111 protein-coding genes, 1 tRNA gene and 2 pseudogenes (2 of these 114 only partly in view) are annotated in these 115,343 nt (G+C 33.8%); 74 read left to right on the top strand and 40 right to left on the bottom strand.

Features of this window, described 5'->3' with window-relative positions; genetic code table 11:
- The 3 genes from M666_RS14850 to M666_RS14840 all read right to left on the bottom strand — a co-directional run.
- Positions 1-2,305 carry the 5' portion of a TonB-dependent receptor gene (locus M666_RS14850; protein ID WP_029446495.1) on the bottom strand. 449 nt of this gene lie to the left of the window's left edge, so only the first 2,305 of its 2,754 coding nucleotides appear in the window; its start codon is at positions 2,303-2,305; its stop codon lies off the left edge, out of view.
- Between the two features lie 7 nt (positions 2,306-2,312).
- On the bottom strand, positions 2,313-3,050 hold the full coding sequence (locus M666_RS14845) for a hypothetical protein (protein ID WP_029446494.1): 738 nt from the start codon (positions 3,048-3,050) through the stop codon (positions 2,313-2,315).
- Positions 3,051-3,186: 136 nt separating this feature from the next.
- A complete protein-coding gene (locus M666_RS14840) occupies positions 3,187-5,580 on the bottom strand; it encodes a penicillin acylase family protein (RefSeq protein WP_029446493.1) in 2,394 nt (797 codons plus the stop codon).
- A 322-nt stretch (positions 5,581-5,902) separates the two neighbouring features.
- On the opposite strand from M666_RS14840, the gene M666_RS14835 reads away from it, so the two are divergent.
- Positions 5,903-7,060, top strand: a complete 1,158-nt coding sequence (locus M666_RS14835) for a neutral zinc metallopeptidase (RefSeq protein ID WP_029446492.1) — start codon at positions 5,903-5,905, stop codon at positions 7,058-7,060.
- Positions 7,061-7,129: 69 nt separating this feature from the next.
- Here M666_RS14835 and M666_RS14830 read toward each other — a convergent pair whose 3' ends face one another.
- Genes M666_RS14830 through M666_RS14810 form a run of 5 tightly spaced genes read right to left on the bottom strand, consistent with a single transcriptional unit; the run spans position 7,130 to position 12,740 of the window.
- Positions 7,130-7,558 (bottom strand): DUF1801 domain-containing protein, encoded by a 429-nt coding sequence (locus M666_RS14830; protein ID WP_025615145.1) that lies wholly within the window; start codon positions 7,556-7,558, stop codon positions 7,130-7,132.
- 21 nt (positions 7,559-7,579) lie between these two features.
- Positions 7,580-9,544 (bottom strand): protein-disulfide reductase DsbD family protein, encoded by a 1,965-nt coding sequence (locus tag M666_RS14825; protein WP_039325869.1) that lies wholly within the window; start codon positions 9,542-9,544, stop codon positions 7,580-7,582.
- On the bottom strand, positions 9,544-10,848 hold the full coding sequence (gene tilS / locus M666_RS14820) for a tRNA lysidine(34) synthetase TilS (RefSeq protein ID WP_029446490.1): 1,305 nt from the start codon (positions 10,846-10,848) through the stop codon (positions 9,544-9,546). The genes M666_RS14825 and tilS overlap by 1 nt, the downstream gene beginning before the upstream one ends.
- Before the next feature lie 47 nt (positions 10,849-10,895).
- Entirely contained in the window at positions 10,896-12,200 is a 1,305-nt protein-coding gene (locus M666_RS14815) for an anthranilate synthase component I family protein (RefSeq protein ID WP_029446489.1), read from the bottom strand.
- Between the two features lie 3 nt (positions 12,201-12,203).
- Positions 12,204-12,740 carry an NADPH-dependent FMN reductase gene (locus M666_RS14810; protein WP_029446488.1) on the bottom strand — a complete coding sequence of 179 codons (537 nt, stop codon included), beginning with the start codon at positions 12,738-12,740 and terminating at the stop codon, positions 12,204-12,206.
- Positions 12,741-12,872: 132 nt separating this feature from the next.
- Here M666_RS14810 and M666_RS14805 point away from each other — a divergent pair, with 132 nt between their 5' ends.
- Together M666_RS14805 and M666_RS14800 are read left to right on the top strand one after the other, a co-directional pair.
- Positions 12,873-14,066, top strand: coding sequence for a heparan-alpha-glucosaminide N-acetyltransferase domain-containing protein (locus tag M666_RS14805; RefSeq protein WP_029446487.1), 1,194 nt, complete (start codon positions 12,873-12,875; stop codon positions 14,064-14,066).
- Between the two features lie 59 nt (positions 14,067-14,125).
- A complete protein-coding gene (locus tag M666_RS14800) occupies positions 14,126-14,359 on the top strand; it encodes a CDGSH iron-sulfur domain-containing protein (RefSeq protein WP_024480787.1) in 234 nt (77 codons plus the stop codon).
- 64 nt (positions 14,360-14,423) lie between these two features.
- Here the strand turns inward: M666_RS14800 and mgrA are convergent, their stop codons facing one another.
- The 3 genes from mgrA to M666_RS14785 all read right to left on the bottom strand — a co-directional run bounded on the left by mgrA (position 14,424) and on the right by M666_RS14785 (position 17,559).
- Entirely contained in the window at positions 14,424-15,434 is a 1,011-nt protein-coding gene (mgrA, locus tag M666_RS14795) for an L-glyceraldehyde 3-phosphate reductase (protein ID WP_029446486.1), read from the bottom strand.
- A 166-nt stretch (positions 15,435-15,600) separates the two neighbouring features.
- Complete coding sequence (gene lpdA / locus M666_RS14790; protein ID WP_029446485.1) at positions 15,601-17,007, bottom strand: dihydrolipoyl dehydrogenase; 1,407 nt, start codon at positions 17,005-17,007, stop codon at positions 15,601-15,603.
- A gap of 93 nt (positions 17,008-17,100) precedes the next feature.
- The gene (locus tag M666_RS14785; RefSeq protein ID WP_025615137.1) at positions 17,101-17,559 is read right to left on the bottom strand and encodes an Lrp/AsnC family transcriptional regulator; all 459 of its coding nucleotides are present in this window, start codon (positions 17,557-17,559) and stop codon (positions 17,101-17,103) included.
- A 240-nt stretch (positions 17,560-17,799) separates the two neighbouring features.
- Here M666_RS14785 and M666_RS14780 point away from each other — a divergent pair, with 240 nt between their 5' ends.
- From M666_RS14780 to ribB (M666_RS14730), 11 genes are all read left to right on the top strand, one after another.
- Complete coding sequence (locus M666_RS14780; RefSeq protein ID WP_029446484.1) at positions 17,800-19,020, top strand: aminotransferase class I/II-fold pyridoxal phosphate-dependent enzyme; 1,221 nt, start codon at positions 17,800-17,802, stop codon at positions 19,018-19,020.
- 71 nt (positions 19,021-19,091) lie between these two features.
- Entirely contained in the window at positions 19,092-20,597 is a 1,506-nt protein-coding gene (nhaC, locus tag M666_RS14775; protein ID WP_025615135.1) for a Na+/H+ antiporter NhaC, read from the top strand.
- Positions 20,598-20,837: 240 nt separating this feature from the next.
- Complete coding sequence (locus M666_RS14770; RefSeq protein WP_029446483.1) at positions 20,838-21,482, top strand: peroxiredoxin; 645 nt, start codon at positions 20,838-20,840, stop codon at positions 21,480-21,482.
- A 54-nt stretch (positions 21,483-21,536) separates the two neighbouring features.
- Positions 21,537-21,851 carry a thioredoxin family protein gene (locus tag M666_RS14765; protein WP_025615133.1) on the top strand — a complete coding sequence of 105 codons (315 nt, stop codon included), beginning with the start codon at positions 21,537-21,539 and terminating at the stop codon, positions 21,849-21,851.
- On the top strand, positions 21,832-22,089 hold the full coding sequence (locus tag M666_RS14760; RefSeq protein WP_029446482.1) for a DUF6952 family protein: 258 nt from the start codon (positions 21,832-21,834) through the stop codon (positions 22,087-22,089). Before M666_RS14765 ends, M666_RS14760 begins: the two co-directional genes overlap by 20 nt.
- A gap of 133 nt (positions 22,090-22,222) precedes the next feature.
- Positions 22,223-22,729 carry a thiol peroxidase gene (gene tpx, locus M666_RS14755; RefSeq protein WP_024480778.1) on the top strand — a complete coding sequence of 169 codons (507 nt, stop codon included), beginning with the start codon at positions 22,223-22,225 and terminating at the stop codon, positions 22,727-22,729.
- Positions 22,722-23,090 (top strand): diacylglycerol kinase, encoded by a 369-nt coding sequence (locus tag M666_RS14750; protein ID WP_024480777.1) that lies wholly within the window; start codon positions 22,722-22,724, stop codon positions 23,088-23,090. Before tpx ends, M666_RS14750 begins: the two co-directional genes overlap by 8 nt.
- A 63-nt stretch (positions 23,091-23,153) precedes the next feature.
- Complete coding sequence (locus M666_RS14745) at positions 23,154-25,550, top strand: FtsK/SpoIIIE family DNA translocase (RefSeq protein ID WP_029446481.1); 2,397 nt, start codon at positions 23,154-23,156, stop codon at positions 25,548-25,550.
- Positions 25,551-25,559: 9 nt separating this feature from the next.
- A complete protein-coding gene (locus M666_RS14740) occupies positions 25,560-26,201 on the top strand; it encodes an outer membrane lipoprotein periplasmic chaperone LolA1 (protein ID WP_029446480.1) in 642 nt (213 codons plus the stop codon).
- Positions 26,202-26,273: 72 nt separating this feature from the next.
- Positions 26,274-27,686, top strand: a complete 1,413-nt coding sequence (locus M666_RS14735) for an LptF/LptG family permease (RefSeq protein WP_029446479.1) — start codon at positions 26,274-26,276, stop codon at positions 27,684-27,686.
- A 14-nt stretch (positions 27,687-27,700) separates the two neighbouring features.
- Positions 27,701-28,822, top strand: a complete 1,122-nt coding sequence (gene ribB / locus M666_RS14730) for a 3,4-dihydroxy-2-butanone-4-phosphate synthase (protein ID WP_369798363.1) — start codon at positions 27,701-27,703, stop codon at positions 28,820-28,822.
- On the opposite strand, the gene M666_RS14725 is transcribed toward ribB (M666_RS14730), so the two are convergent.
- Complete coding sequence (locus M666_RS14725) at positions 28,819-30,012, bottom strand: DegT/DnrJ/EryC1/StrS family aminotransferase (RefSeq protein WP_029446478.1); 1,194 nt, start codon at positions 30,010-30,012, stop codon at positions 28,819-28,821. The genes ribB (M666_RS14730) and M666_RS14725 overlap by 4 nt on opposite strands.
- A gap of 84 nt (positions 30,013-30,096) precedes the next feature.
- Positions 30,097-30,729 carry an NAD(P)H-dependent oxidoreductase gene (locus M666_RS14720; RefSeq protein WP_029446477.1) on the bottom strand — a complete coding sequence of 211 codons (633 nt, stop codon included), beginning with the start codon at positions 30,727-30,729 and terminating at the stop codon, positions 30,097-30,099.
- A gap of 223 nt (positions 30,730-30,952) precedes the next feature.
- Between M666_RS14720 and M666_RS14715 the strand changes: the two genes are divergently transcribed.
- A tRNA-Ser gene (locus M666_RS14715) sits at positions 30,953-31,037 on the top strand.
- Positions 31,038-31,511: 474 nt separating this feature from the next.
- Here the strand turns inward: M666_RS14715 and M666_RS14710 are convergent.
- From M666_RS14710 to M666_RS14660, 12 genes and pseudogenes are all read right to left on the bottom strand, one after another.
- Positions 31,512-34,571 (bottom strand): type I restriction endonuclease subunit R, encoded by a 3,060-nt coding sequence (locus M666_RS14710; RefSeq protein WP_029446476.1) that lies wholly within the window; start codon positions 34,569-34,571, stop codon positions 31,512-31,514.
- Between the two features lie 11 nt (positions 34,572-34,582).
- The gene (locus M666_RS14705; RefSeq protein ID WP_029446475.1) at positions 34,583-39,025 is read right to left on the bottom strand and encodes a protein NO VEIN domain-containing protein; all 4,443 of its coding nucleotides are present in this window, start codon (positions 39,023-39,025) and stop codon (positions 34,583-34,585) included.
- Between the two features lie 6 nt (positions 39,026-39,031).
- Complete coding sequence (locus M666_RS14700) at positions 39,032-39,838, bottom strand: DUF4917 family protein (protein WP_394331746.1); 807 nt, start codon at positions 39,836-39,838, stop codon at positions 39,032-39,034.
- A complete protein-coding gene (locus M666_RS20910; protein WP_394331745.1) occupies positions 39,839-40,108 on the bottom strand; it encodes a hypothetical protein in 270 nt (89 codons plus the stop codon).
- Positions 40,109-40,120: 12 nt separating this feature from the next.
- Positions 40,121-41,437 carry a restriction endonuclease subunit S gene (locus tag M666_RS14695; RefSeq protein ID WP_029446474.1) on the bottom strand — a complete coding sequence of 439 codons (1,317 nt, stop codon included), beginning with the start codon at positions 41,435-41,437 and terminating at the stop codon, positions 40,121-40,123.
- Positions 41,437-43,785, bottom strand: a pseudogene (locus M666_RS14690) (type I restriction-modification system subunit M). Before M666_RS14690 ends, M666_RS14695 begins: the two are co-directional and overlap by 1 nt.
- Positions 43,786-43,865: 80 nt before the next feature.
- Positions 43,866-44,147: a RhuM family protein gene (gene rhuM, locus M666_RS20905; RefSeq protein ID WP_226989971.1), complete on the bottom strand. Its 282-nt coding sequence runs from the start codon at positions 44,145-44,147 to the stop codon at positions 43,866-43,868.
- A 140-nt stretch (positions 44,148-44,287) separates the two neighbouring features.
- Positions 44,288-44,530, bottom strand: a complete 243-nt coding sequence (locus M666_RS14680; protein ID WP_029446473.1) for a hypothetical protein — start codon at positions 44,528-44,530, stop codon at positions 44,288-44,290.
- A 76-nt stretch (positions 44,531-44,606) separates the two neighbouring features.
- Positions 44,607-44,831: a virulence RhuM family protein gene (locus M666_RS14675; RefSeq protein ID WP_029446472.1), complete on the bottom strand. Its 225-nt coding sequence runs from the start codon at positions 44,829-44,831 to the stop codon at positions 44,607-44,609.
- Positions 44,828-45,112, bottom strand: coding sequence for a RhuM family protein (rhuM, locus tag M666_RS20025; protein ID WP_052206659.1), 285 nt, complete (start codon positions 45,110-45,112; stop codon positions 44,828-44,830). Before rhuM (M666_RS20025) ends, M666_RS14675 begins: the two co-directional genes overlap by 4 nt.
- Before the next feature lie 317 nt (positions 45,113-45,429).
- Positions 45,430-45,714 (bottom strand): hypothetical protein, encoded by a 285-nt coding sequence (locus tag M666_RS14665; RefSeq protein WP_029446471.1) that lies wholly within the window; start codon positions 45,712-45,714, stop codon positions 45,430-45,432.
- Positions 45,715-45,841: 127 nt separating this feature from the next.
- Entirely contained in the window at positions 45,842-46,039 is a 198-nt protein-coding gene (locus tag M666_RS14660; RefSeq protein WP_025615118.1) for a hypothetical protein, read from the bottom strand.
- A gap of 365 nt (positions 46,040-46,404) precedes the next feature.
- On the opposite strand from M666_RS14660, the gene M666_RS14655 reads away from it, so the two are divergent.
- The 3 genes from M666_RS14655 to M666_RS14645 are packed head-to-tail and all read left to right on the top strand — an operon-like array spanning position 46,405 to position 47,861.
- Positions 46,405-46,914 (top strand): GFO_1088 family ECF-type sigma factor, encoded by a 510-nt coding sequence (locus M666_RS14655; protein WP_029446470.1) that lies wholly within the window; start codon positions 46,405-46,407, stop codon positions 46,912-46,914.
- Positions 46,901-47,332, top strand: coding sequence for a hypothetical protein (locus tag M666_RS14650; RefSeq protein ID WP_029446469.1), 432 nt, complete (start codon positions 46,901-46,903; stop codon positions 47,330-47,332). The genes M666_RS14655 and M666_RS14650 overlap by 14 nt, the downstream gene beginning before the upstream one ends.
- Before the next feature lie 28 nt (positions 47,333-47,360).
- A complete protein-coding gene (locus M666_RS14645) occupies positions 47,361-47,861 on the top strand; it encodes a hypothetical protein (RefSeq protein WP_029446468.1) in 501 nt (166 codons plus the stop codon).
- A 304-nt stretch (positions 47,862-48,165) separates the two neighbouring features.
- Here the strand turns inward: M666_RS14645 and M666_RS14640 are convergent, their stop codons facing one another.
- Positions 48,166-48,522 carry a DUF4143 domain-containing protein gene (locus tag M666_RS14640; protein WP_029446467.1) on the bottom strand — a complete coding sequence of 119 codons (357 nt, stop codon included), beginning with the start codon at positions 48,520-48,522 and terminating at the stop codon, positions 48,166-48,168.
- Between the two features lie 436 nt (positions 48,523-48,958).
- Here M666_RS14640 and M666_RS14635 point away from each other — a divergent pair, with 436 nt between their 5' ends.
- A complete protein-coding gene (locus tag M666_RS14635) occupies positions 48,959-49,744 on the top strand; it encodes a hypothetical protein (protein ID WP_029446466.1) in 786 nt (261 codons plus the stop codon).
- 506 nt (positions 49,745-50,250) lie between these two features.
- Here M666_RS14635 and M666_RS14630 read toward each other — a convergent pair.
- Positions 50,251-50,982, bottom strand: coding sequence for a hypothetical protein (locus tag M666_RS14630; RefSeq protein WP_029446465.1), 732 nt, complete (start codon positions 50,980-50,982; stop codon positions 50,251-50,253).
- A gap of 124 nt (positions 50,983-51,106) precedes the next feature.
- Entirely contained in the window at positions 51,107-51,436 is a 330-nt protein-coding gene (locus tag M666_RS14625) for an InlB B-repeat-containing protein (RefSeq protein ID WP_029446464.1), read from the bottom strand.
- A gap of 471 nt (positions 51,437-51,907) precedes the next feature.
- Between M666_RS14625 and M666_RS14620 the strand changes: the two genes are divergently transcribed.
- From M666_RS14620 to M666_RS14610, 3 genes are all read left to right on the top strand, one after another.
- A complete protein-coding gene (locus M666_RS14620) occupies positions 51,908-53,968 on the top strand; it encodes an ATP-dependent helicase (protein ID WP_029446463.1) in 2,061 nt (686 codons plus the stop codon).
- Between the two features lie 11 nt (positions 53,969-53,979).
- A complete protein-coding gene (locus M666_RS14615) occupies positions 53,980-55,383 on the top strand; it encodes an exonuclease domain-containing protein (RefSeq protein ID WP_029446462.1) in 1,404 nt (467 codons plus the stop codon).
- 116 nt (positions 55,384-55,499) lie between these two features.
- Positions 55,500-56,237: a DUF3891 family protein gene (locus tag M666_RS14610; protein ID WP_029446461.1), complete on the top strand. Its 738-nt coding sequence runs from the start codon at positions 55,500-55,502 to the stop codon at positions 56,235-56,237.
- Positions 56,238-56,345: 108 nt separating this feature from the next.
- Here M666_RS14610 and M666_RS14605 read toward each other — a convergent pair whose 3' ends face one another.
- The 3 genes from M666_RS14605 to dinB form a co-directional block, all read right to left on the bottom strand.
- Positions 56,346-56,795, bottom strand: a complete 450-nt coding sequence (locus tag M666_RS14605) for a ferritin-like domain-containing protein (protein WP_029446460.1) — start codon at positions 56,793-56,795, stop codon at positions 56,346-56,348.
- Positions 56,796-56,960: 165 nt separating this feature from the next.
- Complete coding sequence (locus M666_RS14600; RefSeq protein ID WP_029446459.1) at positions 56,961-59,948, bottom strand: DNA polymerase III subunit alpha; 2,988 nt, start codon at positions 59,946-59,948, stop codon at positions 56,961-56,963.
- Between the two features lies 1 nt (position 59,949).
- A complete protein-coding gene (gene dinB / locus M666_RS14595) occupies positions 59,950-61,167 on the bottom strand; it encodes a DNA polymerase IV (RefSeq protein WP_029446458.1) in 1,218 nt (405 codons plus the stop codon).
- A 727-nt stretch (positions 61,168-61,894) separates the two neighbouring features.
- Between dinB and M666_RS20555 the strand changes: the two genes are divergently transcribed.
- The 25 genes and pseudogenes from M666_RS20555 to M666_RS14465 all read left to right on the top strand — a co-directional run bounded on the left by M666_RS20555 (position 61,895) and on the right by M666_RS14465 (position 81,528).
- Positions 61,895-62,038, top strand: coding sequence for a hypothetical protein (locus tag M666_RS20555; protein ID WP_193353725.1), 144 nt, complete (start codon positions 61,895-61,897; stop codon positions 62,036-62,038).
- A 261-nt stretch (positions 62,039-62,299) separates the two neighbouring features.
- On the top strand, positions 62,300-62,527 hold the full coding sequence (locus tag M666_RS14590; protein WP_029446457.1) for a hypothetical protein: 228 nt from the start codon (positions 62,300-62,302) through the stop codon (positions 62,525-62,527).
- Positions 62,514-62,894, top strand: a complete 381-nt coding sequence (locus M666_RS14585; RefSeq protein WP_029446456.1) for a hypothetical protein — start codon at positions 62,514-62,516, stop codon at positions 62,892-62,894. The genes M666_RS14590 and M666_RS14585 overlap by 14 nt, the downstream gene beginning before the upstream one ends.
- Before the next feature lie 240 nt (positions 62,895-63,134).
- Positions 63,135-63,656: a hypothetical protein gene (locus M666_RS14580; RefSeq protein WP_029446455.1), complete on the top strand. Its 522-nt coding sequence runs from the start codon at positions 63,135-63,137 to the stop codon at positions 63,654-63,656.
- Between the two features lie 432 nt (positions 63,657-64,088).
- The gene (locus M666_RS14575; RefSeq protein WP_029446454.1) at positions 64,089-64,622 is read left to right on the top strand and encodes a YcxB family protein; all 534 of its coding nucleotides are present in this window, start codon (positions 64,089-64,091) and stop codon (positions 64,620-64,622) included.
- A 333-nt stretch (positions 64,623-64,955) separates the two neighbouring features.
- The gene (locus tag M666_RS14570) at positions 64,956-65,633 is read left to right on the top strand and encodes a hypothetical protein (RefSeq protein ID WP_029446453.1); all 678 of its coding nucleotides are present in this window, start codon (positions 64,956-64,958) and stop codon (positions 65,631-65,633) included.
- Positions 65,634-65,899: 266 nt separating this feature from the next.
- On the top strand, positions 65,900-66,139 hold the full coding sequence (locus tag M666_RS14565) for a ribbon-helix-helix domain-containing protein (protein ID WP_029446452.1): 240 nt from the start codon (positions 65,900-65,902) through the stop codon (positions 66,137-66,139).
- Entirely contained in the window at positions 66,132-66,419 is a 288-nt protein-coding gene (locus M666_RS14560) for a type II toxin-antitoxin system RelE/ParE family toxin (RefSeq protein WP_029446451.1), read from the top strand. The genes M666_RS14565 and M666_RS14560 overlap by 8 nt, the downstream gene beginning before the upstream one ends.
- Positions 66,420-66,666: 247 nt before the next feature.
- Complete coding sequence (locus tag M666_RS14550; protein ID WP_029446449.1) at positions 66,667-67,533, top strand: hypothetical protein; 867 nt, start codon at positions 66,667-66,669, stop codon at positions 67,531-67,533.
- Positions 67,534-67,986: 453 nt separating this feature from the next.
- Positions 67,987-68,121: pseudogene (locus M666_RS20900) on the top strand (DUF6984 family protein); the annotation flags it as partial.
- Positions 68,108-68,827, top strand: a complete 720-nt coding sequence (locus M666_RS14540; RefSeq protein WP_029446447.1) for a DUF2071 domain-containing protein — start codon at positions 68,108-68,110, stop codon at positions 68,825-68,827. The pseudogene M666_RS20900 and the gene M666_RS14540, both read left to right, overlap by 14 nt.
- A 415-nt stretch (positions 68,828-69,242) precedes the next feature.
- Entirely contained in the window at positions 69,243-69,779 is a 537-nt protein-coding gene (locus tag M666_RS14535) for a GNAT family N-acetyltransferase (RefSeq protein WP_029446446.1), read from the top strand.
- 802 nt (positions 69,780-70,581) lie between these two features.
- Positions 70,582-70,851 carry a COG3650 family protein gene (locus M666_RS20395; RefSeq protein WP_151198068.1) on the top strand — a complete coding sequence of 90 codons (270 nt, stop codon included), beginning with the start codon at positions 70,582-70,584 and terminating at the stop codon, positions 70,849-70,851.
- A 191-nt stretch (positions 70,852-71,042) separates the two neighbouring features.
- Positions 71,043-71,645, top strand: a complete 603-nt coding sequence (locus tag M666_RS14520) for an RDD family protein (protein ID WP_029446443.1) — start codon at positions 71,043-71,045, stop codon at positions 71,643-71,645.
- A gap of 370 nt (positions 71,646-72,015) precedes the next feature.
- Positions 72,016-72,678: a 3,4-dihydroxy-2-butanone-4-phosphate synthase gene (gene ribB, locus M666_RS14515; protein WP_029446442.1), complete on the top strand. Its 663-nt coding sequence runs from the start codon at positions 72,016-72,018 to the stop codon at positions 72,676-72,678.
- Entirely contained in the window at positions 72,679-73,254 is a 576-nt protein-coding gene (locus M666_RS14510; RefSeq protein ID WP_029446441.1) for a Crp/Fnr family transcriptional regulator, read from the top strand.
- Between the two features lie 555 nt (positions 73,255-73,809).
- Positions 73,810-74,991 carry a hypothetical protein gene (locus tag M666_RS14505; RefSeq protein WP_029446440.1) on the top strand — a complete coding sequence of 394 codons (1,182 nt, stop codon included), beginning with the start codon at positions 73,810-73,812 and terminating at the stop codon, positions 74,989-74,991.
- A gap of 161 nt (positions 74,992-75,152) precedes the next feature.
- A complete protein-coding gene (locus tag M666_RS14500) occupies positions 75,153-75,551 on the top strand; it encodes a VOC family protein (protein WP_029446439.1) in 399 nt (132 codons plus the stop codon).
- 42 nt (positions 75,552-75,593) lie between these two features.
- Positions 75,594-76,241, top strand: a complete 648-nt coding sequence (locus tag M666_RS14495; RefSeq protein ID WP_029446438.1) for an alpha/beta hydrolase — start codon at positions 75,594-75,596, stop codon at positions 76,239-76,241.
- Positions 76,242-76,418: 177 nt separating this feature from the next.
- A complete protein-coding gene (locus M666_RS14490; RefSeq protein ID WP_029446437.1) occupies positions 76,419-77,579 on the top strand; it encodes a YHYH protein in 1,161 nt (386 codons plus the stop codon).
- 70 nt (positions 77,580-77,649) lie between these two features.
- Complete coding sequence (locus tag M666_RS14485; RefSeq protein ID WP_029446436.1) at positions 77,650-78,309, top strand: hypothetical protein; 660 nt, start codon at positions 77,650-77,652, stop codon at positions 78,307-78,309.
- Between the two features lie 10 nt (positions 78,310-78,319).
- Positions 78,320-79,120, top strand: a complete 801-nt coding sequence (locus M666_RS14480; protein ID WP_029446435.1) for a hypothetical protein — start codon at positions 78,320-78,322, stop codon at positions 79,118-79,120.
- 388 nt (positions 79,121-79,508) lie between these two features.
- Positions 79,509-79,883 carry a hypothetical protein gene (locus M666_RS14475; RefSeq protein ID WP_151198067.1) on the top strand — a complete coding sequence of 125 codons (375 nt, stop codon included), beginning with the start codon at positions 79,509-79,511 and terminating at the stop codon, positions 79,881-79,883.
- A 328-nt stretch (positions 79,884-80,211) separates the two neighbouring features.
- Entirely contained in the window at positions 80,212-80,982 is a 771-nt protein-coding gene (locus M666_RS14470; RefSeq protein ID WP_029446433.1) for an SDR family NAD(P)-dependent oxidoreductase, read from the top strand.
- A 111-nt stretch (positions 80,983-81,093) separates the two neighbouring features.
- Positions 81,094-81,528 (top strand): RbsD/FucU domain-containing protein, encoded by a 435-nt coding sequence (locus tag M666_RS14465; protein ID WP_029446432.1) that lies wholly within the window; start codon positions 81,094-81,096, stop codon positions 81,526-81,528.
- Positions 81,529-81,582: 54 nt separating this feature from the next.
- Here the strand turns inward: M666_RS14465 and M666_RS14460 are convergent, their stop codons facing one another.
- A complete protein-coding gene (locus tag M666_RS14460) occupies positions 81,583-83,712 on the bottom strand; it encodes a catalase (protein WP_029446431.1) in 2,130 nt (709 codons plus the stop codon).
- A gap of 183 nt (positions 83,713-83,895) precedes the next feature.
- Positions 83,896-84,048, bottom strand: coding sequence for a YqaE/Pmp3 family membrane protein (locus M666_RS14455; protein WP_029446430.1), 153 nt, complete (start codon positions 84,046-84,048; stop codon positions 83,896-83,898).
- A 264-nt stretch (positions 84,049-84,312) separates the two neighbouring features.
- Here M666_RS14455 and M666_RS14450 point away from each other — a divergent pair, with 264 nt between their 5' ends.
- Positions 84,313-84,759: a response regulator gene (locus M666_RS14450; protein WP_029446429.1), complete on the top strand. Its 447-nt coding sequence runs from the start codon at positions 84,313-84,315 to the stop codon at positions 84,757-84,759.
- Between the two features lie 183 nt (positions 84,760-84,942).
- A complete protein-coding gene (locus M666_RS14445; RefSeq protein ID WP_029446428.1) occupies positions 84,943-85,794 on the top strand; it encodes an SDR family oxidoreductase in 852 nt (283 codons plus the stop codon).
- Between the two features lie 71 nt (positions 85,795-85,865).
- Here the strand turns inward: M666_RS14445 and M666_RS14440 are convergent, their stop codons facing one another.
- A complete protein-coding gene (locus M666_RS14440; protein ID WP_029446427.1) occupies positions 85,866-86,411 on the bottom strand; it encodes a hypothetical protein in 546 nt (181 codons plus the stop codon).
- Positions 86,412-86,630: 219 nt separating this feature from the next.
- On the opposite strand from M666_RS14440, the gene M666_RS14435 reads away from it, so the two are divergent.
- Positions 86,631-88,445, top strand: coding sequence for an alpha-amylase family glycosyl hydrolase (locus M666_RS14435; RefSeq protein WP_029446426.1), 1,815 nt, complete (start codon positions 86,631-86,633; stop codon positions 88,443-88,445).
- Positions 88,446-88,586: 141 nt separating this feature from the next.
- On the top strand, positions 88,587-90,344 hold the full coding sequence (locus M666_RS14430; RefSeq protein WP_029446425.1) for an FAD/NAD(P)-binding protein: 1,758 nt from the start codon (positions 88,587-88,589) through the stop codon (positions 90,342-90,344).
- Positions 90,345-90,428: 84 nt separating this feature from the next.
- Here M666_RS14430 and M666_RS14425 read toward each other — a convergent pair whose 3' ends face one another.
- Both M666_RS14425 and M666_RS14420 read right to left on the bottom strand, forming a co-directional pair.
- Complete coding sequence (locus M666_RS14425) at positions 90,429-90,695, bottom strand: SWEET family sugar transporter (protein WP_029446424.1); 267 nt, start codon at positions 90,693-90,695, stop codon at positions 90,429-90,431.
- A gap of 19 nt (positions 90,696-90,714) precedes the next feature.
- Complete coding sequence (locus tag M666_RS14420) at positions 90,715-91,113, bottom strand: hypothetical protein (protein WP_029446423.1); 399 nt, start codon at positions 91,111-91,113, stop codon at positions 90,715-90,717.
- A gap of 314 nt (positions 91,114-91,427) precedes the next feature.
- On the opposite strand from M666_RS14420, the gene M666_RS14415 reads away from it, so the two are divergent.
- Positions 91,428-91,988 (top strand): DUF421 domain-containing protein, encoded by a 561-nt coding sequence (locus tag M666_RS14415; RefSeq protein ID WP_081688240.1) that lies wholly within the window; start codon positions 91,428-91,430, stop codon positions 91,986-91,988.
- 110 nt (positions 91,989-92,098) lie between these two features.
- On the opposite strand, the gene M666_RS20015 is transcribed toward M666_RS14415, so the two are convergent.
- The gene (locus tag M666_RS20015; RefSeq protein WP_029446421.1) at positions 92,099-94,594 is read right to left on the bottom strand and encodes a PAS domain-containing sensor histidine kinase; all 2,496 of its coding nucleotides are present in this window, start codon (positions 94,592-94,594) and stop codon (positions 92,099-92,101) included.
- A gap of 522 nt (positions 94,595-95,116) precedes the next feature.
- On the opposite strand from M666_RS20015, the gene M666_RS14405 reads away from it, so the two are divergent.
- The 21 genes from M666_RS14405 (at position 95,117) to M666_RS14305 (ending at position 112,901) form a co-directional block, all read left to right on the top strand.
- A complete protein-coding gene (locus M666_RS14405; protein WP_029446420.1) occupies positions 95,117-95,677 on the top strand; it encodes a hypothetical protein in 561 nt (186 codons plus the stop codon).
- 339 nt (positions 95,678-96,016) lie between these two features.
- The gene (locus tag M666_RS14400; protein ID WP_029446419.1) at positions 96,017-96,772 is read left to right on the top strand and encodes a hypothetical protein; all 756 of its coding nucleotides are present in this window, start codon (positions 96,017-96,019) and stop codon (positions 96,770-96,772) included.
- Positions 96,773-96,867: 95 nt separating this feature from the next.
- Entirely contained in the window at positions 96,868-97,644 is a 777-nt protein-coding gene (gene speB / locus M666_RS14395; protein WP_029446418.1) for an agmatinase, read from the top strand.
- A 72-nt stretch (positions 97,645-97,716) separates the two neighbouring features.
- Positions 97,717-98,082, top strand: a complete 366-nt coding sequence (locus M666_RS14390) for a hypothetical protein (protein WP_029446417.1) — start codon at positions 97,717-97,719, stop codon at positions 98,080-98,082.
- A 172-nt stretch (positions 98,083-98,254) separates the two neighbouring features.
- Positions 98,255-98,827 (top strand): Crp/Fnr family transcriptional regulator, encoded by a 573-nt coding sequence (locus tag M666_RS14385; RefSeq protein ID WP_029446416.1) that lies wholly within the window; start codon positions 98,255-98,257, stop codon positions 98,825-98,827.
- 136 nt (positions 98,828-98,963) lie between these two features.
- Entirely contained in the window at positions 98,964-99,431 is a 468-nt protein-coding gene (locus M666_RS14380) for a GlcG/HbpS family heme-binding protein (protein ID WP_369798386.1), read from the top strand.
- 4 nt (positions 99,432-99,435) lie between these two features.
- Positions 99,436-100,962, top strand: coding sequence for a Dabb family protein (locus tag M666_RS14375; RefSeq protein ID WP_029446414.1), 1,527 nt, complete (start codon positions 99,436-99,438; stop codon positions 100,960-100,962).
- A 10-nt stretch (positions 100,963-100,972) separates the two neighbouring features.
- Positions 100,973-101,692 carry a 3-ketoacyl-ACP reductase gene (locus M666_RS14370; RefSeq protein WP_029446413.1) on the top strand — a complete coding sequence of 240 codons (720 nt, stop codon included), beginning with the start codon at positions 100,973-100,975 and terminating at the stop codon, positions 101,690-101,692.
- A gap of 191 nt (positions 101,693-101,883) precedes the next feature.
- Positions 101,884-102,456, top strand: coding sequence for a hypothetical protein (locus tag M666_RS14365; protein WP_029446412.1), 573 nt, complete (start codon positions 101,884-101,886; stop codon positions 102,454-102,456).
- Positions 102,457-102,718: 262 nt separating this feature from the next.
- Positions 102,719-103,249: a TlpA family protein disulfide reductase gene (locus tag M666_RS14360; RefSeq protein WP_029446411.1), complete on the top strand. Its 531-nt coding sequence runs from the start codon at positions 102,719-102,721 to the stop codon at positions 103,247-103,249.
- Entirely contained in the window at positions 103,236-103,937 is a 702-nt protein-coding gene (locus tag M666_RS14355) for a thioredoxin family protein (protein ID WP_029446410.1), read from the top strand. The genes M666_RS14360 and M666_RS14355 overlap by 14 nt, the downstream gene beginning before the upstream one ends.
- 135 nt (positions 103,938-104,072) lie before the next feature.
- On the top strand, positions 104,073-105,089 hold the full coding sequence (locus M666_RS14350; protein ID WP_029446409.1) for a hypothetical protein: 1,017 nt from the start codon (positions 104,073-104,075) through the stop codon (positions 105,087-105,089).
- 1 nt (position 105,090) lies between these two features.
- Entirely contained in the window at positions 105,091-105,711 is a 621-nt protein-coding gene (locus M666_RS14345; protein ID WP_029446408.1) for a YbhB/YbcL family Raf kinase inhibitor-like protein, read from the top strand.
- The gene (locus M666_RS14340) at positions 105,704-107,029 is read left to right on the top strand and encodes a YHYH protein (RefSeq protein WP_029446407.1); all 1,326 of its coding nucleotides are present in this window, start codon (positions 105,704-105,706) and stop codon (positions 107,027-107,029) included. The genes M666_RS14345 and M666_RS14340 overlap by 8 nt, the downstream gene beginning before the upstream one ends.
- Positions 107,030-107,217: 188 nt before the next feature.
- Positions 107,218-108,090: an AraC family transcriptional regulator gene (locus tag M666_RS14335; RefSeq protein WP_029446406.1), complete on the top strand. Its 873-nt coding sequence runs from the start codon at positions 107,218-107,220 to the stop codon at positions 108,088-108,090.
- Between the two features lie 188 nt (positions 108,091-108,278).
- Complete coding sequence (locus M666_RS14330) at positions 108,279-108,992, top strand: pirin family protein (RefSeq protein WP_029446405.1); 714 nt, start codon at positions 108,279-108,281, stop codon at positions 108,990-108,992.
- A 123-nt stretch (positions 108,993-109,115) separates the two neighbouring features.
- Positions 109,116-109,559, top strand: a complete 444-nt coding sequence (locus M666_RS14325) for a GNAT family N-acetyltransferase (protein ID WP_029446404.1) — start codon at positions 109,116-109,118, stop codon at positions 109,557-109,559.
- A gap of 60 nt (positions 109,560-109,619) precedes the next feature.
- Complete coding sequence (locus M666_RS14320) at positions 109,620-110,063, top strand: GNAT family N-acetyltransferase (protein WP_029446403.1); 444 nt, start codon at positions 109,620-109,622, stop codon at positions 110,061-110,063.
- Positions 110,064-110,127: 64 nt separating this feature from the next.
- Positions 110,128-110,913, top strand: coding sequence for an MOSC domain-containing protein (locus M666_RS14315; protein WP_029446402.1), 786 nt, complete (start codon positions 110,128-110,130; stop codon positions 110,911-110,913).
- Positions 110,914-111,031: 118 nt separating this feature from the next.
- A complete protein-coding gene (locus tag M666_RS14310; RefSeq protein WP_029446401.1) occupies positions 111,032-111,481 on the top strand; it encodes a DUF7738 domain-containing protein in 450 nt (149 codons plus the stop codon).
- Between the two features lie 130 nt (positions 111,482-111,611).
- A complete protein-coding gene (locus M666_RS14305) occupies positions 111,612-112,901 on the top strand; it encodes an alginate export family protein (RefSeq protein ID WP_029446400.1) in 1,290 nt (429 codons plus the stop codon).
- Between the two features lie 100 nt (positions 112,902-113,001).
- Here M666_RS14305 and M666_RS14300 read toward each other — a convergent pair whose 3' ends face one another.
- From M666_RS14300 to M666_RS14290, 3 genes are read right to left on the bottom strand one after another with little or no spacing between them, the layout of a single operon-like run.
- Complete coding sequence (locus tag M666_RS14300; protein WP_029446399.1) at positions 113,002-113,442, bottom strand: molybdenum cofactor biosynthesis protein MoaE; 441 nt, start codon at positions 113,440-113,442, stop codon at positions 113,002-113,004.
- Between the two features lie 3 nt (positions 113,443-113,445).
- Positions 113,446-113,787 (bottom strand): winged helix-turn-helix domain-containing protein, encoded by a 342-nt coding sequence (locus M666_RS14295; RefSeq protein ID WP_029446398.1) that lies wholly within the window; start codon positions 113,785-113,787, stop codon positions 113,446-113,448.
- Positions 113,788-113,793: 6 nt separating this feature from the next.
- On the bottom strand, positions 113,794-114,993 hold the full coding sequence (locus M666_RS14290) for a molybdopterin molybdotransferase MoeA (RefSeq protein WP_029446397.1): 1,200 nt from the start codon (positions 114,991-114,993) through the stop codon (positions 113,794-113,796).
- Positions 114,994-115,169: 176 nt separating this feature from the next.
- On the opposite strand from M666_RS14290, the gene M666_RS14285 reads away from it, so the two are divergent.
- Positions 115,170-115,343, top strand: the 5' portion of a protein-coding gene (locus tag M666_RS14285; protein ID WP_024480698.1) for a hypothetical protein. The gene runs 60 nt beyond the window's last position; 174 of the gene's 234 nt are visible here — the first part of the coding sequence; its start codon is at positions 115,170-115,172; the stop codon falls past the right edge of the window.

The raw sequence follows: 115,343 nt of genomic DNA, 5'->3' as shown, positions 1-115,343 counted from the left end.
ATTTAGAGAAAGATCTAGAGAAGGTATACCCCAACCAACCATTAAATTTTCCAATATTTTTAGATATTAATAATTCCAGTCCATAACTTTTACCATCACCTTGTAGCACTTCGGTTTCAATATTCTCATTCATCAGTAATTGAGCTCCAGTTTTAAAGTCTAAAATGTTTTTAGATTTTTTATAAAACCCCTCAATACTCAATTCAAATTTATTTTCATTAAAATTTTTGAAAACTCCTAAAGATAATTGCTGACCAGTTTGAGGCTTAATATTTAAATCTGATAATTTCCAAGTATCAACTGGAGATACAGTCGTATTATTGGATAGCCTATGAATATATTGTACCGATTGAGAATATCCTGCTTTCAAGGACATTTGTTCAGAAAACTTAAACCTACTAGAAACCCTCAGTTCAGGATAACCATAGGTTTTAACTACTTCATTATTATCATAACTAATTTCATTAGTTACTGTTTGATCATTTCTGGGTTGATTATTTTCATATTGACGCTGTATGCTTTCACCAAGTGATGCAAATAAAGAATATCTTAATCCAACATCTAAAGATAAAGCATTTGAAATATCTATATTTCTAGATATAAATATACCAGATTCTAGTCCCTTTTCTTGAGGAATTTCTAAATTCTGAATATTTGAACTATTTAAAGGTTTAATACTTCCTGGGTTTATAGTATATAGCTTACTTGAAATTCCAAAATCTAATTTAAACTTAGGATTAAATATATAGTTTCCTTTAGCTTTAACTTCTGTTTCATTTAAATTATAATCTAGTATAAAATCATTATTAGCGTCTCCTTCAAAACCGATATCAAATGAATATTTACTATTACTTATAACGATATCCCCTGAACTTCTATCACTAAACCTGTGATTCCATTTTAATGAAATCAACCTATTTGTATAGGTGTAAACTGAGTCAGTGGATATACTATAATCATCTTTACTGCCATATCCCGTAATTCTAAAATTATTATTGTCATTTATCCTATGATTATAAGTAGCTACTACATCATAAAAAGAAGCGCTACTATTGTTTAAAGAAACTTCATCTATAGAATTTAATATCCAATTAGAATAAGCACCTCTTCCACCAATTAGAATTGATGATTTTTCTTTTACTACTGGAATTTCTAACAAAACATTGCTTGTTACTGGACCTACAGATGCTTCCCCTGAAAATTTGCTCGTATTGCTGGCTTTTGTTTTAATATCAAATACTGATGACAATCTACCTCCAAATTCAGATGGAATATTTCCTTTATAAATTTTAATACTCCCAATTGCAAAAGGGTTTAATGCCGAAAAAATACCGAAAAAATGTTGAGGATTATAGATAACAGCATCATCAAAAAGTATTAAATTTTGATCAGTTTTACCTCCCCTAACATTGAACCCAGTAGATCCTTCTCCTGTTGTAGATATTCCAGGAATAGTTGTCGCTACTTTTAATACATCTCTTTCGCCTAATATAATGGGAATATTTTTTGATTGTTCAACGTCGATACCAACGGTTCCGCTGATAGTTTCTTCGATATTAGTATGAGCATTTGCCTGTACTATAACTTCATTTAACTGTTCAAACCCTTCTTTTAAATTCAGATTTAAAACTCCGTCATTATAAATTATGATTCTTTTCTTAACATTTTCAACACCTATAGACCTAAATTCTAATAAATGCTCTCCAAGTGGCAACTTTAAAACATAAGAACCGTCTAAGTCTGTTATTACGGCAAAAGTTGAAGCATCGTCCGTTATTGTTAAATTTGGGATAGGTTCTTTTGTTTGAGAATTTAGAACTATACCACTTATTATATAAGTTTTTTTTGAAGAATTAAAATTCTGTTTTCCTATGCGTATAGTTTCAATCCGTTGTTGCTTTATATTCTGATTCCCGGACCTTAAACTTTGATAACTAATTACTTTTTTATCCTTTTGGGAGTATGTAACATCAAAAAAATCACTTGGAAGCTCTGTATAAATAAGATTATTTTGAGATAATATAATTTTATCGTTTTCGTAAAATAAAAAATTAATGTCTGTTCCTTCAAATAGCACATCAAGCAATTCCTTTATACTAATTTCCTTAAATGAAAAGCTTTTTTTCTCTGAAGTAAACCACTCTTTTAAAAAATAAAAATTGTACTCAGTTCTATTTTCAATCTCTAGAATAATATCACTTAAACTAAGATCATTCACTTCTAGTGATATTTTTTTTTCATTATTTTGACTATACCCTGTAGCAATCCCAAAATAAAGTAGAATTAAAATAATATGTGATTTCATTTTATAGCTACAGGTTAATTAATTTGTTATTCAATTCCAAAAACAAATTTTGCATGAATAGATCTTCATTTGTTTTCCTCAATGTTTTGTTTCCTCTAAAAAATTGTTTTATGAACTTATTTTGCTCAGGATAAAGTGCCAAAACGTCAGATTTGGAATTAAAGGGGCTTAATATTTTTTTATGGTATACATAATATCTATACCTCGGCTTAAATTCATAATAAATATTACGATATGTTTTACCTAGATTATTTTTACTGTTTTTTTTCAGAAGCTGAGAATTACTCTCATTAGCTATAACTTCTAAATATCCAATATTTAAATCTAAATTATTGCCTTTAAAAATTTTAAAAACTTTACCTTTTATAGAAAAGCTGTCTACGTTAGTTTTAATTAATTCAACGATGAGCGTTTCGGATGATTTTTTTGGATTTAAAAGAAGTTTATCCTCAAATAAATCATATTTTATTTTTTGATCAAAAAAAACATCTCCGTTATAAACAACAGTTCCTTTTATTAAATTAGATGAGCGATAATATCGATGATTTTCATTATTTACAATATACTCATCTATAAATAAAGGACCTTGATGTAATTTCAAATTTTCTTCTCCAAGAATTAGGTCATACGCATTATAAATTGTTTTTAAAACCTTGTTTTCCTGTCCATAAATTACACTTAGATTAGTAAGAGTTATAAGGAATATTAAGAAAAATAAATTTGAAAACGAAAAAAGTAATTTCATAAATGATTTTAACATAAAGATTTAAAAATATGTTAAAAAAATGCATAAAAACACTTTTAAATGTTATTTGTATTTTTTTTAACATTAGGTGAACAATATCTTGAAAACTAAAAATTTCAATTTTTATTCTCTGTTATTAATCCTCTAAGGGCTTGAATAGTAGCACAGATTCCGCAGAAGATTTAATCTCTTCTTTATTCATCATCATCTTACGAAACTCTCCGTTTACATACATTTTAGCTTGATCCTGGTAATGATTGCTTAGCATATTACCCGATTGTCCTGTTGGTAAAATACTTATGCTGTTTTCTACATCTGAAAAATCTATAATCCTACGTGTAGATGGTCCAGATGATACTTTATATAAGCCATCTTCTGTATAGGCAAAAGATAAATTGTTAATTACCTCTCTAGTACCGTTTATTTCATACGGCCCCACATTGAAATATTTACGCAAAACTTCTACTTGCCCAATTGGATGTGGATGTTCTATGGTGTGCACTTTATTCCAAGTCCATTCTTGTGTATCTACTCCCAATGATTGCTCTAAAGCAGCATAAGCTTGTTGAAAAGATCTATTTACAATAACAGATTTTGTTTCCATCTCTGCTGTAGTGATATCATCCCACCAAACAGATTCTTTTTTTTCTGCCATCGGGGCAATGGTTCTTTTAAAAAAATGTGTTCCCAAAAATGAAGTAAATTGCGCTTCACTCAACTCATCACCAAAGGTGTTTTTTATGAAGAAATAAACCCAACGGTGGTATATAGTACTCTCAACACTCTCCAAAGTAGCATCGCCTTTCCAGTGCTTTAATTTCTCTATTACTTCTAGCTGCTTTGTAGATAACTCTTTAGAATTTAATTCTTCTATAAGATTATTCACAATCGTAGGATCTACGCTTGACGTAACATCTGTAATCATTTTTGCTACATCATCTTTATTCCAATCATTTTTAGCATCAATAAGTTGTGTTATCCTTTTTGCCCTATTTTCTGGTAAATAATATCCAGGATAAATTTTTCCTAGAATAGAATCTGGCTGGTTATTTGCGGAGTACACGTAATTCCAAGGTGGATTAATAGCCTGCGGATTCTCCTTAAACTCTAAATACCTCAGAGGTTCTTGCAATCCTGTACTTCCGTCTAAAATAAATTTTGTGTTTACACTGTCTGGCATTTGATACAATTTGGCTGTAGCAAACCAAGCTACATTTCCTTTAGCATCACCATACATAATATTTAATCCAGGCGCATGAATATCGGCTAATGACTTTTTAAAATCACGTAATCCATTGGCATGCACAATGCCATTATACGCTTTTAATGTTTTATTGTCCGTCTTCGTATAGGTCCAAGACATGGCAACGGGTTTATCTCCTACAATTTGATCTGCTATACCGTTTAATACTGGACCGTGAATTGATTTTTTATAGGTGAATTGAATAGCATCTGCATCTTTAACTTTTATTGTCTTGGTAACACTTTCAAAACTCTTCCACTCCTCTTTGTATTTATATTTACGCTTATCTGAAGGATGTACTTCTTCATAATAAAAATCAATATCGTCATTCTCAAACATGGTTAATCCGTAAGCTAGGTTTCTATCATGCCCCAATAAGGGAAAGGGTACACCTGCTAAGTGGTAGCCATATTTCTCATAGGTTGGCGTGCTCACATGAGCTTCAAACCAAACTGAAGGTTGTGAAAAACCAATATGAGGATCGTTAGCAAAAATAACGTGTCCGTTTTTTGTTTTCTCCGGAGAAAGCACCCAACTATTACTCCCTTCAAACAGGGGCACTGGTAATTTCTCTAAGGCTTGTAATGCAATTTCAGAGACCGTATTTTTTAAAGCTTGCTTGCCCTTTGGATAATTAGAAATCAGTGTTAAAGACGGGTCTACCTCAATTTCTAAATCTTTTAAATATTGAGGTCCTAGTTGTTCTTTAATAGAAGTAAGTAACGGATCTGTTTTATGCGCCATGGCAAAACTAAAGGCCATATATCCAATGGTATTATAGACATCTTTTAATACAAAAGGGGTTTTATCAATCCCCGTTAAATAAAACTCTACGGGCGTGGGTCCGTCTTTGATAAATGCATTAATACCTTCCAGATAGGCTGTGGTTAGACGAATGCTTTCGTCATTCATATCTAAATGAGCCACCGTCTTTTCAGAAGCTTCATCAATGCCTAAAGAAATAAGAAACTTATCGGTAGTAATCATGTCTTTACCAAATACTTCAGACAGTCTTCCGGGACCTATTCTTCGTAAAAGTTCCATTTGCCACAAACGATCTTGCGCATGAACGTAACCTAAAGTTCTAAAAGCATCTTCTTCTGATGCCCCATAAATATGAGGAATACCATACGAATCATAATAAACACTCACTTCTTTTTTTATTTTGTCTAATTCTTTCTCTCCACTGTAGCTTGGTTTTAGGGATAAAATAAAAATTACAATTCCAATCACAAAAATTAATAGAATGGTACTGATAAATAGAAGTATTTTTTTGAGCTTTTTCAAAATTTACGGGGGTATTAAACCACTAAAAATAATATAAGATGAGCGCCTACTAAAGTATACTAGACCAATTGATTAAAAACGGTGTTGTATAGCACAGTATACGGCAAAGAAAAATGCATTTAAAACTGTAGCCCCAAATTTCAAAGATCCTTAATACCTAATGTACTTACATCCAATGAAAACAGCCCCTTTATTTCAAATTATAACTAGCTGATTTTTGAATTACACTATTCAATTTAAAAAAAAGATAAAGTTTATAAATTTTAACAATAGTCTACAATATTTGGTATTATTGTAATCATAACACTAAATCAAACTACATATGAAAATTAAAGCAAACAAAATTATTTTGAGTTTAACCGCTGGATTACTCTTAGCTTCTTGTCAAAAAGATGAGACGAACGTTTCTATAAAGGAATCTTTCAATGTGGCAAAAAGCTCTGCAACTAGTAAAAGTAATTCGTCATTAGAACAATTATCTCCTACAGTACGTTTAGAGGGTATTGAGCTTTTTAACGACAATCCGTTTACAATTTCACAAGTTGTAACTCCTAGCGAATGTGCGCCTACATTATTTAATACAGTCATAGATGAATCTGTTTCTAGTAATATCGATGCTTTAGGAGCCGAATGGTATGAACTTTATGCTGAAATGAACTTTTACTATTCACTGACAGATACTAGCGAACAATATTTTGGAGCTAATGGAGAGTACACCAATTTGGTTTCAAAAATCACTAGAGGATTAGAAGGTTTTTGGAATATGTCTAATGAGGTTAGCGTTCGTGGCCAACACAATAGTACCTTAAATGATTCAAGTAAGGTCATTGACATTTTAACTTTCTGGTATGGTTTACCTGAAGAAGAGGCTGCTATTTATGCCGACTATTTTATAAACGTTGTAAATGCAGAAAGTACTTTTCTAATTGAATCCCCTCTTGTATCTTTTGATGGTTTTGCTATTGCACTAGAAGGTCAATTAGATCAAGGAGACATCATTGTCATTGGTGATGGATTAATAGAACTAGCAGCTGAAGCAGGTGTAGATTCTAAAGTGGTTTGGTCCGGTATTATGGCACATGAATGGGGACATCAAATACAATTTAATAATCGTGATTGGTATCCAAATGGTGCTGCAGATAATGCTCCAGAAGCAACTAGAACTACAGAATTAGAAGCTGATTTCTTTACAGGATATTATTTAACACATAAAAGAGGTGGCACCTATAATTGGAAAAAAACCGAAGAATTCTTAAGCTTATTCTTTAATATTGGCGACTGTAGTTTTACCAGTGATGGTCATCATGGAACACCTGCCCAACGTATGGAAGCGGCAAAGCAAGGATATATCTTGGCGCAAAATGCTAAAAAGAAAGGTCATATTTTAGACGCAGAAGCTGTGCATGTATCATTTTTAGAAATTCTTGAAACGGTTGTTGGTCCACAGGAAAATACAAATTTCTTAGCGGTAGCGCAATAGAAGTATCATTACATACTAATTTACAAAATGGGTTAATTATATTTTAATTAACCCATTTTATTTTTTTAACTACATCCCCAAACTCGGTACGTGTTTTATCGTATGATATTGTAGAGCTGCTTTGATGCAAGATTTTAATTCTTTCACCGGTATCTCTTCCTCTACTTTAAAAACCAGTGCTCTATTTCCCTCATATGTAAATTGATCTGGAAATACTTCTTTGAATGTAGTTACTAATAAACTCGTGCATTTAAAATATATAGCATAGTGTTCTGGAGTTTTTTTCTTCCAATCTATACGAATAGTACTCCCCTTCTTAGCGATATAACTTGGTTCTCCCCATTTTAGGGTTTCTTCCAATTCCTGCACATCATCCAGCTCATTTGCGGCTTCTAAAATGAGATTCCTTAGTGCACGCATCTTAGGTCTAATAAGGTCTGGATACCCCTCAAAAACTAATGCCACTTTTGGATTTTCAAGTAAGAGTAGCTGTTTCATTTTTTTAAGAATGAGTCACGTTTATTTTAAATTATCTAAGCCTTCCTGAAGCCAAACTTTATAGGTTTCGGTATCGGTATACTGTATAGAAGTATTTAAAACCTCTAATTCTGGAGACAATAATACATAATAAGGCTGTGATGCTGCATTAAAATTAAGCGTTTGGAAAGTCCCCCATTTTTGCCCTACCGTTTCAATATGTTTTACACGTCCGGTTTCGTACTTAAAATCAAATTGTTCCAACTCCGGTAATGCTTTTCGGTCATCAATATATAATGATATTAAGATATAATTATCATTTATAAGTTTGAACACTTCTGGATCACTCCATACATTTTCTTCCATTTTACGGCAGTTTACACAAGCCCAACCCGTAAAATCTAACAAAATTGGTTTATGTACCTCTTTCGCATAAGCTACACCATCTTCAAAATCTTTAAAGCAATTTAGCCCTAAAGGGCAATCACTTTCTTGTTCAAAAACGCTATAAAATTCTGGTGGTGGAAATCCGCTTAATAATTTTAAATTGGTGGTTTTTGTAAGTCCTAATCCTAAATAAAGTACAAAACCAGCACTTACAAAAGCAAGTGTTTTTCGAATGCCTGATAGTTTTTGTTTAGGACCATCATGAGGAAATCGTAAAATACCAAATAGATAGAGTGTTAACAAAATAAATAGTACAATCCATATTCCTATAAAAAGTTCGCGCTTCAGAAATCCCCAATTACCCACCAAATCTGCATTTGATAAGAATTTTAATGCTAAAGCTAACTCTAGAAAACCGAGAACTACTTTCACAGTAGTCATCCATCCACCAGATTTTGGTAGCGAATTTAACCATGCGGGAAATAAGGCAAACAACGCAAAAGGCAAAGCTAATGCGGTTCCAAAGCCTAACATACCGGTAGATAAGTTTGTGGCAACATCACCATCTGCCAAAGCTGTACTTCCTAATAGTCCGCCTAAAATAGGACCTGTACAAGAAAAAGAAACAATAGCTAAGGTTACAGCCATAAAAAAGATACCCAAAACCCCTCCTGCTTTAGAAGAAGCATTATCCATTTTATTAGCCCAAGAACTCGGTAAGGTTAATTCATAATATCCAAAGAATGAAAAGGCAAAAAACACAAAGATTGCGAAGAATACGATATTTAACCAAACATTGGTAGCTATGGTATTTAGTATTTGCGAGTCTACCGAATCAAATAAATGAAAAGGTAAGCTCAGTAGAAAATAGATTAACACTATAAAGAAACCATATAGTATTGCATTGGTAATACCTTTGCTTTTAGTCCCTGATTGTTTCGTAAAAAATGATACCGTAAGTGGTATCATTGGAAATACGCAAGGCGTAAGCAAAGCAATTAATCCTCCTAAAAAACCAAGACCAAAAATCATGAATAAACCAGAAGAACCACTGACACTATCTACAGTGCCTTCGGTTAATTTCTCTTTATTCTTAAGATCTAAAATTAATTCCTCGCTAAGTATTACACTGCGTTCATCAACTGTTTTTTCTTCTAAATTTACCGGGCCACCATCTAATGCAAAAATAAATTCTTGTTCTCCAGGAATACATACATCCTTACATACTTGATAATACAAGAGCACATTAACTTGGGTAGTCGCCGGATTTATAAGCTTTATTTTTTGCGTAAAAACAAGCTTCTCTTTGAAATACGTTTCATCAACCTCAAAAATATCACTATACTCGGTGGTTGTTTCACTTTCTGTTGTTGCACCTATAAGTTCATAATCTTGATTTGCTTTCTCAAAAACAAATTCACTGGGTTGTGAACCTCCTTCTGCGGTGTGTTGAGAATAAACATGCCAATCTTTAAAAATATCAGCTTTTATTATTAATTCAAATTCTGTATCAGAGATTTTGTTTAATTCTTGTTCCCATAAAACAGGCTCTTCGTCTGTCTGAGAAAATGCTAAAAAAACATTGAAAAATGTCAGAAAAATTAATATATTTTTAATCATTATGCTAGGCTGAATTTTAATATTGTATGTGTCTTTTTTGATACTTTAAATCGATTATCTGCTCTCTTACCAATCACCCAAACTATAGCATCTTCACTACAAAGTAACCATTGTTGTTCTTTTTGAAATTGACTGTACTTCTCGTCTTTAAAATATTTGCTTAATTTCTTTACTCCTTTCATTCCGAAGGGATAAAAATAGTCGCCCGTTTTATATTTTCTTACAGTTAAAGGAAACTTTAAATGGTCTTTGTCTACATATAACGTATCTGTACCTGTAGTTGTTATTGCCGATACTTCTTCAATTGTAATGGACAAAGGTTCCCTTACCGAATTACAGGGATCTTCAATCTCAAAAATATCCTTGGAAATAGGTTGTACCGCTTTTAAATACAGATGATCTCGATCTTTGAGCAGGCGGTGGCTAACCGAGTGCAATTCTTTACCACTCATTGCCGATAGTAAGTCTAAAATTGCCGACGCATCTGTAAAACCAAAAGGTTTAAATAAGTGATACACCAAAGATTTTAAGGCTTTTTGCTTTTTAAGAGCGGCAATAGACACCATAAAACCAGCGCCATCTTCTTTAAAAAGAGCCGTCCGTAGTTCCTGAATATGATGGTCTAGCAAATTTGCCGTTTCGGCTAAATACTGTTGACTCTGTAAAAAATTATTTAAAAAGGAAGGATGTAGTTCTTTTAAATGTGGAACAATTTTATGTCTTATTTTATTCCGTACATATTTGGTCTCTTGATTACTTTTATCTTCCCTCCAAGAAATATTAAAGCGATGTGCATAGTCCAAGATCTGTTCCCTAGAAAATAGTAAAAGCGGTCTGGCAATAGTCGCTGTTCTTTCCGGAATCCCCGTCAGACCATCAATACCCGTTCCTCTAGAAAGGTTGATTAAAAATGTCTCTACGTTATCATCTGCATGATGCGCTGTAACCAGAGTTGCTATTTGATGTTTCGCTTGTAGTTCAGCGAACCAGTCATACCGTAATTCTCTTGCTGCAATTTGCAAAGAAACCTTATGCGCTTTCATATATTCTTTCGTATCAAAGCTCGTATGGTACACAGGTATTTTTAACTCTGAGGCTAATGATACAACGAAAGCTTCGTCTGCATCACTCTCTGCTCCTCTTAACTTAAAATTACAATGGGCTAAAGAAAAATCTAATCCAATAGTTTTGCATAAGTGAACAAGTACTACACTATCAATACCGCCACTACAAGCTACTAAAAAATGCGTGTTTTTTAGTTCTGGAAAATTATCTTGAATATGTGATTTAAATTGTTCTTGCACAGTTACAAAAATACATAAGAAAAATGAAGTCTATAGGTTCTCTAGCATCAATTATCTTCAAGAACTTGACGCATTGCCTTTGCTTTGAGTAAACACTCTTGGTATTCATTTTCTGGCGTTGCCTTGGCTGTAATGGCGCTTCCTACAGAAAAAGAAATATACTTTTTACTTTTGTTATAAAGAATACTTCGGATGATCACATTAAAATCAAAATCCCCTTCCGGAGAAAAATAGCCAACAGCACCACTGTACAACCCCCGTTTAAAGCTTTCCAAGGTTTCTATAATTTTCATGGCAGATACTTTAGGTGCCCCTGTCATGCTTCCCATAGGAAAACTGTCTTTAATAATAGCTACCGGACTCTTATCTGCATCTACATGGGCGATTACCGTAGATATCATTTGATGCACTTGATCAAAAGTGTACACTTTGCAGAGCTCCTCTACAGCTACTGTTCCTTTAATGGCACTCTTAGACAAATCATTACGTACCAAATCTACGATCATGATATTTTCTGCTCTTTCTTTCTCATCCTGCGCTAAGCGCTCTTTAAGTTTGTCATCTTCCTCTTTATTGGAGGCTCTTTTGGCTGTACCTTTAATAGGCTGAGAAATAATTTTAGACCCCATCTTTTTTAAATAGCGCTCCGGCGAAGCACACAAAAGATACTTATCGTCTAATTTTAAGAATGTAGCAAAAGGAGCTTTAGAGATCTCGTTTAATTTCTGATAGACTTTTAGGGGGTCAATCGTATAGTTTTCCGCATAGAATTCTTGACAAAAATTTGCTTCATAAATAGCGCCGTGTTTTATATGATCAAGCATCTTAGTCACTTTACTAAAATACTCATCTTTAAAAATTCGCATTTTAATGTGAATATCTTTTGCGACACTTTGTATTTTTTCTCCCATATTAGGTTGACACTTGATGATTGTCTGATAATCTTCTTCAATCTCATCATCAACCATATTCAAATAATCAAACTCTAGGCAATTACCCTTAATCTTTATTATTTTCTTAGGTTGAAAAAAATACAACTCAGGAAACTCAACACCATCTAAGTTAGCAGATTCCAGCTTTTCTACATCATTCTTAAGATCGTAGGTCAAATATCCAAAAATCCAATCTTTGGTTTGTTCTTGATAGGTTTTTAAATCGTCAAAGGCATTTTTATGATCCGTTTTTATGGAGGTCAACGCATCAACAGCGATAAGCGCATCATAAGAATCATACTTTTGTTTGTGCGCATTACTATCTAGCCAGACCACTTCATAATATTGTTGTGCCCATTGTAAAATCGAATCCTTAAGAAAAGGTAAATCCTCAAAGGTATAAGTAACTTTTTTTCGCAATACTTAAGATAGTTTAGCTAAGAATTGGTTTAAGGCCTCTTGATGCTGTTTCGCAAGATCAGCATCAACAATACCTTTTGCTTCGTCAAAATTTTCTTGAAATGAAGGAAGCGAAAAAGTTGCGACAACCGTTGCTCCAAAGCGAGGCAATAGGTTCGCTGTAATTTCTAAAGCACTCATTCCTCCTCTTTTTCCTGGAGAAGTAGCCATTAAAAATATGTCTGTTTCAGCTAAAAAAGCTTTGTCAACTCTAGATAACCAATCTAAAAGATTTTTAAAATAAGCAGAAGGGTTGCTGTTGTGCTCATTTACCGAAATAATTAAACCAGCAGCAGATTTAATTTCGCTATTAAATTCTACAAGAGAATTAATAAAGCCATTATTTTTTTCTTCATCAACACTATATAACGGAAATGGATAATTGGCTAAATTAACAACCTGCACCTCTTTTTCTTCTACTAGTCCAGCAGTATATTGTACTAATTTATAATTTATAGACGAAGAGGAGTTACTTCCTGCAAAAGCTAAAATTGTCGACATGCATTTTATTTTAGGGTTATTACAACGAAAATAAAGTAAATAGTGCCAACATGTCTAAAAATTATCTAATTTTGCGGCACTAAACATCTAAAATTACTGTTTAACAAGTATATACAGTAAATTATTTATGAAATGATAAATAAACCAGATAGACTTTACTTTATTGATGCCATGCGTGCGTGGGCGATATTAATGATGCTACAAGGGCATTTTGTAGATGGTTTACTAGATAATGCCTTTAGAGACACTTCTCATATAGGCTACAATATTTGGCTTTATTTTAGAGGTATCACGGCCCCTGTGTTCTTTACGGTATCCGGTTTTATATTTACTTTTCTTTTAACTAAAGGCGATAAAACAGGTTTTAGCAATCCTAGAGTTGCCAAAGGAATAAAGCGTGGCCTACAATTATTACTTATAGGATACCTCTTACGCTTAAATTTTTGGGGATTATTAGTGGGGCAAATTTACAATACCTTTTATTTAGTTGATGTACTACACTGTATAGGATTATCTTTATTAGGAATTATAGCACTTTATGTCTTAACAGAAAAAAGAAAAGCGCTATTTCCTATTGCCTTACTAGCAATTACCATACTGCTCTTTATTTTTGAGCCTAACTACAGTAAATGGGTACATGCTTACTTACCACAAACTTTTGCGAATTACTTCACAAAAGCTAATGGATCTGTATTCACCATCTTCCCTTGGTTTGGATATGCAACTTGTGGTGCATTTTTATCTTTAGTATTTGCAAAATTTAAAAATGCAAAATATGTATATCCTATAGCCATCACTACTGCCCTAACCTTAGGTGCTGGTTTGCTATTTGGCTCTTCCGCAGTATTTTTATACTTGGCTGAAACTACAAAAGTTCAATTGTTTGCAGATATCTTTTTCAACAACTACTTATTCATTCGTCTAGGTGACGTATTGTTAGTCTTTGCTGTTTTCATGTTGTTTAGAAAGTTTATGACCAATAGTACTTTACTAAAAATGGGACAGAGTACGTTATCTATCTATGTAGTACATTATATCATTCTTTATGGAAGTTTTGTTGGTGTTGGTTTGTACTACTTTTTAAATCATTCTTTAGCTCCATCTATTATTATTCCTGGCGCTATTGCATTTATGGTTACCTGTACCTTCTTGGCGTTACAGTATGAAAAACATAAAGTTGTTATCAAAGCAACTATAGCTAATGCCCTAAAACAAGGCACCACTTTATTGGAACCTTGGGCTACGTTTGCGTTTAAATTAACCAAAGATCTGTTCATCAAATTAAGAAACGCTACCCTTAAGTTATTTAGACTAGTTAAAGATTAATACCGAGTCTATTTTTACTTTACAAATTCTATTATCTTCACTTAAAAAACTAGAATATAATGAGTGAAGAAAAATATGCTCCTATTGCCGTAGACTTAGAAAAAGACAAAAATTACGGATGGTGCACTTGTAGTCATAGCAGCAACCAACCATTTTGCGATGGTTCTCACAAAGCACATAATGCCACTCCTTCGATGCGTTTCTCTGTGGAAGAAGATAAAAAAGCATATTTATGTACCTGTAAGAAAACTAGCAATCCACCTTATTGCGATGGTACTCATAAAAATTTATAGCACAAAAAAGCCATCTAATTATAGATGGCTTTTTTTATAATATTCAAATAAAGTGTAGCTTACCTTAGGAAAACTTATTAATCTTTATTATTTCTTCCGGTGAAAACGCTAAATTATCTAAGGCTGCCACGTTTTCTTTTAATTGTTGTGAAGAACTAGCCCCAATAAGAACCGATGATACCGTTGGTCTTTTCAATAACCAAGCAATCGCCATTTGTGATAATTTTTGGCCACGTTCATCCGCTATTTTCGCCAATCCTTTTATTTTTTCAAGATTCTCTTGCACTTGTGTCGTTTCTAAATATGTAAAATTTTTCGCCGCTCTAGAATCTTCTGGAATTCCATGTACATATTTATTGGTAAGCATTCCTTGCGCCAGTGGAGAAAAAGCAATGCAACCAACTCCTGCTTCATCTAAAGTATCTAACAAACCATTCTCTACCCATTTATCAAAAATAGAATACCGTGCTTGGTGTAGTATAAAAGGAACATTCATTTCTTTTAATAATCTGGCGGCTTCTTTAGTTTCTTCTGGTTGGTAGTTAGAAATCCCTACATATAGAGCTTTCCCTTGGCGTACAATATCTGCTAGCGCCCCCATTGTTTCTTCTAGTGGCGTATCTGGATCAGGTCTATGGTGATAAAAAATATCTACATAATCTAATCCTATTCTTTTTAGACTTTGATCTAAGCTAGCAATCAAATATTTACGAGACCCCATATTACCATAAGGACCAGGCCACATATCATACCCCGCTTTGGAGGCTATAAACAACTCATCCCGATACGATTGAAAATCTTTTTTAAAGATGGTTCCAAAGTTTTCTTCTGCAGACCCGTAAGGAGGTCCATAGTTATTAGCCAAATCAAAATGAGTAATTCCCAAATCGAAAGCGGTTCTTAAAACTTCGCGTCCGTTTTGAATATTATCTATAAAACCAAAATTATGCCATAAACCTAAGGATATTGCTGGAAGCAAAACTCCACTTTTTCCTGCACGATTATATGTCATGGAAGTATACCTATTGGAATGCGCTTGGTAGTTTGCTATTCCTGTTTTATCATTTATCTGCATCGATGAGACTTTAAATATTCCTTACCCTTATTTTTCAATTATATGAATTCCCTACGTGTTTAGAGAAATTAAGCACTTTATTAAAAATAAAAAAGCCTATCTAAATTTAAATACTGATAAAACGAGTATATAAATTTCGATAGGCCTATATGAATTATATTTTAGATTACACGTGTAACGCTCTATCTTCTGTGGCTGCAAGAGCCGCTTCTTTTACCGCTTCCGCATAGGTTGGATGTGCATGACTCATTCTAGAGATATCTTCAGCAGAAGCTCTAAACTCCATTGCTGTTACGCCTTCTGCTATCAAATCTGCTACACGAGCCCCAATCATATGAACTCCTAAAACTTCATCTGTTTTTTTATCCGCAAGAATCTTCACAAATCCGTCGGTATCACCACTTGCTCTAGAACGTCCTAAAGCACGCATTGGAAAAGAACCAGATTTGTACTCAATACCCGCCTCTTTTAATTGCTCTTCTGTCTGTCCTACTGCTGCAACCTCTGGCCATGTGTAAACAACACCTGGAATTAAGTTATAATCAATATGAGGTTTTTGTCCTGCTAAAATTTCAGCAACTAAAGTACCTTCTTCTTCCGCTTTGTGCGCAAGCATAGCTCCTTTAATAACATCACCAATAGCATAAATATTAGAAACATTAGTCTGTAAATGCTCATTAACCGCTACTCGTCCTCTTTCTTCTAGTTTTACACCTGCAGCTTCAAGGTTTAACCCATCGGTATAGGCATGACGTCCTACCGCTACTAAACAATAATCTCCAGTGAAGGTAATTTCTTCTCCTTTTTTATTATCCGCTTTCACGATAACTTCATCGCCCTTACGTTCTACAGATTTTACTTTGTGAGAAAGTTGGAATTTAATTTTTTGCTTTTTAAGTACTTTCATTAATTCTTTAGATAACGCACCATCCATTCCTGGAATAATACGATCCATAAATTCAACAACCGTAACTTCTGCTCCTAGTCTTTTATAAACTTGCCCTAATTCTAAACCAATAACACCACCGCCGATAACAATCATGTGCTTTGGTACTTCTTTAAGTTTCAGCGCCTCTGTAGAGGTAATTACACGCTCTTTATCTAATTTAATAAAGGGTAAAGTAGATGGTTTAGAACCTGTTGCAATAATGGTATTTTTTGCTTCTATAGTTTCTGTTGTTCCATCTGCTTTAGCTACCGTAATGTGCGTAGCATCTTTAAAACTTCCTGTACCCGTAAATACATCAATTTTATTTTTATCCATCAAAAACTCAATCCCCTTTGTTGTCATATCAACAACACTTTGTTTACGAGATATCATTTTTTCAAGATTCAGTTTTATGTCTCCAGAAATTTCAATTCCATGATCTTCAAAATGTTTTATAGCATCTTCATAATGATGAGAAGAATCTAATAATGCCTTAGAAGGAATACACCCTACATTTAAGCAAGTTCCTCCCAAAGTGCTATATTTTTCAATAATTGCAGTTTTCATTCCTAATTGCGCACAGCGAATAGCTGCAACATATCCACCTGGACCTGAACCAATAATGGCTACATCGTATAAACTCATAATTTTGAATTAATTTTTATAAACATAACAAAATTAGTACTATTTTCTGGTTTAAATGCCTTCAAAGGCCTAAACTTCTGTTATAATAAAGTGCTAAATTGTAATTGCTGTGGTATGCTTAACTTCTGTAATCACAAATGAACTTTGCGTACTTCCTATGTGACTAATGGCTGTAAGTTTTGAAACCATAAAATTTCTATACTCCTCCATATCCGTAACATGAACCTTCAAAATATAATCATAGTCGCCACTAATATGATAACATTCTACTACCTCTTTTAATTTTACAACCTCCTTTTCAAATAGCGTAACATAGTCTTTAGTATGCTGTGCTAATTTTACATGACACAACACCGTAAATTCCTTGTTTACTTTTTTCTTGTTGACTAAAGCTACATATTTATCAATCGCTCCGTTTTTCTCTAAGCGCTTAATTCTTTCATAAACCGCTGTCACAGATAAGTTTAAGCTGTTAGCATACTCTTTAGTGGTTCTTTTACTATTGGCCTGAAGTAAGCTCAACAGTTTTGCATCAATTTCATCTAATTTCATTCTGATATATTTTCACTATTTATAGCTTCAACGGCAGTATACCAAACTATAAAACTACAATATACACTATAGCTAGTTTTATAATCTATAAATACCTTCATTCATTGATATATTTTAACAATATACGTAATTTTCAAGAAGATTAAGGTGTTGATATATCCGCCGATTCAGTTTTTATTTGTTTGTTGATATCTGGATTGGCGGATTACCCTTTTTAAGTAACTTAAAACATAACGAGACATGGATCACAAAGCAGCAGATAACTTACAGGATTTACAATTTTTTGGGGAATTTGGAGGAGTAAATCCTTCCATATCAGACTCCTCTACCTATACATTTATGGCTGCCAAAACCATGTTTGATACGTTTGAAGGAAATACCGAAGGTTGTTACCTATATAGTAGGCACTCCACACCTTCTAACCTATATTTAGGAGAAGCATTAGCCACCTTAGAAGGTACTGAAACTGCAAATGTTTACGCCAGTGGTATGGGAGCCATAACCTCCGTAATTTTACAAATGTGTGATGCTGGTGATCATATCGTAAGTAGCAGAACTATCTATGGAGGTACGTATGCTTTTATGAAAAACTTCCTTAAGAAGTTTGCGATCAATACCTCTTTTGTAGACACTACAAATGTAGCGGCTGTAGAACAAGCAATCACCCCAAAAACAAAAATGATTTACTGCGAGGCAGTTAGTAATCCGCTTTTAGAAGTGGCTGACATTGCGGCATTATCAAAATTGGCAAAAAAACATAATTTACCCCTTGTGGTAGATAACACATTTTCTCCATTAGCTATTAGTCCTGGAAAATTAGGTGCCGATGTAATCATCCATAGTTTAACCAAATTCATAAATGGAACTAGTGATTGCGTTGCAGGCGTCGTATGTGGTACCGTAGATTTTTGTGCTAGTTTAAAAGATGTAAACAGCGGTGCCGCTATGTTACTAGGAAGTACTTTAGATAGCTTACGCGCTTCATCAATTTTAAAAAACATGCGCACCTTACCTATTAGAATGAAAAAGCATGCTGAGAATGCACAGTATTTAGCGGAGAAATTTGAAGCAGACGGATTGGCTGTTTCTTACCCAGGTTTAGCTTCTCATCCTGGTCATGAAACAATGACAAGACAAATGAATAAAGATTTTGGCTATGGTGGTTTACTTACCTTAAATGTAGGGAGTTTAGACCATGCCAATAATTTGATGGAATTAATGCAAAAGAAGAATTTGGGATATTTAGCCGTTAGTCTTGGCTTTTACAAAACACTCTTTAGTGCACCAGGGACGTCTACCTCTTCTGAAATCCCTATAGGGGAACAGAAAGAAATGGGACTTGGCGAAGGTTTAATTCGGTTTTCTATTGGATTAGATAATGATATAGCCCGTACCTATAAAATTATGAAAGCGTGCATGCAAGAGTTAAATATTCTAAGTACAGAAAATGTAAGCGCGTAAAATACCGTATAACACACTTGCAGGAATAGCGCCAAAATCGTATTATTACGGAATAACAAATTACATTTTTAATGCAAAATCAAAGCTTAAATCCTTCGGGACCTGAAAATGAACACATTGTAGAAAATAAAGAGCTGAGCATTTGGGAGGCTTTAATTCCAGTATTCATTTTAGTAGGCATGTTGGCGTACAACGTATTTGTTTTTGGTGATGATGCATTAAGTGGTTCTAACCAGTTTATTTTGTTATTAGGTGGCGCTGTCGCCGCTATTGTAGGCTTCTTTAATAAAGTAAGCTACGAGCAAATGATGGCGGAAGTTGCAGAAAATTTAAAATCGACCTCCGGAGCTTTACTTATTTTACTAATGGTAGGTGCCCTTTCTGGAACCTGGTTGGTAAGTGGTATAATTCCGTCTATGATTTATTATGGACTTCAAGTATTAAATCCAACGATATTTTTGGCCGCATGTGTAATTATTTGTTCCGTAATCTCGGTGGCTACAGGAAGTTCATGGACCACATCTGCAACCGTAGGTATCGCATTAATTGGTATTGGTAATACCTTAGGAATTCCTTTAGGGATGACAGCAGGCGCTATTTTATCTGGCGCCTATTTTGGAGATAAGATGTCTCCTTTGAGTGATACCACAAATTTAGCACCAGCAATGGCAGGAGGAGAATTGTTTACGCATATTAAATATATGTTCTACACCACCATTCCTACCATATCTGTAACCTTAATTGTTTTTATAATTTTAGGTTTTAATATTGATACTACTGGTACTGCTGATACACAATCTATTTTAAATTCTATTGATGACACCTTTAATATTACAGGATGGTTATTTATTGTTCCATTGGTTGTAATAGCCTTAATATTAAAGAAAGCTCCTCCCCTTTTAGCCTTATTAGTAGGTACTTTATTGGGTGGCGTTTTCGCAATACTATTTCAACCAGAAATAGTAATGAACATCACCGGTGCAGCTTCGCTTACTTTTGAGTCTGCTTACAAAGGAATTTTAAACGCAATTACCGTGAAGACGGCTATTGCTACCGAAAATGCTGCCTTGAGTGATTTATTTGCTTCCAAAGGAATGGCGGGGATGTTGGGCACTATCTGGTTAATTATTTGCGCCATGGTTTTTGGTGGTATTATGGATGGTATCGGTGCGCTTGCTCGAATAAGTAGATCTTTATTAAGTTTAGCCCAATCTACCTTTAGCTTATTTGCTAGTACTGTAGCCAGCTGTATTGCCTTAAACGTAACGGCTTCCGATCAATATTTAGCATTAGTAGTTCCGGGTAAAATGTTTGCTAAAGCCTATAAAGACAAAGGCTTGGCTCCAGAAAATTTAAGTAGAACTCTGGAAGATTCAGGAACGGTGACGTCTGTATTAATTCCTTGGAATACCTGTGGTGCTTATCACAGTAGTGTTCTTGGGGTGCCTGTGGTAGATTATCTGGTATTCGCGATATTCAATTGGTTAAGCCCTATAATGACTTTAATATTCGCAGGATTAAATATTAAAATCAAGCGCCTGGTTAAAGGAGAGAAAAAAGAAACCGCTACTGTTTAAAAAATAGTTGTTCACCATAAAAAATTACAAGCTACGATAATCACTATGTAAGCATCATTCTATTGCCAAACTCTTAAAATATCCTCCCTAAAATTGTAGATTTAATACTATTTATCTGTTATGGATTCTATCATCAATAAATAGTATGGACCTATCAATTTTTTAAATATTTATTCGTCTTATTTTCCTTTTCTAGCCTTAATTTTACAGTAGATAAAAACACTAAAAATTAAATAGAATATGTCAATAGTAGGTAAAAAGTTTCCAAGTTTAAGCGTAAATGCCATGAATGATTTAGGAGATACTTTTAAAATTAATGTTTTAGAAGAAGCTCAAAAAAACAACAAAAAAGTTGTTCTTTTCTGGTACCCTAAAGATTTTACTTTTGTTTGCCCTACAGAATTGCATGCTTTCCAAGCTGCATTAGGCGAATTTGAAAAAAGAAACACGATCGTTATTGGTGCTTCTTGTGATACTCCTGAAGTTCATTTTGCATGGTTAAGCACTGCAAAAGATAATGGAGGAATAGAAGGTGTAACGTATCCTATATTAGCAGATAGCAATAGAAATTTAGCGTCTACTTTAGGAATCTTAGATATTACGAACGAAGAGTACAATGACGAGACGGGAGTTGTTACTGTAGAAGGTGATAATGTAACATACAGAGCTACGTACTTAATCGATGAGGAAGGTACTGTATTTCATGAAGGCGTTAACCATATGCCAGTAGGTAGAAACGTGAATGAATTTTTACGTTTAATTGATGCCTATTCTCACGTACAGAAAAATGGCGAAGTTTGTCCTGCAAACTGGGAAGAAGGTAAAGATGCTATGCAAGCAAATGCTAAAGGAACTAAAGAATACTTAGCAAGTCACATTAACTAAATTTATAGTCCCCATTGCCTATGGTGATGGGGTTAATTTCTAAATTAATTACGTATGATTTTAGAATTAGAACAAGATAATTTACAGGAAATTATTGACCAAAATGAAAATGTAGTGGTTCAATATTCTGCTACTTGGTGTGGTAATTGTCGTATTATGAAGCCTAAATTTAAAAAAGAGGCTACAACAAACGAGCATATTACTTTTGTCCTTGCTGATGCTGAGAAATTTCCGGAATCTAGAAAATTAGCCAATGTAGATAATCTTCCAACTTTTGCCGCTTTTACAGGCGGAAAATTGAAGAATCAAGTACAAACTAATAAGTATGATGTATTAAAAGAATTGATCAGTGAAGTTACCAGTAATTAAGCACCTCACAAACTTCATCCAAGAGAATGATGAAGACTACGTATTAGAAACGATAGAAACACTTGAAGCACTAACAGAAGTACCTTCTCTTAAGGATGAGGAACTAGATGTTATTGGAGAGTTAATCTCTAATATGTACGGAGCCATAGAAGTTCATAAAGCAGTTAAGAGTGGCGCTTCTCAAAAAGAAGCCCTAAATGGCTTTATGCAACGCGTAATGGGTTCTATAGATAAATAAGAGCCCCTTTTTAAAGTTTAAAGTCCATTTCTAATCCGAATGGACTTTTTTTTATTTAAAATTTTCAAAAACTATTTTAACATTTAAAAGATATATTTTATAATTTCACGAAGAATTAAATTCAATTAAAATTATGGCTGTTGTAACATTAAAAGGAAATAAATTAAATACCATAGGAAGTTTGCCTGCAGTAGGTACTTCTGCTCCAAGCTTTACACTTACAAAAAACGATTTATCTTCTGCTGATTTATCGCAATACAAAGGAAAAAAAGTAGTTTTAAATATTTTCCCTAGTGTAGATACAGGAACTTGTGCACAATCTGTTCGTCAGTTTAACACAGAAGCATCCGAATTAAAAGATACGGTTGTTTTATGTATCTCTAAAGATTTACCCTTTGCACAAGCACGTTTTTGTGGTGCAGAAGGTTTAAGTAATGTAGAAATGTTATCTGATTTTAAAGATGGTAATTTTGGAACTAACTATGGTTTATCTTTTGCAGACGGACCATTAGCGCCATTACTTTCTAGATCTGTAGTGGTTTTAAATGAAGAAGGCAATGTAATTTATACGGAGCAAGTTGCAGAAACTGTAGACGAGCCTAATTACAAAGCAGCATTAGAAGCGTTAGTAAATGCCTAAAAAAGAATCTTTTTTAGTAAATAGAATAAAGAGTGTCGGCTTCGCCTTGCGTGGAGCCGTTCTTTTAATTCGGACGGAAGCAAGTATAAAGATTCAGGTTTTTATTGCTATTGTTATGACCATTGCTGGTTTCTATTTTGAGATCACCAAAACAGAGTGGATTTTACAAATATTCGCTATTGCATTAGTTCTTGGCGTAGAAGGAATGAATACTGCTGTAGAAAAAATATCGGACTACATACAACCTGAATTTGACAAAAAAATTGGTTTTATAAAAGATATTGCTGCAGGCGCTGTAATGCTTGTATCTATTGCATCTACGATTATTGGAATGATTATATACCTCCCAAAGATTTTTTAGATCGGTTATAGCTTCCCCATACAAGGTAAATTTGTATTTTAGCCCTCTAGAATAAAAGATTTAATGGCAAAAAAGTCAAAAAGCTCAAAATCAACGGCTCCTAAAAAAAAGGCGTCTTTAAAATTATCAAAACAAAATAAAATTATATTAGGAAGCTTAATCATGCTTTTTAGTGTAGCACTTTTTTTTGCTTTCATATCGTTCTTTTTTACTTGGCAGGACGACCAAAGTTTACTTTCCGAATTTTCTAATCGGAATCAAGAAGCAAAAAATCTACTCAATAAATTTGGCGCGGCTATTAGTCACCTTTTTGTCTATAAAGGTTTCGGTATTGCGGCTTTAATATTCACTTTCCTTTTCTTTATTAGTGGCTTAAGACTCTTTTTAAGTCTTACCAAAACAGGACTCCTAAGAAAATGGATTTGGGGATTGGTCTTTGTCATATGGATCTCACTAAGCTTAGGCTTCTTTGCTGAAAAAAGACCGCTATTAGGTGGATTAGTAGGCTATGAGATGAATGATTTCATGCAAGATTATATCGGAAAACTAGGTGTAGTACTACTATTGATTTTTGGTCTTGTGGTGATCTTAGTGCGTTTATTTAAGTTAACTCCAGATCATATTTCGGAATACTATAAAAATAAGAAAAGCGCTATTTCTAAAGAGTTTAGCGAAAAAGATGCTGTAGAAACATATTCTGAAGAAGAAGTAGAAGCACTTATTCAAAAAGAAGAAAAGCAAAAGGTCGTAGATACCTACACCCATAAGAAAGATATTCCAGTGATGGAAACCAAGACAGAAACTAAGACTATTATAGATAAAGATTTTGAGGTTACCATTCCTGTTGAAGAAGATGTTGTGGAGGAAGAACTTCCTATGGAGGTAGAAAAAATAGTAGAAGAAGGAGAAGAAACCGATAATCTAGCCAGTAAATTGGTGGAAGATTATGGCGAATTTGATCCTACGCTAGAATTAGGAAATTATAAATTCCCTACGATAGATTTATTAGACCAACATGGAGTAACGGGTGGTATCACCATCAACCAAGAAGAATTAGAAGAGAATAAAAATAAGATTGTAGAAACGCTAAAAAACTACAAGATAGGTATTGCACAAATTAAAGCTACTATTGGCCCTACCGTAACACTTTATGAGATTGTTCCAGAAGCTGGCGTGCGTATTTCTAAGATTAAAAACTTAGAGGATGATATTGCTTTATCACTTGCTGCTTTAGGAATTCGTATTATAGCCCCTATACCGGGGAAAGGAACTATAGGTATTGAGGTTCCTAATAAGAATGCCACTATTGTATCTATGCGCTCTGTAATTACATCCAGTAAGTTCCAGAAGGCAGAAATGCAATTGCCTATCGCTTTTGGTAAAACTATTAGTAATGAGACTTTCGTTGTCGATTTAGCTAAAATGCCTCACCTCTTAATGGCAGGAGCAACAGGACAAGGTAAATCTGTTGGTTTAAATGCGGTATTAACCTCATTACTCTACAAAAAACACCCTGCGGAGGTAAAATTTGTACTGATTGACCCTAAAAAGGTAGAATTAACTCTGTTCAACAAAATAGAACGTCACTTTTTAGCAAAATTACCAGATTCTGAAGATGCTATTATAACCGACAATACTAAGGTAATACACACCTTAAACTCGCTTTGTATAGAGATGGACAATCGGTATGAATTGCTTAAAATGGCATTGGTACGTAATATAAAAGAGTACAACGTGAAGTTTAAAGCTAGAAAACTAAACCCTAATGATGGGCATATGTTTCTACCTTATATTGTATTAGTTATTGATGAGTTTGCAGATTTGATTATGACTGCGGGTAAAGAAGTAGAAACTCCTATTGCACGTTTGGCGCAACTTGCCCGTGCTATTGGTATTCACTTAATTATAGCCACGCAACGTCCTTCTGTAAACGTTATTACCGGTATTATCAAAGCCAATTTCCCGGCACGTATCGCTTTTAGAGTAACCTCTAAGATAGATTCCCGTACTATTTTAGATGCGCAAGGTGCAGACCAACTTATTGGTCGTGGTGACATGTTATACACCCAAGGAAATGATGTGACACGAATTCAGTGTGCTTTTGTTGATACGCCTGAAGTTGCCAAGATTGTAGAATTCATAGGCTCTCAGCGCGCATATCCAGATGCACATTTACTTCCAGAATATGTTGGAGAAGATTCTGGCACAAGTCTTGATAATAACATCACAGATAGAGATGCTTTATTCCGTGAGGCTGCAGAAGTTATTGTAATTGCACAGCAAGGATCAGCATCTTTAATCCAAAGAAAACTAAAATTAGGTTATAATAGAGCCGGTAGAATTATTGATCAATTAGAGGCCGCAGGTATTGTGGGTCCGTTTGAAGGTAGTAAAGCCAGACAGGTATATGTTACGGATATGGCCGCTCTTGAAGTAATTTTTAACAACGAAAAAAAATAAAATTTGATTATGAAAAAGATTATTGTTTTAGTAGCACTTTTCACCTCTGCCCTATCTATGGCGCAATCTTCCTCGAAAGCAAAAACTTTGTTGGATGATGTTTACAACAAGGTAAAAAGTTATGACAATATTTACGTAGATTTTAAATATGCTTTGAATAATAAAGAAGCAAATATCAATCAAGAAACTCGTGGTGATGTTACAATGAAGGGCGATAAGTATTTATTTAACTACTTAGGCTCTCAGCAGTTGTTTGATGGCAGTAAAGTGTATACTATTGTTCCAGAAAACGAAGAAGTAACTATTGAAGCGAAATCTACGGAAGAAAATACCATCACTCCTTCTAAAATGTTGACTTTTTACAAAAAAGGACATAATTATGAGATGGATATTCTTCAAACTATTCAGGGTAGAAAAATTCAGTTTGTAAAATTAACACCTATAGATACTAATTCTGAGATTAAATCCATCCTTTTAGGCATCGATGCAGAAACAAAACACATCTATAAATTGATTGAAACAGGCAAAAACGGAACTAAAACAACCATCACTGTTAATTCTTTTAAAACAAATCAGACTTTATCAAAAACCTTATTTACATTTGATGAAGCTAAGTACAAAAAAGAAGGCTATTATATCATAAGGAATTAAGCATTGAGAATATTAGACCGTTATTTATTAAGTAGATTCTTATACAATTTCTTCAGCTCGTTTGCAATATTGATGCTCATCTTCATATTTCAAACGATTTGGCTGTTTATAGACGATTTGGCTGGTAGAGGCTTGGATGTTATGATTATCCTTAAGTTTCTCTTCTATATTATGCCCAATCTTATGGAGAAGGTACTTCCATTGACGGTACTTCTAGCCTCAATTTTAACCTTTGGATCTATAGCAGAGAATTATGAATTTGCCGCAATGAAAGCCTCTGGTATTTCTTTGCAGCGGTCTATGCGACCTCTAATTATTTTTGTTTCCATTTTAGGGATCTTGGTATTTTATTTTGCCAATAGCGTCATCCCTGCTTCCGAACAGAAAATTTACAACCTTAGAAAAAATATTGGACAAGTAAAACCCTCTACAGCCATTGTAGAAGGTGCTTTTAGCGATTTAGAAGGTACCAACATGAATATGAAGGTAGATCGTAAATATGGCGATAATGATCGTTTTCTAGAGAATGTTATCATCCATAAAAAATCTAATAACAGCATTAACAATACGGTTATTAAAGCAAAAACTGGCGAATTGGTCAGTAGTGAAGGTTCCGATATTTTAAAATTGGTTTTAAGAGATGGCCATTACTATGAGGACATCGAAAAAAAGAAAACCTCTGAAAATAAGAAATACCCCTTTGCTAAATCGAGTTTTGAAGTATATACCATCAATCAAGATATCTCTAAGTTAGACGTTAATCTAGAAGAAGATAGAGCGGTAACTACAGATAAGATGAAAAATGTAGTTCGGTTAATTAAGGATGCCGATTCTATTAAAAAAAACAACCTGTCTATAATAGAAACTTTTTCTAAGAGTATTCATAACCGCGCAGGAGCCTTTGCTGTTCTATCAAAAAAAGACAGTGTAGATAGGGCTAATTTTGTACCGCTTAGTAAAGATTCTTTACGCTTACAAAAAGCTGTTTTTGACACGCTTACTATCGTGAATTTATATCCAGCATATCAAAAGAGTCAGATTTTAAATGCGGCCAAGAATACCACTACCAATATTATTGCTTCCGTAAGCAGTAAGAAAGATGAAATGGATAAACGCTATAAGATCTATAATATGCACATTGTATCGTTGCATAAAAAGTTTGCTTTGGCCTTATCCTGTATTGTGTTATTCTTTGTAGGGGCACCATTAGGGGCTATTATTAGAAAAGGCGGATTAGGGTTACCCATGGTGGTTGCCATTATCTTGTTTCTAACCTATTACTTTATTGGTGTATTTTCTGAAAACTACGCAAAGGAAGGAAACATGAGCCCAATTATCGGAGCTTGGGCATCAACCTTAATAATGCTACCCTTAGGCATCTTTTTAACTAAAAGAGCTACAGAAGATAAAGGATTGATAAGTTTTGGAGTTATTATAGACTTATTTAAAAATGGTTTTAAAAAATTAAAGCCTAGTACAAAATAAAACGTATGGACAATATGAGGAATCTAGATGCTATAGAAGACGCAATTATCGATATTAAAAACGGTAAAGTTATTATAGTTGTTGATGACGAAAATAGAGAAAATGAAGGCGACTTTTTAGCCGCTGCAGAATTGGTTACGCCTGAAGTAATTAATTTTATGGCTTCGCAAGGTCGTGGACTTATTTGTACGCCTTTAACCGAAAGCAGATGTAAAGAGTTGGGCTTGCCTATGATGGTCACCAACAACACAGACCATATGGAGACCGCCTTTACGGTATCTGTAGATTTACGTGGCAAAGGAGTTACCACTGGTATTTCTGCCGGAGATAGAGCTAAAACCGTACTATCTTTAACAGATCCTGAGACCAAACCTTTTGATTTGGCTAGACCAGGGCATATTTTTCCTTTAGTGGCAAAAGAAGGTGGCGTTTTACGGAGAACCGGCCATACAGAAGCGGCTATAGATTTTGCCCGATTGGCAGGCTTACAACCCGCTGGTGTTATTGTAGAGATCATGAACGAAGATGGTTCTATGGCGCGCTTACCAGAACTAATGGAAGTTGCTAAAAAACACGATTTAAAGATTGTTTCTATCGAGGCTTTAATTGCCTACCGTATGGAACACGATAGTTTAATAGAGAAAAAAGAAGACTTCACTATTACCACTCGTTTTGGAGATTTTAGATTGCGTGCTTACCAACAAACTACAAACGATCAAGTACATATTGCTTTAACCAAAGGCACTTGGAAGAAAGACGAAAAAATTCTTACGAGAATTAATTCTACTTTAGTGAATAATGATATTCTTGGTACGCTCACCAACAATCCTGATAAGAAACTTGAGGATATGTTTAATGCGATTAATGCCGAAGGTAAAGGTGCCTTTTTGTTCATCAATCAAGAAAGTCAGTCTTTAAACCTTTTAAATAGATTATCAGACTTAAAGGCTCTACAAGCCAAAGGAGAAATGAAAGCTCCTAAAATAGAGATGGATGCCAAAGATTTTGGCGTTGGTGCACAGATATTACACGACCTTAATATTTCTAAAGTAAAACTATTAACCAATACCATACAGTCTAAACGTGTAGGTATTATTGGTTATGGATTAGAAATTATCGAGTACGTAAAATACTAAGCTAATACTGATTTAATAGCGGCAATCATCGCTTTTGCTCTTGCCTGCACCTGCTCTTCTGTCCAACTTAATTTAATTAAGCAAGAAATGGTACGTGATAGTACTTGATCAGAAGCAGAAAAATCTTTCGCTTCAGAAGTATATACCGCGCGCTCTATAGTTTCAGAAAACTGATTTAAAGATTTTAGTTCTTTTAAATGGTCCCATTTTGTATGGTAATGCCAGTTGTTATCATACCAATAAAAAGAAGCATCTACGCCATGCTGCCCTAAAGTGGTATGTGCCGTTTTTGCTAGTTGTTCTGTAGGAAGAAAGAAACTTATAAACGAATAATTCTGAACGCCACCTGCTGGAACTTTTCTGAAGGTAATTTCAGGAATGGTTTTTAATGCGTCCTCTAAAATTGTATAGTATTTTTTCTGAGTAGCCAGAAAATCATCCAAGCGTTGTATTTGCGCCACGCCTACGGCCGCATGTAATTCTGATATTCTGTAGTTATACCCCAAAAATGGATGCCCTTCTGCTCCCCTATCTTTTCCGATATGGTCATGCCCATGATCTGAATAATGATCCGCATGGGTATAAAATTCTTTGTTGTTTGTAATTAGTCCGCCACCCTCACCGCAGGTAATTGTTTTTACATAATCAAACGAAAAACATCCTATATCTCCAATACTCCCTAGCGGTTTGTTATCATAAGAACCACCAATAGCTTGGCAGGCGTCTTCTACCAGCACCAAATCATGTTTTGCACATAACTTAAGTAACGGATTTAAATCTACCATAGAACCGCACATATGCACAGGCATGATGGCTTTGGTACGTTCTGTAATGGCATTTTCTACCGCTGTAGCGTTTAAGCCTAAGGTTTCATCTACATCTACAAGAACAGGAATAGCCCCTACCGCTAAAATAGCCTCAAAAGTAGCTACGAAGGTGAATGTAGGCATGATCACTTCATCTCCAGCACCAACACCCGCACTGACCAATGCTACGCTTAAAGCGGCTGTACCGCTACTTACCAATTGCGCGTATTTTGTTTGCATACGCTCGGCTAATAACTTTTCTAATTTAACAGCCTTCCAATCGTTACGGGCTCCGTCAAAACCATAACGCATGAGTACTCCTGAATCTAAAACATCATTGACTTCTTTACGTTCCGCATCTCCGAACAATTCAAATCCAGGCATATATTTTTCTATTAAAAGTTAAAAAGAATTCCGCCTGCAAATTAAGAGGATTTACAGCGTTTATCAAACCATAATGACAACTAATTATCGTTCTAAAATCATATCTTTCAATGGCTTTCTTACTTTCGGCAAAGTAGCGAACAAATCGTCTGCGGCCCTATACCCTACTGGCAGTACTAAGACAGAAGTTAAGTTTGTATCCTTAAGCCCTAAAAGTTCGTCATATGTACTCGGAACAAAACCTTCCATAGGGCAAGAATCTATGTTTTCTAAAGCACAAACCGTCAGTAAATTGCCCAATGCCAAATACGCTTGTTTGGTGGCCCAGGCTTTTTTCTCTTCGGTAGTCATTTTTGAAAATGTAGCAATGAGGGTATCGCGAAAGGGATTCAGAATTTCATCACTAGTGTTTCGGATGTCTTTAATTAAGTGGAAATAATTTCTGATGTAGGTTTCAGATATATCGGTTTCTATACAGAGAATTAATACATGTGATGCTTGAGCTACTTGTTGTTGGTAGTACGAGTGTGCTACTAAATTCTCTTGTAGTTCTTTATTATGCACTACCATTAGCTTTAATGGTTGTAACCCGTAAGAGGTTGCGGTAAGATTAAAAGCTTCTTTTAGAAGGTCTATTTTCGTTTCGCTTAAAACCTTGGTGGAATCAAATTTTTTAACAGCGTAACGCCAATGTAGAGAATCTATGCTCGAATTCATTCAATAATTTTAAATGTATGCCTGGTAAGTAGTACCCTGCTTTGCTGTAAAATTACTTTTTTAAAATGATACGCATTCGTAATTCGCTAAAAAATAGACTGCTAAAGCAGCATTAGCATTTAAAAGGAAAAAAATGTGAAATTTTTTTCAAAAGCAGGGTTGATATTTAAAAAAGGTTTATATATTTGCACCCGCATTCAGGGAATACCTGATGAGGCACTCAGGAGAATTGGCAGAGTGGTCGAATGCGGCAGTCTTGAAAACTGTTGAGGGTCACACCTCCGGGGGTTCGAATCCCTCATTCTCCGCTTAGAGCAAAGCTCAATACCGAAAGGTATTGGGCTTTTTTATTTTAAGACATGTCAAAAACATCGTTTTTGTAAATAAAATAAAATAAAAAAGCCCAGAAATTGCGCTAGCAATTTGAGCTTTATTGTCAGGTGCGGAGAAACAAGGGATGCACGAAGTGAATCCCGAAACTTGAAAAAACAAAATAAAAAAGCCCATAAATTGCATTTGCAATTTGAGCTTTATTGTCAGGTGCGGATACCTAGGGATGCACGAAGTGAATCCCGATACTTGAAAATTACTAAGAAATTGCGCTAGCAATTTGAGCTTTATTGTCAGGTGCGGAGAACAAGGGATGCACGAAGTGAATCCCTTGTTCTCCGCAAAAAACCCCATAAACGTTAAGCTTACGGGGTATTGTATTTGTAGGCGTCGAATTGGGTGTAGTTTATCGTCTTTTTAATTCGAGAAAAGTTTAAAAATAATTTTTAACGCTATTTCCCAACACTAGCCATGCGCCTCATCGTATCGAAAAGTGCTATTTTAAAAGCATCATCTTTAGCGTACAACCTATATAAATCAAGTTCTTGTTTACGTTGTTGTGCCATAACATCATTCATGATTTTTTCAAAGGCTATACTTTTATTTTGTTCATCAGAATTATTTAAATATTTAGATTTAAAATCTGGATGTGCTTGTATCGATTTGGTAAGGCTAATAAATTTTACACGTTGGTCTTCTGGTGTAACTTCCCAATTTTGAAACCAACGCTCATTAAAACTTTGTATAATTAAGTCTAAAGGATCTTTATCTTCATCTGTTCCATGTGCACCTCTTGGATTAGGGTTTTGAGGCTCCACGATACTTTCAGAATCATCCAACCCTATTTCTTCATTTAAACGCACACGTTCTAAACCGTAAGTAGATAAATCAACAGATTCTAATAATTTATCCAATCCATCTAATTCATCGCCTTTTATGGGTAGTTTAGGAATCAAGAATTTTAGAAACCAATACAAATTTTCCCATTGTAATATTTCAAAAGGCATAATAGAAGCCATTTGTCCGTAGATTTTCACAAACTGCTTTGCTTTAATTTTAAAGTCCGCTTTATCCTCATCTTCTAATTCTAATTCGTTAACAAAACGCTCTGCTGCACGTTCTATTATTGGACTTAAAACCTGTGCATCTTCTTTATTAAAAAACTTAATATTAAAATCTTCTACTTCACTCCACTCATAAACACCAACATCGTCCAATACTTCTTTTAACTCGTGTAAAACATTTACATCTGTAGCTTCGCTTAAGGACGTTGCTGTATAAAATGGATCAAATGATGCTTTTATTTCTGTGGACGAATTAAAAAAGTCTAACACAAATACATCTTCTGTTTTCTTACCTAATTTGGTTGCCGCTCTGTTTAAACGTGATAAGGCTTGCACTGCTAAAACGCCTTGCAATTTTTTATCGACATACATGGCACACAGTTTTGGTTGGTCAAAACCTGTTAAGTATTTATTAGCAACTACCAATATTCTGTAGTCCTCTTCATCAAACTTTATACGTGTATCTTTTTCTGCAAAGCCATTCATCTCTGCTTCTGTGTATTCTATTCCGTCGACTTCTTTACTTCCAGAAAAGGCAATTAGCACTTTAAATGGACGCCCTTTATCCTTTAATATATTTTGTAAGGCTTTATAATAGCGAATAGCAGATTCTATACTTTGCGTTACCACCATTGCTTTCGCTTTTCCTTTTAGTTTTTTCTGATTGACTATTTTAGGAATAAAATGGTCTAATATTATTTCTGCTTTTGTATTAATGGTCTGTTGATGTTGCTCTACATAAGCTCGTAATTTTTTTTGCGCTTTCGCGGAATCAAATAACGGATTCTCTTCAATAGATTTTTCTATTTCGTAATAGCTTTTTAAAGTCGTGTAATTTGCCAATACATCTAGAATGAAACCTTCTTCAATCGCTTGTTTCATAGAGTATAAATGAAATGGTTTAAAACTACCATCGTCTTGTTGCACACCAAATTTCTCTAAAGTAATCGGTTTGGGTGTTGCTGTAAATGCTAAATAACTAGCATTACCACGCATTTTACGCGACTGCATCGCTTGTACTATTTTATCTTGAGCATCTAGCTCACTATCTTCATTGGCTTGTTGACCCATAGCGGTATTCATACTGTCATATGCAGAACCACTTTGACTACTGTGTGCTTCGTCAATAATAACCGCAAATCGCTTGTCACTTAAGTCTGCAATACCATTTATAATATGAGGAAATTTTTGAATCGTAGTTATAATAATTTTCTTGCCTTGCTCTAAGCTACTTCTTAATTCGGCAGAAGAATACACTGGTGCAATAATATTTTTAACCTCAGAAAAATCTGCAATATTATCACGTATTTGTTTATCTAATAAACGTCTGTCGGTAACTACAATAACCGAATCAAACAATGGACGTTCTACATCTGTAATGCCTGGCACACTACTGTTTTCTGGATAGGTTTCTATCAATTGATAAGCTGCCCAAGTAATAGAATTGGATTTACCAGATCCCGCAGAATGTTGAATCAAATAGGTCTGCCCTACGCCTTTTTTACTAGCATCTTCCATTATTTTACGTACCACATCCATCTGGTGATATCTTGGAAAAAATAATGTTTTTGTTTGTATTGGGTCCTTCTTTTTACCATCCAATCGCACAAAGTGCTGAATAATATTAGCTAAACTCTCTCTGGTAAAAACTTCGTTCCATAAATAATTAGTTCTATGGCCGGTAGCACCGGCAGGCAGTTCAGGATTACCTTTACCGTGTTTATTCCCTTTATTAAACGGTAAAAAAAAGGTGTTTTTACCATTTAACTTAGTCGTCATATAAGCCTCGTCTGTGTCTACAGCAAAGTGTACCACACAACGTGCAAATTGTAATAAAGTTTGTTTGGTATCGCGTTGGGTTTTATATTGGTGTTGACCATGCACTCTAGCATTTTGACCTGTCCATGCATTTTTAAGTTCCATAGTTACAATAGGCAAACCATTAATAAACAATACCATGTCTATTTCTTCTCTTGGGTTGTCTATACTGTAACGTAATTGTCTGGTCTCACTAAAACGGTTTTGTGCAAAGTTATCTTTTACTTGTTGACTACTACTTGCTAATGGTAATTGATAAAACAAGGTAAAATGTGCATCATCTACTTGCAAGCCTTTTTTAAGTAGATACAGAATCCCATATTTTTTAACCAAACGATCATAACGGTTTAGAATTTTTAATTTCCAGTCGCTTTGCTTTTGTAGCTTTTCTAATTCTTCTTTTTGAGTACTTTCTAAAAAGTCCCAAAAGAATTGCTCATCTATGGCAAACTGGGCATTAAAATTAGCAGGTTGTCCAATATAATAGCCTTTACCTGTTCTGTATATTTCTGAATTTTCGTTTACAGCATCTACAGACACACCATCTTTTTTAATGGCTTCTATGCAAGTTCCTGTTAAAGTTCGTTCTATAGCTGCTTCTAAAGCTTGTTCGTTGGTTTGGCTATGCATATTTATTTGTTTTAAGCAATTTCAAGTTGTGAAAAAGCAACATAATAATCTTTAACTACTAAATTAATTTCTTCTAGTTTATGATCAAAAACAATTACTTCATCATTTTTGACCAACCATATTTCGTAAAAATCTTTTTTATCCTTTCCAAATTCAAATTCTTCACGAGATATAATAAAAGTATCTTTTGAAAAAGTTTTGACCTCAACATATATATATTTATTCCCTTTGTCTGGACTATATCTTAAATCATAATGCAGACCTTCGTCTTCCTTCGCTTTATTATGCACAAACTCTTTGGTATATTTTTTACATAAATGATTATATACCTTTTCCTCAGATGTTTTACCTATTTCAGATTTAGTTTTATCCGAACTTTCATTTGGATTAAATAACCTTTTTCGGTTTTTGTAACCAGACCAACTTTTAGTTTTAAAAGAACCTACTCTACTTTCTTTCAAAGCCCCATTTCCATTACTAGGTTTACCTATATTGGTCAGTGGCACAAATTTCTTTTTATTAACTGTTGAAATTTCTTTTTTAAAAGTTTCAATTTCTAATTCAAAATACAACAAGCTTTCTATTTTTTTAGAACTCTCAACTATTTCAAACTCTTCTGTTGATAAGAGTAATTTATTTTTCTCATATATATCATCAATATCTTTAAAGTCTTTAAATTCAATTAAAGTTACTTCACCAAACTCTTTTTTTATGAACAAATTAAAGTTCTCATCTAGAGATAATGAAAACTCAAATCTATTATCTAATGCAATTGATTTAACATAAACATCTAACCTAACTTCAAAATCATGTAACCTTTGAAGAAAGTTTTCTTGAAGTTTTTTAATATTAGAAGAACTATGCAGAGATTGTTTAAAAGTGTTAAATTTATTTATAAAAAAAGAGGTTAGTTTTTTTAGATGAAAATCATATAAGTCTAAACTATTAATGCTATAAGAATTAAATTCTATAATTGAAATCTCCAGTTTTGAAAACAAAGACATTAAATAAGGAAGATTACTTTCGTTATTTATCAAGGTATAATCTGATAAATGTGATTCTAACGATAAATCTAAATCTTTATTTATTTCACTTATATTTACATAACTCTCTTCGTCAAAACTCAACTCTAGACCTTTTACCCTATAAATAGTTGTCCAAAATGCTATCGTAGAATTAGAAAAACCCAAAATAGTTAATGTTTCATCTAGCAAATCTTCACCAAAATTAACTTTAGTAATGTGTTTTACATCTTCTAAATCTGTTGACAACAATGCTCTAAAATCACTCTTATGACCAGAAACATCAAATAAATGGGATAGAATATCTGCAATAGTATCTTTAAAACTTGAGTGTTTTTTAATTCCCTCTAAATTATCTTCTTTTGGTAGTTTTAGATAATATCCAGAATCTTCTAAAAATATAAATTCATAATTATCTAGTGTAAATAATTTATTGTCAACCTTAGTTACAACTTCACTACATACATTAACAACCAATTGCTGTAATTTTGACGCGTCTTTTCTTTTGGTTGTTTCATTATCTAAAGCATTTATTCTGTGAATAAGAATAAATGGGTAAAGTTCAACTAAATAATCATGTAGTAATTTAGAAACTAAATCATCTTTATCAAAATCATCTAATTCAATTTCAATCTCAGATAAATCATTTATCCCAAAAAACTGAATGGCTTTTTTACCTCCAGACCTTTTAGGAAAATTAAATACAGGAAACTCAGCTCTCAATTTATTAGGTAATTTTACCTTATCGCTATAATAAATTTGATCTTGATTAAATAGTTTTAGTCCTTCGTGGTCTTTTGCAAAAAGTTTAAGATTCTTAGTTAAAGGCTCTTCATTTTCTTCAAAATGTAAGTAGGCACGTCTGTAATAAGCAGATGTATTTCTACCATTTTCGTAAACGGTATTAATCTTTTCTAGAATTTCTTGAATACGATCAATTGATAACTCATTGAAATCGGAACAAGCCCCTAATTGTCTTAAAACAACATCTACATCTTTTCTTCTAATGTCATATTTCTTTAATAAGATACTAGAATAATCAATTTCTATATCATTGATAGACTTAAAAGTATTATCCATCAAATGATTGCGAAAATTGTAAAAATCTTTTTGAATTAATTCTGCTAAATAACTTTTTATGTGAGATTTACTGTAATTGGTATGATATTTAAATTTAACTACTTCTCCGTGTTTCTTCTCTAGCTGATTTAAATTATCATACAACTTAGAATCTTTAATTACCCAAAGAATAAATTGTTCGGCACTCAAATTTTCTAAAAAGGTGTCTCTTTCTTCAAAGTCTAAAACTTGTACATTGGTATTTGTTGGTGCATAACCTACAACTCTTCTAACATAACTATGGTTTATATTGGTAATTGTACTATGTTGATATTTTACGAACTTGTTAACACCTAACCAACTTAAAAATTTCTGAACATCATTTACATTTTTATTTTCTAAACCAAGTGATTCGATATTATTGACTTGATTTCTTTTTTGATGTTTCTCACCGAAAATGTCCAAACAAATTTGTCCAATAGGATAATCATCAGAAAAATATAAATCTGATGCTTTTACTATCTCATTAGTATTATCTAATAAAGGAACATCTAATACACCTATTGAAGTATAATTTGTACTTGGATCATAATTATTAAAAAGGGCTGAAATCATCTTTTTAATTGTATCTATTTTCTTCTCTGGCTCCTTAACAAAATGACTATGTGTATTGTTTACTATTTTTCTAGACAGTGGAATAAACTCATAGGAATGAACATTTGCAATACTCTTTAATTGACCTTGCAAAGCGCGTGCTTTATCCTTTCTTGAATCTTCTTTAATGGTAAAAACATTGATTAAGTTGTCAAAAAGATTTGGATGCAGCACTTCAATTAAACAAAAATCTGGTATTTCTAAGTCATTATTTAAATGTGTAAAAATTTCATTCTTTTTATCAATTACTTTTGATTTTTCGTTAAGTAAAACATTGAATGAATCTGAAATTCCTTCCAAGGTATTTCTTTTAACAAGATATTTAATTAGTTGAGTTCTAACATTGATATCTGTAATTGTCATACTCCAATCATCAATTGCTTTAACAAAATTTGAATATCCTGTGTATCTAGGCTTGAAAACCTCAAAGTTGATTCCTGAAAAAACTGGTTTAATATGCTTAGAAAAAATAGAACCTGCATTTGCCAGTTGTATTAAATTTGCAAAATCTTCATCCAAATAGACAACTTCATTTTGAGCGTAATAACAAGCACTTGCGCAAGGAATTATTTTTTCTTCATATAATACTTTATCTAATTCTTTATAAAAGCCTAATTCTTGTAAATTTTCGTTCTCTGTATTGTATTGCAATAATTTAAACGCTAACCAATCTACTTTATCTTCTGTTTTGAATAATGCCATTTTACACATTAACTCAGTTAACTTTTCGACTACAAATTTATTTTTATCAGAATTTTCTAAATGCTTTCTATTCTGGTCTAAATCAAAGGTAGCATGAATGATATAAGGAAAGTAAAGGTTAATATTAGTTGCGAAAAAAGAATAGAGTTTATAAAAGCTTTTGGTTTTGTTTCTCGGTACTGCAATGCGAATCTGGTAATTTTCAGTAATCCCTTGATGATTTTGATATTTTTCAGGTAATACACCTTCATCTTGATAAACATCCCAAACCTCTACATCATTTGTAATTTTCTGAATGCTTCCTTTAACTAAGTTTTCAAATTCTCTGTCAATATGAATATCTGTTTTAAAATCAAAACCTATAAATTTTATACTTTTGATATAATGTAGAAACAAAATGGTTTCTGAGGTAATAGCTTTTATTTGATTATCTATATCCTTTAAAAAATCACTTTTATAGTTTAGCTCAATAACTGTTGCATATTCGTTATACTTATCTGTTTCAACTATTTCTGGAACAGATAGAACTGGTATTGGATAAATTGTACTTTTTAAATTATAAGTTCTTCTTATTTCATTTTTAGTTGTATCGTCAAAAGATTCATCGAAAGCCTTTTCTTTGTTGTCGTTAGAGTATGTAACCTTAAATCTATTACTATAAATGGATACTTTATTAGACCAATTTAAGATAGACCTAAACCCTAATCCTTTATTACCAATAAATTGGGTTTTGTCTATTTTAGAGGATAAGTTACTTGTTGCTAAAGATCTATAACCTGCTTTTGAAAATGGTATGCCTTTATTTGCTATTAAAAGTCTATTATTTTCTCTATCGACTTCAATAACAACGCTTTCCGATTTTTGGTCATCGCAGTTTTGTAAAAGTTCTAATATTTGCCTTCCATTATAACCACTAGTTGTAGCAGCTTCCCTGTTATAAGCTGCAACCATTTCATGGTAATCTTTTTTGTACAGGTCAATTTTATCCTTTTTAAGTTGTAAAACAAATTCTTTCATATATCTCTATCCCCAAATATTAGCAGTCTGCGAATTATATACATTCACTTTACAATCAAACTTACCTTGAATACTTTTAACATACTCAAGATCACTTTCTGAATAGACTCCTATGTAAATACTAAATAGTTTGTCTCTAGATTGTGCACCTCTTTTAGAAGCTTTGTTTACAGCATCTATAATATGATAATCATATTCACCAAAATTGAAACCAAATGAAATAAGTGAACCAGTTATACTACTAAGCGTATCGTAACAATGTATTAAATACCTATTATGATAAATGTGTTTTAATTTTTCTGTTCCATCACCAGCAGTAACAAAGATTGGATATTCCTTTTTATCCATTCTCTCTTTTATATTTTCTAATAAATATTGGCGGTCTCGATAAACTTCTTTTTCAATTTCTGTTCCTGTATCAAATATTGGTAAAGTGCCATGTACATGAAAAACTTTTTGTTCGTCTTTGTATTTCCCCCAATACAAGTCTCCGTATTCGGCATCTTCTTGACCTCTTCGAGTTGCTACTGGATTTAAATGTTCTCTTCCAAATCCATCATTTGCTTGTTTTGATTCATTTCGCATTAAAACCCAATACAATAACAAATCATAATTTGTAGAAAATACTTTGCCTTCTTTTTCTAAATACTCATTTAAAAAACTAAAACAGGCTTTACTTTTATCTTCTGAAACTTCAAAAACATGTTCTGGATGCAATGAACTAACAGCATCAATTAAACTTTTTTGTAAAAGTTGATTTGCATTTGTAAGCGCTTTGATTAGCTTTCCATCATCATCAAAAGCTTTAGCCATTTAAATAAAATTATCTAACTGACGCATTACTAATTCAAAGTTCTTTGTATTTATAACTTCAAATAATTTAGATAAGGTTGGGTCTTTCAACTTTTCTATAAAATCATATAGCGCATTGTATGAAAATATTTTATGGTCATATGCCATACTAAATCCATTACCCATGATAAGGTGCTTCTTGCGTCCTTTTCTTTTTAAGTCATCAACTACGTCCTGATATGATTTTAAATCTTCAAATTTCAAATCTTTAGATATATTTCCTTCTGCCATATTATTTTATTTTTAACACACCCTAACCTTACCAGTTACCACACTATTTATCAAACTACTCTTATACTCTTTTAACTTCTCTATTTCTTGCTGTTTTAAGCCAATAGCAGTTTCTATTTTTTGTGAAGCAGTTTCTATATAGTCTGAAATTTCCTTTTGTTCTGAAAGTGGTGGAATTGGAAACCTGAAGTTATTGAAATTATCAGCAGGAAATCTCCATCTACCTAACATTGAAACACCTTGTCCATGTGCATAAAATATCTTATGTCTATAACCTAATTGAAGTAATAACAGAATATAATACTTATCACAGCTATTATGAATCAAATTAAAAACTCTATAATCAGGACTTATTACTCCCTCGTATTTAGAGATATCCACATAGCCAGTTAGTAAATCCATATGATTCATTGCAAAATCACCTTTATTAACAATCTGATATTTTGAATAATCCATTGATAGCTGTCCTCCACCACTTTCAACATCTTTAACTTTTATTCCTTTTTGAGTTATTGAAAGCACCTCATGACCTAGTTCACCAGCTATTCTTTTTAAAATTTTAAAAACGTACTTTAGTCGCTTCACCTCCCAATGCTCAGGAATTGCACCAATCCACTCCACACCAGAATCTTTTAAAGTAACGCTATCATCTAAACCACGTGTTACGGCTTTGTGTATAAGTATTTGTTTGCGTTCTTTAAGTAAGCTTATTTGTTGCTCTTTAATAGCAATAGCATCGTCTATTTTGGTGGTTTTATCGTCTAGAAATTGTGCTATTTTGGTTTGTTCTGAAAGTGGTGGAATTATAGCTCTAAAATTCAAGATTTTAGTTTCAGATATTGTGTAAATCGTGCTTCCTATTTTTTCAGTTTCTAATTGATGCTGAAAAACTCTAGATAATAGTTGATAATAAAAAAAATCTTTATTAATCTTGACGTTTTTCAATATCAAAATTTGTGGGTTTATTGTTGCCTTCTCTTTTAACTCTCTTACATAAGCAATTTTTCCAACTGATGCAGTTTTTACAATTAATAAATCTCCTTCTTCAACGATTATTTCAGGTGATTCATAATATTTTTGCCAAGACAAATAACTAACTTTATCCCAAATCATATTATTTTCCCCCATATTGGATGGACTTATTGTCACAGCTCCTTCATCTTTACTAACCAAATCATTCACTGTATATCCTCTAAAACCAATTCTTCCGTGAACAGTTAAAAAAGATTTAAGTTTTTGTAAATTCCAATTTAAAGGAATTTCACCCAACCATTCCACACCAGACTCTTTATAACTTTCGTAACGTTGTGTTTTATTTTCTACTACCATTACACCAAGTTTAAAATTTCAGCAATTAAACCATCGCTTAGTTTTTCTAAGTCTACAATATCCTTCGTTACGGCTTCTATATTACGCAATGGTGTATGCTTGTAAAAGTATTTATTAAAGCTAATTTCGTAACCTATTTTAGTGGCATCTAGGTTAATCCAAGCTTCATTAACGTGTGGTTTAACTTCGCGTAAAAAGTAGCTGTGTATGTTGTCTTTAAGTGGTACGTTTTCGGTATCGCGTAGGTCGCTTTCGGTTTCGTAGGTGATGTATTCCCCTTTTTTGCTAGTGGCATAATACCCAAAGTCTGCTAAGTCATTTTCTTCGCAATCTAAATATTCTAAGAGTTTGCTTAGTTTATCGCCAGCTAGTTTTTCTACTTTTTTAATTACTTTTTCAGCATCTGCATTATACCAACTTACGGCGTTTAAAATGGCTTTTTTATCGCTTGCAGAAATACTTAGTTTTTGCTTTTTAATCTCGGCATCTACTAACTTTTTAAAGTCGTTAAAATTGGTGTACTCAGCTTCACCAATGGCTTTTAACAACACCGTTCCTGTTTTTACTAGGTTTAGGTGCTTTTGCCAGGTGGCAGGCTTGGTTAACTTTGTTTTATTGGCAGACGATAAGTTGAGTTCGTTTTTCTCACACCACTCTAAAATATCTTTTCCATGTTTTACGGTATTCGTATAAATACTTTCTCCAAAGGTTTCAAAGGCATATTGCATTGGTTCTTGTAAGACTCTGTCGTAACGTAAAGATTCAATACGCTCTACTGTAAATTGTGCTTTTAGACGTTTTGGTCTTTCAATAGTGGCTTTATAGTACCCAAAATCTGTATTATCAAATACCTGAGCAGAGATACCTTGCTCGCCTTCGCGTTCTGCAACGCTCATGTTGGTATAGGTGTTTACAATTTTAGTAATGTGTTTTGGCGAGAACCTGCAGTTTTTGTTTCCTAAGTTTTTACGCAGTTTACGGTACAGTTGTCCTGCATCAATCAATTGTACTTTGCCTTTACGCTTGGCAGTTTTGTTGTTACTTAAAATCCAGATATAGGTCGTAATTCCTGTGTTATAAAACAAGTTATTGGGTAATTGCACAATGGCTTCTAGCCAATCGTTTTCTATAATATGTCTACGGATGTTGCTTTCGCCACCGCCAGCATCTCCTGTAAATAGACTACTACCATTATGTACCGAAGCAATACGTGTTCCTGTTTTGCTTTGGGATAAGGATTTCATTTTATCTACCATTTCCATTAAAAACAGTAATTGTCCGTCTGACGAACGTGGAATAGCATCTGCTTCTTCCTCGACATTCCAATAGTTTTTTAAGCTGATCTGAAAACGTGGATCAATAACATCTTTACCATCCTTGATCTATTTTTGCTCACTTGCCCAAGATTTTCCGTAAGGCGGATTAGATAACATAAAATCGAAAGACTTGCCTGCAAACTCGTCGGTAGATAAGGTAGAACCCACTCTGATATTTTCAGGGTTGTTTCCTTTAATCATCATATCACTCTTACAAATGGCATAGGTTTCGTCGTTTATTTCTTTTCCGTATAAATACACATCACCTGTTGCACGAATTTCACCTTCTTCGTCTTTAATAAAGTTTTGACTTTCGGTTAACATCCCTCCAGAACCACAAGCAGGATCATAGATTGTCATTACTGGCGGTAAATTGTCTTTTATGGGATCGAAGATAATGTGCGTCATCAAATCAATCACTTCACGAGGTGTAAAGTGTTCCCCTGCTTCTTCGTTGTTTTCTTCGTTGAATTTTCTGATTAGTTCTTCAAATACATACCCCATTCCTAAATTAGAAAGCGCTGGTAATTTTCTCCCTTCTGGATCTTCTTTTTCAAAAGGTGTTAAATTAATGTATGAGGATGTGAATTTTTCTAACACATCTAATAACACATCTTTGGTTGCCATGTGATGCACTTGACTACGAAGTTTGAATTTCTCGATGATCTCCTTTACATTCGGACTGAAACCGTTTAGGTAATCTTCAAAATTGGCTTGTAGTATTTGTTGGCTATTGGTAGCTGTATCTTTTAGTTTTTGAAGTGTCCAGGTGCTTACGTTGTAAAATACATAACCTGAAGCTTCACGCAGTCCTGTTTCATCCCATTCTGTAAAACCAGCTTCGTCACGTTGAAACGCTAATTCTTCTAAAACGGCGTCTTTTGTTGGTTCTAAAAGCGCGTCTAAACGACGTAATACTATCATTGGTAAAATAACGTCACGGTATTTTCCGCGCACGTAAACGTCTCGCAAACAATCGTCTGCAATAGACCAAATAAAAGATACTAATTTATTGTGGGATGATTTGTTCATTGGTTTAGTTTGTTTTCTTGTATTATGCTCTAAAGATATCTATTTACTATAAAAATCCTACAAGTAAATAATAGCAAATATCATAAACTATCACGACGTAGTTCTGCGGTTTCCCGCAGAATGGCAAATAATTTATAAATAATGAAAAAATTGAGTGTGATATCACCCTGATTTAAAAAGTATTTTAAAATAGAAGTAGCCCAGATTCTAAATTTCGTCCCTCGTTTAGAATTTACGCGATACCCTACTGAAAGAATGGCATCTAATTTATAATATTCAACATTATAGATTTTGCCATCTGCGGCAGTTGTTGCATATTTTGCAACAACTGAATTTTCAAGAAGCTCTTCAGTTTTAAATATATTTCTTAAGTTTCAATATATCAATTATTTATCCCTGTCAAACAAATTTGATATTTGATTTAAGCTCAACCAAATAGTATCATTTCGTAGTGTAACTTCAAGCTTTAAATCTTCCGAGTCCTTATAGCTAATAATTTTACTCATAATGCATACTTTAATGCAGTCCCAGGAGTTGTTCTTATACTTGCAGTATTTTTTTTAATACTCTGTACAAGTTCAATACACAAGTTTGTAGAAATAAAAGGACGTTTTTCAATATCTTCTAATCCATTCCACAAAGCTGGTTTATAGCTAATTACTTCTTTTATGGCAGGGTTTTCAAATTTTTTGTCTGCTACTCTCTTTTCTCCATTTTTAGCGTACAATAAATGATTACGTTCCAAGAACCACACACAAAAATGAAGGCAGCTATACGTTTGTTATCCTCTGTAGATTACGCCTAGATTACAATGCTTTTTTTTATATTTTTTTTCCATCTATAGCAGTTGTCGCATATTTTGCAACAACTGAAATTTTAAGAAGCTCTTCAGTTTTAAATATATTTCTTAAGTGTCCAGATATTAATGCTTTATCCCTGTCGAACAAATTTGATATTTGATTTAAGCTTAACCAAATAGTATCATTCCGTAGTGTAACTTCAAGCTTTAAATCTTCCGTATCCTTATAGCTAATAATTTTACTCATAATGCATAATTTAACCTATTCATGGTAATTATACTATAAAAAGAATACAAGATAGTATAGCCTTGAACCAAATGATCTTTTAAGGTTTGAGTTGCCCATATTCTAAATTGTGTTCCTCTTTGTGATTTAACTCTATAACCAATTGAAATAATGATCTCTAAATTATAGACTATTTGTTTACGTTTTACTTTTCTCTTCCCTTCCGATTGAACTATTAAGGATTCCTTAATAGTTGCCTTTTCTATTTGCTCTCCTTCATTAAATACGTTTTTTAAGTGCATATTAATATTAGGAATAGTTGTTTGAAAAAGTTCAGAAAGCTGTTTTTGCGTCAGCCAAACAGTATCATCCTACAAAGATACCTGTAGTTGGCTTTTGCCATCATCAGACTGATAAATTAATATTTCTTTTGACTCTTCCATTTGATATTTTACGTGGTAGGCGCAAAATTTGCACCTACCACTTTCAATTGAACTACCGAGTATTTCTCGATAGTTGCTATATACTTCAATTACGCAACGTAACCGTTGTATTCGTTCCTATATTCTTTAACTATACTACTATTAGTACGACTAACATCGGAAGTATTAATCGCTATCTATTGTTCTTTTTTAAATTGGTTGATTACCAAGCGCATCACCAATCTTTCTACATATCTCTCGTTTTCTAATAACTTAGCGTTTTGCAAAATCTCTTTATCTACTGCTGTTTTTAATCCTTTTAAGGCTTCAAACAATTTGCGTTCGCTATCGGTTAACGTGTCTTTTTCCATTAATCGCTTATGAACTCGTGCATACTTCGCATCGTAATCATATTTCGCATTTAATAATTGATTTTCGAGGGGAATTCTATCAATATTTAAAGATCTCAATTTACAACACATACAGTATCATTACTTATAATCAAATATCATAAAAAGAAATCATCGAATACTGTGGTAAACTGCAGTGTGGTGTTATTTTTATAAGTATCGTTGAAATTAGCCGCAAAACTATTTTGGCAAAAGATCTTTATTTAGATTTAGTTACCAGCACTGCCAAATGAAATAGGGTTTTGGCTCCGTAAACTTTCTTTATTGCTTTGATTCTTTTTTCCACAGAAGATACAGAACTAGGCGCTATCCCTTTTTCTATAAAATGGTTTGAGATCTCTGGAGTTCTATATCCTTTTGATAATAGTTGTATTATTTTTCTGTCTACACGTTCCATAGTTCTAGCTGTTTACGGTACAAATTAATACTATATTTTGAGATTATACTTTAAATCAGGCATTTACTAGTATGTAAGTACGTTTTTATAGGATTCTTATAATCGGGCTTAGTAGTAAAACCTAATTCATATTAAAGTAATACGATGAAATATGAGGTAACTTAATAATATAACGCAAACAACGATTGAAACTCAAAATTAGAATGACTTCGTAAGAATTTTGCGAAGCTCAAACCCTTACCAACTAAATTCATCCTACATATACATAAATTATCACACTGATTACCAATTAGTTATGCGAGTAAATTAAAAAAAACAGCTTTTTTCTGTTATGTCTACCTCTAGTTTTACGTTATTAAAGTATAATGAATAAAACCGATTTTAGACGTACTGTATTTTCATTATCTGAACGCTTGTTTCCGATGGTTTCACGAATGCTTGGAAGTAGCGCAAATGCTGAAGATGCCATCCAGGATATCATGATGAAACTTTGGGAAAAACGAAAGCGTATCGCCGACCACCCTAACATTCAAGGTTTGGTGTTTTCCACAGCGCGCAATCATTGTATTGATATACTTAGAAAGAAAACCTTTACGAGTCAGGATGCTTCCTTTCAATTAGAGATTCTGACATCAGAAAATGATAGCGAAGAACTAGAGCGGAAAGAGCTAACAGTAATTATAAAAAAAATTGTTGCTAGTTTACCGGAGCAACAAAGAGAAGTGATACTGATGAGAGACTTAGATGGTTATGAGTTTACCGAAATAGCCTCCGCTATGCAACTTAAAATAGAACATGTAAGGGTTTTGTTATCGCGAGCTAGAAAGGTAGTAAGTGTACAATTGGAAAAAACGTATGATTATGGAAGAGAATAAAGCGGAAAGAATAATCAAAAAATATAAGGAAGGACAAAGTACGCTGTCTGAAGAACAATTTTTGTTTGACAATACTGAAAATTTAAACCCTTCTATGAAGGCATGGTCCACTTTTGTAAAAAACAACAAAACAACAACCCCCAAAGATTTTAATGAGCACTTATGGGCATCTTTTAAAACTAAAAGAAACAGAAAGCGCAAGCTACTTATTGGAGCCCTATCTGTAGCAGCATCTGTTAGCGTACTAATCGCGCTGTTTTTAACCCATCCGGCACCAGACGAATTAAACTATTCTGAAAAAGAAGCTTTGTTGAACATAGCTCGAGAGATGGTAAACCAAACCGATCTCGCTGAAATTGAAGAGCGCGTTATTTATGAGAATGATATTGTAATTATTTACACGACAAAAGAAAAATAAATTAACTAATAATTAAACACTTAAAATTATGAGAAAACTAATTCTAACAGCTTGTGTCCTATTATGTTCTATCTCATTCGTAACAGCACAAGAAATTAAAATAGAAAAAAAGGATGATCAACCTAAGGAAAAGCTGCATGTAAAGGTGAAAGAAGGTGCTGAACCAGCTATTTATGTAGACGGAAAAAAGTTTGAGTTCAGTATGGACTTAATAGATAATGAGATGATTGCTTCCGTTGCTGTTGTAAAAGGTGATAAAGCATTAAAAGAATATAATGCCCCTAATGGAGTTATCCTCATTACCACCCATAAAAAGAAGGAAGCAAACCAATATAAGGAAGGAATTAATTTTAAAAATGAAGAACCTGTAATTCTTATCAACGGTAAGGTTGCTACTAAAGAAATGCTTGATAAATTATCGCCTGACGCTATTGAAAAGATAGAAATATTTAAAGATGAAAAGGCCATAGAAAAATACGGTGCCCCAAATGGTGCTATCATTGTGACCACAAAGAAGGGAAAGAAATAATTAGGGTGCTGTATCGCATTAACGGAACACATCTACAAAAAAATAGCTTAGGTCATGAACCTGAGCTATTTTTTTTGCATTAAGTGCTGAAAAAAAGTAGCGGTGTTGGAGAGATAAGTTTTACATTTAAAAAAGACTATGTGCTTATAAAAAGGATAACTATTTTGATTGGATTTTATACAGAAATGATACGTCAAAATTTCAAAATTTGGTTTGTGTTTCCATCTTAAAAGCTTACACCTCCTCCCTAGCCTGAATTTCTTATCCTAACTGTTTTAGGAATTTTCACTTTACTTTTTGGATTTCATTTTATTTTAAATCCTGTAACTATTCCAGCTTCTTCCGCTGCATAATCAATTTCTTGTTGCTGTGTAGTTCTCAAGAAGTACCCCTTACTTAAGGAACTTTTATAAGCGTTATGTTTTAATCGTTCTGCAATTAAAAAATTTTCCCAAAGGTTGCCTTTATCTTGACGAACTTCTAAAGGTTTTAGATTACCAATAATCGTATTTCTCACTCCTGTATCGTAGAAAAATTTTTTCTGATCGGTTTTTATCTCGTTTCTCAAGTTTTTATTAAAACTTGGTAATTTGAAAATAACATAAGCTTGGTACAGTAAATCAATATAATTAGACACTGTTTTCTTATCTATACCCAGCAATTATGCTAATTCATTATAGCTTACCTCACTACCAATTTGGAATGCTAAGGCACGTAATAATTTTTCTAAAATTTCAGGTTTACAAATACCTCCATAACTCAATAAAGCGCTTACTAATCTGTTCTTCTAAATCTCGCTTAATCATACACAGGGATTGTAATCCTCAAATACACTGTTTTTCAAGGATTATGTTCCCGTATCTTAGTTTTATTGGTTGTGGATTTTGTTCAAAATTTATAAAATTAGTGTTAACGTACCCATGAGCTTACGTCTCAAAGCAATTTAGTTTACGTACAAGTAGAAGGTAGGAGTAATTGACAATAAGTGCAGCGAGCAGTTATCTAATTGTAGAGCAGTAGAGGGTAAATTTTTTTATGTTATAAAACATTAGTGTAGATAATAATGTTATTTTTAATGGAAAATTATAAGGTACAGAATGGCTTGGATTACATTACAAGATCAAAATAAATTTAAACCAATACTATTAAAGAAAATTATAAGGCTTAATCCAAATAGTATTAACTATACTATTGAAGCTGTTAAACCGAATAAAAAATTAGAAATCCAAGAAGCAAATGATTTGTTTTTTGTAGTAAACGTAAATGATTTTTCAGTCTTAAAAACATTTTTTTTAATATGGTTTTTTTTAACATTGATGATCTATTTAATCACTTTCGATTTGTATGTAACACTATTCACTTTACCGCTTTTGGTTTTTGTAGTATGGGAAGTAGCCTTTAATTATTTAAACCCTGTTCAAGAAATTGTATTAGATCGTTTAAACGGAACAATTACTTATCCCAAGCGGTTTTTTTATAAAACACCTCATACTGTTCTTTTTTCTGAGGTTCAGTTTTTTGAGAAATTAGATAGATTTGAGAGCATGGATGGTGATAGGGACCGGTCGCAGTTTTTATATTTGAAACATCCAAGCAATAAGAAAAAGTTAAATTTGGCTACTATAAATATTTACAATCGTAAAAATGACCCTTTTGGTAGTCGATTAAATGAAGTGATGTCTTTTTATATTTGGTATATGGATAAAAACAGGCCTTTACCTCCAGGTACAGCTTTTGATCCTTACCGGAAAAATGATTTTGATAGAAGGCGTGATGAAGGTTTTTTAGCTCCTTTATATCCTAGTAGTATTAAAACCAACGAAGCAAATAGTTATCAAACAAAAGTTAAGTCAGATTATATTAAAAAAATAAATCTTAATTAAAAAACCTCTTAAATATCACGATTACGAGGTTCTTTAAAGAGCAATTTAAATAAACAGTCGAGATATTTATTGAAGAATTTTAACCATATAACTCCTAGTATTTTAGATTGAAATCTAAGTGATTAGGAAAGGATGCTTATAGTAGATTCCAGTTATTTAATAAGTTTTTAAAAAAATAATTTTCTTCATATCCGAGTATTCTCGACGCTTCTTAATGCAAGGTTTTGTCTATATTAATCATAGCAATCAGATCTCTTAGAATATCGCAAAGTTCGTAGTACGGAGGAGTAATCTTGGTTGTAATTTTTTTTTACCTTTTATACTTTGGTTTCTCTAGTGTAATCGGATTTGGATTAAGTAATACCAATTTTGTGGCTAATTCCATAAATTTTCATGTAGTATGATTTGTCATTGTAAAATGAATTGTAGCACTAAGCTATATTTAATTCAGAAATTAAAAGGATACTATTTCAATGCTTTAATGTTCTAAACGTACAACTGAAAAATTACCTTTTTTCTTTAAGCATTTCAGATAATTGAGGTACGCTTATAATATTTTCTATTTCGCCATTTTTTACCACAAATAGATCTTCACAAAGAAATTCTAAATCTTCATTTTCTTGTAGTACAATCGCGCCATGCATACTTAAAAAATCGCCATAATCTTCATCAGAAATATTTTTTGAACACACAAAGATTAACCCTTTTCTAGGAATAGAGACAAGTAATTCATCTGCACCTAACTTCTTATGAGCTTCTTGCAGGTGTTTTTTACTTAGTATTTTTTCAGAAGAAAATTGAGATATAGTACAAGATAGCACCTGAAAATTTAGCTTACTATCTAAATAATTCCAATCAATAAAAGGGATTTCAAGAGCATCTAAATTTATTTCACCAGTAAATCTTAGCTTTTTATAATCCTCTTCATTTTTATTTGAAGTCCGCACTTGATAAAGTGCGGGTCCACCATCTTCTACCTCCTTTTCATCAACCATAACATGACCAATTACAATCGGAGCAAAAAGGCCTTCCCTATCATGCATAATAGCAACAAGTTCATTTAACAAATCAAACGATTTTGTTTTTTGTGATAGTAAGGTAGGATATATTTTTCTATGGTCAATATCAGATACGTCAACGATGCTTTCTTTTCTTTTTGTTTGAGAAGAATTAGCTCTTGGTCTTACATTCACAAGTTCTTTGGGGCCTAAACCAAGTAATTTTCTAAAAAAATTCATACTCTATTTTTATATTAAAGCGTTATAATTCATTCTTAACGTATGTTCTAAGTATGAATGTGACTTCTCTTTTTAAGAGAAATAAACTCTTTAAGAGGCTACTTCATCCTTTAAAATCTACTGTTTAATAATCTTTTTCAAAAACAGCAGTTACCGTTTTGGTTCTCGTCATAACAACATTTGCCATAAGCCTATTCCAAGATACATTTCCCGTCCAATGAGAAAACTTATACCCCACAGCCGGACGCGTAACCCAGCACACTACCTGACCACTTTGAAAAGAGTTCTGATCTGTTTCTTCATTCGCAATTAGTTTTAAGACAGTTCCATTCGTTGCTGTTATAGTAAGTGCAAAATCATCAAAAACACCACTGGAAACAGTATTGAAATTGGTATTCGGAAACACACTGTTGGATAAAATGGATAAGAATAGAATAAAAGCTATTTTTTTCATCGGGATGTCGTATTTCAAAAGTTGGTTATGTAGCATGAATGTCTTGGTCTAGAAACTGATTTTTTCCACTAAGATGTTGTGTCTTACGTTCTATCAAGGTTCTTACGCTATAACCTTTTAAATTTATTTTTAGTATCGATGAACAGTGAAATAATGAGAACTTTTTAAATTATAGTTTACATACCAGAACTAAGCGACTCTTAATCTTGAAACGATAAAGTAGTGCAAGAATAAACAACACAAATACTTATGGTATTTTCTAAATTGATACGCTGTCATTTCTTGTAATTTCTGGATTGATTCGTCCTTTAATCTAAAAGTTTTACCAAACAGCACTAGCAATAAATGACGAATGCGCTATACTAATTGCAAAATTACACTATGTAAGAAAAATTCCTTAATTTTGGAAATTATCCACTTAAATGGATTATATCCATATGAAAATTAATCATTCATTTTAATATTAAAGGAATGCATATAACGGAAGAACTTAATCAGGGACAATTAAAAGCGGTTACCTATGAGGGCCAACACCTACTGGTACTTGCCGGAGCAGGTACCGGAAAAACACGTACCATTATTGCACGTGCCGCGCACCTTATTGCGTCTGGAGTTGATCCTTCAAAAATACAAATTCTAACCTTCACTAAAAAGGCTGCTAATGAAATAGTAGAACGGGTAAAGGCTAGTTTACCACAATCTAATAGTCAGGCTATTAACGGTGCTACATTTCACTCTTGGTGTAATCAATTAATATTAAAATATCCTAATTTATTTGGTGCTGCTGCCTTTACAGTCATTGATCCAGACGATCAGTTAGGAATTATGAAAATGATGTCTGGCACTCATGCCGACACTTATGGGAAATTGCGGATAAAACCGCAGCAACTTTTAGATATCTACTCGTATGCTAGAAATACAAAGAAGAACTTAACGGAATCTATACGCATTCTTCTTTTTAAAAGTAGGACGGATAAGGATACGGATTATGAGATTGCTGCGATGAAACCCCATGTGGAAGTTCTTTTGCGCGCCTATCAGCAAAAGAAAATGGAACAACGCTATTTAGATTATGATGATCTCCTATTGGTGGTCGCTACACAATTAAAAACAAATGCTGATGCTCGGGAGCTACTAGCTCAAAATTTGGAATACCTGCTTGTTGATGAAATGCAAGATACCAATCCGCTACAATGGGAACTACTATCGCCTTTCGTAGAAATCTGCAAACTATTCTGTGTTGGAGATGACGCGCAATCTATTTATTCTTTTCGAGGAGCTGATTTTAAAAATGTGCATCAATTTAAAGATCGCGTAAAAAATTCTGAAGTCTATAAATTAGAAAAGAACTACAGGTCTACGCAAGAAATTTTAGATCTCTCTAATTGGTTGTTAGACCACGCTACTATAGACTATAACAAACGCTTAGCAGCAGTGCGTGGTAGCGGCGAAATACCCATTATTGTTAATGTAAATGATGAGTGGCAGGAAGCGAATTGGATTGCGGATGAAATTTTGAAGAATTATACGAACGAAGATCGTAGCTTTTCAGACCACTTGATATTATCACGATCACAGTATTACACCAAATCCTTACAAGCTGTTTTTATAAGAAGAAAAATACCGTATGTCACCTATGGAGGCCGGAAATTTTTGCAGGCTGCTCATATAAAAGATTTAGTGTCTTTACTACGGATTGTAAACAACCCCTATGATGAAATAGCATGGGTTCGGTTTCTAACCTTTTGGGAAGGTATCGGTGAAGTTAGAGCTTCACGGATTATGGCTGCGATTATTGCAGACGAAGGAAAAACGGATATCTCCACCTTATTGGCTGCGAATATTTCGGGATCTGACGGCCAAAGAATATCTGAACTATATCAGGCCGTTACTCAAGAAAAAGGAAAGGTGGGTAAAATGGTAGAAATCTCCTATGAAGCTATGTCTCTAGGTTTAGCATTTAAATACCGAAAAGATTGGACCGAAAAGCGTAAGGCTGATTTTCCTGTGCTTAAATTATTGGCCGAAAGCTACTCTAGTTTAGGGGAGTTTATAGGAGAAGGCCTTTTAGATAATGCCGAAAAAATGAATGGTGCTAATGTATTGACGGAGTCTAAATTAAGAACAGACGAGCAAAAAGATCATGTGATTATTTCTACCATTCACTCTGCAAAAGGTTTAGAGGCAGATGTGTGTATTGTGCTGAATGTATCTCCAAAATCTTTTCCATCTGCTTATTCTCTTGACGATATTGATGCCATAGAGGAAGATCGTCGGGTGTTGTATGTAGCGCTTACGCGTGCAAAAAACAGATTGATCATTACCAGAAACACCGCATCTATTTCAGCAGTTCATGCAAGATCTACCCCTACACAGGATGGAAAAAATACGGATGATGCGGAAACCTATTTTTTAACTGGCCTACCGGAAGCACTGGTGAAACAGGAGACTGTTGGGCATCAATTTAATAGCGTCAAAGATGCGCCCCAACCTAATACCATTGACTTATCGTCTGGGATGGACTTTAATTAATGCCCTAGCTTATGTCTAATAAAAACTACGCGGTTATTTCTATGATTAATTATGGCCGCAAACCTATCTATTTCAGATCCGTAGGTATCGTCATTCATAAATTTATTGATAGAGATTGGAGGTGTGTACTTTCTACGTCTATTAACCCTGAAGAGCGTATCCCCTTATACCTCCAAGAAGCAACAGGACTAACAGATGAAGCATTGTTAAATGCACCAAGCTTTTCAGAAGTTGCCGATACCCTTCTGAGGGAACTCCAAGGGTGTATTTTAGTAGGGCATAATGTTTCATTTTTGCAGTACCATTTGAAAACCCAGTTTCGGCATATAGGCTATGCTTTTGAGATGCCTCAAATATGTACCGTGAGACTCTCTAAGAAATTGATTCCGAATATGACATCCTATGAATTACCTTATCTGTCTAGTGTTTTAGGGATTCCGTATGATGCAGCAGCTTCTTTAGAAGAGTCTAATGAAGCTACGAGTGCACTTTTTCAGAGGTTATTAGCCTTAGATGAAAATGAAGAAATAATAACAGCACTACTTCAGCCTAATAAGCCAAAATTAAAATACCGGATTCCTAAGCATATCACCGAGGTACAATTGGATCGGTTGCCTAAGACTCCGGGAATTTATAAGTTTCAAAATAAGGATAAAGAAGTCATCTATGTAGGAAAGGCTAAAGACATAAAAAAGAGAGTTTTAAGTCACTTTACGTCTACAACCGAAAAAGAACTGCTGTTATGTACTGCTACTTATTTTATAGATTTTGAGCCTATGGGGAGTGAGTTACTAGCCCTGTTGCGAGAAGCAGATTTAATAGCCAAGTTAGACCCGTATTATAACTATATTCAGAAGAAAAAACATATTACTTACATGATTGTTCCCATCCGAAATAAGAAGGGAATTCTCCAATTAAAAGTAGAGAGAAGACCATTTCAACATACCCCTACAGAAATTTTCTTAAAACGATCTTTAGCTATTGAGCGACTTTCCCAGCTTACTGAAAAATTTGAATTGTGCCCCAGCTATACCGGTGTGCAAAGTGTAAAAACAAAATGTAGCACCGTGATTTTTAGTAGTTGTAAAGGCATCTGTAGGGAAGAAGAAGCTCTTGAAGCATACAATGACCGAGTAGCACAGGCACTAGATCATCTAAACAATGAGAATGAAAATTTCGTAGTATTTGAAAAAGGCCGGAACAGCCAGGAACAAGGTGTTGTTTTGGTATTACACGGAGTGTACCAAGGCTTTGGGTTTGTAGACAAAAATGAATTGATACAAGGAACTTCTGACCTATTGCATGTCATTGATGCTAAAGAACACTCATACCATTCTGCTAAAATTATTTCAGCGTATAGAAAACGTAATCCGTATAAAATTAAACCTTTAGACTCCGAAAAACAGACTAATTGAAATTACCTATAGATTGTTGAATGCATTAAATATTTAGCGAATTAGCGCAACAAAAGAGGCCGGATAATTGGAACTTTAGGGTTGAACAAATACAATTATCTTTAAACTTAAGGCTTATGATTGTTAGGCACCATACCGATGGATGGAAAATTATTTCGCATTACACGCACGCGTTATTGGCGGGCAAATTTGCCTATCAATTAAAACAAGAATTGCGGTATTCTCATTGGGTAGAAACGCTAACGGCCATCACCGATCATGACGATCATATGGTAGATTTTGATGCGACCAATTACTTGACTAACGTAGGGACGCCTAGAGATTTTATGATGGATGGTGGTTACGAGAGAGATGCTATTAAACACGCCAAAAAGTTATACGCGGCATCTGAGCAAAAATCTGGGTGGATTGCTTTACTAATCGCTCGGCATTTACAATTTCTGTATGGAAATGATACCAACAAAGAAATGAAACAGTTCTTGGCAGATAGCGCTGAAAAAAGTAAAACACTGCGAAAACTATATGGCATCCATAAAAAAACTGAAGATGATTTGTATAGCATTCTGCTTTTTTGTGATAGGCTATCACTCATAATTTGTGGAGAAGAGGTTCCTGAAACGGGACGAAAATTGGAGATCAACACGTCAATAAATAACAAAACTTACAGCATCAACCGGAATGCAGATGGCACCTTCCAAGTGACTCCTTGGATTTTTGAAGATGACAGCTTTGAGCTTGATTTTGAGTATAAAATTCTGAATCAAGTAAATTTTAAATCTAACCAGGAACTAAAAGAAGTTTTGGAATCATCAGCTGTAAAACTACAGAAAATAAGGTTTAAAAATTCAAATTAACAAGCACACTTGAAGCGATACGCAATTTGATTCAGGAATAATAATCGGACTAAAAAAAAGCATAAAAAAAGCTCCCAATTTAGGAGCTTTCTTTGTTTCTGACTTGTATTACATGACATCTTCTAAAGATTTAATTTTTTCTAAATCTTCTTTAATCCATGTTATTTGCTGTCTAATAAGCGTCGCGATGGCTACGGGTAAATGCACATCTGATAATACTTCATTATATTCTTCAATGGCAGCTTTGTCTCCCCTAATGGCTTCTTCAAGCATAGCTTCATCATCATCACTAGAGAATGCCGCTTTAATATCCATCCAAGTGCGGTGCAAGGCACCAGTAACGCTACCATCTATATCTTCTCTTAAATTAAGAGCAGGTGCCGCAGATTTTAAACTGATGAGGAAATTTTTTCTTTCCAATGCTTTATTGCTAAAATAGCTTTGAAGTCCAATTCCCTTTGCATTTTCTGCTGCTTTTTCATAGCCCATTATAGCATCCTCATTTTTTTGGATTATCGAATTAATTTTAGTTTCGATCTCTTTTATATCTGAATTCATAATTTTTAATTTAAGTGGTACTTTCTATAGTACCGTTATTGATAACCTAAAGATACCCGCTGTGGAAACAAAAAATTATTTCAATCAAAAGCGATATTAACGTAAAAGAGTTGCGTTGGTATTAGTGCTTGTACGATGAATGTTTGGCTATTCATTTTGAAGCGTCTATTTCTTCAAACTTTCAAACGTTGGAGTATCTGAAGCTCTGGGGTCTTGTTTAAATGCTAATTTTTTGGTCCAAATGGCCGCTATACTACAGTGTCCAAATTCTTCGGTTACTTTTCCATAGCATGCATACACGCCCATACCGTGAATAGGGTATTTATCTACCACATTGGCAAAATGTACCACATCAAAATAATCGCCCTCTTGATCTACAAAAGTACTCAGACGCATATTTTTATTGTTTTTAGTGGTATTAAAACGAGTGTTGACAAGAATGCCATAGAGCAGTAGTTCTTTATGCTGGTGGTACTGCATATCCTTAGCTTTGGAGTCACTTAAAATTTCTTCTGAAATCAAATCAAAATAACTATACAACGGAAAACCCAAGAGTTCTATTTGGTCATAGGCTTCTTCTACCCAACTATGCTCTAATTTAGGAAGCTCAAACTGTTTGTGTTTTGGTTTGAATAATGACGGATTCCCAGAGCGTTTCTTGAGGGCATTGATTTTAAAGATGCCTTGCCAATGCAGTTCATTTTTTGCAAGTCCTGTAAATTTAAAAGCTCCTATTCTTATTAGGATTGCCAATTGCTCAATGCTTATTACCACACGGTCTATAAAATCATCTAAAGATTTGAAAGTACCGTACAATTGCCGTTCTGTTAAGAACCGTTGTACTACCAAATTTTCTAGATTTTTTAAATAACCAAAACCCAAATAAATAGCGACTCCCCTAATGGTATTATGATGATCACTTAGATTAATACAAGGCGCATGTATCTGAGCCCCCCACATCCGTGCTTCGTGAATATAATGTTCTGTACTATAAAAACCACCGCCATTATTTAGTACCGCCACCATAAATTCTAAAGGATAGTAGCATTTTAAATACATGCTCTGGTAACTCTCAACAGCATAAGACGCAGAATGCCCTTTAGCGAAGGCGTAACCTGCAAAACTGGCAATTTGATCCCATACCTCCGTAGTTAATGCATCAGGATAGCCTTTTGCCTTACAATTACTCCTAAATTTCTCTTCTACGCGGGTAAATTCTGCTCTAGATCTAAACTTACCACTCATGCCACGGCGTAACACATCTGCTTCTCCTAAATCTAAACCCGCAAACTGATTGGCGACTTTTAATACATCTTCTTGATAGACCATAATACCATAGGTTTCGGGCATAATTTGCGCTAGAATGGCGTTGGCCTCTTTTCTGCGCTCTGGCTCCCGATGTCTGCGGATGTATTCATTTTTCATTCCAGAACTAGATACTCCAGGGCGAATAACAGAACTGGCAGCCACCAAACCTAAATAATCATTGACTTTTAGCTTACACATTAAACCACGCATGGCAGGAGATTCTACATAATAGGCGCCAATAGCTTTTCCTCTGCTTAATAAGTTATTGATATTAGCATCGTTTTTAAATGTTTCTATTTGGGTGATATCTATCTCAGGCACATCAGACCTATTCTCTTTGATAATCTCCATAGCCTCTTTAATTTTGGCTAAACCACGTTGTCCTAGAATATCAAACTTAAAAATACCCGCATCTTCTGCTATAATCATATCAAACTGTACCGTTGGAAATCCTTTGGGGGGCAAATCTGTAGCGGAATAATAATGAATAGGCTGGTCTAGTATTAGAATTCCGGCGGAATGCACACTTAAATAATTGGGAAAGTCTTTTATCAGTGCACTATATTTTAAGACCAGTTTTGCCATATCATCCAAATCATTATTAGAAAAATGACCTTTACAGAGCTTGTCTATTTCTTCTTTTGGAAGGCCGAATACTTTTCCTAATTCCCGAACTACCGCTCTATATTTAAAAGTATTATAGGTGGCTAATAAAGCGGTATTTTTAAACCGACGGAAGATATAGGCAGTGACATCTTCCCGATCTTTCCAACTAAAATCGATATCAAAATCTGGTGGAGAAACTCGGTATGGGTTGATGAAGCGTTCAAAATACAAATCCAATTCAATAGGGTCTACATCTGTAATTCCTATAATATAAGCGACAATACTATTGGCACCACTACCCCGCCCCACATGCAAATAGCCTTTAGAATTGGCATACTTAACAATATCATGATTGATTAGAAAGTAAGACACAAAATCCATTTTCTTAATGGTCTCCAACTCCACCGCCAGACGCTTACTTACGGCATCGGTACGGGTAGGATATCGTTTAGGTAAGCCATCTTCACAGAGTTGTTGCAAGAGGTTAAAATCTTCTTCTTTTGAGCTGCCAAATACCTGTTGGTTTTGAGAGACCCTATTTTCTCCGAATCCAAAGTTTACCTCGCATTGGGCCATTAAATTCTTAGTATTCACTACCAAATGCGGAAACTCTTGAAAGGCTTCTAAAAGTTTATCATTGGGGAGCATTTGTTCAGACAAACGCCCCTCTTCTGTTTGCTGTAGTTTACTTAATAAGGTGTTGTTGGCAATAGCACGTAGCAAACGGTGTGCATTAAAATCGCGCTTATTGCGGAAGGTAACCGGTTGTTGGATGACTAATTTATCGGTGTAGGATTTGTATTTTGAAAAAGGTAACCGCCTTAAATTTTCTACAGAAATACCGATGTATTCATGTGCTTCAAAATCTACCTTCTCTAACTGTAACACATTTTCAAAAGGATAAATAATATATGCATGTTCAAATTTTGGGGCTATGGCAGGTAGTTTGATACTTTTATGGGAGTGAAGAGACATAAACTCATTGAGTTCTCTAAACCCTTCATTATTTTTAGCAATACCCACATATAGCTGCTCTGCACCATTTCTAAAATCGATTCCAATAATAGGTTTAATACCAAATTCCTTAGATTTTCTAACAAAATTCATACAGGCAGAGGTATTATTAATATCAGTTAAAGCTAGTGTAGGGATATGATTTGCCTGCCCCATCCTCAAAAGTTCTACTTCTGAAAAGGTGCCAAATCGTAAGGAGTAGTATGAATGGCAATTGAGGTACATATTATTGTTTTCGGTGGGCTAATACGATAGGGGGTTCTCCGCTAAATGGATTGTGAAACCTACCAATAGTTTTTGCTCCCATAGAAGTAGCGCGCATAATGCTTTTTTCTCCATACTTCTTCCGGATATGATCCATAGCATTGTATAAACTGAGCATCTCTTCGGTATCATCAAAAAGATTAATCTGATAATTTCCCGTAACAATATCACTAAACTTTACGCCTACCAAGCGAATTAATAACCGACGCTCATAAAGGCGCTCAAACAATTCAACTATTTTAGGAATTAAAATATGATCTGCACTGGTATAGGGTATTTTAATTTGTTTGGAATAGGTCTGAAAATCTGAGTACCGTACTCTCACCGCAATACAAGCGGTTAACTTATCTGCCCTTCGCAATTGATACGCCAAATTCTCTGCCATAGCAGTAATTGTGGTCCGTAATTGTACCATATTGGTGGTATCTTTTGTAAAGGTACGTTCTGTTGAAATAGATTTACGCTCGTGAAACGGAATTAGCGGAGGCCTATCAATACCATTGGCACGTCTCCAAATGGTTTGCCCATGTTTCCCCAAGGCACTCACCATCATTTCTAAAGGCATTTCTTGAACAATATGTACTTTGGTAATACCTAAGTTGCGAAGTGTCTGATAGGTTTTTGTTCCTACCGATGGTATTTTCTGAATAGACAAAGGCGCCAGAAATTGTTTCTCTAGGCCTGTATCTACCCGCATTTGATTATTGGGTTTTGCTTCACCCGTAGCGACTTTTGATACTATTTTATTAGAAGACAATCCAAATGAAATAGGTAATCCCGTTTCTTTGATAATGGTATTTCTTAATTCTGTAGCAAACTTATAGGTACCAAAAAACTGATCCATTCCTGTTAAATCAGCATAGAACTCATCAATACTCGCTTTTTCAAAAACAGGCACACGTTCTTTTATAATCTCTGTTACTAATTGGGAGTGTTTGGTGTAGGTACTAGAATCTCCTTTAATAACCGTTGCTTCAGGACACAACTGCCTAGCCAATTTCATTGACATTCCTGAATGCACACCAAATTTCCTGGTTTCATAACTACAAGCAGCCACTACCCCACGGTCTCCAATACCCCCAACGAGTAAGGGTCGCTTAAGTAGTTTGGAGTCGGTTAAGCGCTCACAAGACACAAAAAACGTGTCTAAATCTAAATGTAGTATTGATTCTGTTTTCATTAGGATAAATTCCATTATTATGGAATATTTCCAAAATTAAATATTTTTCACATGCCAAGAGGAAGTTTAACACTATTGTTATTAACAAGGCAACTTGTAGTACATTTAAAGCGGAGCGCGTGCAGCGCAGTAACCGATAGACATAAAATAGCCAAACAAGAGTACTTTAGGCGTATCAGAAACAGATACATTCTCTAACGGCATTACCTGTTTAGAGACCTCATAAATAAGCAACTAGGTTTCCATACTCAAAATAAATTGCTATATTTAAAGTATGATATTCAAAAAAATAAAAGAATTTATAATTGAAAGCAAAACCAAATCGGGCTCATTTCAATTTGCTGCTATTTTAGCAGGTTTTCTAATCTACTTGATTGTTGCTGTTCTACAATCATAAACCTTCCTCATAGCTTTATTGTTCTAATAAACGCTGAACTTAGCGTATAACACTTCTTCTTTTTGTTAAAATAAAACTTAGTTATTCTAAATGTTCACTCTTAGATGTAACGAAAAATCGCCTTTGTTAATAAAATACATATTACTAAATAGCCAAATTTCATAATATCAAGAAAATTCTAAATTAAATTTATTCTTTAAATAAATATATATAACTAACTAAAAATTAAAGGTTACTTACATCTATTTCAGAATATTGTTTTAAGACAGTATTGGCAATGTTTAAGTATTAAAGCCCTACTATGCTACTAAGCAATTAAAATATAAAAAAATGGGAATATTTAAAGATAGATTGAAATTTAAAATAACAAAAATACAAACGCATCCTACAAACCCGACTGGTAATGTCAACCAATTAAATAAGGAATATAAGATTGATGAACCAACCATTAGAAAACAACAAAATGAAAAATAAAAATTATTGAAAACAAAAGTTGTAATAAAAAATAAAGGGAATTAAAAACCTCAAAAAAAACAGCTAGAAATTTATAGGCTATATTAAAAGGTCTTCTAGAATCAGCACAAAAGAAAATAGTGTCTCAGGCCTATTTTAATCTTGCTGAAAAAGTTTTAAGAAAAAAGTTGAATCAATACGCTATAGATGGGTAACACTCTTTAGCATCTAATAAAAATATCTTTATAATAAAGGTTTTTTTTAATTTTTAAGAATTTAAAAATGAAATCTCGAAATAATCTTAATGACAAAATCCGATTGACAACCATAAAAATCCAAGAAGAATATCCAGAACTAGTAAAATACATAGATGAAATACCAAGAGAACCCATTTTTGTGAGTGATGAGGAAGTTAGTTCTGTTGCACTGAAAGCATATTTAGATTCTCTAAATGAAATCTTAAATAATTATTCACAAAATACTAAACTTCAAGATAATGAAAACAAATAATAATTTAGGTATCTGGATGGATCATTCAGTTGCTAATTTGATTGATTTAAATTCTAAAAATGAATGTCATTCAATTGTATCAAAATTTACTTCAGAAATCAAGGAAGATGCTTTAGTTCGTAGCGAAAGTCTTATGCATAATAAAAGACAACAAATGAATGAAAAATTTTATGAGAACATTAGCTCCCAAATTTTGAAATATAATCATGTACTGTTGTTTGGACCCACCAACGCAAAAGTAGAGTTACGTAATTTCTTACATAAAGATTTACATTTTAAAGATATAAAAATTGATATAGTTTCATCAGATAACATTACGGATAATGAACAAATAGCTTTTGTGAAAAACCATTTTACAACAAATTGATTAATCTGATAAACATTACTGACATACATATAATTGCGGTTTAGGTAATACCCTAAACCGTTTTATATTTAATTTTCAGTAAATAAATTAACTATTAAAAAAAACCAAACTTAGGCCTAAACCTAAAATAATTGCTAATTTTCTGCTATACTTACTACATACTTAAGGTTGTGCGTTATTTACAGATGGAGTTTCAGCCAAGATTTTATTTAAGCGAATGTATAATAGCAAAATAAAAATATGAAAATTTTTGAAAGCGATATGTCTCAAGAAGATGCTCAAAAGGTTTCTGACGCCTATTCTAAAGAAGCAAATAGTTCATTGTTTGGAGTTATATTTCATTTACTAATTTTAATATTTTTTAATTTTCAATTTAAAGAATTGGGATATTATAAATATTTAATTTTACTTCTTCCAGTCATCTCAACAATATATCAACTAAAAAAAGCCATAAACATATTTTTTTTTAATCCTATTCGAAAAGACCTTGAACTACAGAAAAAAATAGCAATTACTCTAATTATTTCTAAAAAAACAGAGGGATATAAAGATTTTGAATTACCTAATGGTTCTGATTGTATTGAGTTTGAAGAAAACCCTTATTTTTCAAGTTTAGATGTTTCAGAAAGTAGTTTTTACAATACTAAGATTGGAGATGAAGTAAATTTTGAATTGAGTAAGTATGGAAAATGGATAATAGCAGTTTATTCCAAATCTAAAAATATTGATTATAATACTTATAAACAGAGGAAGAGTAAATAATATAAAGCAGAAAAAAACAAATTCTTATTTAATCTGAGAAATGATTATTCTATGCTCATAGATTTTAGACAGGTTCTTTGACCTTTTTTATTGTATTTATCTAGGCAATACAGAAACGTAAGTTTCATCATTTGATCTGGTAGATTTTGCAATGATAAGGACTCTTTAAATAGTCTAAGAGAGCCAATTATAAATGTTACTAAAATTTAAAACTTTACCGTATAAAGTAATCTAAATTCTCTCTTTTGTTCTTTCTAGTTATAGCAACAGTTTACTGAGAATCAAACTTAAGCCGTGTATAATTTATTGCTAGTTCTAGCCTACTTACGAAAATCCTCGCGGATTTTCTATTCGGTTTTTATTTCCTAAATTACGTGCTTAACCACGCAAAAAACTATATATAAAAACGTTGGCAACAATTTAAACTAAACAATGAAATTAGAATTTATACTTGACGAAAAAGACTTTTTAGAATATCATTTATTCTCAATTTCTGATAATAAAAACGCAAAAAAAATAGAAAGGATTGGCAAATTTGTTCTTGCCGGTTTCTTCATATATTTCGGTCTGAATTTATATAATTCCGATAATATTGAGTTAGCTATTTTATTTGGCGTCTTGGCCATTTTGTCTGTTCTGTTTTTTAATAAATTTTATAAATCTCGAATGATAAAACATCAATCAAAAATTATTAAAAACAGTTATTCAAAAAGAATTGGAGAAAAAGAGACAATGGAATTTACATCCGACTATCTCATAACCGAAGATAAAACTGGACAAGGGAAAACAAAATTATCTGAAATTGAATGTGTAAACGAGATTCCAAATAATTTTTTTATAAAGCTGTCTAACGGGTCATCTTTCATTATTTCAAAAAAAGGACTTAAAAATTTAGACCAACTTAAGGAGAAATTGGAAGCGTTGAATATCCCAATAATTGAACATTTGAATTGGGAATGGAATTAATTGAGTAAAAGAACCGTTTTCAATAAAGGTTAATGGACTTTTGAGCAAGTTTATGCAAATGGAATCTATTCTAACGTAACTGTTGCGAATTGACTTCCAACTCGGACGGAGAAAAACTGTTGCCAACAAAACCTATAAAAAATAAGGGTTTCGGGCTTTATCGAAAGGTTTGTGTATTTTTATGATGTCCGCAAAATCTTTTGGATTTTGCTTTAAACAAGGAAAAGAAAAAACAAAACAAAAAGACTTTGCTATGTGCGTGGCGGAAAGTAAACGCTAGTTTACTCCCTTACTTTTCATAGCTCAGGCGTTGTAAGTAATTAAAACATTTTTATGGGGAAATTTGAAGATAATAAAGAATATCCCTTTGATGTTGATTCAGCTCCCATTGCCTGGTTAGATTATTCTGAAGAATTAAAAGAAATTGCTGAACTAATCTATTCCAATTCAAGTTTTGAAATTAACAGATATCCAGAAAATGAAAAGACGTTTAGGCTTGAAAGAGGCTATTTTTTAAATTATGGATTCTCCATTGAAAATATTCTGAAAGGTCTTTTGATATCAGAAAACAACTCTTATGTGTCCAATGGAAAATTATCACCAGAAATAAGTTCAAACCACAATCTAGAGGTTCTTATTAGTAAAATTGAGTCCATTTCCTTCAACAAAAAAGAAAGAAAGCTATTATCAATTTTATCTGATGCTATTCCATATTGGGGTAGATATCCTATTCCAAAAAAACACACTAAAATCTCACCTAGATTTACATTAACAGATCAAGTAGATAAAGATTTAAATACTTTGTGGTTTAAAATTGGACTGGTGCTTTATTCAAAGATTAAAAATGGCTGGACTGGCCCGAGTGGTATTGAAACAGGACCATATATAAGTTCAACTTTTGAAAATTCGGAGGAATTTGACAATTCAATAAAAGAACTAAATAAACGGATAGCTAATGGTCAATATAAGTCTGGGAATGTGGATATGACCAAGTACTCTAGGAGAAAATAACTGTGTACAACAAAACCTATAAAAAATAAGGGTTTCGGGCTTAATCTAAAGGTTTGTGTATACTTATAAAGTCGCAAAATCTTATGGATTTAACTTTGGACAAAAAAAGAAAAAGCAAAACAATAAGATTTGGCTTCGTGTGTAGACGGAAACGAAAAGTTTTCTTACTTCCCGCACTACGCTTAGTTCAACCGTTTGGCTACAATGTCACAAAAATTTGTATTTGGTTCGTTTTCGGTGTAAATTAGCATCAAAACATATTTCTTATGGCTAGACAAAGCATATCTTTCACACAACCTAATGATGAGTGGTTAAAGACACAAGTAGACAATCAGGAATACTCAAGTAAAAGCGAGCTGGTGAATGATTTAATTAGACAGGCAAGAAGCCAGCAAGTACAAATTGATTGGATTAAGTTTAAACTAGATAAAGCAGAAAATAGTGGATTTACAAGTGATATCAAATCTGAAATACTAAAGCAGTCTAAAGCCACTCTTAATGGCTAACTATAGATTAAGTAATTCCGCAAAAGATGACCTTATACGAATTCATCATTACGGAGTTAAAAAGTTCGGAATGAGTCAAGCCGACAAATATTTTGATTCATTTTTTAAGTATTTTGACATAATTGCACAAAGACCATATTCGTTCGAATCAGTAGATTTTATTAAAAATGGATATCGAAGATGTGTTTGTGGGTCAGACAGCATATACTATCGAATAAATGATGATACTGTTGAAATAATGGTGATTGTCGGAAAACAGGATTTGAAAAATATATTATAAACTGTTTGTAAAAATACTTTTGCCCACAAGGCCTAAAGAGAATACGAACTCTAGGCTAAGAAAAAAGGTCTATGTATATTTATAAAGTCGCTAAATCTTATGGATTTAGCATTAGACAAGAAGAATTAAAACAAAACAATAAGATTTGGCTCGCAGACCAGACGGAAGCGAAAAGTTTCTTTGCCTTCCCTAATTGCCACAGCCATAACGTTGTGGGTAATTACCAACAAAAAATTATTTTAAGAATATGGTTAAAAAAGTAACGATATTAATAATTAGTTTGATAGGTGTTTTTAAATTATACTCACAAGAATTGAACTACACGAACAATAGGATTGCAGTTAGTTTTGACGGTAATAGTGCCCCAGATAATCTGTACAAGTGGCCTACAGGAGACCCTGATGATTGGGGAGCTTTAGTAGCTTCTTGCGCAATAATGGCTAAATTAGAATTGCAAGATAAACTAGTACATTGTTCCTACAATAATTTCATTGATGCTCCTGCTGGTCCTGACAATGAAAATCAATTAAAAATTAGTGCTGATGGATGTATTGAAAGATGGAATTTTGAAAAAGATGTGTTTTTTGATGTTACGACTCAACTAAAAGAAGCAAAAGTAAATTTAGCAACAGAGATGGGCAAATCAACTGCCAAAGATCCATTATACTTTTTACATGCAGGCTTATCGGAATTTTTATATCAGGTAATAGAAGAGGTAATTGCTCAAGGAAATATTGAAGCACTTAATCATGTCTATCTTTTATCTCATAGTAATTTCAATGAGGATGAAATTCGAAGAGATAATCACCATACTTGGAATGATGTACAAGAATTATGTGGCAATCGTATTAAGTATAAAAAAATTCAAGATCAGAATGATAAAAAAAATCCTGAAAATTTATGGCATTCAATGGATGACTTTTCAGTTTGGTACTGGATGAGAGACCACAAGGATAAAAACATTAGATGGATGTATACACGCATACAAGCACATAGTTTGGGACATGCTGACATTTCAGATTGTGGTTTATTTTATTATTTACTTACAGGTGATGATAATGGAAACCCTCAAAAATTTAAAAACTTTATCGGAAAAGGAATATATAATAATTAAATCAAAAAATAACATACCCACAACAAAAAACTGAGGTAAAAACAAGCAAATTCTTCCTTAATGTGAAACAATCCAATTCTAGGCTCATAGAACCTAAAATCTGACTCTTTGAGCTTTTTTATTCTATCTATCTTCTTTTTGTTTAGGCAATACATAAACGTAAGTTTCATCATTTGGTCTGGTAGATTTTGCAATGGTAAAGGACTCTTTAAATAGTCTAAGAGAGCCAATTATAAATGTTACTAAAATTTAAAACTATACCGTATAAAGTAATCCTATTTTTTTCCTTTATTGATTCTAATTAAATCTACAAATTAAAAAGAATCAAACTTAAGCCGTCTATAATTAATTACTATGTAATTCCCTCGCAGGTATCCCTCGAATGAATTAAATTAGTCGTACGTCGAAAAATTCTAACGGATTTACCGTGACTAAACATACGGAGTTCTAGTTGCTATCGAATTAACTTGTGACAATAATGAAAAGCTTATTGAATTAGACTTTTGGAAAGTTGACTTTGATCCGTTAATCTCTTTTCCAACTTTTGAAAACTTGAACCTTAAATCTCCCAACAATGAAAATACCTAGAATAAAAGGAATAATAGACCGAAGAATTTTAATCAATTACCAAGTTGATAAAGAAGTTTTGGAAAACTATTTACCAAAACCTTTTAAACCTAAATTAGTGAACGGAAAAGGAATTGCTGGAATTTGCCTAATCAGATTAAAAGAAATTAGACCGAAAGGTTACCCAAAACAAATTGGTATTTCCTCTGAAAATGGAGCACATAGGATCGCGGTAGAATGGACTGAAAATGGAGTGCAAAAAGAAGGAGTTTATATTCCAAGAAGAGATACTTCATCAAAACTAAATTCTTTAGCTGGTGGAACTGTATTTCCTGGAATTCATCACTTAGCAGATTTTACAGTAAATGAGAGTGATGGTAATTATGAGGTTAAATTTGTAAGCGCTGACAAAACTTCTCTATCAATTAAAGCAAGTAAAACTACCACTTGGAATGATGAAAGTATATTTAAAAACCTTCAGTGTGTATCTGATTTCTTTGAAAATGGTTCTATTGGATATTCCCCTAACAAGAATAATCATGATGGTCTTAAATTAAAAGCTTATAATTGGAAAGTATCGCTTTTAAATGTTGACTTTGTAAAATCGAGCTTTTTTGAGAATGAAGATATTTTCCCAAAAGGTTCTGTAAAATTTGACAATGCACTCTTGATGAAAGACATTGAACATGAATGGATAGGATTGGAGAAAATTAAAATCTGCACCTAACACGTTATAAAAAACATAGGGCATTTGTACTAAACCGAAAGATCTGTGAATATTTATAAAATCCGCAAGATTTTTTGGGTTTGCTATGTGCTCAGATCAAAATGATCAGCTTGCGATCTACGTCTGCTAAGATTACTGGGAGTCGTTTATACCAAAAAAAGAAATGAATAAATATTTGAAACGCTATGAAAAGTATTAGTCGGCTTATATTCCCGCTAGATTTTATTAGGCCCACATATTTGCAAATCAAAATAGCTTCAAAACTTTAGCATCACGGGTAGACTAAGGCCAAACCATAACATTTCTTGCGCTCTAATCACTCTTAATTAAATTGCTACAATATAGGCTTCAACTGAAACAAAACTCCTAGTTTTACTATAAAATAAAATTCTAAATACACTAAAAATGTGATTCTATGGCGGAAAACATTGATATTAAAGTAGCAAACGCAATGGACTTAGAAGGAATTTTAAAACTTCAATCCGAAAATCAAATATCTCAAGGAGGAACATTGTCTGCCGAATTGAGTCGCAGTCAAATTGAAGAAATGATGATGGATATGCCACAGATTGTAGCTTATATAAATGACGAAATTGTAGGTTTTCTTCTCACAACATCACAGGCTGTACATAGAAAAAGGCAGGTTCCTATTGTAGATACCATGTTTTCATCGTACACTGCAACTAATACCAACTCATACATTTATGGTCCTGTTTGCGTGAGCCAATCACAACGCGGAAAAGGATTAGCGCAAATGATGTTTAATGAACTTTTATATCGAGCACCAAATCGTGAAGGAATTCTATTTATCAAAAGTGATAATGAATCTTCATTGCGAGCTCATGAAAAAATGGGTCTTAAAAAAGTGAGCAGTTTCAACTTTAATACGGCAGAATTTCATGTATTTTCTTATTTATTTTCTTCGAATGAAGCTAAAGAAGACCGTAAATAGTAAGAGTTTTGAACTAATACGCTAAACTCTTGCACCAATAATAACCTAACCAAATCACTAAATTTAAGAATAGTATATGTATAAACTACTTTTAATATCCACCACAATTCTATTTTTAAGTTGGAAGCATGAAAATCCCAAAAAGCTTTTAAATAAACAGACAACCACGGTACCTCAAAATTCAAAAAAGTTCAAATTTGTAATTGCAGAATTAGGCTTAAATTATAGAAGCGAACCTAATGGAACTATATTAAGGAAGTTTGCTAGGAGAGATAAAGTTGAATACCTCCTATTTTATCAGCATGAGCATAAAATAAAGTATAAATACTGCTGCGACTTGAAAAGCAGTTTCTAAGTAAAAACTTATAGTTTGGATTACTAAGCTGTCTAAACAAACACATTGAACCCATGAAAAATAAGAGCTTCGCCTATTATTCATTACTTCGTTTGTTTTTATAATGTAGAAATGTTTTAGATTTGGTCCGCCAGAAAACCTTTGCTTCGTTCCTGGGAATAAACAAAATGTTTTCTTTATTCGGAAATACACTTAAGATTCTAATTGTAAGTGATTTACAAGAAATACTAATTATAAGAAAATTTCATGATATTAAAAGGTATATCTAAACTGTTAGTAGTTCTATTGATAATCAATTTATGTCTAACTTCTTGCAAGGAGAAACAAAAAAATAGTGTTGAAAATTTTACAACTAAAAAAATAATAGAACAGAATTCAGCATTAAACACAGATCTTCTAGTTTACTCTAAAAAAGACCAATTCCCATCTGATACTATAAAACATATTATGAAAGGAAGGTTAACATTAGGACATGAGCTTAGTAGTTTTTCTCCTTGTGGAGATACTAATGAATTTTGGATTTTGGCGGAAGATGAACTGTATGACTTATACTTCTATTTGACAAAAAATAAAAAACCCTACACTCCAATATTTGTAAGAATTGAAGTTATTGATAAAGGAAAATCAGAAGATGGCTTTGCCGCGGATTACAAGAGCACATATGAAGTAAAAACTATTGTAGAAGCAAGAAGCATCTCGGATATAGATTGCAATTAAAAGATCTTAGAACAAAATTTCTAATCCATAAAAGCTCAGGAATTAAGACCTATCAATTAATTTTATAGATAAAAAAGAATTAACCATCTATATTTTGTGTGCCAATAGGCATTAAGAAGTAAGTACATAACAGAACCGATAGTGCTTAGCTCCTGCCCTATCTTTACCTCTTTTTAACCTTGTATGTAATTATGATGAACAGTTTTACATTTGAAATAATAGCTTTTGGAGCACTGCTACTTGCTTATTTTATGCTGTATTATTTATCTGAGTTTGTTATCAAAATAGAATTACAAAAGAAAAAGACAAAAAGGATTTCTAATTGTAAAACTTATAAGAAGATTACACGTCGAGGAGAAAATTTTGAATATGAATTCCCCTTAAACCCTAATTTAGATGAATTTTGGTTGAGACTATTGGCAAAAATATTGGACTACGGGTGCTATTTGAGCTTGTTTTACCTGATTAACACTATTTTAATTGGAAAAAGTCCGTCTCCATTCCTATTAGCATTTTTAGCATTACTTCTTATAAACCCCATATTAGAATCGTTATTAGGCAAAACTTTTGGAAAGTATATACTCGGAATGAGAGTGATTGACGATTATGGAGAAAACCCTTCCTTGTTGACTTCATTCATAAAGAATATACTTCAACTTTTCAGTATCGTTTTTTATATGTTATCAAGTGCAACGATCTTGGAGGATGAAATGTTTTTTCATAATAAAAGAACTTTTACTTACACGATTTGGAATAAAGACCATGATAAAATAGTAACTGAATTAAAAAAATAAAACACGAATTACACTATTAAAACCGGATTAATCATTGCAACCCTATTAATTTTCTTATTCAAAATCCCACTCCAGTAAAATGTATTTGATACAGTGACTATTGTAAATGTATTTCTTGCCTCTGCCTTTATCATTAAACTCTCCCTACTTTTTAAGGTATATCAAACAAACAATAGCCAGACTAATAGCCAATTTCTAAGCACCATTTTCTTTAAACCTAACACACAAAACTTTAGCTTCTTCCATACCTAAAATGCACCAAAATATACACGTTATCGTATTTCTTTAAAAATTAAATTTATTGACTTACATCAAATAATTTTAGGAAAGACACTAGTAGTTTTGCCCCTGAAATTATAAAATAACAATAATGGAACTTACAGCAGTAGCAACATTAAAAAGGGTTGATAATGAGTGTCAATTAAAAGTAGAACAAGCCTTAACACATCTTAAAAACGGAAATGGACTTATTTTAACTGATGATAAAAACAGAGAAAATGAGGGCGATTTAATCTTCTCAGCTCATCATATGACCACTGCAGATATGGCACTTATGATTAGAAAGTGTAGTGGTATTGTTTGCCTGTGTCTCACCAATAAAAAAGCAGACCTCCTTAAGCTTCCCTATATGGTTAAGACTAACACGAGTAGTTTTCAAACCCCATTTACTATTTCTATAGAAGCAAAAGAAGGGATAACAACAGGCGTTTCGGCCAAAGACAGGTTAAAAACTATCCAAGTGGCTAGTGCTGATAATGCGGGAAGTAATGATTTATCAAAACCAGGACATATTTTTCCTTTAAGAGCTAAAGACAAGGGGGTTCTAGAAAGAGAAGGCCACACGGAAGGTAGTATAGATTTAATGAAACTAGCAGGCTTAAAACCAGAAGCTGTACTGTGTGAACTAATGAATGATGATGGCACCATGGCCAACACCGCTACTATTACACAATTTGCATATGAGTATAATCTAAAGATCCTGTCTATTCAGGATATTATTCATTATCGTAAATTTGTAAGAGACTATAACTAGATGGCAAAATATACAGAACTCACAAATTTTATAAAAAAGAATATTGAGATTGAAGCAGAAGAATTAAAAATTGTCTTACCTTATTTTAAAACAATAAAGAAAAGTAAAAACGACATCTTACTGTCCAATGGCAAAAATAGTCAGGTTAGTTATTTCGTAAAAAAAGGCTGCTTGAGGCTCTATTACATCGATGAAGAAGGTAAGGATATTACCCGGTATATTGCTTTTGAAAATCAGTTTGCTACAGAACTGGTTAGTTTTATCTCTAATGAACCTGCACAGGAAACTATTCAGGTAATAGAAGACAGCGAGCTGCTATACATTACTCATGATGATTTTAGACATTTGATGCGTAGCATTCCCAAATGGAGAGAATTTTATACCCGCTATTTGGAAAAAGCCTATGTAAATAATTCAAAGAGGCTCATCTCATTTACGACGCTAGATGCCTCCGAAAGGTATAAACAGCTATTCCAAATAAATCCAAATATTGTAAAGCGTCTACCGAATAAAATAGTAGCCTCATACATCAATATATCCCAAGAAACTTTGAGTAGGATAAAATCCAAAGTTTGATTTTAAAATGTAGAAGCAATAGTATCAAATTTTAAAAAATTAGACTATAGAAAGATTTTCCTGTAATCGTTTCTTTATTGCTTTCCAAGCTCATGACTTTATAAACCAGTTCTACTTTAATATTCTCAATCTTTTTTATTATTTCTGCGGTTTTACAGATGGTTTTAAATGACGCCGGCTAGCCCTCGTTTGCAACGAATACCATATAACAGTAGATGAGTTCTATCTATTAGCCACTCCAGGAAATAAAAAAAAAGAGTTGAAGTTATCATGAAAAAAACCGCAAAAAACTAAGACCCTATTTCCCTTATAGTTGGCAAAATCCCAGGAGAATTTAGCATTTGAAATTTAACGAAAAGTAAAAACTTAAAGAGCAGACTGCAGCGCAGGAACTAATGGCTTGTTCTCACTTACTTGGAAAATTCACCAACTTTTTTATTCCTATTTTTTTCTATATTAGATATGCTAGCAGATCATAAATCATGAGTAAATACGTTGTATTACAATTGGATCATCATCAATAAGCAACGAACCAGCACTTTAATCAGAATAAAAATGAAACATATTATTTTCCCGTTTACTGCTATTTTATTACTGCTATCCTGTAAACAAAATTCCCGAAATACTGGGGATGTTTCTAAAGCAAATAAAATTGAGGAAATAGAATTAAGTTCCAATACCTTAAATGATTCCATTTTAGAAAACAAAAAAATAGATACAGTACTAGTTAGTACCATTACTATTGATACAGATTCAATAAAACATCTAATGAATGATTATGTATTACATGCGTATTATCCAAATAGCAATTATAGACCTTTAGATAGATACCTTTACATTCCCTATATAGTAGAGAATGAAAAAGAATATTACGCCTTTGATCAGTACCCCAAAGAATTAATAGTACGGTTAATACCCACTACTGTAGACACTCTTGAAGTTATTTCAGGAACAGGTAATTGTATGGACTGTTTGGATATATTCAAAATACAAGATAAAAATGAGGTTGAGCTCTTTTACAGCCTAAGTAGTAATAATAAAATAATAGCCCAAAAAGGAAAATTGGATTCCATTTTATCAAAAAGAGACATCTCATTTGAGCTCTTATGGGATTCCAAATATATTGAAGCTACTTTAACAAACTGGGCGGAAGATGTTGAACTTAGTGACTTACTAAATACATATTATTATCTACCTACAGCTGCAACGCTACAAAAAAAACCAAGTATTGAAGGCATTAATAAGTTATTGTTTGATACTAAACAATTGACTACCTACTCCTTAGATACGCTCCAGATTTTATATAACAATCACTTGAATACTAAAGACGTGATAAGAATGGACAATTTTTTAACCAATGACAATGAGGGATATTTTCATAGTGGCGAATTAATGAAGGATATAGAAGAAGATGTATTATTATTAGTGGAGAGCCTGGATATTTTATATATCTCGCAACAAAATGAAATCTTTAAAGTTGCGTGGTTGAATGACTATACCACTGTTTTAAATAGCATTGGAATACTTGACGACAGTCGTGCCTCTATAATCGATAATTATTACACGATAAATGATTGGGCCACCGGCACCAAAACTCGATTGTTTCATCCCGCCATGGTTGATAATGATTACCTTGTAGTTTATGAACTCAAATTGAAAGATATTGACACCTACATTCAATCATCTGCAGAAATAATAAGCTTTAAGAAACCAATGGTAGCAGATTCTATCCAGTAATAGCTTCATATTATGAGTAGCTTATACGATTTTATAAAATCAGTACTATGGGTATTATTGAAAAATAGAACAGAAAATGAAGTTTTTATTTTTCCTCGTGGTTGGCAGAATACCATGGGAAATTAGAAATTGAAATTTAACTAATTACAAGAATAAACGAAATGGAATTTGACCGAACAGGAATTATATTATACACTGTTGCCTATAAAGAGTGTGTTGTTTTTTACGAAGAAATACTAGAGCTAACCAAACTATTTGAAACCACAGCGTTGACATGTTTTGAATTTGGAGAATCTTATTTAATGGTTGAATTAGACACTGCCCAAGATGGTCAAAAAACGGCAGAAGAACGTACTAAGACCTGTTTGCGCATGAATGTGCCCAATGTAAGCGCGCTTGCAGAAAAATTGATAGCAAAAGATATTGTGGTAGATTATCAAGAACATTCATGGGGCACTATTGCTAAGTTTCATGATCCCGATGGTAATTTATGTGCTTTTAAAGACCGTAAAATGTTTGAGGCACAAATTTCAGCATTCAAAAAAGAGCATGGACACTAGAAAACACCAAGCTCTAATTCTTAACGGACATTCAGCAAAAAAATGAAAATATATGCGCTTAGCGGACTTGGAGCAGATGAACGAGTTTTCAATGCTTTAACGCTTGACTATGAATTAATTCCTATTTTATGGTTAACTCCAAAAAGGAATGAAGCTATCACAGCCTATGCCCAAAGGCTAATAACTACCTACAAAATAGGAGCAACTCGTGACTTTGGTATTTTAGGCGTAAGCTTTGGTGGTCTCATTGCTACAGAAATTAGCCAACTAACCACCCCTAAATTCACCCTACTTATTTCCTCCTTGGAAACAAAAAATGAATTAAATGGCTTCTTAAAGCTGATAGGCAAATCAAAATTACTAACACAAATACCAGAACGCTTATTTAAACCTCCAAAAGTTATAGCTCATTACATGTTTGGTACCGATAATATAGAGCTCCTAGACGCTATTATTGACGATACCGATTTAACGTTTACCAAGTGGGCAATTCTAGAATTGTTAAATTGGAATAACGAAACAAAAATTCCTAATTTGATTAAAATTGGTGGAACAAAAGATAAATTACTCCCTCCGAAAGGAACCAATACTATTTTAATTGAAAATGGTGAACACTTTATGATTGTAGATCGCGCTAAAGAAATAAGCCATATCATAAACAAAGCGCTCAAAACTTATCCATTTAAATAATTTCCATAATACGGCATAAACCACTTCATGCTATATTCTATAGTAGTGCACGCCTTTCTTTAAAATAAATCCCCTATATTTAATATGATTACCATAAAGTAAGATTACAACGATCACCTAATGAAAACTATAGCTATGTTACCATATCATAGTCAAAACGAATTTTAAATTCTTCCCATGAGAAACCTTTCTGTTATACTCCTAGTATCGTTATTAATTTCTTGCAATTCTAAAAAAAAGAAAGACCTCACGAATACCGAAGATGGCAGGCCATCACTGAGTCAAATATTCTCAGAATTTGATGCAGATAAAGATGGAAAACTATCTAGAGCTGAAGTTAACGGTCCGTTAGCAGATGATTTTGATGCTATTGATACCAATCAAGATGGATTTTTAAGTGAAACCGAATTAACGGCTGCCCCAAGACCAAAACATGAAGAGGAGCAAATTATAGATAAGAGTGAAATTAATACGACTATAAAAACCTTGGCCATCAATACGGAGTATTTTATTCAAGATAATATTATTGGTGACATCACTCAAGAAAAAATAACCTTATCCGGAATAGAAACGCTGTGCTATGTGATAAAAACTCATTCTCAAGCTACAGAACACCAAATGGGACCTTGGTGTCCCCGTCATATAGAAGACGGAATGGAAAAAGGAGGACTATGGTTCAAAGATGATAAGGTATACGATGTCTCTGGGCATTTTATAGCCCAACTTGATGAATTTTATAGTGATGATAAGTGGAAGTTATACCGAGAAGATGGTACGGTAAAATATACAGAAACGGAAAAAGCTTGTTTAGCTGCGGCAAAGCCTGATGTGGAAGAAGCATATAACAATTACTGTGTAGAATGTTTGCCAGAATATTTTAAAGATCAGGTGACGACATTTTTCATTCCCGTAAAACCAGTATATTTAAATACATCACAAAACTTAGGAAGAACAGGAATAGGAATTGCTTTTAATGGTGTAAATTTTGATCCACCAGCACCCACTCATGCTATACTAGCCGCACATACCATTGCTCCTTTAGATGATCATGGAGGGCATGTAAATCCGCATGGAGGCTATCATTACCACGCGGTTACTGGAGGCACAAAAGAGATTGAGCAACCAGACGTACATGCCCCAATTGTTGGTTATGCTATTGATGGCTTTGGTATCTATGCCTTAAAAGATAAAAATGATCATCTAGCAGCGGACCTTGATGAATGTGGTGGGCATTCTGATGCGGTAAGAGGCTATCATTACCATGCTGGTGCCGTAGGAGATAATCAAATTATTAAGTGCTTACACGGCCTACCTGGATACACGCAAGTACAGGAGTAAATAAAGGATGCTAAACTATGTTGCGCATAACTAGTAAAAGTCTTAAAATATAGAACACGGAGTATCTACCATGAAAAAGTTTACATCTTATATCTCGTTATTAAAAAAAGTAGCTGTTTTTTTATTAGGATTTTTATTTTTTGCAGTTTTTCTAATGGGAGTTAACATTGTTTTTTTTCAAGAAGAAGACAATTATATGCTGGGAGGTATTATTATTTGTGCCTTGGCGCTTTATGTTGGCTGTTACCTTTTAGTAACTGAAGACCAAATGTATTTGCTTAATTTTGGATTGATAGGCTTTGGACTTGCTGCACTAATTAATTACGTTAATCCTGGGGGCTTTGAAGGTATAGCTAGAAATGCTTGGTACAAGAATAATGACCCCTTTATTCCCTACCAAAGCATAAAACCTGTTCAAATAAAAGCTGATGTAGAAAAATGCCAATTGTACAAATATGGCACGTTTTACTCCGGAACAGATACGATCACTAGATATAGAGAGGGAGAAGACGATTACGAAATGATCAATACTGAGTATGAAGGAAAACCGATAAAACTCTTATGGCTAGATGATTGTTCCTACCATAAAATTCTAGAAAAAGGGCTTGTACTTTCCTATATTCGGATGGGAGATTTTGAGGGCCAACACTATACGATTCATTCTTTGTATTTGGATCAAAGTAGTGAACCTAAAACTAGAATTGTACAACCTGTAGCCACTACACCTTAAAAAATTCCTATTGAAGCATTTCTTTATTATTACACTGCAAATTATACTCTTTACCCTTCTGACGGTTATCACTCAAATTGGAGGCCTTATTTATATATTTAGCCTTATTATATCAAAGAAATGGCGTATACCGGTAAAATTTAAAACGGTAACTATTTTTTTAGGGCTATACTTAATGGCTACGCTGTTTCTGGTTCCTATAATTGCGCCACTTTTTGGACGTGAAAAAATAGTACATTCAGAAAAAATACGCCCTACCAACTATATGACTGTATTGCTCAATAGAAATTATGTAGTTCCTGAACTCAATAAACTTTTGCTTCAAACAGCTACAGCATTAGCAGATACTCCAATTGAAATTAGCTATTTAGATGCCAATTTTCCCTTTCTAAATAAATTTCCTCTCCTCCCCCATTTAAGTCATAATGATGGCAAAAAAATTGATCTAAGTTTGGTGTACGAAACTCCCGAGGGCTCTATTGTAAACCAGAAAAAATCAGTGAGCGGCTATGGAGATTTTGTCGCTCCTAAACCTGAAGAATTCAACCAAGTAGAGAACTGTTTGAACAACGGTTATTTTCAATACGACTATCCAAAATACCTGACTTTAGGCAGTATCAATGCTCCTCTTGTATTCTCTGAAAAAGGCACAAAACAGTTCATACAAGCAATACTTAAAAATGAAACCTTAGGAAAACTATTTATAGAACCCCATTTAAAAACCCGAATGGATTTAAAGCATAAAAAAATACGGTATCATGGCTGTAGAGCAGTAAGACATGATGATCATATTCATATACAATTAAAGTAAGGAAATACCTGATATTAAGCTATCAAGGGCATCTATTTTATCCTGCGTAGAATTATAAAAACAACTTAAAGAAAATTTTTAAACCCATCTAATTATAAAAAAAAACAAATTTATGTAAATCATTTTGTTTAGTTTAATTGTGGGATTAATTATGGGGTACGTGGTTACGAAAAACTATTATCAGAAAAAAATAAACGATGCTGAAGTGATTATAAAACAGCAAGAAAAAACAGCAATAACTCTTCAAGAAATAGAAGACTACATGGAAGAGTTGTAGGTGGGTACCAGAAGCGACAGCTTCATAAGAGTATCAATTAATTCCGAACTTGCTAGATTACAACTTTCAACAACAAAAGATACTAACGAGCACTATTCAAAAGCTACAAAATTGATTGTCAAAAATTATGCAGCCCACTTAAAGTTAACTACTGAATATGAACGTATTACTAAGTTATTGGAGTATTATGGAAATGACGATCAACCCTGTCGTGTTAAAGAAATCAATAACTTCTATTTAAGAACTGAAATAGAACAATCTGAAGAGCTTACGAAAGAGGAATTAAAAAGCTATTCATTAGATTATATCCCTAACACAGGTAACAATCGTGATACCTATTACTTTACTAAACTAGTACAGGTAAATACTGGAATGGTAATTATTTCAAATTACGACCAACAATTACTTATAGCCTACTTTGTTTTTGGAAATGATAAAAAAGCCATTAAAGCGTATAGCGATAGTTTTAAAGGAGGTGATTGTTAGCGTCACTTCTAAGTTGTATGAAAATGATTATTTAGAGGTTAAAAAGCGAAGTTGTAAAGAAGGAAGTATTCTCCAGAAGTATCAAAACGTAAATTATTAAAAAGTAGGAACAGTGTCGCTTTAATAATTCCTTAAAAAATAGGCCATTCACCATTAGAAGCTTATTACTCGATTAGTCTATAACTTTTTGAGATGCATATGGTCCTTTTCGTAGGTTTTCTACAAATAGTTTGCTATATATTATATTTGTAAAAAGCGAAAAAGGATTCACCTTAAGGATTCTTTTAAGTTTTATACTAAAAATAAATTCTACTAGAAGCTAAAACATATGAAAAACAATACTAAATTATCTGGGAAAAATGTTCTAATCACTGCTGGCGCGCAAGGTATTGGCGAGGCAATTACAAAACATTTTATTGATAGCGGAGCCAATGTAGCTATCCATTATTTTTCTAGTGCGGAAACCGCTAACCAATTGACAGAATATGCAACGAGCAAAGGGCAAAAAGCGATAGCTATCAGTGGCGATTTGACAAAAGAAACAGATGCGAATGCTTTGGTTGCTAAAACAGTAGAAGCCTTTGGTAGTTTAGATATCTTAATTAATAACGCTGGATCTTTAGTAGCGCGTAGAATGTTAAACGAAATGGAAGCCGAATTTTGGCATGAAGTAATGGATATTAACCTTACTTCTATGATGTTTGTAACCAAAGCAGCTGCTCCTCACCTAGCTAAAAATGAAGCGAGTAGTGTGGTAAATTTAGCATCACTCGCCGGCCGTAAAGGTGGGCATCCTGGGTCATTAGCTTATTCTACTAGTAAAGGAGCTATATTAACCTTCACGCGTGCGCTTTCTGCAGAATTAGGACCTCAAGGTACGCGCGTAAATGCTGTTGCTCCGGGGCTAATCTTAGGAACATCATTCCATAATACACATACCACAAAAGAATCTGCCGCAGCAACAACGGCAGGCATTCCTATTCAACGGGCAGGAAATGCAGACGATGTGGCTAGAGCCGTTATTTACTTAGCTTCAGAATTTGATGGCTTCATTACTGGTGCCACTTTAGACATCAATGGTGGTGTTTATAATATATAATAGTCAATACCAGCTCCGTATTTCATAATACACGGCCTGTAAAATAGAAAAGGCGAGTAACAACGACACAGCGTGTCTTTTCTGTTTAATTCATTTTTAAAGATAAAATATATGCTAAAGACACCAGTAATTCACCCTACAATAATGGAAGCGCTTGCACGTTCTGGGCATTTTGCTCAGGTGGTTATTGCAGATGGGAATTTGCCTGTTGGTGCTATGACCGGTCCTAATTCTACTACGGTCCATTTAAATTTTCGCCCGGGATTGTTAGATGCGCTTACGGTTCTTGAAGGTATTTTAGAAGTATGTCCTATTCAAGGGGCTATCGTTATGGAAAAACCTGCAGAAGCTAACGCAGAAATACATGATGCCTATAAGCAGCTTTTAGGAGATGTAACTTGGGAGGCTATGGAACGCTGGGCCTTCTATGATAAAATAAGAGAACCCGCTACTACATTGATTATTCAAACAGGTGAACAGCGTCGTTTTGCAAATGTAATTTTAACGGTAGGAGTTGTAAAAATGGCGGAAGAAAGTAATTTTTAAGCATAAAAAAAGCCTAGAGATTTTGAAAAAATTTCTCTAGGCTTATATAATAATTTATACTGCTATTTCTGCAGCGACATCCATTCGCTCCCAATTACGGTGCTTTGCAACGGCTGCAATAAAATCTTTAGGATCTTTATTGATAAATACTGCAGCATCATTCTTAAAATCTACAACAGCAGTAGCATCTAATAGCGTTTCTCCTTCATGAGCCACCGCAATAGCTTTACAATGTTTAAAAGCCTCATTGATAAATTTGGTGAATTTTGACTTGGCTAAAAGTGCGTCTATAGACTTTTTTCCGCCTGGAATATAAATAGCATCAAACAATACGCTTTCCGTAGTCATTATCGCAGCATCTACTTTGTGCTCCATTTTTTCATCACACATTACCGTGCCTCCGTGTGGCGCCACAAGCTTTACTACGGCATGCGCTGCTTCTAGTGCTTTCTTCATGGCTTCAAAATCTTTCATATGAAAACCATCAGCAACCAAAAATGCAATTTGGCGTGTGGCTATCGTATCAAATTTTGTGTGTGCCTGACTTAATTCAGGAGATTCCTCTAAATATATTTTTTTCTTTTTAGGTTGATGATCTTCTACATTAGCATTGGCTCCAATAGCTTGGTTGATAGGCCTTTCAATATCATCCGGTACTTTCATCCCTAGGTTATCGGCTACTTCATTGGCCAGCGCTTCATCAATCTGAGCTATAATCCATAGCATACGTGATTTAATATGATCATGCGTACATTTCCCTAACTCAAAAGAATACGCATCAATCACATGATTTTTCTCCCAAGAGGCCAAGCTTCGGTAAAACAATGCTGGTTGCGAAAAATGATCACTAAAGCTTTCACTTCTGGTGCGTATTTTGTGGGCATCTATGCGTTCTTGATAGGATTCAAATCCGCCTTCTTCTACCGAGGATAAATAGGGACATCCGCCACCTAAAGAATTTGGGAAATATGCGGTATTTCCTTTCGGGATTTCCATTTGCATGTGTCCGTCTCTTTGATTGTTGTGTACAGGTGCTACCGATTTGTTTATGGGCAATTGATGAAAATTATGACTTCCTAAACGCGATAGTTGCGTATCTCGGTAAGAAAAAAGACGCCCTTGTAATAAAGGATCATTGGTAAAGTCAATTCCAGGAACTACATTACCTGGTAAAAATGCCACTTGTTCCGTTTCCGCAAAAAAGTTATCCGGATTTCTATTTAAGACCATACGCCCAATAATCTTCACAGGTACCATTTCTTCCGGAATAAGCTTGGTAGGATCTAATAAATCAAAATCGAACTTATGCTCATCTTCTTCAGGAATTATTTGAAGTCCTAATTCCCATTCCGGGAACTGCCCAGCATCTATGGCTTCCCATAAATCTCTTCTGTGAAAATCTGAATCTGCACCACTAATTTTTACGGCTTCATCCCAAGTAACCGAATGTACTCCTAGTTTTGGCTTCCAATGAAATTTTACGAAATGTGCTTTTCCTTCCTTATTAATCAGCCTAAAGGTATGTATTCCAAAGCCCTCCATCATTCGCAAACTACGTGGAATTCCGCGATCACTCATCACCCAAATATGGTTGTGTAGGGTTTCTGTGGTTAAGGATACAAAATCATAAAAAGTGTCATGAGCAGAAGCTGCTTGTGGAATTTCATTGTTAGGTTCTGGCTTAACAGAATGTATTAAATCTGGAAATTTCATAGCATCCTGAATAAAGAAAATAGGCATGTTGTTCCCTACCAAATCCCATGTACCTTCTTCCGTATAAAATTTAACAGCAAAACCCCTCACATCGCGTGCTAAATCTGTAGAACCTTTAGAACCCGCTACCGTAGAAAAACGTGCAAATACAGGGGTTTTTCGTTGAGTATCGCTAAAAATACCAGCTTTGGAATATTCTTCAATACTTTCATACAGTTCAAAGTATCCATGGGCAGCACTACCTCTAGCATGCACGATGCGCTCCGGAATACGCTCATGATCAAAATTGTGAATTTTCTCTCTCAGTAAAAAATCTTCAAGCAATGTGGCACCTCTAGGCCCCGATTTTAAAGAGTTATTGGTGTCATTAACTTTTAAACCTTGCCGTGTGGTTAAGGGCTTATCTGTATAATCTACCTTATAATTTTCTAATTGTTTGTCTTTTTCTGTAGGTGTTCTTTTATCATCCATTGTGTTAGGGTTTTTAAGTGTTTCCAATAGTGGTCTCAATTGGAGATAAAGCTAAATGGATGTAAGAATTTGAACTACCTTAAAAAAAAGAATGATTAACTCAATTGCAAAATTTAGTAATGCTTAAAAATAAAAACGCCACTGCTTACACAGTGGCGCTCATCAACTAAACGACTCAAAATTTTATTTATTCACTATAAATGCATGTATTACACCTGGCAACCAACCAATGATGGTTAATACAACGCTTATCAGAAAAGTAGTTCCTAAACCGTGCTTTAAAAAAACAGCTAATGGTGGTAAAAATATATTTAATAGTATTGTTATCAATGACATAATTAATTGTTTTATTTGTTTCTACAAAACTACTGTAGCTTAGCTGTATAGATTAACTCAATACGATGAAATCTTTGCTAGTATGCCTAATGTTCCGAAAATCCTCCGGTAAATTAATATTCATAATATGAAGGAACCATGGTGTTAGTATCAATTTTATTTATTAATTTAAAGTTAAGAATTGATAATCTTTATTTTTTTGAGGTACTCAATCGGAAAATAACCTAATTTTACCAATCACATTAAATTAATCTCATTGCGTCTATGACTGACAAAAAATTGATATTATGGTTAGTTGATGACGATGAAGATGATAGATCTTTCTTTATAGAAGGACTAGAAAGTTTAGACGTAAATTTTGAGTTGAGAGAATTCGCGAATGGCAAAGAACCGCTATGCTTTTCTGATGCCAATAGTGATATCATCCCCGATATTATATTTTTAGATTTAAACATGCCGGTTATGAATGGTACAGAATGTCTAGAACTAATTAGAAGCCATGCAACACTAAAAAATGTTATTGTGGCTATGTATTCTACTTCTTCTAGTGGTCTAGACATCCAATGTTGTTACGAAAAAGGGGCCAATCTTTATGTAATTAAACCTAACCGATTTCAAGATTTAAAGAACTGTATGCAGAAAATTCTGAGTATGAACTGGTCAGATTTCTTATGCAACTTTCAGAGAGAGCACTTTATCCTTAAAGTATAAGCTGCATCACGCCTATAATTTCCTTATTAACTATTGCTATAAATTTCTACTCTAGATGAGATTAGGGTAACTTTTCATGCATTAGCATCAATCATTTTCTATAAACAAGTTTTTCTTTGTAGGGACTATTCATATATATGGATAGCACTCAACATAACAATTCAACACTTAAAACTAGGACTAATGGGTAAGGATTTAAAAGAAAAAGATGCACAAGAAATAGGAAGACCAGGATTGGAATCGGCCATGAATGAAAAGCCTGAGATCATAAAATCTACTTATAAAGGTAGTGGAAAACTAAAAGGAAAAGTAGCTTTAATCACGGGTGGCGACAGCGGTATTGGACGCGCCATAGCGGTACATTATGCCAAAGAGGGCGCAGATATAGCTATAGCATACCTAAACGAGCGTAAAGATGCGGAAGAAACAGCCGATATGATAGAAAAAGAAGGCCAAAACTGTATCAAGATTAGTGGCGACCTTAAAGATTTTACATACTGCCAAGATCTTATAGAGACTGTGATAAAAACCTACGGTAAAATTGATATTTTAGTCAATAATGCCGCAACACAATATGTAGAAGAAGAGTTCTCTGCAATTTCTATTAAACACTTAGAAGAGACCTTTAGAACTAATATTTTATCTATGATTTACCTGACGCAACAGGCGTACCAATACATGGAAAAAGGGGCTAGAATTATCAATACCACTTCAGTCACCGGATACAAGGGTCATAATGAACTTATAGATTATGCCTCCACAAAAGGAGCTATTACTTCTTTTACAAGATCATTATCTGCACAATTAGCGCCAAAAGGCATTCTTGTAAATGGTGTAGCTCCAGGCCCTATTTGGACACCTTTAATTCCTGCTACCATGACAGGCATAGGAGATTTTGGAAAAAATACGCCTTTAGGTCGTTGCGGACAACCATCGGAAGTTGCTCCTGCGTATGTGTATTTAGCAGCAGAAGACTCTAGTTATATGACAGGACAGATTTTACACATCAATGGCGGTATTGTCGTGGGTGGTTAATGACTACTTAAAAAAAGGACTTAAGAAAAGAGAGAAAATTTCAATACTCCAAGTTGAAATTTTCTCTTTTTTTACGACTGCTCCTCGCTATCCGTGGTGTCCTTTTTTATAGTCAACGGATGATCTTTCTCCCCTAACCCAACAATTCTTATAATATTTACTACGGTATTATACAGCATCAGCACAACAACAATTAATGCTGAACTTAAGATACTAGAAACAATCAAACTCCCATAGTAAATTGCATTAAACCAATTATCCGGAACATTATCAGATTCTGTAATAGGAAGATTAAAGATTAAAAACGAAATCAAAGCGATAATAAAAACCGCGGTGTCTATTTTAGCAATCTGTAGCACATGTAAATAATGATCTCTTTTCAGTTTTGTATTCGAGGCAGAACTCAAACTCAAGAGCGTTAACAGTAAGGCCAAAATAGTAGCGGAAGCCAACACAATGGTATTGCAAAGCATATTTAATCCTGATAAGGAATGTTTAATTAACACTTTTGCTTCATAACCACTCAACTCTCCTAATAAAAAGGTTCCTGTCATGATGGCCACTAAAGAAATTACCCCGCCAATAATTGCTCTTTTTGTATACTTACTGATGCCCATTAGTTCTTTTGTTTTTAAGGTCTGAAAAGTACATTCCTTTTTAGAGCTGCTATACTCTATTCCATATAAGATTTAACACAATCGCAACACATGCAAAGCTCCTAAAAATAATAAGGCACAAAGCAATTAGGGTTAACAAAAAATCTATTAGGGGTACTGATACTAAGGTACTAAGGCTACTTTAGATGGAAGAAAACAAGTACTTAAAAATATAAAAAAATGGCTGAATTAGCATATAAAGAGATGGATATGACCATCAACAAATCTCAGGGAATGGGAGCTGTTTTAAAAGATGGTAAAACAACATTTAGAGTCTGGGCTCCAAATGCTGAAAAAGTTTTTGTAATGGGTTCTTTTAATGATTGGAAGCGTACTAACATGCCGCTCGCTTTAGAAGAAAATGGGTACTGGGCAGCAGCCTTTGATTCGGTCAAAGAAGGTGACGAGTATAAATATATTATCCATGCCAATGGTAAAGAATATGAACGTAATGACCCGTATGCTTTTGAAGTTACTAGTAGTATAGGAAACTCTATTGTAAGAACATTGAATTTTGATTGGGGTGATGATAATTTTAAAATGGCCCACTGGAATGAATTAGTTATCTATGAATTGCATGTAGGTACATTCAATAGAAAAGATCCTAACGAAGTGGCTGATTTTGATAGTGTGATAGAAAAACTTCCCTATTTACAAAAATTAGGGATAAACTGTATTGAATTACTCCCCGTTGCCGAATTTGCAGGAGGTATTTCATGGGGCTACAATCCTGCTCATCCGTTTGCTATAGAACAAGATTATGGAGGTCCTGATGCTTTTGCTAGATTGGTAAAAGCTGCTCATGAAAAAGGTATTGCGGTAATTATAGATGTGGTATATAACCATTTAGGACCTTCCGATGTGGACTTATGGCAATTTGATGGTTGGGGCGAAAATGATAAGGGAGGCATTTATTTTTATAATGACCATAGAAGCGCTACGCCATGGGGAGATACTAGACCTGATTATGGCAGACCAGAAGTTCGGCAATACCTTCGAGATAATGCCTTAATGTGGATTGAAAAATATAAATGTGATGGCTTACGAATGGACGCTACCTCCTATATACGTTATGAGGGTGGTGGACTAGGTTATGATACCGAAATTGAAGAAGGGAATATCTTAATGCGTGATATAAATGCGGAATTACAAGAGAAATATCCTCACATACTCACCATTGCAGAAGATTTAAAAGGAGATAATATCGTGACTGACCCCATTGAACACAATGGCTTAGGTTATGGAAGCCAATGGGATATGAATTTTGTACACCCCGTGAGAGAAGTACTAGAAGATCCTTATGATACTTCTAGAGATTTACAAAAAATTGTAGATGCTTTAGAATTTAAATATAGTACAGATGTCTTTACTAGAATTGTGTATACAGAATCTCATGATGAGGTGGCCAATGGTAAAGCAAGAGTTCCGGAAGAAATACAGCCTGGAGATGCGGAGAGCGCCTTTGCTAAAAAACGCGCTGTCTTAGGAATAGCTTTAACCTTAACCGCACCAGGAATACCCATGCTGTTTCAAGGACAAGAATTTATAGAAGATGAATATTTTCAAGATACGGAAGCTTTAGATTGGAGTAAATTTGAAAAACATAAAGGCATCCAGAAATTGGTTCGAGATTTAATTTGCTTAAGAACAGGTAAACATGATAGAACTGCAGGGCTAAGAGATCAAGGGATTCAGATAGTCCATTTTAATAATGAGACCAAAATACTGGCGTACATTAGAGAAGATAGAGATCATAAAGAACCCGTACTTGTTATTTTAAACTTTAGTACTATAGATTACCAAAATTATGGAATTGGTTTGGAACAGAATGCCGATTGGAAGTTGCGTTTTAACAGTTCGTGGAATGGTTACGATCCCGATTTTTCTGACTTGGAGATCCAAGGGATTAATCATTTTCAGGAAGAAACAGATGGTCAAGAATGGACTGGCAAACTGACCATTCCCGGATATTGCTGCCAAATATATACCTTATAAGGCTCTAATTTACTTTTTAAAACCCTAAAATAATCTAGTATACTACATTGTTTTAGGGTTTTTCTTTTTGGTGTTTGAGTTAATTAGAATGCCTATCAAAAACTACTTTTATAGTAAATTTTCATATTTTAAACTAACACTATGAAACAAAGCATAGGTATTGTAGGTAGTGGCCCAACAGCCCTCTACGTTCTAAAAAACATAGCCGATAATAGTACGGTAATTTCTAAAGAAATTACTACCATATATATCACAGAAAAAGAAACGAATGCAGGCGTTGGCATGCCGTATTCCGAGAAATATACGGAGTTGTGTAATATGTCTAATATCTCCTCTGAAGAGATTCCTTTTTTGAGCCAGTCTTTAGCCTCTTGGTTAAAAGAGCAACCTAAAGAAGCACTAAAAGCATTAGAAATAGATGCGGACAAGATTTCTGAAACTGCCGTCTATCCTAGACTTGTCTTAGGGCAGTATTTCAAAAATGAATATGAACATTACAAAAGCCTTTTAGAAAACGCCAATATCAAAGTTGTAGAATTATGCAACGCGGAAGTTACAGATATCATAGCTTCAGAAACGGCACAGGAATTTGAGCTCGTCATACAAGATAGGGGCAGCATTACCTGTAATGGGGTAATTATTGCTTCAGGTCATGAATGGATTAATGAGGATAATACGCAGCTAGGATATTTTGCATCGCCTTGGCCTATTACTAAAGTATTACCAAAAAAAGGTACTTATGATAATTATACGGTAGGTATTTTAGGCGCCTCTTTGAGCGCTTTTGATGTGGTCTCTTCCCTCTCTAGAAGACATGGTCATTTTAAAAAACAGGGGACTGAAATTGAATACATTCCAGATGCAAACACGGAACAATTTACTATTGTTATGCACGATTTTAATGGTTGGTTGCCTCATTTGCAATACGAACAAAAAGAGCCTATGCGAGAAGTCTATAGACATGTTACAAAAAATGTATTGCTTGATATATTGGATGAAAACGGATTTCTAGGGTTAGATACTTATTTTAATTTGGTATGCAAGCCTGCCTTACGTAAAGCGTTATTCAAAGATGACCTGCTTGATGTGGTAGGCCAATTACAAAACGATGATTTTGGATTTCTAGATTTTGTAGCTGTTATGACCAAAAAACACGAATATCCAGATCCTTTCAAGGGTATGGAAAAAGAACTTGTAGAAGCACAAAGCGCCATAAAAAAAGAGCAACCTATTTATTGGAAAGAGGTGATTGATGATTTAATGTACACCTTAAATTTTCATGCAGAACTTTTATCGGCCGAAGATCATTATACCTTCAACAAACAAGTGATGCCTTTCTTATTAAATGTCATTGCTGCCATGCCTCTAGAATCTGCTAAAATAATGCTTGCACTACACAAAAAAGGGAAGCTAAGTTTAAAGAAAGGCGCTGTAAAGCTTCTAGATCAAAAAACAAGCGACCTGAAAGAAACTAGCATTGAGGTGGGGAATGAAAAGATAAGCTATAAAAAGTTTATCACCTGCTCTGGGCAAAAATCAATTTCACTAAAGAATTTTCCTTTTCAATCTTTAGTCCATAGTGGAAAAGTACGTGCCGCAAGAAGCAAAGTAGCAAGCATAAAAAAAATGTATGATCTGATTGGAGAAGAGCATCAGTTTAATCTTATCAAAAATAAAAAAAGCTGGTATCTAAAATTAAATGGTATTGATGTCTCCACTAATTTTCAACTTATCGACGTCTCGGGAAATGAAGTACCTAATTTATATGATTTATCGTTTACCCACACCTCTGGAGTAAGACCCTATTCTTTTGGACTACAGTCTTGTGAATTAACAAGTCGTATTGTTGTAGAAGACTTCATCAAATCATTTCAAGAAAAAAGTAATTTGGTATCATAGTCATACAGACAGCTAGAATACAAAAAATGAAAGCGTAGTTAGTATGGTGCTAACTACGCTTTCTCTATTATAAAATTTTTCTAATTAAACAGATTTACGCTTATACTTAACTATTAATAGAAGCATTGCAGCATTTAAACAAGTAGAAATACCATTCGTGATGATGATAGGCACATCTTCAAGGAGTATTCCATAGAGAGTCCAAAGTGAAACACCCATGATAAGAACAAAAAACATATAAGGTGAAACATCATTAACTTTTTTGGTACGCCATGCCTTTACTATTTGTGGCACAGCGGCGCCTGTTGTAAAAATGCCCGCCAATGTTCCTATAATTTCTTCTAACTCCATAGAATGATCAACAATGCGTTTATAATTTATGTATATGATTTTTGAGTAATTCTTCTTCGTCCTGTGAAAATTGATGTTCTTGGAGTACCGTTTCATATTTTTCTCTCGCCATCTGTTTAAATTCATCCGTTTTCTCTGCCACCTTCTCAAGTGATACAGTATCTTTCTTATTGCTAATCATAGCAACAAGATCCTCTAACTCATGCTCTGTTGGATTCTTACATTCAATGTATTTTCCTCCTAAATTATAAATCAGCTGAATCATTTCTTTTGATAAGGTCTCATAATGCTCTTGTTTTGCCTTATAATGCTCTTGTTGTTCTCCCGTGGCTTCTTCAGAAAGTTTTTGATAAACTTCTTTTAAGGATAAGTGAATTTCAGTAATCTCATTTAAGGTGTTGTTTATATCTTGATTCATGTTTCTATATTTAGATTGTTTATTCGTTATACCGAGAGTGATCTGATTTTAGATAGCACCACATCACTCCAGATTGAAAATAAATTTAGTATAAATCAACACGGTTAATGAACCCATTCCGTTAAATAATGAACCCTGTTACTTCAAAAAAAGATAGCTTATCATTCTCTTATCAGAGAATTTACAGCAACTATTCCCTAGCGTAATAAAACACCCAATTTGTGGATTACAGTCAATAGAAATTGATCCGTAGTCCTAATTTTATAGTCCTAATATTTCAAAAAAAACAGTCTAACCACCTAATAAAACTTCTTATGATACTTTATGGTACTTTAAAAATTTCTTCTAATTCTGCAATCAATAAGCTTTTAACGATTGATAAGCAATCCTTGTTCCTAATTGTTTGTTCTGCTATAGGTATTTATTTGGCCATCATTCTATACACTCGTTTATTTGGAAAGAGAAGTTTTTCAAAAATGTCTAGTTTTGATTTTGCAATGACGGTATCTGTGGGTTCTATGGTGGCCACAACGGTTTTAACTAATTCTGTGAGTTTAACAGAGGGTGCCATAGGTTTAGTGATGGTGTACGGACTTCAATTAGCGGCGGCATATTTACGTAGGTATGAGCCCTTTAGAAAATTAATAGACAACCAACCTACCTTACTCATGGATGGTAGTACCATTCTCAAAGAAAACCTAAAAAAAGTGCGAGTAACAGAGGGAGACTTAAGATCCAAATTAAGAGAAGCAAACGTGGTAAAACTTTCTGAAGTTAAAGCGGTAATCTTTGAAACCACTGGAGATATGGTGGTCCTACATAAAAGTAATGAGGATGACATAGATCCTTGGCTTTTAGAAGATGTAGGTAGGTAACATATCAGAATTATTCCTGAGCAAGCCTTATTCTAAAGTTGACGTATAAATGATGAGCACCAACTATACGTCAACAAACAGTATTGTTACTGCTTTATAGACCGTGAATTTTATAAAGGTAGATAAAGTTTAAACTCCGCTCCCGCTCCTTCTTTCCCCACTGCAATAATCGCCCCATGATGATTTTCTGCGATCTTTTTAACGATAGCTAAACCAATCCCGGTTCCTTTATATTCCAGCTTACCATGTAACCTTTTAAAGAGTTCAAAGATTTGTTCTGCATACGCTGGATCAAATCCTATACCATTGTCTAAGAAAGAAATTTCTGCATAAGTCTGTTCGCTAGAGAGGTTTAAATGTCCCAAATTTTCTCCTGGAACAATTAAGGTTTTAATTTTAATTTTTGGAGCTTCTTCTTCTTTTGCAAATTTTATGGAATTTTCTATCAAATTTTGAAATATCTGCCTAATTTGAAAGGGGATTACCGTAGCGATTGCCAATGAATCATGCGTTAAGGTGGTTTTTGTAGCTTTAATTTTATCCGATAGGGTATCTATCACTTCCAAAAGTACTTCTTGCAAATCTACTTTTTCAAACTTAGCTTCTTGATTAGAAGTCCTTGAAAATGCTAATAAATCTTCAATTAATGTTCGCATTCGCTCTGCGGAACTAATAATTTTATTAAAATCTTGCAATCCTTTTTCAGATAAATTGGCTATTTCCCTACTCGCTACCCTATCTGCAAACATCTGAATTTTGCGCAGCGGTTCTTGCAAATCATGGCTAGACACGTAAGCGAAGGCTTCTAATTCTTTATTTCTATTTTCAAGACTTCTAATAGAGATTTGCAGTTTATCATTGGCCTCTTTCAATTGATTGGTTCTAAGAATAACTTGCTTCTCTAAATTTTTAGAAAAGAGTTCTGACTTTTTACGGGCTTGCACACGGTCCGTAACATCGGTACAGGTAAACATAATTCCCGTTACAACACCATCTAGATCTTTAAGAGGAATGTAATCATAATCTACGTAAAACTCCCAATACCCATTATCATCTTTAAAGGATACGAAAGATTCTTTTTCAGAAACGGGATTCCCTGTGTCCATAACCCCATTAATAATTTCAGGATATTTAGAAGTAATTAAGTTAGGAAACACCTCTAACATCCCTTTTCCTTCTACTTCATGCCTTTCCTTACGCCATATAGTGTTTAGTAAGCTTTCATTCGCCATTTCAATTTTCATAGCTTTCCCTCTCAAAATTCCCATAGCTATAGGAGACTGCATGACAAAATTCTTGAATTGACGCTCTGATTCTTCTAACTCAAACCTTGCTTTTACTGTCTGGGTAACTTCAAAAGCTACCAACATAATTTCAGAAACTACCCCATTCACTATAATGGGCTCAAAGATAAAATTGAAATATCCGGTTTCCTTTACACCATTGCGCTCCAGTATAAAAGGATATTCATTTCCGAACTGTGCTTTTTTGGTGACAATAAGTTCTTCAAATATGGGGAGTATTCCTGCTTTTATTTCTGTCAACACCTCAAACAAAGGCTTATTATGCGCTTCTTCTAAGGTCTTTTGCCAAATAAAAAGCGCCATATCATTAACCACATTAACCGTGTAATTATTAGCGCTAATAATACAGATGCCTACCGGTATTTCCTTGACCAATTGTCTAAAACGATTCTCATTAAGCTTTAATTGTTCTATACTTTTCTGTTGATCGGTGATGTCTTGTAAAGTTCCATTAAAACGGTAGGCAATGTCATTATCATTAAACCATGCTCTCCCTAGTGCTCGAACATACCGTTCTTGTCCCGTTTGTTTGTTTCTGATGGTATAGGTGATATCATACTTGCCGCCAGATTTTATCTCAAAAGCTTCTAGAATAGCCCCATTGACCCTCTGCCGATCTTCTTCAATAATAGCATTGGTAGCTTGGTGTAGTTCTATTTTTTCCCTTGTATCTAGACCGAACCAATTCTTTACGCGCGCGTTTGTTTTTAATTTATCATGAATAGGATCATAATCCCAAGTACCTAAATCAGTAGCATCAATAGCAAACTTAAGTTCGTCTTCACTCGCCTTTAATTTCTGTACAGCTTCCACACTACTAGTTGTTTCCGTGCAAATAGTTAGAATCCCAGAAATTTCATTTTCTTCATTTTTTATGGCGCTATAACCAAAGGTCCAATAAGCATCTTCTAGGGTACCATTTCTATTGATAGGTAAAAATAAATTTTCTTTCCATGTCGGTTTTCCATCTGTAAAAACACCATCTAATAAAGGCCCCAACGTAGACCACATCTCACTCCAAGATTCTTTACCTTCTTTTCCTAAAATTCTAGGGTGTTTACCTTTACTACCTAAGCTTATTCTGAAAGCATCGTTATAAAAGCAATAATAATTTGCTCCCCAGTACAACAACATCGGGTAATGGGAATTTAAGAGCAAGGACAAGGTGCTTTTAAGGCTCTGTGGCCAAGAGTTTGGAGTACCTAATGCTGTTTCAGCCCAATTAAAGCTTCGCATTAGTTCTCCCATTTGACCTCCTCCTTCTAAAAAAGCCACGTTTTCTTGCTGTAATTTGTCACTCATAATTAAATGATCTACAAAGTGTTAAGATATGTATTGTTTGATGTCTACAGATAAAGTTGCTACTATCTGGATGTAAATTGAAACATTTATTTTCAATTCACAATTACCACAGTACCGTCAGTATCTAACTAACAAATATAAGTATCGCCCACTTATAATTTTACTACAATTACAGCAAATTATTAACTTGAACACATAAACTTGAAGAGATGATAATTATTAGAAAATTAAAGAGCCCCAACAAAATAAGTTAAAAGTTTAGTCAAGCTTTTCGCCATATAAGGGATAAGTCTTGGTAAGAATCCCTTTAGAACCGTCATTTTAAAAATTTTTATCCTCAGCATTATTCACTGTAAACTGGGTGGTGCTACTCCAAGAGCTTTGCTATTTTTACACTGTAAAGTTCCAAATAATATGAATTGTTACACAGGAATGATTAGGTGCTTACATTGAGCTAAGAAGAATTATCAACTACGGCCTCTTGCAAACTACAGAAACGAAAAATTCATCCACCCATAAAGCATGAGTACGACTTACGATAATATAAGTATTGAATTTAAGAAGAAAGAACTGCTGTTTCCAAAGGGTTATTATTTCAAGTACAGTTCGATACATAAATCAAGAAAAATTGAAGCTAAAGATATCTCTGAAATAAATTTAAACACTATTCCTCCTTCTCTGGTTTATAAAGACCAAGAAGTTATAATTCTAAAAAATGAAAGTACCACTGTTTTAGAAAAATTTGCGAAAGAAAACAACATTTCTTCACGTAATAGGTTTGATATTTGGGAGCATATCTGTCGCCCGTATTTAGATACCGCATTTGAAGAAACTGAAAGAATAGCGGCTATAAAAAAACTGTCTGAAAATGGCATTTCTAAAATAGAATTACCGATAATTCAGAAAAAAGTAGCTAAGACCATGTTTCTTAATTGTATTGTTTGGGAATGGGTGTATCTAGGATTGTTTGATTATTTGGATTGGACCTTCCTTACAAAAAAGAAATATTGGTGGGCTATGGAACTAGCATTACGTAATTTCAAAAATACCATTACAGAAGATATAGTTCCTACAAAAGAATAAATATAAATGCTAAAAACTATCACGATATTCGTACTTAAATGAGGATGTAGTATTGGTAATGCACATAATTATTTTCCATTGAGTTATTGTACAGCTATACTTCCTATAATTTGATACTTTGCGGAGGATTTCAAATATTGCTATGAAGAAGAAGAAAAAATCAAATAAGAAAAAAACGAAAAAGCTCATGCTGAAAATTCTTTATTTTTTTTGGCATTACTTTGTCTTTCTGTTGTTTTAGCTATTCTTCTGGAAGAACCTAATGTGGTCATTTTTTTTATATTCATTAGTGGTTTCTCCTTTTTCTTGTTATGTGGTGTTTACCTATTGCAAACAAGAATGAAACTTTTAAAATTGCTTACTACTTTTTCAACAGACCTACTCCAATCCAACACCAATACCGTACAAAGTTCAATGTCCCCTTTTTATTCAAATCCAATGTACTTTCATATTTTTTTGATTGTTCTGGTTTTATTGAACATTGTGTTATCTCAATTTGAACTCGCTACCTACAATTCTTCCTACTACTCCCGTTTTTATGATGACCTAAATTTTCAGGTTGTTATTGCTGTTTTATTTTCAATACTAGGAGTTCTAAATCCTTTTTTAAAGGTGCCTGAGGTCATAAAAGACCGAATTAAAGAACGTCATTTAAGATTATATCATCTTATTTCTAATAACAAGAAGATGTTTTATTACCGACTATTGGCCTGTATTTTGGTTATCGCCTATTTTAGTTATGAACGCTGGTTAGTAGTTCCTAATTTCGATGATAGCAACATTATCTTGCAAGGTGTTGATATTGCTATACTCATTTTTGTTTTAAGCACTACCTACCGTATGGTTACATACGCAAAGATATTTCTATTGGAAAACACGTTTAGGCTTATTAAAACATTTTCAATTTTAACCTCTTCCATATTTATATTAGTGCCCTTGGTTCCCTTAACTTTTTTTATCTTACATATTCTAAATTTAGACGAGTCATTAATCAGTTTTGATCCTGTTCTTTTTTTAGCCTTTAACCTTATTATGGTCTATGTAGAGTACAATTTAAACAATACTAAAAAAGCTACCGTAAAATCTAAAGAGTAAAGATTCTCGGACACGAGAGGTTCCATATACTTCAAGTATAAATCCATAAGCAAACGGTAGCGAACAAAAATTAAGCTAACTTTTATAAGATAAGTATGAATAAGATAATTATACAAGGAATAAAATTTGATGATAAATCTTCTTATGAAAAAGGACCTAGACTGGCACCTCCAATTATATGCGAAGTATTAAATTGTGGTTCTGCAAATATGTATACAGAGAACCTAATAACCATTGAAAATGACGCTATTGAGGACAAAGGCGATTTTGAAATATCGGACTATTTTGATATAGAAAAAATAACAAAAAAACACTTAAAAACAGATGCGAAAATTCTAAGTTTAGGTGGTGATCATTCTATTACATTCCCCATAATTAAAGCCCATCATGAAAAATATCCAAAATTAGATATTCTTCATATTGACGCTCATTGCGATTTGTATAATGATTATGAAGGCGATAGTTATTCACATGCCTGCCCTTTTGCTAGAATTATGGAAAATGGTTTTGCCGTTAAACTAGTACAAGTAGGCATTAGAACTTTAAATCCACACCAAGCAGAACAGGCCGATAAATTCAAGGTAGAAATACACCAAATGAAAGATTTAGATCTTAACAAAATACCTAAATTTAAAAACCCATTATACATTTCTTTAGATATGGATGGTTTTGACCCTGCCTATGCTCCTGGAGTTTCGCATCACGAACCTGGAGGTTTAACCTCCAGACAGGTTATCAATTTAATCCAAAGTATAGATACAGAAGTTATTGGCGCTGATATTGTTGAATACAATCCGCCTAAAGATTTTCAAAAAATGACCGCTTTTTTAGCGGCTAAAATGATGAAAGAAATTTTAGGTAAAATGTTGTAACCGTTTCTTTTAATCCGTAACAGCCTGTATTCAAGTAGGCATTAGTGCAAGTATCGTATTTAAAATCAATTTATGCTCAATTTTTGGAAATCATTAGCTTTTACCACAAAGTTTTCTGCCATTGCATTCTTTGTCACAGCTGCCTTAGGGTTTCTAAGTATGGGAGCTTTGGGTGCCGGACTCTATTACCCGGTGTCATTCTTTTTTAAGGCCTACCCTACTCTTAATCATTGGAGCGGAGATTGGGTATGGCCTGCTATGATTTTTGTGGGGATGTTTTGGGCTGTTGGTTTTATTTTCGGCGGACTCCTATGGCACTACGCTAGTAAAATAATTGCATCAAAAATAGTTCTTAGAATCCTGTACATTTTAGTGCTTTGGCTATGGGCTGGTATACTTTGGTATAGTATGATTTCAAAAAATGTAGCCCAGCTATAATATGCTATTTCTAAACCGAAATAATAAAAACTAACTCATGAGCCATCAAATTATATTATTTTGATACGCTCCTATTTTTTCTATCCACTATTTATTTTCTTATTTTCACCCGTAAATAGCTTCGCTTAAACAAACCTATTTTTCAGTACATTTCCTAAGCAATAAACAATTAATGATTAACGATTTACTCCTTACCCATATAAATAAGAATGTCAAATTTTCTACTAGAGCACAAGAAGAGTTTTGCAGTTTCTTTCAACCAAAAACAATACCGAAAAAAGAATTTCTTTTACAACAAGGGCAAGTCTGTAAATTTGAGGGATTTGTCATAGAAGGCTGTTTTAGAATCTTCTCTATGGATACTAAAGGAAACGAAAACACCCTATATTTTGCTGCGAAAGACTGGTGGTTAATGGATATAGACAGCTTTATGAACCACAAACCATCAGATTTAAATATTCAAGCATTAGAAGATAGTAAGATTCTAATGATTAGTGAAGAAGATAAAACTACCTTATATGATACGGTACCCATTGCTGAAAAATTCTTTAGGATTATGTTTCAAAAATCTATTGTCGCTTGGCAACGAAGATTGGTTCAAAACCATAGCCTAACAGCAAAAGAACGCTATCATCATTTTAAAAAAAATTATCCTGAAATTGTAGCTAAACTTACAGATAGACAAACCGCTAATTATTTAGGAATTACGCATGAATTTTTGAGCAAAATTAAAAAACAAGCCTAAAAATTCATGAAAAGAGATAGTGTTGAACTTGTTCAACATTTTTCTCCAATTTGTTTATAATTTTTGTAGCCTAAAATTATAAACACTATTTATGACAGTTTACACCCCAATTAAATGTATTGTTATTATCATACTGATGTCATTACTTTCTAGCAAAACAAATGCACAAGCTACTAATGACATTACGCATCAAGAAGCTTTTGAAGTTCTACTTGCTGCAAAAAAACATGCAGAAGCTTCTAATACGCTAGTAAACATTGCTGTGGTAGATGCTGGTGCTCATCTAAAAGCGTTCTTGAGAATGGATGATTCTTTTCTTGGAAGTATTGATGTAGCGATTAAAAAAGCTAAGACTGCACGCTATTTCAATATGGATACAGGAGAATTAGGAGCTTTAACACAGCCTGGAGGTATCATTTATAACATTGAACATTCTAATGGAGGTTTAATAACATTTCCTGGAGGCATTCCTATTAAAAATAAAAAGGGCGTAATTATAGGAGCCGTTGGTATCAGTGGTGGTACCATAGACCAAGATAGAAGTATTGCTATCGCTGGCGCGGTAGCAATACTAGCATCAACAAATGAACGTACTAAAAATTAAAACCATGATGTTTCTAAAAAAATATTTCCTAAATGTCGTATTCTTTTTATCACAAATTTGCTTCGCTCAAAGTACTGATGATCTAATGTTATACCGAAAAGATATTCAGAGTATCACCGGTAAGAATACCGTTACCATTACAAGTTATGAGAAAGAAGGGAAACATTATATCTACGCAGGAGGCTATGGTGCTATAGACATATATGCCTTAGAGGTGGAAGGTAAACTTACGGCCATCAGCCGCCATGAACTCTACAAGCAAACAGGACCAGCAAGAGGAATGGTAGCCGATGCTATCGGTGATTCTCATTTTCTATTTGTAGCCAATAAGCACGGTAATGCTATTGAAACCTTTAAAATACAAGCTAACGGAACCCTTGAACGTGTTTCTTTAGTCGAAGACACCAATGAAACTCACTTGGGTACTGCGATAACTTTGCAGGTGATTCATATGAAAAATGCCTCCTATTTATTTATTGGTGGCTTAGAAGAAACTCCGGGCTTAAGTAGTTTTAAAATACATCCGGATGGAAAACTAACCCATGTAGTTTCTATGAAAGATGATGATAACATACATACCGATGGTATCATAGGAATGTTTAGCCATAAAATTAAAGGAAAGACGTATTTATATACTAGCGGATTTCAAGATAACGGCGTAAGTAGTTTCAGAATATATGACAATGGTACGTTTAAAAACATCAATAATATTAGCGATAATACTACAGATAGATACCTAACAGGTGCCTATCCAGTAACAGGGGTAACCCTTGGTGAAAATAACTATGTAATTGTAGGGCATAGACATCATAAATATTACAAAAGAGGTGGATTTATAAAAAGACCAAACTTTGTATATCACGGGGATGGTGTAAGTGTTTTTAAAGTAAACAAGAAAGGGGCTTTGGTTCCACATTTTGTACTAAAAGATGATGAAAAAACCAAATTACAAGGACAAACAAGAATTGAAATTGTAACAACAGATACGAATGAAGCAGTACTGGCAGTTGGTACAAGAGACGATGAAAGTATTCAGCTTCTAAAGCTAACTAAAGAAGGTATTTTAAGTCCTATCAATTATTTAGAAACTGGTTACTCCATTTATTATGGCTTAAGGTCGCATAAAATAGAAGACACTAACTTTCTTATCGCTGGTTCTAATCGTTTTGATCTGAAAAAAATTGTCTCCTATAAAATTTCACCAGAAGCGAAAAAAAATGAGCAAATTTTAAGACATTTGGTACATCTTAAGTTTAAAGCATCGGCTACAGCAGAACAAATTAACAAAGCTGAAAAAGCCTTTGAAAATCTTAAAAATGAAATTCCAGAAATTATACATTTAGAATGGGGGCTGAATGATAGTGAAGAGGGCAATAGTAAAAAATTTACGCACACCTTCACTTTAACATTTAATGATGCGCATGGCAGAGAAATTTATTTATTTCATAAAGCACACATCGCGCTCGTAGAAAATATAGGACCAATAATAGAAGATGTTTTCGTTATGGATTATTGGACCAGTAACAAATAAAACAAAAAGAATGAACGATTTAAAAAATAAAAAAGCCATTATTACTGGTGGCGGTAGAGGTTTAGGAAAAGCTACGGCATTAGCCTTTGCAAAAGAAGGCATAGATGTCGCAATCACAGGAAGAAATGAAAAGGTCTTGAAAGAAACGGTTTCTGAAATTAAAGCCTTAGGAGTTAATGCTATATATGCCGTTTTTGATGTAGGCGACTATGAAGAGGTTAAAAAGAGTATTAAAGGTATAATTGAAGAATTAGGAACTATTGATATTTTGGTAAATAATGCGGGTATTGCCGCCTTTGGCTCTTTTAATGATATGCCTGTAAAAGAATGGAGTGCTATTATCCAAACCAATGTTATGGGAATGTATTACGTAACTAAAGAAGTATTACCGCACTTATTGGCTAAAAATGAAGGCGATATCATCAATGTTTCTTCTACTGCTGGCCTTGGTGGAAATGCAAATGTATCTGCCTATTCTGCCTCTAAATTTGCCGTTATAGGGATGTCAGAATCATTAATGAAAGAAGTACGCAAAAATAATATTAGAGTTTGCACACTAACTCCAAGCACTATAGCCTCAGATATGACTATTGAATTGGGTATTGCAGATAAAGATTCTGAAGACCGCGTTTTACAGCCAGAAGATTTTGCAGAGTTAGTAGTTGCAGGATTAAAATTACCAAGGAGAGCAATGCTGAAAAGCGCTGCGTTATGGTCTACAAACCCATAATCAGATACTTCATAATGGAGCAATTTTTAATTAATCTATCATAAAATTCTAAAACAACACATAAGGGCTCTTGTAACCCATCTATGTGTTGTTTTTTAGTATTTAGTTTTCTATAAACTCCTAAAGAGTAGTATTTTGGCACTACTGGTTCTGATTATTCGTATTTTGAGCCTTTAGAAATCTACATCGTCATGAAAAATAAGTTCTTCCTAATAAGTATCTGTTTCCTTTTTACAACCGCTAATTTTTCCCAAAGTAAAAAAGAGGTAGAAACCTATTTAAACACGCTTTTTCAAATTTTAGAAGAGAAGAAAACGGAAGAATTCTATGCTTCTTTATACCCTAAACTAAAAGAACAAATTCCGGTAGCACAAGTCAACTCCTTTCTTGGAGAACTACATAGCAATCCTAATTTTAAAACAGAAATAAAGAATTTTAAAACCTTAGCAATAGGCGAATTGGTCTCTGATACCGACAATGCGTATACTTTAGTAGATTACGTTTCTGAAACTCATATTGAATTTACAGAAGAAGCCACGCAAGAACTTATAGCTAAAGGCACCAGTCACTTTAAAAAACTTTATGGAGAGCGTTATACCTATGATGCCGATAAAAAATTAATAGTAACCAGTAAAGATTTCAAAATACTTATGGTCTATGAGGACCAGCAATGGAGTCATATTCCTGGAGTATTGAAATTAAGGCCTTTTCTAAATTATTGGATTAATGATGAAATTATAACTCGTTTATTTGCTGAAGAATAATCGGGAGCAGAAGAAACTATTGTAACTCATCGTATTTTTAAGCACGCGCTTTCATCTTTAAAATAGTTCCAATAAGAATTAGAGACCTCACAAACAATATTGTAGTCCTAACTAGAGCATACCTATGAAATTTTGAAGCAAAATAGAGTTCAATAATCTCATCGATAAAATTAGCTATTTCGTATAGATAATGACCCCAAACATCTATTCCAATTCTTTAGTATGGTAAGCCTTCGCATCTTTAAATTATAAAAGAGGAATTATGAAACTACGGATTTTGATTAGTTGTTTATTACTTGTATTATTTTCTAATGCGCAATCTACCGCTGGGAAAAAGAAAACTTCAGGAAGTAGCAAAACTATTCCGATCCTCAACTTTAATTCTTTAGAGCCCCTACTACACACCAAATCTGATAAGATTTATATTGTCAATTTTTGGGCTATGTGGTGTGCTCCCTGTATTAAGGAGTTACCTGTATTTCAAGAATACGAAAAAAACAATCCAAATGTTGAGGTAGTATTAGTAAGTCTAGATTTCCCAGAAGATATAGATACCAAATTAAAACCCTTTTTAGAAAAAAAAGGGATTACCTCCAAGGTTGTCTTATTGGATGATCCAGATGCTAATTCTTGGATTGATAAAATTTACCCAAATTGGTCTGGCGCTATACCATTCACCATTATTTTTAATGCTAAAAACCGTTCCTATCATGAACGCGCTTTCCAAGATATTCAAGACTTAAATAATGAAGTTAATAACATCCTAAAAAACAAAGAACATGAAAAAAAGTAATCTATTTTTATTGGCTGCACTGCTAGTCTTTAGCCTATTGACAAGTATGAATGTTACAGCACAAGACAGAAAAGGTCCCCCAGAAAATGGGGAACGCAAAGGCCCTCCTGGTGGAGGTCACAATCCTGAACAAACAGAAACTTTAAGTGAAATGAAAGGATACAAAATTGGTGACAAAGCCACTGACTTTGAACTTAAAAATGTGGATGGCACCCTATTTTCTCTTTCTGATATTAAAAATGCAAAAGGATATATTGTTGTTTTTACTTGTAACGAATGTCCGTTTGCCAAAATGTATGAAGATCGTTTAATTTCATTACATAAAGAGTATGCCCCTAAAGGATATTCTGTGGTTGCCATCAACCCAAATGTTAGCGCTACAAATGACCGAGAAAGCTTTGAGGCGATGCAAAAAAGGGCTAAAGAAAAAAACTTCCCATTTGTTTATTTAGCAGATACGGATCAAAAAATAGTTCCTCAGTACGGAGCCTTAAGAACTCCTCATGTGTTTTTACTAGATGCCCAACTAAAAGTACAATACATAGGTACCATAGATGATAATGCTAAAAACGCTAAAGATGTAAAGGTAACTTATGTAGAAAATGCTATTCGCGCCTTAGAGCACGGAGAAAAACCAAATCCTAATTTTACGAAATCTATTGGGTGTCCCGTAAAATTTAGTAAATAATATTTATATCCTTTATTAATTAGTTATCTTAAACCTTGAAGTACCGTAGGTCTGCTTCAAGGTTTTGATTTTGAAAATCAGTATGTGTACAATGAGTTCCAGAAATATGCTGCGAACTTTTAAAATAGATGCCCCATGAAACATACATTTTATTTATTGATTAGTATTGCATTCATCATAAGTTGTGCAGACAATAAAACGAAAACAAAGTCGGCCCAAGACAGCACAGCAGAAATAGCTGTTGATTATAAAGGAACGGCCAGTATTACACAAGGAATAGCCACTACCACTGCCGAAGATATATATACTTGTGAGCGCGGTAGAAAAACAGATGTCGGTGAAATTACCTCTACAGACGGAAAAAAATGGGTGGTACCTGCCGCTACAAATTACACCAATACTACTTTTCCGTTTGCAGCAGATTTATTTAATTCATGCGAAGAAAAGAAATACGCAAGTCCGCAAGAAGCCTTGTCTGCTATCGGCACACCAAATACCATTGAAATTGATGAAGATGGAGACGTATTTACCGCCTATATATTTGCTGATAATTATTTTGAAATGTATGTTAATGGTGTAGCTGTTGGAAAAGACAAAGTTCCTTTTACAGAATTTAACTCTAGCGTGGTCTCCTTTAAAGTTCAGAAACCTTTTACCATCGCCATGAAATTAGTAGATTGGGAAGAACACCTTGGTGTAGGCTGTGAAGCCAATAGAGGAAAGGATTTTCATGCTGGAGATGGCGGAATGGTGGCTGTAATAAAAGATACAGAAAACAACATTATTGCTACCACTGACGAAAAATGGAAAGCACAAACCTACTATACTGCACCTATTACAGATCTAAGCTGCGTATCTGAAGATGGCGCCTATAGGTATTCTGAAAATTGTGACACTAGTGGTGGCCAAGATGGATCAGAATTTTATGCGTTACATTGGGAATTACCTAATGATTGGATGAAAACTGATTTTGATGATACTAATTGGCCCAATGCATCTACCTATACTAATAGTACAATTGGCGTAAATAATAAACCTGCTTACACTAATTTCACCTCTATTTTTGATGATGCCAAGGATGATGCTCAATTTATTTGGTCTACGAACGTGGTCTTAGATAATGAAGTATTAGTACGCTATACTATTAATTAATATGAAAAAAGTAAACGCAATATGGGGTGTTCTTCTATGGATCACCACGGCAGTAATTTTATTTAATTCTTGTAAAAACCCTGCTAAGGCTTCCTCTTTTACAAATTATGATGATTTTGAAACCCTACACTCTGATTTTAAATTACAGAGTAAAGCTGTGGAAAATGGTAAGTTGTTGGACAACTATAAATGTGAAGAAAAAATAAATGATATAGAAAACTCCATTCCGCTATCTTGGTCTAATGTTCCTGAAGGCACAAATTCTCTAGCCATTGTCATGTATCATTATCCGAAGAAAGATAGCAAAACAGAAGTAAATTCCTATTTGCTGCTATGGGGTATAGCCCCAACTGTAACAGAGATCCCGTATAAAATGGCCAATAATCCAAATTGGTATATGGGTGCTAATAAAGATGGTACCGCTGTTTCTTATACTTCGCCATGTTCTAAAGGACCAGGGGAACATAGCTATACCATTGCACTATTTGCCTTAAAAGATGTACCCAAAGCGCTTCCGAAAGCTAATACTATTACAGTGGACTACCATACTTTCATGGAGGCCATTTCTGAAACCACGGTACTCGATAGAACAAGTTTAAATTTTATAGATGCTCATGAATAATAAATTACTAAAAAAACTACTCTTTTTTCTAGTAGTACAGTTTGTAAGTGTTCAACTATTCGCTCATGACGGCGGGCATGGTACTCCTACAAAAGTTTGGAAATTAGTAGAAGGCAATAAAACAATTACGGCAGATTTCATACAGAAAGTAGACGAAATAGTATATCTGAGTAATGAGGATCATGAATTAATTGTGTTTGATATCAGCGATTTCAAAACCGAAGAGCAACAGTATATTCTGGACAAATCTAATTGGATTCATGAACAGAATGTTTTGCAACAAGAGGAATCCGATGCTATAGTTCCTCCTATTAATTTATATCTTTCCTTGGGCCTACTACTAATATTAGTTGCACTTTTCATGTATCACTACATAACAAAAAAGAAGGACTCTTACTGGGCTTTTAGCTTGTTAACACTACTCGTTGTTTTTGTCGCCTGTAAAAGTAAATCTTCCACAAGTAGTCTTAAAATGGCCGCAAATGATGTACCTTTCTTAGCCTCCATTTTTGGTGCTTTTGACAAGGTGAACACAAGATATGATGACACCTATTTTTATATCGAATCAGATGGCATTCCCGATCATGAAATGATGACAGGAATTACAAGTTGGCAGCAACAAGTCCCTATTAATCATGACTATACAGGGGCTAACGCTTGGGCTATTCCATTACAACCAGAACTGGCAGAAAATCCGCTCTCTACAAAAGATAATTTTATGAAAGGTGCTATTGCTATTGCGGCAAACGGTATTCCTATATTTAATCCTTTAAACAACCGTGGTGAAGACGCTAATGCTATTAGAGAATTAGACCAATGGGGCGGACACTGTGGAAGGGCCGATGATTATCACTACCATTTGCCACCAGTACATTTACAAGCTAAAGTTGGTGGTACCAAGCCTATTGCCTATGCCTTAGATGGCTTTCCTGTTTATGGCGAAACAAAAGAACAGTTAGATGAAAATTTGGGCCGCTTTAGTTCTGATAGTACGTATCAATATCATGCAATAAAAGAATACCCTTATTTAATAGCTGCTATGAAAGGAAAAGTAGCACTAAATCCTAATACGCAAGCACCAGAAAATGAAATAACACCACAAGCAAAAACAAAAGGCGTAAGACCAGATTTAAGACCACTACGCGGTGCAGAAATTACCGCTTTTGAAAACACAGGACTGCATCAATATCGACTGACGTATAAACTAGATACGCTTAGCCATAGTATTAATTACGGATGGGATACTAAAGGCAACTATACCTATGAATTTGTGCACCCAGACGGCACATCATCAAAAGCTAGCTATAAAAGAAAGTAAGGGCTGTAGGTAACTCGTTATATGTTTTAGAACTAACAAAAGTGCGGTATTAAAATAGCTACATCAATCTTGAGCATAGGAACAAAAAATTCTTGTCATTACGGCACAGCACCTATATAAATTGCAAGCTACTTCTTAAAAAGAATAGAGAATTAGATGTATTTTTATAGAATAGGAATTACGGAATAATGAGCACGGTCAAAACATACCAGAAAGTTAACCCAGATAAGGACGTTAGTTTTGGAATATCTAAAATGGAGGCTATCTATACCAAGCGAAAGGGTAAAGTTGATACACCACATAGGCATAATTACTTTACCGTTCTAATTGTTGATAAAGCATCGGGGTTTCATAAAATTGACTTTAATACCTATACCTTATCTGGAGGTCAAATCTATTTTGTAGCTCCTGGACAAGTGCATCAAGTTATAGAAACTGAAAAATCAATAGGATACTCCATGGTTTTTTCTAATCAGTTTTTAATAGAAAATTCTATCCCCTTATCATTTATAGCTAGTTTAAACCTATTTCATAACTATGGGCAAAGTCCGCCGCTACAACCCAACAAAGAACAATTTGGTATCATACAAAGTTTTGCTGATGAGATTTTTAAACGGCATCATCGTGAGGCTATCATGAAAAATTTATCAATTGGCGCCTTCCTAAAACTACTTTTGATAGAATGTAATGCAAGTTGTGCTATGAATCCTATAGCATCTGATGTAGATAGCTCTGGAGATAATCTTATTAGAAAATTTAAACAAGCGGTAGATAATACGTTTAAACAGGAACATTCCACGAGCCATTATGCCCGGGAACTTCATATAACTCCAGATCACTTAAACCGCACAATCAAAGCAAAAATTGGTAAAACTGCTAAAGATTATATTCAAACAAGAATTATTACAGAAGCCAAAAGACTCCTCTATTTTACAGATTTATCGAACAAAGAAATTGGGTTTGAATTAGGCTTCAATGAACCTGCTAATTTTAGTGCCTTTTTTAAAAAGCATACACAGGTATCTCCTTCTAACTTTAAGAAAAACGAGATAAAAGAATAGTATCCATTAGGTATGGACGTGACATTTATCCCAGATTATAGTCCTATTTGAAGGTCCATATCGGATTTTCATATGCTTCTCCCCTTTTTTCATATTCCATCGCCTCCTAAAATATCCAATCTTTGCTGTATATATAGAATCTATACAACGGTTCTTTATTAAATAATAAGAAACAAAATATAAGGACTATGAATACAATACTTCACAAAGCAGCAACAAGAGGACACGCAAATCATGGTTGGTTAAATTCTCACCATACGTTTAGTTTTGCTAATTATCACAATCCAGAACGGATGAATTTTGGTGTACTACGGGTATTAAACGATGATAGTGTGCAAGCCGGAATGGGTTTTGGTACTCATCCGCATGATAATATGGAAATTATATCTATTCCTCTGGAAGGAGATTTAGAGCATAAAGATAGTATGGGCAATGTTACTATTATCAAAGAAGGAGATGTTCAAGCTATGAGTGCTGGAACTGGTGTTACCCACTCAGAAAAAAATAAAAACAAGGATAAAGAGGTGAAATTTCTTCAGATTTGGATCTTTCCCAAAGAGAAAAACATACGACCAAAATATGACCAAATTTCATTAAAAAACATTGAAAAAGAAAATGAGTTATACCAAATACTCTCGCCAAATAAGGAAGATCAAGGCGTTTGGATTCATCAAGATGCTTGGTTTCATATTGGAAAATTTACGAAAGGAAATACGGCAACCTACAACATTAAAAAAGAAGGGAATGGAATATATGCTTTCATCCTAGAAGGCGAAGTAGAAATCCAAAGCGAAAAACTTTCTGAAAGAGACGGATTGGGAATTTGGGATACAGAAAGTATCCAGATTAAAGCTACAGAAAATGCTCGTATTCTTTTAATGGAAGTACCTATGGGTATGTAGAGATGACCGATCTCAAATATTTGAAAAGGCATGGAAACAAATGTATGCTATGCCTTTTTATAGTATGTTGTTAAAAATAGCTATTTTTAATTCTTATAAAAGCTATAATTAATACAGACTACATTGAAAATCAAAGAGGTTTATAGAGGAGATTATACCCTGTCTACAGATAAAACGAAGTTAGATATTTCAAAAATTCATAGTTTTCTATCCAAAGAAACCGATTGGAGCCACGGAATACCTCTACATACTTTGAAGATTTCTATTGACAATTCTTTAAATTTTGGACTGTATGATAAAAACCAGCAAATAGGCTATGCTAGAATAATATCTGATTATGCGACTATCGCATACCTGGGAGATGTTTTTGTCCTAGAAGCATACCGAGGGAAAGGCTTGAGCACATGGTTGATACATGAAATAATGGAGCACCCAAATCTACAAGGTTTAAGAAGGTGGATTTTACTAACGGATACGGCAGAATGGCTTTATAAGAAATTTGGATTTACAGAACTCCCCCATCCAGAAGTCTATATGGAAAAGCATAACCCGAATGTGTATAAGTAATCCAGAATTTCACACCCCATTATTAGTTCTTTGTAGCTCCAAGCATTTAAACAAACTAGCATGAAAAAAATCACCATAAAAAGCGCTAAAAAGGATGAGTTATCTTGGATAAATTCAAAATATAATGAAGTAAACTTTGTAGCCTCTACCTTTGAAAATGAATATATTGTTATAGCTAGCGTAGACAATGAAAAAGCAGGTATTGGTAGACTCGTTAGGATTGATAACGGCCATATAGAACTAGGGGGAATTTATGTATTTCCTAATTTCAGAGGCTTAGGAGTTGCTGAACATATTGTAAAAAATTTGTGTAATGAAAATCCATTTCTACATACTACAATTTGGTGTCTCCCATTTGAAAAATTATCGGAGTTCTATGCCAAATTTGGATTTAAAAATTGTTCGGATACAAAGGTTCCTGAGAAAATTGCTACAAAACTAGAATGGTGTAATTCTAAAAGCAACTACGATGAAAAAGTAGTGCTGCTGTGCAAAACTCGCTGAAGTAGCCTAGATTGCTAATAAATAACTTAATTTGGTCCGTGACAACGGCTTCTAAGCTATAGACATGAAAATAGATTCCCTACATATATACCCTTTAAAATCAGCAAAAGGAATTGCGGTACAAACTACTGAAGTTGAGAACATAGGTTTTAAATACGATCGCTATTTTGCAATTTTAAATTCAGAAAAGGAGGTCCTTACGGCTAGAGAATTCCCTACTTTATTAAAAATTAAAACACAGTTCAAAGAAGATAATTTGGTATTAGAATATGGAGGAAAAAGAAAAAGTATTGATTTAAACGACTTTTTAAACCCTATTGAGGTAGCTATCTTTAAAGAACCTGCTTCGGGAAAAGAAGCGACAGTCAGCGTCAACAATTGGTTAAGTAGTATTTTAGAAATTGACTGTAGCTTAATTAAAATTAATACCGACAACTTACGCCAAACAGGTCATAATGCTATTTCATTTTGTGACCTTCATCCAATTCATTTAATAACGCAAGAATCAGTAAACTCTTTAAATAAAAAATTAGCAACTGCCATAGAAATAGATCGTTTTAGAGCCAATATCGTTATTTCTGGTCTTAAACCCTTTGAAGAGAATACTATTGCCAAAATTACCATTGGCCAATGTGAATTTGTATCTGTATTAAAAACAGAACGCTGCACACTAATTACCATAGATCCCAAAACAGGAGAAAAGGATAAAAAACAAGAACCCCTAAGAACACTTGCAAAAGAATTTAGAACTGATAAAAAAGTAGAAATGGGAATTTACCTTATCCCTACAAAATTAGGGACAATACATGCAACAGATCCTATAACTGTAGAAATGAAAATGAAAGAGTAACCTTATTTTACTATTTCTTATACAATTATCTCACAGCGATAAAGCATTTCAGAATACGACTGCAGAAGAAACGATTATGATTCCTTACTATTCTTAAAAAAATAATATCTTGCAGCATATGGGAATATTTGATTTTAGAGATGTTAGCAAGAGAAAAGGTAATAAAGAGGAGCTTACAATAGCATGCACTCCTAATCAAATTACAATTAATGGAACAAGCATAAATTTCCCTACCAATTACAGCACCTTAAAAACTATTTTAGGTGATGCCTCTAGAATTGAACCTATCAAACAAACTAAAAATAACGTATACCTTTGGGACTCTTTAGGAATCTATTGTTCTACTGCAGATCCTGAAAAGATGCTTATGCTGCTGTTGGTTGTGGATAACAGATATGGTCTTGGACACCAACCTTTGCATAATTTCACAGGGGAGGTTTTAATTGACCAGGAACCAATGGAGAAAACTATTGGAAATGTAGGCTTAGATAGGCCTTATATGATCCGGTCTATCATTAAAGAAGATAAGCAAGTAGCTATAGCTTTAGGGTGGAATCCTAGTGCTTAAAATCTTCCTTTTTTTTACCCATAAAAGTAGGCCTGTAAGTATCTAAATTATTTTAGTTTAGGTGATAAAAGTCATCTTTCTTTCTCCCCAAATATATAATCTTTGCTGCTTAATAGTCAAATTATATATTATGGGCAACCAAAAATTTACATACGTATTATTATTTCTTTTTGTTTTGACAACACTACAAATTTCGGCACAAACGCTTGATATAAATGCAGATGTACGATCTCGTTTTGAATACCGCCATGGCTACAGTACCCTCTTTTCAGAAGATGCCGACCCTGCCGCATTTGTAAAACAACGTACTCGTTTAAATATTGGATACGAAGCAGAAAAGCTACAAGTATTCATCGCCTTACAAGACGTAAGCACATGGGGAGATACCAGACAATTACTAAATGTAGATGGGAATGATTCTTTCTCGCTATTTGAAGCATGGGCTGCATTACAAATCAATGAAAATTGGTCTACAAAACTAGGAAGACAAGTAATTTCTTATGATGACCAACGAATTTTTGGTGGCGTAGATTGGGCTATGCAAGGACGTTTTCATGATGCCGCTATTCTTAAATATAGAAAAGATAATTTTATGTTAGATCTAGGTGGTGCATTTAGTCAGGAGCAAGAAGCTATTGAAGGTAATGCGTATACTATTCAGGGATTTTTCTCGTATAAAACGATGCAATATGCTTACCTGAAAAAATCATGGGAGAATAGTACTGCGAGCTTACTTTTCTTAAATGCAGGATTCCAAGATTTTACCGGAGATGCTAATGATATTGCAGATGGCGTCTCTTACAGACAGACCTTGGGTTCTTATTTTACATTTCCTATAGAACGCGTAAATATAGCTGGAAGCGCTTACTATCAGTTTGGAAAAGCAAATGCCACTACAGATCTCGCAGGATATCAAGTTGCCTTAGAAGCTACCTACAACGCTAATAAAGTGAACTACGGTTTAGGAGTAGAATTATTAAGTGGTACAGATCAAGAAGGCGACGCAAAAAACAAATCATTTTTTCCTCTATATGGTACCAATCATAAATTTAATGGCTTCATGGATTATTTTTACGTAGGTAATCATGCCAATTCTGTTGGTCTTAATGATTTATATGCAAAAGCAGTAATCACGACAGGAGAAAAATCTAATCTCCTTATCAAAGGACATTATTTTAGCGCAAATGCAGATCTGGCTGCCGATGCTGATGCCTATTTAGGTACGGAAATAGACCTTGTCTATACACAAAAATTAATGCCTTTTGTAAAACTGAATGTTGGCTACTCTCAAATGTTTGCTTCAGATAGTATGAGTTTAATAAAAGGAGGTAGCGCTAATGATAACACAAATAATTGGGGATGGGTACAACTTACCATTAACCCTACACTTTTTAAAACCAATTTGAATAAGAACGATTAATATTCTTTACAGAACGTAAAAGAGTGCTCACTTAATTATAAGTCTGCACCCTTTTATATTTTATATAGTTTCAACTATTCTAAACAAGAATATAAGGTCTTTAGCTATTTACTTTCCATTGATAAGACTCATCTTCAAAAATTTCTTTTCCAAAAACAGGTACTTCTGCTTTTAATTTTTCAACTACATATTCTAAGGCCTTAAACACCACCTTTCTTCTCGGTGAAGAAACAAAAACAAAGAGACATATTTCTCCTGCTTTTACGGCACCTAAACTATGATATATATGCATACAGGTAAGGTCAAATTTTTCAAAAGTAGCTTCTCGCACCTCATGGAATTTCTTGTTCGCCATTTCTTCATATGCAGAATATTCTATAGCTGCAACTACTTTTTCATCTATAGTATCTGCTCTAACCTGTCCTAAAAATATATTATGAGCTCCTATTGTTGTTTTAGATTGATGTTTAGCAATAGCTTGAGCTATAAATTCTGATGAAATAGCGCCTTGAGTAAAGACGTTTTTATATATTGTTGACATATTTTATAATTGATTTAATTCTTTCATTTGTTTGTCTAGAAATTCCCAACAGTTTTTATTTATGGTTTCAAAAGCTGCTATCAGTTTTAGTCCATACGGGGTAATTAGCGTACCACCTCCTTTAGTACCTCCTACCGTTTTAGTTACGACTGCTTCTTTAGCCGATTTATTGACTGCATCTACAAGGGTCCAAGCCTTCTTGTATGACATCCCAATAGATTTTGCTGCTTTAGCCAAAGACCCTTGAGCTTCAATAGCTTTTAAAAGTTTTACTCTCCCCTGCCCTATAAGCACATTATCTCCTACTTCAATCCAAATTCTACTCCTAATTTTAGTATCGTTCATAGCTTCTTATTTTGTAGGTAATAGAATTATTTTAACAGGTGTACCCTTTTTTACAATGGTAGTATTTTCGGGGAGAAATACTAAGGCATTAGCATCTCCAAAAGCACTTACCATGGCTGAACTCTGACCTCCTAAAATTTGAACATGTGCGCCATTTACATAAGCTTTTAAAAATTGCGCCCGATCTCCGCGAACATTATAGTCTTCTAACATAGGCATCTCGATCCGTAATAACTGCGTTTGAGTGGCACCTTCTGTCTTTTTTAATAAGGGATATACATAGATATAAAAACAACTCAAGGCGGCAGCAGGATTACCTGGAAGACCAAATACAGCAGTACTATCCTTCTTTCCAAAAAACAAGGGTTTTCCTGGTTTTTGTTTCACTTTATAAAAAATTTCGGCTACTCCTATTGCCTTTAGCGCTTTACCAACAAAATCATAATCTCCTACAGAAACACCTCCTGTAACCATAACCACATCGTATTTTTTGATTGCTGCTGCTAAGGTGTTTTTTGTTTCTTCATAATCATCTATAACCGTTGTTATAGCGGTATCTAAATAACCTAACTCTCGTAATACTGCAGAAAGCATGGTACCATTAGACTCATATATTTCGCCATATTCCAAAGGCGTACCAGGAGCTTTAAGTTCATTTCCCGTAATAACGATACCTATAGATGGTTTTTTATAAACAGTTACAGTAGTAACCCCTATACTGGCTAAAAAGCCTATATGTGCTCCTTTTAAGACTGTTCCTTTTTCTAAAGCCGTAGCTCCTCGTTTAATTTGCGACCCTCTTGGACGTATATTCATTTCTGACACTAATGGCATCTGTGGTGACATGCGCGTGCCATCTACTACAACTCTCTCTTCCATAATAACCGCATCAGCAGTATCAGGAACAGGAGCACCTGTAAAAATGCGTACAGTTTCTGTATTTTTTAAAGGCGGATTAGCGTGATCTCCTGCTTTTATTTCCCCAATAACCGTATAGGCTTTTTCTGAACTAATTTTTAAGGCATAGCCATCCATAGCTGATTGCCGGAAAGGAGGCATATCAATTTCTGAAATAACATCGTTAGCCAGAACAAAGTCTAAAGCATCGGTTAGAGGTACTTCTAATAATATAGTTGCTAAAGAACTACATGTCAACACTAAATTTTGTGCTTCCTCTATGCTTATTAAAGTAGAACCTTTCTCCATTATATTATTTTATCGTCCTAAAAATACGTTATTTCCGCTCAAATATAGCGCTCAAAGTTTAAAACGAACTATGATAATTATCATCTTTTAATTATGAATCTTTTCAGATTTTTGCTAAATAGTTAGTGTTTTGTTAAAAAAACAAGCCACCTCGTTCTTAATTCAAATTATTTTGTATGCCAATTAAAAGTTATCTAGTCCATCCTATCCTAGGAAAAAAAGAAGAGTTAATGACAGCCTTAAAAGGTTTTGGACAATGCGAAGTACTTCCTGCAGAAAATCAAAATGTTTTAGCATTAGTCACTGATACTCAAGACGAAAAGGAAGAAGAAATTCTAAAAGAAAAAATT

This window comes from Cellulophaga baltica 18 (assembly GCF_000468615.2).
GTDB lineage: Bacteria > Bacteroidota > Bacteroidia > Flavobacteriales > Flavobacteriaceae > Cellulophaga > Cellulophaga baltica.
Note: the sequence above shows the minus strand (reverse complement) of the source record. Positions and strands in the feature narration are given on the sequence as shown.

Bases quoted from the DNA above. Each gene is read 5' to 3' on its own strand.
- M666_RS14380 (WP_369798386.1), top strand. From the start codon at position 98,964: ATGTCATTACTTTCTAGCAAAACAAATGCACAAGCTACTAATGACATT.
- M666_RS14465 (WP_029446432.1), top strand. From the start codon at position 81,094: ATGCTAAAGACACCAGTAATTCACCCTACAATAATGGAAGCGCTTGCA.
- M666_RS14330 (WP_029446405.1), top strand. From the start codon at position 108,279: ATGAATACAATACTTCACAAAGCAGCAACAAGAGGACACGCAAATCAT.
- ribB (WP_369798363.1), top strand. From the start codon at position 27,701: ATGAGGAATCTAGATGCTATAGAAGACGCAATTATCGATATTAAAAAC.
- M666_RS14365 (WP_029446412.1), top strand. From the start codon at position 101,884: ATGAAAAATAAGTTCTTCCTAATAAGTATCTGTTTCCTTTTTACAACC.
- M666_RS14660 (WP_025615118.1), bottom strand. From the start codon at position 46,039: ATGGAACGTGTAGACAGAAAAATAATACAACTATTATCAAAAGGATAT.
- M666_RS14360 (WP_029446411.1), top strand. From the start codon at position 102,719: ATGAAACTACGGATTTTGATTAGTTGTTTATTACTTGTATTATTTTCT.
- M666_RS14310 (WP_029446401.1), top strand. From the start codon at position 111,032: ATGGGAATATTTGATTTTAGAGATGTTAGCAAGAGAAAAGGTAATAAA.
- ribB (WP_029446442.1), top strand. From the start codon at position 72,016: ATGGAACTTACAGCAGTAGCAACATTAAAAAGGGTTGATAATGAGTGT.
- M666_RS14470 (WP_029446433.1), top strand. From the start codon at position 80,212: ATGAAAAACAATACTAAATTATCTGGGAAAAATGTTCTAATCACTGCT.
- M666_RS14560 (WP_029446451.1), top strand. From the start codon at position 66,132: ATGGCTAACTATAGATTAAGTAATTCCGCAAAAGATGACCTTATACGA.
- M666_RS14445 (WP_029446428.1), top strand. From the start codon at position 84,943: ATGGGTAAGGATTTAAAAGAAAAAGATGCACAAGAAATAGGAAGACCA.
- M666_RS14800 (WP_024480787.1), top strand. From the start codon at position 14,126: ATGAGTGAAGAAAAATATGCTCCTATTGCCGTAGACTTAGAAAAAGAC.
- M666_RS14810 (WP_029446488.1), bottom strand. From the start codon at position 12,740: ATGTCGACAATTTTAGCTTTTGCAGGAAGTAACTCCTCTTCGTCTATA.
- M666_RS14665 (WP_029446471.1), bottom strand. From the start codon at position 45,714: ATGTGTTGTAAATTGAGATCTTTAAATATTGATAGAATTCCCCTCGAA.
- M666_RS14490 (WP_029446437.1), top strand. From the start codon at position 76,419: ATGAGAAACCTTTCTGTTATACTCCTAGTATCGTTATTAATTTCTTGC.
- M666_RS14425 (WP_029446424.1), bottom strand. From the start codon at position 90,695: ATGGAGTTAGAAGAAATTATAGGAACATTGGCGGGCATTTTTACAACA.
- M666_RS14535 (WP_029446446.1), top strand. From the start codon at position 69,243: ATGGCGGAAAACATTGATATTAAAGTAGCAAACGCAATGGACTTAGAA.
- M666_RS14590 (WP_029446457.1), top strand. From the start codon at position 62,300: ATGAAATCTCGAAATAATCTTAATGACAAAATCCGATTGACAACCATA.
- M666_RS14315 (WP_029446402.1), top strand. From the start codon at position 110,128: ATGAAAATAGATTCCCTACATATATACCCTTTAAAATCAGCAAAAGGA.
- M666_RS20910 (WP_394331745.1), bottom strand. From the start codon at position 40,108: ATGGCAGAAGGAAATATATCTAAAGATTTGAAATTTGAAGATTTAAAA.
- M666_RS14700 (WP_394331746.1), bottom strand. From the start codon at position 39,838: ATGGCTAAAGCTTTTGATGATGATGGAAAGCTAATCAAAGCGCTTACA.
- M666_RS14580 (WP_029446455.1), top strand. From the start codon at position 63,135: ATGAAAATTTTTGAAAGCGATATGTCTCAAGAAGATGCTCAAAAGGTT.
- M666_RS14390 (WP_029446417.1), top strand. From the start codon at position 97,717: ATGCTCAATTTTTGGAAATCATTAGCTTTTACCACAAAGTTTTCTGCC.
- M666_RS14745 (WP_029446481.1), top strand. From the start codon at position 23,154: ATGGCAAAAAAGTCAAAAAGCTCAAAATCAACGGCTCCTAAAAAAAAG.
- M666_RS14420 (WP_029446423.1), bottom strand. From the start codon at position 91,113: ATGAATCAAGATATAAACAACACCTTAAATGAGATTACTGAAATTCAC.
- M666_RS14415 (WP_081688240.1), top strand. From the start codon at position 91,428: ATGATACTTTATGGTACTTTAAAAATTTCTTCTAATTCTGCAATCAAT.
- M666_RS14725 (WP_029446478.1), bottom strand. From the start codon at position 30,012: ATGCCTGGATTTGAATTGTTCGGAGATGCGGAACGTAAAGAAGTCAAT.
- M666_RS14340 (WP_029446407.1), top strand. From the start codon at position 105,704: ATGAATAATAAATTACTAAAAAAACTACTCTTTTTTCTAGTAGTACAG.
- M666_RS14575 (WP_029446454.1), top strand. From the start codon at position 64,089: ATGAAATTAGAATTTATACTTGACGAAAAAGACTTTTTAGAATATCAT.
- M666_RS14835 (WP_029446492.1), top strand. From the start codon at position 5,903: ATGAAAATTAAAGCAAACAAAATTATTTTGAGTTTAACCGCTGGATTA.
- M666_RS14585 (WP_029446456.1), top strand. From the start codon at position 62,514: ATGAAAACAAATAATAATTTAGGTATCTGGATGGATCATTCAGTTGCT.
- M666_RS14770 (WP_029446483.1), top strand. From the start codon at position 20,838: ATGTCAATAGTAGGTAAAAAGTTTCCAAGTTTAAGCGTAAATGCCATG.
- M666_RS14295 (WP_029446398.1), bottom strand. From the start codon at position 113,787: ATGAACGATACTAAAATTAGGAGTAGAATTTGGATTGAAGTAGGAGAT.
- tpx (WP_024480778.1), top strand. From the start codon at position 22,223: ATGGCTGTTGTAACATTAAAAGGAAATAAATTAAATACCATAGGAAGT.
- rhuM (WP_052206659.1), bottom strand. From the start codon at position 45,112: ATGCACTTAAAAAACGTATTTAATGAAGGAGAGCAAATAGAAAAGGCA.
- speB (WP_029446418.1), top strand. From the start codon at position 96,868: ATGAATAAGATAATTATACAAGGAATAAAATTTGATGATAAATCTTCT.
- M666_RS14830 (WP_025615145.1), bottom strand. From the start codon at position 7,558: ATGAAACAGCTACTCTTACTTGAAAATCCAAAAGTGGCATTAGTTTTT.
- M666_RS14540 (WP_029446447.1), top strand. From the start codon at position 68,108: ATGAAAATACCTAGAATAAAAGGAATAATAGACCGAAGAATTTTAATC.
- M666_RS14630 (WP_029446465.1), bottom strand. From the start codon at position 50,982: ATGAATTTTTTTAGAAAATTACTTGGTTTAGGCCCCAAAGAACTTGTG.
- M666_RS14385 (WP_029446416.1), top strand. From the start codon at position 98,255: ATGATTAACGATTTACTCCTTACCCATATAAATAAGAATGTCAAATTT.
- M666_RS14740 (WP_029446480.1), top strand. From the start codon at position 25,560: ATGAAAAAGATTATTGTTTTAGTAGCACTTTTCACCTCTGCCCTATCT.
- M666_RS14735 (WP_029446479.1), top strand. From the start codon at position 26,274: ATGCTCATCTTCATATTTCAAACGATTTGGCTGTTTATAGACGATTTG.
- M666_RS14455 (WP_029446430.1), bottom strand. From the start codon at position 84,048: ATGTCATTGATAACAATACTATTAAATATATTTTTACCACCATTAGCT.
- M666_RS14780 (WP_029446484.1), top strand. From the start codon at position 17,800: ATGGATCACAAAGCAGCAGATAACTTACAGGATTTACAATTTTTTGGG.
- M666_RS14615 (WP_029446462.1), top strand. From the start codon at position 53,980: ATGTCTAATAAAAACTACGCGGTTATTTCTATGATTAATTATGGCCGC.
- M666_RS14720 (WP_029446477.1), bottom strand. From the start codon at position 30,729: ATGAATTCGAGCATAGATTCTCTACATTGGCGTTACGCTGTTAAAAAA.
- M666_RS14570 (WP_029446453.1), top strand. From the start codon at position 64,956: ATGGGGAAATTTGAAGATAATAAAGAATATCCCTTTGATGTTGATTCA.
- M666_RS14485 (WP_029446436.1), top strand. From the start codon at position 77,650: ATGAAAAAGTTTACATCTTATATCTCGTTATTAAAAAAAGTAGCTGTT.
- M666_RS14375 (WP_029446414.1), top strand. From the start codon at position 99,436: ATGATGTTTCTAAAAAAATATTTCCTAAATGTCGTATTCTTTTTATCA.
- M666_RS14495 (WP_029446438.1), top strand. From the start codon at position 75,594: ATGAAAATATATGCGCTTAGCGGACTTGGAGCAGATGAACGAGTTTTC.
- M666_RS14785 (WP_025615137.1), bottom strand. From the start codon at position 17,559: ATGAAATTAGATGAAATTGATGCAAAACTGTTGAGCTTACTTCAGGCC.
- M666_RS14305 (WP_029446400.1), top strand. From the start codon at position 111,612: ATGGGCAACCAAAAATTTACATACGTATTATTATTTCTTTTTGTTTTG.
- M666_RS14290 (WP_029446397.1), bottom strand. From the start codon at position 114,993: ATGGAGAAAGGTTCTACTTTAATAAGCATAGAGGAAGCACAAAATTTA.
- M666_RS14610 (WP_029446461.1), top strand. From the start codon at position 55,500: ATGATTGTTAGGCACCATACCGATGGATGGAAAATTATTTCGCATTAC.
- M666_RS14320 (WP_029446403.1), top strand. From the start codon at position 109,620: ATGAAAAAAATCACCATAAAAAGCGCTAAAAAGGATGAGTTATCTTGG.
- M666_RS14435 (WP_029446426.1), top strand. From the start codon at position 86,631: ATGGCTGAATTAGCATATAAAGAGATGGATATGACCATCAACAAATCT.
- lpdA (WP_029446485.1), bottom strand. From the start codon at position 17,007: ATGAGTTTATACGATGTAGCCATTATTGGTTCAGGTCCAGGTGGATAT.
- M666_RS14635 (WP_029446466.1), top strand. From the start codon at position 48,959: ATGGCTTGGATTACATTACAAGATCAAAATAAATTTAAACCAATACTA.
- M666_RS14625 (WP_029446464.1), bottom strand. From the start codon at position 51,436: ATGAAAAAAATAGCTTTTATTCTATTCTTATCCATTTTATCCAACAGT.
- M666_RS20015 (WP_029446421.1), bottom strand. From the start codon at position 94,594: ATGAGTGACAAATTACAGCAAGAAAACGTGGCTTTTTTAGAAGGAGGA.
- M666_RS14655 (WP_029446470.1), top strand. From the start codon at position 46,405: ATGAATAAAACCGATTTTAGACGTACTGTATTTTCATTATCTGAACGC.
- M666_RS14645 (WP_029446468.1), top strand. From the start codon at position 47,361: ATGAGAAAACTAATTCTAACAGCTTGTGTCCTATTATGTTCTATCTCA.
- M666_RS14450 (WP_029446429.1), top strand. From the start codon at position 84,313: ATGACTGACAAAAAATTGATATTATGGTTAGTTGATGACGATGAAGAT.
- M666_RS20555 (WP_193353725.1), top strand. From the start codon at position 61,895: ATGGGAATATTTAAAGATAGATTGAAATTTAAAATAACAAAAATACAA.
- M666_RS14405 (WP_029446420.1), top strand. From the start codon at position 95,117: ATGAGTACGACTTACGATAATATAAGTATTGAATTTAAGAAGAAAGAA.
- M666_RS14335 (WP_029446406.1), top strand. From the start codon at position 107,218: ATGAGCACGGTCAAAACATACCAGAAAGTTAACCCAGATAAGGACGTT.
- M666_RS14845 (WP_029446494.1), bottom strand. From the start codon at position 3,050: ATGAAATTACTTTTTTCGTTTTCAAATTTATTTTTCTTAATATTCCTT.
- M666_RS14550 (WP_029446449.1), top strand. From the start codon at position 66,667: ATGGTTAAAAAAGTAACGATATTAATAATTAGTTTGATAGGTGTTTTT.
- M666_RS14620 (WP_029446463.1), top strand. From the start codon at position 51,908: ATGCATATAACGGAAGAACTTAATCAGGGACAATTAAAAGCGGTTACC.
- M666_RS14805 (WP_029446487.1), top strand. From the start codon at position 12,873: ATGATAAATAAACCAGATAGACTTTACTTTATTGATGCCATGCGTGCG.
- M666_RS14675 (WP_029446472.1), bottom strand. From the start codon at position 44,831: ATGAGTAAAATTATTAGCTATAAGGATACGGAAGATTTAAAGCTTGAA.
- M666_RS14600 (WP_029446459.1), bottom strand. From the start codon at position 59,948: ATGTACCTCAATTGCCATTCATACTACTCCTTACGATTTGGCACCTTT.
- M666_RS14520 (WP_029446443.1), top strand. From the start codon at position 71,043: ATGATGAACAGTTTTACATTTGAAATAATAGCTTTTGGAGCACTGCTA.
- M666_RS14400 (WP_029446419.1), top strand. From the start codon at position 96,017: ATGAAACTTTTAAAATTGCTTACTACTTTTTCAACAGACCTACTCCAA.
- M666_RS14765 (WP_025615133.1), top strand. From the start codon at position 21,537: ATGATTTTAGAATTAGAACAAGATAATTTACAGGAAATTATTGACCAA.
- M666_RS14705 (WP_029446475.1), bottom strand. From the start codon at position 39,025: ATGAAAGAATTTGTTTTACAACTTAAAAAGGATAAAATTGACCTGTAC.
- M666_RS14300 (WP_029446399.1), bottom strand. From the start codon at position 113,442: ATGTCAACAATATATAAAAACGTCTTTACTCAAGGCGCTATTTCATCA.
- M666_RS14710 (WP_029446476.1), bottom strand. From the start codon at position 34,571: ATGCATAGCCAAACCAACGAACAAGCTTTAGAAGCAGCTATAGAACGA.
- M666_RS14370 (WP_029446413.1), top strand. From the start codon at position 100,973: ATGAACGATTTAAAAAATAAAAAAGCCATTATTACTGGTGGCGGTAGA.
- M666_RS14430 (WP_029446425.1), top strand. From the start codon at position 88,587: ATGAAACAAAGCATAGGTATTGTAGGTAGTGGCCCAACAGCCCTCTAC.
- M666_RS14605 (WP_029446460.1), bottom strand. From the start codon at position 56,795: ATGAATTCAGATATAAAAGAGATCGAAACTAAAATTAATTCGATAATC.
- M666_RS14460 (WP_029446431.1), bottom strand. From the start codon at position 83,712: ATGGATGATAAAAGAACACCTACAGAAAAAGACAAACAATTAGAAAAT.
- M666_RS14355 (WP_029446410.1), top strand. From the start codon at position 103,236: ATGAAAAAAAGTAATCTATTTTTATTGGCTGCACTGCTAGTCTTTAGC.
- M666_RS14345 (WP_029446408.1), top strand. From the start codon at position 105,091: ATGAAAAAAGTAAACGCAATATGGGGTGTTCTTCTATGGATCACCACG.
- M666_RS14500 (WP_029446439.1), top strand. From the start codon at position 75,153: ATGGAATTTGACCGAACAGGAATTATATTATACACTGTTGCCTATAAA.
- M666_RS14505 (WP_029446440.1), top strand. From the start codon at position 73,810: ATGAAACATATTATTTTCCCGTTTACTGCTATTTTATTACTGCTATCC.
- M666_RS14750 (WP_024480777.1), top strand. From the start codon at position 22,722: ATGCCTAAAAAAGAATCTTTTTTAGTAAATAGAATAAAGAGTGTCGGC.
- M666_RS14350 (WP_029446409.1), top strand. From the start codon at position 104,073: ATGAAACATACATTTTATTTATTGATTAGTATTGCATTCATCATAAGT.
- M666_RS14650 (WP_029446469.1), top strand. From the start codon at position 46,901: ATGGAAGAGAATAAAGCGGAAAGAATAATCAAAAAATATAAGGAAGGA.
- nhaC (WP_025615135.1), top strand. From the start codon at position 19,092: ATGCAAAATCAAAGCTTAAATCCTTCGGGACCTGAAAATGAACACATT.
- M666_RS14565 (WP_029446452.1), top strand. From the start codon at position 65,900: ATGGCTAGACAAAGCATATCTTTCACACAACCTAATGATGAGTGGTTA.
- M666_RS14440 (WP_029446427.1), bottom strand. From the start codon at position 86,411: ATGGGCATCAGTAAGTATACAAAAAGAGCAATTATTGGCGGGGTAATT.
- mgrA (WP_029446486.1), bottom strand. From the start codon at position 15,434: ATGCAGATAAATGATAAAACAGGAATAGCAAACTACCAAGCGCATTCC.
- M666_RS14510 (WP_029446441.1), top strand. From the start codon at position 72,679: ATGGCAAAATATACAGAACTCACAAATTTTATAAAAAAGAATATTGAG.
- M666_RS14695 (WP_029446474.1), bottom strand. From the start codon at position 41,437: ATGGTAGTAGAAAATAAAACACAACGTTACGAAAGTTATAAAGAGTCT.
- dinB (WP_029446458.1), bottom strand. From the start codon at position 61,167: ATGAAAACAGAATCAATACTACATTTAGATTTAGACACGTTTTTTGTG.
- M666_RS20395 (WP_151198068.1), top strand. From the start codon at position 70,582: ATGAAAGGAAGGTTAACATTAGGACATGAGCTTAGTAGTTTTTCTCCT.
- M666_RS14825 (WP_039325869.1), bottom strand. From the start codon at position 9,544: ATGATTAAAAATATATTAATTTTTCTGACATTTTTCAATGTTTTTTTA.